This window comes from Chryseobacterium sp. A301 (assembly GCF_054489425.1).
The window spans coordinates 1-81,704 of record NZ_JBTMWY010000006.1 but is presented as its reverse complement, the minus strand read 5'-3'; the positions used below and the strand labels follow the sequence as shown (position 1 = coordinate 81,704).

The 81,704-nt window shown below is 40.7% G+C and carries 75 protein-coding genes; 47 read left to right on the top strand and 28 right to left on the bottom strand.

Annotated features, from left to right (window positions below):
- Nucleotides 1–6 precede the first annotated feature (6 nt).
- A complete protein-coding gene (locus tag ACX3PU_RS09900; RefSeq protein ID WP_459084877.1) occupies nt 7–144 on the top strand; it encodes an AraC family transcriptional regulator in 138 nt (45 codons plus the stop codon).
- 168 nt (nt 145–312) lie between these two features.
- On the top strand, nt 313–1,284 hold the full coding sequence (locus ACX3PU_RS09895; RefSeq protein WP_459084876.1) for an alpha/beta hydrolase: 972 nt from the start codon (nt 313–315) through the stop codon (nt 1,282–1,284).
- A 38-nt stretch (nt 1,285–1,322) separates the two neighbouring features.
- Here the strand turns inward: ACX3PU_RS09895 and ACX3PU_RS09890 are convergent, their stop codons facing one another.
- The 4 genes from ACX3PU_RS09890 to ACX3PU_RS09875 form a co-directional block, all read right to left on the bottom strand.
- The gene (locus tag ACX3PU_RS09890; protein WP_459084875.1) at nt 1,323–2,390 is read right to left on the bottom strand and encodes a metallophosphoesterase; all 1,068 of its coding nucleotides are present in this window, start codon (nt 2,388–2,390) and stop codon (nt 1,323–1,325) included.
- 112 nt (nt 2,391–2,502) lie between these two features.
- Nucleotides 2,503–4,332 carry a Xaa-Pro dipeptidyl-peptidase gene (locus ACX3PU_RS09885; RefSeq protein WP_459084874.1) on the bottom strand — a complete coding sequence of 610 codons (1,830 nt, stop codon included), beginning with the start codon at nt 4,330–4,332 and terminating at the stop codon, nt 2,503–2,505.
- Nucleotides 4,333–4,538: 206 nt separating this feature from the next.
- Nucleotides 4,539–6,578 carry a dipeptidyl-peptidase 3 family protein gene (locus ACX3PU_RS09880; RefSeq protein WP_459084873.1) on the bottom strand — a complete coding sequence of 680 codons (2,040 nt, stop codon included), beginning with the start codon at nt 6,576–6,578 and terminating at the stop codon, nt 4,539–4,541.
- Nucleotides 6,579–6,686: 108 nt separating this feature from the next.
- Nucleotides 6,687–7,796: an ROK family protein gene (locus ACX3PU_RS09875; protein ID WP_459084872.1), complete on the bottom strand. Its 1,110-nt coding sequence runs from the start codon at nt 7,794–7,796 to the stop codon at nt 6,687–6,689.
- Nucleotides 7,797–8,094: 298 nt separating this feature from the next.
- On the opposite strand from ACX3PU_RS09875, the gene ACX3PU_RS09870 reads away from it, so the two are divergent.
- The 9 genes from ACX3PU_RS09870 to ACX3PU_RS09830 all read left to right on the top strand — a co-directional run bounded on the left by ACX3PU_RS09870 (nt 8,095) and on the right by ACX3PU_RS09830 (nt 23,304).
- On the top strand, nt 8,095–8,592 hold the full coding sequence (locus ACX3PU_RS09870; protein WP_459084871.1) for a cupin domain-containing protein: 498 nt from the start codon (nt 8,095–8,097) through the stop codon (nt 8,590–8,592).
- Between the two features lie 72 nt (nt 8,593–8,664).
- Complete coding sequence (locus tag ACX3PU_RS09865) at nt 8,665–9,717, top strand: LacI family DNA-binding transcriptional regulator (RefSeq protein ID WP_459084870.1); 1,053 nt, start codon at nt 8,665–8,667, stop codon at nt 9,715–9,717.
- 478 nt (nt 9,718–10,195) lie between these two features.
- Complete coding sequence (locus ACX3PU_RS09860) at nt 10,196–13,033, top strand: SusC/RagA family TonB-linked outer membrane protein (RefSeq protein ID WP_459084869.1); 2,838 nt, start codon at nt 10,196–10,198, stop codon at nt 13,031–13,033.
- Between the two features lie 11 nt (nt 13,034–13,044).
- Complete coding sequence (locus ACX3PU_RS09855; RefSeq protein WP_459084868.1) at nt 13,045–14,670, top strand: RagB/SusD family nutrient uptake outer membrane protein; 1,626 nt, start codon at nt 13,045–13,047, stop codon at nt 14,668–14,670.
- A 25-nt stretch (nt 14,671–14,695) separates the two neighbouring features.
- Nucleotides 14,696–15,823, top strand: a complete 1,128-nt coding sequence (locus tag ACX3PU_RS09850; protein ID WP_459084867.1) for a SusE domain-containing protein — start codon at nt 14,696–14,698, stop codon at nt 15,821–15,823.
- Between the two features lie 75 nt (nt 15,824–15,898).
- Nucleotides 15,899–17,065, top strand: a complete 1,167-nt coding sequence (locus tag ACX3PU_RS09845; RefSeq protein ID WP_459084866.1) for a glycoside hydrolase family 76 protein — start codon at nt 15,899–15,901, stop codon at nt 17,063–17,065.
- Between the two features lie 206 nt (nt 17,066–17,271).
- Entirely contained in the window at nt 17,272–19,560 is a 2,289-nt protein-coding gene (locus tag ACX3PU_RS09840; protein WP_459084865.1) for a GH92 family glycosyl hydrolase, read from the top strand.
- A 23-nt stretch (nt 19,561–19,583) separates the two neighbouring features.
- Nucleotides 19,584–21,014 carry a glycoside hydrolase family 125 protein gene (locus ACX3PU_RS09835; RefSeq protein ID WP_459084864.1) on the top strand — a complete coding sequence of 477 codons (1,431 nt, stop codon included), beginning with the start codon at nt 19,584–19,586 and terminating at the stop codon, nt 21,012–21,014.
- 112 nt (nt 21,015–21,126) lie between these two features.
- The gene (locus ACX3PU_RS09830; protein WP_459084863.1) at nt 21,127–23,304 is read left to right on the top strand and encodes a GH92 family glycosyl hydrolase; all 2,178 of its coding nucleotides are present in this window, start codon (nt 21,127–21,129) and stop codon (nt 23,302–23,304) included.
- Between the two features lie 150 nt (nt 23,305–23,454).
- On the opposite strand, the gene ACX3PU_RS09825 is transcribed toward ACX3PU_RS09830, so the two are convergent.
- Nucleotides 23,455–23,910, bottom strand: coding sequence for an Lrp/AsnC family transcriptional regulator (locus ACX3PU_RS09825; protein WP_459084862.1), 456 nt, complete (start codon nt 23,908–23,910; stop codon nt 23,455–23,457).
- A 157-nt stretch (nt 23,911–24,067) separates the two neighbouring features.
- On the opposite strand from ACX3PU_RS09825, the gene ACX3PU_RS09820 reads away from it, so the two are divergent.
- Nucleotides 24,068–25,273 carry an aminotransferase class I/II-fold pyridoxal phosphate-dependent enzyme gene (locus ACX3PU_RS09820; RefSeq protein WP_459084861.1) on the top strand — a complete coding sequence of 402 codons (1,206 nt, stop codon included), beginning with the start codon at nt 24,068–24,070 and terminating at the stop codon, nt 25,271–25,273.
- A 151-nt stretch (nt 25,274–25,424) separates the two neighbouring features.
- Here the strand turns inward: ACX3PU_RS09820 and ACX3PU_RS09815 are convergent, their stop codons facing one another.
- Nucleotides 25,425–25,826: a helix-turn-helix domain-containing protein gene (locus ACX3PU_RS09815; protein ID WP_459084860.1), complete on the bottom strand. Its 402-nt coding sequence runs from the start codon at nt 25,824–25,826 to the stop codon at nt 25,425–25,427.
- A 155-nt stretch (nt 25,827–25,981) separates the two neighbouring features.
- Entirely contained in the window at nt 25,982–26,536 is a 555-nt protein-coding gene (locus ACX3PU_RS09810; protein WP_459084859.1) for a hypothetical protein, read from the bottom strand.
- A 244-nt stretch (nt 26,537–26,780) separates the two neighbouring features.
- On the opposite strand from ACX3PU_RS09810, the gene cls reads away from it, so the two are divergent.
- The 9 genes from cls to ACX3PU_RS09765 all read left to right on the top strand — a co-directional run bounded on the left by cls (nt 26,781) and on the right by ACX3PU_RS09765 (nt 38,130).
- On the top strand, nt 26,781–28,238 hold the full coding sequence (gene cls, locus ACX3PU_RS09805) for a cardiolipin synthase (RefSeq protein ID WP_459084858.1): 1,458 nt from the start codon (nt 26,781–26,783) through the stop codon (nt 28,236–28,238).
- A gap of 78 nt (nt 28,239–28,316) precedes the next feature.
- Nucleotides 28,317–28,658 (top strand): phage holin family protein, encoded by a 342-nt coding sequence (locus ACX3PU_RS09800; protein WP_459084857.1) that lies wholly within the window; start codon nt 28,317–28,319, stop codon nt 28,656–28,658.
- A gap of 16 nt (nt 28,659–28,674) precedes the next feature.
- Nucleotides 28,675–29,160, top strand: coding sequence for a PH domain-containing protein (locus ACX3PU_RS09795; RefSeq protein WP_459084856.1), 486 nt, complete (start codon nt 28,675–28,677; stop codon nt 29,158–29,160).
- Between the two features lie 10 nt (nt 29,161–29,170).
- Entirely contained in the window at nt 29,171–31,174 is a 2,004-nt protein-coding gene (locus tag ACX3PU_RS09790) for a S9 family peptidase (RefSeq protein WP_459084855.1), read from the top strand.
- Between the two features lie 146 nt (nt 31,175–31,320).
- A complete protein-coding gene (gene queA, locus ACX3PU_RS09785) occupies nt 31,321–32,370 on the top strand; it encodes a tRNA preQ1(34) S-adenosylmethionine ribosyltransferase-isomerase QueA (RefSeq protein ID WP_459084854.1) in 1,050 nt (349 codons plus the stop codon).
- A 214-nt stretch (nt 32,371–32,584) separates the two neighbouring features.
- Complete coding sequence (rlmN, locus tag ACX3PU_RS09780; RefSeq protein ID WP_459084853.1) at nt 32,585–33,619, top strand: 23S rRNA (adenine(2503)-C(2))-methyltransferase RlmN; 1,035 nt, start codon at nt 32,585–32,587, stop codon at nt 33,617–33,619.
- Nucleotides 33,620–33,679: 60 nt separating this feature from the next.
- On the top strand, nt 33,680–34,549 hold the full coding sequence (locus ACX3PU_RS09775) for a YncE family protein (RefSeq protein ID WP_459084852.1): 870 nt from the start codon (nt 33,680–33,682) through the stop codon (nt 34,547–34,549).
- 66 nt (nt 34,550–34,615) lie between these two features.
- Nucleotides 34,616–35,593 (top strand): polyprenyl synthetase family protein, encoded by a 978-nt coding sequence (locus ACX3PU_RS09770; protein ID WP_459084851.1) that lies wholly within the window; start codon nt 34,616–34,618, stop codon nt 35,591–35,593.
- Between the two features lie 107 nt (nt 35,594–35,700).
- Nucleotides 35,701–38,130 (top strand): alpha-ketoacid dehydrogenase subunit alpha/beta, encoded by a 2,430-nt coding sequence (locus ACX3PU_RS09765; protein ID WP_459084850.1) that lies wholly within the window; start codon nt 35,701–35,703, stop codon nt 38,128–38,130.
- A gap of 51 nt (nt 38,131–38,181) precedes the next feature.
- Here the strand turns inward: ACX3PU_RS09765 and ACX3PU_RS09760 are convergent, their stop codons facing one another.
- The gene (locus tag ACX3PU_RS09760; protein ID WP_459084849.1) at nt 38,182–38,433 is read right to left on the bottom strand and encodes a hypothetical protein; all 252 of its coding nucleotides are present in this window, start codon (nt 38,431–38,433) and stop codon (nt 38,182–38,184) included.
- Nucleotides 38,434–38,697: 264 nt separating this feature from the next.
- Here ACX3PU_RS09760 and lpdA point away from each other — a divergent pair, with 264 nt between their 5' ends.
- The 3 genes from lpdA (at nt 38,698) to ACX3PU_RS09745 (ending at nt 41,738) form a co-directional block, all read left to right on the top strand.
- Nucleotides 38,698–40,089: a dihydrolipoyl dehydrogenase gene (gene lpdA, locus ACX3PU_RS09755; RefSeq protein ID WP_459084848.1), complete on the top strand. Its 1,392-nt coding sequence runs from the start codon at nt 38,698–38,700 to the stop codon at nt 40,087–40,089.
- A gap of 63 nt (nt 40,090–40,152) precedes the next feature.
- Nucleotides 40,153–40,890 (top strand): YggS family pyridoxal phosphate-dependent enzyme, encoded by a 738-nt coding sequence (locus ACX3PU_RS09750; protein WP_459084847.1) that lies wholly within the window; start codon nt 40,153–40,155, stop codon nt 40,888–40,890.
- 77 nt (nt 40,891–40,967) lie between these two features.
- Nucleotides 40,968–41,738: a patatin-like phospholipase family protein gene (locus ACX3PU_RS09745; protein WP_459084846.1), complete on the top strand. Its 771-nt coding sequence runs from the start codon at nt 40,968–40,970 to the stop codon at nt 41,736–41,738.
- Here the strand turns inward: ACX3PU_RS09745 and ACX3PU_RS09740 are convergent.
- Nucleotides 41,735–42,586 carry an ion transporter gene (locus tag ACX3PU_RS09740; RefSeq protein ID WP_459084845.1) on the bottom strand — a complete coding sequence of 284 codons (852 nt, stop codon included), beginning with the start codon at nt 42,584–42,586 and terminating at the stop codon, nt 41,735–41,737. The genes ACX3PU_RS09745 and ACX3PU_RS09740 overlap by 4 nt on opposite strands.
- Nucleotides 42,587–42,635: 49 nt before the next feature.
- On the opposite strand from ACX3PU_RS09740, the gene ACX3PU_RS09735 reads away from it, so the two are divergent.
- Both ACX3PU_RS09735 and ACX3PU_RS09730 read left to right on the top strand, forming a co-directional pair.
- Nucleotides 42,636–43,733 carry a Nif3-like dinuclear metal center hexameric protein gene (locus ACX3PU_RS09735; protein WP_459084844.1) on the top strand — a complete coding sequence of 366 codons (1,098 nt, stop codon included), beginning with the start codon at nt 42,636–42,638 and terminating at the stop codon, nt 43,731–43,733.
- Between the two features lie 4 nt (nt 43,734–43,737).
- Complete coding sequence (locus tag ACX3PU_RS09730) at nt 43,738–44,517, top strand: zinc ribbon domain-containing protein (RefSeq protein ID WP_459084843.1); 780 nt, start codon at nt 43,738–43,740, stop codon at nt 44,515–44,517.
- A 154-nt stretch (nt 44,518–44,671) separates the two neighbouring features.
- On the opposite strand, the gene ACX3PU_RS09725 is transcribed toward ACX3PU_RS09730, so the two are convergent.
- From ACX3PU_RS09725 to ACX3PU_RS09715, 3 genes are all read right to left on the bottom strand, one after another.
- Nucleotides 44,672–45,244, bottom strand: a complete 573-nt coding sequence (locus ACX3PU_RS09725) for a DUF6705 family protein (protein ID WP_459084842.1) — start codon at nt 45,242–45,244, stop codon at nt 44,672–44,674.
- A gap of 41 nt (nt 45,245–45,285) precedes the next feature.
- Nucleotides 45,286–46,104: a carboxypeptidase-like regulatory domain-containing protein gene (locus ACX3PU_RS09720; protein ID WP_459084841.1), complete on the bottom strand. Its 819-nt coding sequence runs from the start codon at nt 46,102–46,104 to the stop codon at nt 45,286–45,288.
- Between the two features lie 235 nt (nt 46,105–46,339).
- Entirely contained in the window at nt 46,340–48,115 is a 1,776-nt protein-coding gene (locus tag ACX3PU_RS09715; RefSeq protein ID WP_459084840.1) for an AMP-dependent synthetase/ligase, read from the bottom strand.
- Nucleotides 48,116–48,266: 151 nt separating this feature from the next.
- On the opposite strand from ACX3PU_RS09715, the gene ACX3PU_RS09710 reads away from it, so the two are divergent.
- The 3 genes from ACX3PU_RS09710 to ACX3PU_RS09700 all read left to right on the top strand — a co-directional run bounded on the left by ACX3PU_RS09710 (nt 48,267) and on the right by ACX3PU_RS09700 (nt 50,102).
- A complete protein-coding gene (locus ACX3PU_RS09710; protein ID WP_459084839.1) occupies nt 48,267–49,406 on the top strand; it encodes an acyl-CoA dehydrogenase in 1,140 nt (379 codons plus the stop codon).
- Nucleotides 49,407–49,467: 61 nt separating this feature from the next.
- On the top strand, nt 49,468–49,830 hold the full coding sequence (locus ACX3PU_RS09705) for a hypothetical protein (protein WP_459084838.1): 363 nt from the start codon (nt 49,468–49,470) through the stop codon (nt 49,828–49,830).
- Between the two features lie 17 nt (nt 49,831–49,847).
- Nucleotides 49,848–50,102 carry a hypothetical protein gene (locus ACX3PU_RS09700; protein ID WP_459084837.1) on the top strand — a complete coding sequence of 85 codons (255 nt, stop codon included), beginning with the start codon at nt 49,848–49,850 and terminating at the stop codon, nt 50,100–50,102.
- Nucleotides 50,103–50,176: 74 nt separating this feature from the next.
- Here the strand turns inward: ACX3PU_RS09700 and ACX3PU_RS09695 are convergent, their stop codons facing one another.
- Both ACX3PU_RS09695 and ACX3PU_RS09690 read right to left on the bottom strand, forming a co-directional pair.
- The gene (locus ACX3PU_RS09695) at nt 50,177–51,460 is read right to left on the bottom strand and encodes a hypothetical protein (RefSeq protein ID WP_459084836.1); all 1,284 of its coding nucleotides are present in this window, start codon (nt 51,458–51,460) and stop codon (nt 50,177–50,179) included.
- A 176-nt stretch (nt 51,461–51,636) separates the two neighbouring features.
- Entirely contained in the window at nt 51,637–53,229 is a 1,593-nt protein-coding gene (locus ACX3PU_RS09690; protein WP_459084835.1) for a peptide chain release factor 3, read from the bottom strand.
- A 98-nt stretch (nt 53,230–53,327) separates the two neighbouring features.
- Here ACX3PU_RS09690 and ACX3PU_RS09685 point away from each other — a divergent pair, with 98 nt between their 5' ends.
- Entirely contained in the window at nt 53,328–54,161 is an 834-nt protein-coding gene (locus tag ACX3PU_RS09685; protein ID WP_459084834.1) for a CPBP family intramembrane glutamic endopeptidase, read from the top strand.
- Nucleotides 54,162–54,178: 17 nt separating this feature from the next.
- On the top strand, nt 54,179–54,760 hold the full coding sequence (gene rdgB / locus ACX3PU_RS09680; RefSeq protein WP_459084833.1) for an RdgB/HAM1 family non-canonical purine NTP pyrophosphatase: 582 nt from the start codon (nt 54,179–54,181) through the stop codon (nt 54,758–54,760).
- Nucleotides 54,761–54,893: 133 nt separating this feature from the next.
- Here the strand turns inward: rdgB and ACX3PU_RS09675 are convergent, their stop codons facing one another.
- Entirely contained in the window at nt 54,894–55,079 is a 186-nt protein-coding gene (locus tag ACX3PU_RS09675) for a hypothetical protein (protein WP_459084832.1), read from the bottom strand.
- Nucleotides 55,080–55,251: 172 nt separating this feature from the next.
- Between ACX3PU_RS09675 and ACX3PU_RS09670 the strand changes: the two genes are divergently transcribed.
- Together ACX3PU_RS09670 and ACX3PU_RS09665 are read left to right on the top strand one after the other, a co-directional pair.
- Nucleotides 55,252–56,169, top strand: coding sequence for a ribonuclease Z (locus ACX3PU_RS09670; protein WP_459084831.1), 918 nt, complete (start codon nt 55,252–55,254; stop codon nt 56,167–56,169).
- Between the two features lie 27 nt (nt 56,170–56,196).
- Nucleotides 56,197–56,964: a TIGR02757 family protein gene (locus ACX3PU_RS09665; RefSeq protein WP_459084830.1), complete on the top strand. Its 768-nt coding sequence runs from the start codon at nt 56,197–56,199 to the stop codon at nt 56,962–56,964.
- A gap of 22 nt (nt 56,965–56,986) precedes the next feature.
- Here ACX3PU_RS09665 and mgtE read toward each other — a convergent pair whose 3' ends face one another.
- Together mgtE and rsmA are read right to left on the bottom strand one after the other, a co-directional pair.
- Nucleotides 56,987–58,339 carry a magnesium transporter gene (mgtE, locus tag ACX3PU_RS09660; RefSeq protein WP_459084829.1) on the bottom strand — a complete coding sequence of 451 codons (1,353 nt, stop codon included), beginning with the start codon at nt 58,337–58,339 and terminating at the stop codon, nt 56,987–56,989.
- A 114-nt stretch (nt 58,340–58,453) separates the two neighbouring features.
- Entirely contained in the window at nt 58,454–59,224 is a 771-nt protein-coding gene (gene rsmA, locus ACX3PU_RS09655) for a 16S rRNA (adenine(1518)-N(6)/adenine(1519)-N(6))-dimethyltransferase RsmA (RefSeq protein ID WP_459084828.1), read from the bottom strand.
- Between the two features lie 136 nt (nt 59,225–59,360).
- On the opposite strand from rsmA, the gene ACX3PU_RS09650 reads away from it, so the two are divergent.
- From ACX3PU_RS09650 to rluF, 5 genes are read left to right on the top strand one after another with little or no spacing between them, the layout of a single operon-like run.
- Nucleotides 59,361–60,260, top strand: coding sequence for a cell division protein FtsX (locus ACX3PU_RS09650; RefSeq protein WP_459084827.1), 900 nt, complete (start codon nt 59,361–59,363; stop codon nt 60,258–60,260).
- 1 nt (nt 60,261) lies between these two features.
- Nucleotides 60,262–60,525: a DUF3098 domain-containing protein gene (locus ACX3PU_RS09645; protein WP_459084826.1), complete on the top strand. Its 264-nt coding sequence runs from the start codon at nt 60,262–60,264 to the stop codon at nt 60,523–60,525.
- A 54-nt stretch (nt 60,526–60,579) separates the two neighbouring features.
- A complete protein-coding gene (locus tag ACX3PU_RS09640; RefSeq protein ID WP_459084825.1) occupies nt 60,580–61,392 on the top strand; it encodes an undecaprenyl-diphosphate phosphatase in 813 nt (270 codons plus the stop codon).
- A 26-nt stretch (nt 61,393–61,418) separates the two neighbouring features.
- Nucleotides 61,419–62,114: a tRNA pseudouridine(55) synthase TruB gene (gene truB, locus ACX3PU_RS09635; protein ID WP_459084824.1), complete on the top strand. Its 696-nt coding sequence runs from the start codon at nt 61,419–61,421 to the stop codon at nt 62,112–62,114.
- Nucleotides 62,114–62,836, top strand: a complete 723-nt coding sequence (gene rluF / locus ACX3PU_RS09630; protein ID WP_459084823.1) for a 23S rRNA pseudouridine(2604) synthase RluF — start codon at nt 62,114–62,116, stop codon at nt 62,834–62,836. Before truB ends, rluF begins: the two co-directional genes overlap by 1 nt.
- Before the next feature lie 40 nt (nt 62,837–62,876).
- On the opposite strand, the gene ACX3PU_RS09625 is transcribed toward rluF, so the two are convergent.
- From ACX3PU_RS09625 to ACX3PU_RS09610, 4 genes are all read right to left on the bottom strand, one after another.
- Nucleotides 62,877–63,221 (bottom strand): MerR family transcriptional regulator, encoded by a 345-nt coding sequence (locus ACX3PU_RS09625; protein WP_459084822.1) that lies wholly within the window; start codon nt 63,219–63,221, stop codon nt 62,877–62,879.
- A 66-nt stretch (nt 63,222–63,287) separates the two neighbouring features.
- A complete protein-coding gene (locus ACX3PU_RS09620; protein ID WP_459084821.1) occupies nt 63,288–64,595 on the bottom strand; it encodes a DEAD/DEAH box helicase in 1,308 nt (435 codons plus the stop codon).
- Nucleotides 64,596–64,944: 349 nt separating this feature from the next.
- Nucleotides 64,945–65,211, bottom strand: coding sequence for a type II toxin-antitoxin system RelE family toxin (locus ACX3PU_RS09615; RefSeq protein WP_459084820.1), 267 nt, complete (start codon nt 65,209–65,211; stop codon nt 64,945–64,947).
- A complete protein-coding gene (locus ACX3PU_RS09610; RefSeq protein WP_459084819.1) occupies nt 65,211–65,459 on the bottom strand; it encodes a hypothetical protein in 249 nt (82 codons plus the stop codon). The genes ACX3PU_RS09615 and ACX3PU_RS09610 overlap by 1 nt, the downstream gene beginning before the upstream one ends.
- A gap of 541 nt (nt 65,460–66,000) precedes the next feature.
- On the opposite strand from ACX3PU_RS09610, the gene rpsA reads away from it, so the two are divergent.
- Nucleotides 66,001–67,794 carry a 30S ribosomal protein S1 gene (rpsA, locus tag ACX3PU_RS09605; RefSeq protein ID WP_459084818.1) on the top strand — a complete coding sequence of 598 codons (1,794 nt, stop codon included), beginning with the start codon at nt 66,001–66,003 and terminating at the stop codon, nt 67,792–67,794.
- A 113-nt stretch (nt 67,795–67,907) separates the two neighbouring features.
- Here the strand turns inward: rpsA and ACX3PU_RS09600 are convergent, their stop codons facing one another.
- The 3 genes from ACX3PU_RS09600 to ACX3PU_RS09590 form a co-directional block, all read right to left on the bottom strand.
- Nucleotides 67,908–68,372 carry a hypothetical protein gene (locus tag ACX3PU_RS09600; protein WP_459084817.1) on the bottom strand — a complete coding sequence of 155 codons (465 nt, stop codon included), beginning with the start codon at nt 68,370–68,372 and terminating at the stop codon, nt 67,908–67,910.
- A gap of 66 nt (nt 68,373–68,438) precedes the next feature.
- Nucleotides 68,439–69,089 carry a ribulose-phosphate 3-epimerase gene (gene rpe / locus ACX3PU_RS09595; protein ID WP_459084816.1) on the bottom strand — a complete coding sequence of 217 codons (651 nt, stop codon included), beginning with the start codon at nt 69,087–69,089 and terminating at the stop codon, nt 68,439–68,441.
- A 29-nt stretch (nt 69,090–69,118) separates the two neighbouring features.
- Complete coding sequence (locus ACX3PU_RS09590) at nt 69,119–70,195, bottom strand: M42 family metallopeptidase (protein ID WP_459084815.1); 1,077 nt, start codon at nt 70,193–70,195, stop codon at nt 69,119–69,121.
- Nucleotides 70,196–70,249: 54 nt separating this feature from the next.
- Between ACX3PU_RS09590 and ACX3PU_RS09585 the strand changes: the two genes are divergently transcribed.
- From ACX3PU_RS09585 to ACX3PU_RS09565, 5 genes are all read left to right on the top strand, one after another.
- Entirely contained in the window at nt 70,250–70,957 is a 708-nt protein-coding gene (locus ACX3PU_RS09585; protein WP_459084814.1) for a DUF4294 domain-containing protein, read from the top strand.
- Between the two features lie 247 nt (nt 70,958–71,204).
- On the top strand, nt 71,205–72,455 hold the full coding sequence (locus ACX3PU_RS09580) for a site-specific integrase (protein WP_459084813.1): 1,251 nt from the start codon (nt 71,205–71,207) through the stop codon (nt 72,453–72,455).
- Nucleotides 72,456–72,693: 238 nt separating this feature from the next.
- Entirely contained in the window at nt 72,694–73,620 is a 927-nt protein-coding gene (locus ACX3PU_RS09575) for an SMEK domain-containing protein (protein ID WP_084016012.1), read from the top strand.
- Nucleotides 73,621–73,622: 2 nt separating this feature from the next.
- Complete coding sequence (locus tag ACX3PU_RS09570; RefSeq protein WP_076506217.1) at nt 73,623–73,859, top strand: hypothetical protein; 237 nt, start codon at nt 73,623–73,625, stop codon at nt 73,857–73,859.
- 74 nt (nt 73,860–73,933) lie between these two features.
- Nucleotides 73,934–75,583 (top strand): DUF2326 domain-containing protein, encoded by a 1,650-nt coding sequence (locus ACX3PU_RS09565; protein ID WP_459084812.1) that lies wholly within the window; start codon nt 73,934–73,936, stop codon nt 75,581–75,583.
- A 13-nt stretch (nt 75,584–75,596) separates the two neighbouring features.
- Here the strand turns inward: ACX3PU_RS09565 and ACX3PU_RS09560 are convergent, their stop codons facing one another.
- The 4 genes from ACX3PU_RS09560 to ACX3PU_RS09545 all read right to left on the bottom strand — a co-directional run bounded on the left by ACX3PU_RS09560 (nt 75,597) and on the right by ACX3PU_RS09545 (nt 77,625).
- Entirely contained in the window at nt 75,597–75,878 is a 282-nt protein-coding gene (locus ACX3PU_RS09560) for a helix-turn-helix domain-containing protein (protein WP_084016016.1), read from the bottom strand.
- Complete coding sequence (locus ACX3PU_RS09555; protein WP_076752779.1) at nt 75,875–76,171, bottom strand: helix-turn-helix domain-containing protein; 297 nt, start codon at nt 76,169–76,171, stop codon at nt 75,875–75,877. The genes ACX3PU_RS09560 and ACX3PU_RS09555 overlap by 4 nt, the downstream gene beginning before the upstream one ends.
- 100 nt (nt 76,172–76,271) lie before the next feature.
- Nucleotides 76,272–76,655 carry a hypothetical protein gene (locus tag ACX3PU_RS09550; protein WP_459084811.1) on the bottom strand — a complete coding sequence of 128 codons (384 nt, stop codon included), beginning with the start codon at nt 76,653–76,655 and terminating at the stop codon, nt 76,272–76,274.
- Nucleotides 76,656–77,166: 511 nt separating this feature from the next.
- Nucleotides 77,167–77,625 (bottom strand): DUF3408 domain-containing protein, encoded by a 459-nt coding sequence (locus tag ACX3PU_RS09545; RefSeq protein ID WP_459084810.1) that lies wholly within the window; start codon nt 77,623–77,625, stop codon nt 77,167–77,169.
- A gap of 547 nt (nt 77,626–78,172) precedes the next feature.
- On the opposite strand from ACX3PU_RS09545, the gene mobA reads away from it, so the two are divergent.
- The 3 genes from mobA to ACX3PU_RS09530 all read left to right on the top strand — a co-directional run bounded on the left by mobA (nt 78,173) and on the right by ACX3PU_RS09530 (nt 81,600).
- A complete protein-coding gene (gene mobA, locus ACX3PU_RS09540) occupies nt 78,173–78,607 on the top strand; it encodes a conjugal transfer protein MobA (RefSeq protein ID WP_459084809.1) in 435 nt (144 codons plus the stop codon).
- 4 nt (nt 78,608–78,611) lie between these two features.
- Entirely contained in the window at nt 78,612–79,877 is a 1,266-nt protein-coding gene (mobB, locus tag ACX3PU_RS09535; protein ID WP_459084808.1) for a conjugal transfer protein MobB, read from the top strand.
- 166 nt (nt 79,878–80,043) lie between these two features.
- A complete protein-coding gene (locus ACX3PU_RS09530) occupies nt 80,044–81,600 on the top strand; it encodes a type I restriction-modification system subunit M (protein ID WP_459084807.1) in 1,557 nt (518 codons plus the stop codon).
- Nucleotides 81,601–81,704: the final 104 nt, after the last annotated feature.

Genomic DNA, 81,704 nt, shown 5'->3' with positions numbered 1-81,704 from the left:
AAACTCATGAATTTGTCAGTTCAGGGCATTGCAGAGCAGGCTGGCTTTACAAGCCGCCAAACGTTCACTCGTTTATTTCACGATTTTTTCGGAATGACTCCAACAGAATATTATGAACGAATTAAAATGGACCGAGACAGGTGAGGGAGATTGATAGGGATTTGATTTCAAGCAGTCTAACAGAACTAATGTTCTTTCTATACCATTCAGGAAGCATTAGGCTAGGTAATTTTAGCGTAACTTTCACGAATGTAGTGACTTTGATAAAACTTGACTAAATTGCTGTCGAGTCACCCTTCAAAAAAAAAATCTATGATAAAGAAAATTCTATTGGGTCTTGCGTTATTCCTTGCTCTTGGGTTTACGGCGTTTCAAGTTTCCCCATGGCCTGGCGCACTTGCCATTCGTTCCGTTTTTAATTATTATGGAGAGAAAGCCAACAATGCACTTGAAAAAGAAGTTCCCGAAGGAATTATCTCTATCAAAAATCAGCAATTTGACACTTCAAATCCTTCCTTAACCTTTGATGTATTTCATCCCAAAACAGTGAAGCCGCTGCGCACCATTATTTGGACCCATGGCGGGGGTTTTATTTCAGGTTCTAAAGGACAGATAGAAAATTACGCTAAGATTTTAGCCTCTAAAGGTTATGTGGTGATCACACTAGATTATACCATAGCACCAGAAAAGAAATACCCGACACCCCTTTTTGAGGTAAGCAAAGCATTGCAGTATATTTCAACAAATCATGAAAAATACTTTGTAGATAAGGATTTTATAATTTTAGGAGGGGATTCGGCCGGCTCCATGATCACAGCTCAAACCGCAATCAGCATTACGAATCCTGCGTATGCCAAAGAGCTCAATCTGCAGCCTGGGTTAAAACCTCAGCAAGTGAAAGGATTGATTCTTTATTGTGGCTTTTATGACCTTAAAGTCTTAATGGACAGTGAAGCGCCTAATTTCTTTACCAAGACAGTTTCTTGGTCTTATTTGGGTACCAAAAATTTGAAGGAAGACACTTCCTTAAAAACTACCTCCATCGCAAATTATCTAACCAAAGACTTCCCAACAGCTTTTATTTCCGCGGGTAATGAGGATCCACTTCTTCATCAATCCTTATTCTTTGCCAAGAAATTAAAAGATATTGGAATTAAAACAGATGAATTGTTTTACGATCCGAATTTAACCCCTGGTTTAGGTCACGAATATCAGTTCACGATGAATGAGTATGGGAAAAAAGCCTTGGATCGCTCGCTACAGTTTTTAACGAACTTGCAATAGATCACTTGTCAATTCGACAGAACTATTAGTCACATAAATTACTGAAATTTCAAAGTCCTAGTTTGCCCTTTATCGTCAACTGCGAACCATTCTCCATTTTCATAAACAGCAGCCTGATGGTCTCCTTTATGTCTATTCACATCCACGCCTAGAACTTTTCCATCGTAATAGAAGGCCACATTGCCTTCCAGAATTGTATGACCCGCAATAATGCGCTTTACGTCAAACAATTCAAGCGTTCTTTTGACTTCCGCTTCTGTAGCTTTGGGTTCAATGAAATACCCTCGATACCAAAATAGCGAACTTTTCCCTACAAAAAAGGGATCAATTTTGGGATCACCTACACCTTTTAAAACTTTTACCTGATCGTAGAAGGGCCGGCAAAGTTCATTGATCTTTTCAATGGAATATCCAAGTTCGTTAATGACGGGAGAAACGCCTGCATGCATTGCTAAATTATCCCCAATCTTCTCTATGGTATTCTTGGTTCTTAGCCAACGACCCAGCTCTGTGTTAGGGGTGAATAAGGACATGTAATCCACGCCCATTAGCTCCGCAGTTTCCAAATATTTGGGATGAAGGTAACGCAAATCCCCAGAAAGGTTCATGATGTCATGGTTTCCTAAAATCGTATGAACGTAGCCTCCTGCTTTTTTAGCCTCCACTTCTAATTTATAAAGTAACCACATGATTTCCGTTACGGTTTGACCCCGATCAAACAAATCCCCACAAATCACGAGGTGTCCTTTTCCGTAGGTCCAATTGTAATTCTTATCCATGATACGGTTGGCTATTAGAAGGGTTCTAAACCCTTCAAACTGACCTTCTAAATCCGAGACGACAAACATCTTCTTCGGTTGCTTAAAAACAGAAGGCTCGTTTTTAAGAGACCCTTTTAAAGGGACTGTGAAATCATAATCTGAATTTTCAAATTTAACTTGCACCTTCTTATCTTTTAATTCAATTTTTGAGGCTATGCCTTTTTCAACACTTGAAGCCCAAGGTTCTCCTTGGATATATGTGACGTGCGGGCCGTCGTAAATTGTCTGTGCAAATGCTGAAAAACCAAATAATACCATTAGAAATTGCAGTACGTTTTTTCTCATTTTTGAGGTTTTAATTGAGTTAGTGAAAGATAGTAAAAAAAAGAAGTAGAGTTTTTCCCTTGAGACTCTCAAATGGGACGAACTCTACTTCATTCGTTTAATGTATCTTTTTTTACTTAAGATTCGCCTTGCCGCCTACGATAGGTAGGGTAAGGGTCGTTCCGTCTAGATCCACAGTGAGTTCTGTTCCTGGTTTTGGATGAATAGTGAATTCTTTATCACTGGAGAAAATTAAGAGTCCGATTTGTTGGCCTTTCTTGATGATTTGATCATCGGGTTGCAGATCGAAGGTAACTTCATAGAATTTACCTGGAACCAAGGGTTCTCCTTTTCTAAGAGAAGCATGGTTCTGTGGATCGGCCCAACCGCGGGTAATGATATTATCTGTTATTTTAGATCTTCTAGAATCATTCCAGGGCAAGGATACGAGCCAAACCGATAAGTTGGCAGCAGGTTTATTGCTAGCCAATTTCACAGTGATTTTAGGGACTCCTGAAATATGAATATCAGATTCTAATTTTGAGCTTACATAAAGTAGACGGTGATTCGTATAGTCGGCCCTAGCTAAACTCTCTCCTGAAAAGGAGTAGTTATCTACTAGCGTTTCTTTTGCATTTGTAGAAGTTTTTGTGGTGGATAAGCCTCCTTTCTCCGGCGCACCTTTGGTTAAATAGAAGGGTACGTCCTTGGCCTGAGGATTTGGAAAATCGGCATAAGGCGTAGGCTTATCCATCTCATCCGCTTCTCTTACAATCCAAGCTTTGCTTTTTTCCTTCTGAATCCCGTTGTCCACACCAAACAAATAGTGGGTGAACCATTTGTTCATCATCTCCATTGGCGGTGGACCTCCGTGTCCATTTTGATGGTAATAGATGGCGGTTTCAAGACCCATTTCTTTGGCTTTCTTGTAGATTCGGTAGCTGTGCTCCGGCATTACGTTCCAGTCGTTAAAACCATGGGACATAAGCAGCGCAGCATTCATTTTTGGCATATGGTTTAAGTAATCTCGTCCTTCCCAGAAATCGTTATAATCTCCGGTAAGACGGTCCATCCCGTTTTTCATTTCCGTATCGCGAATTTTCGCATTGCTATAAGCGCGCTTTGATTCCTCTCCACTGTGAATAAAATCATAAAGCACATCCACGTCCTCTCCTAAATAACCACCCGGGGAACGAACAAGTCCGTTCGAGCGGTAGTAATGGTAGTAAGATGTATTCGGAGCCACAGGTATAATTACTTCTAGTCCTTTTACACCGGTTGTCGCCGCAGCAAGGGGAAGAGTTCCGTTGTAAGACGTTCCCGTCATGCCGACTTTTCCTGTGGTCCAATAGGCTTTTACTTTTTCATTTCCGTCTGCAGAAGTGTACCCATTGGCTCTACCGTTAAGCCAATCGATGACCGCTTTAGGCGCTAAGGATTCATTTTCTCCACCCACTGTTGGGGAGCCTTGTGACAATCCGGTTCCAGGAGAAGCCGAATGCACCACAACAAAGCCCCTCGGAACCCAAGTGGCAATAAGGGAGTTGGATAGGATGGGACGTGTTCCCGTCCTTGTCACCTCAGCATGCACACGGGGTTTAGCGGCAGGCTGCCCTAATTCATGGTTTACATCCCAAAATCCTCCTTCCACATCGGGTGCAACGCCAGAATAGTAAGGGCTTGTTTCGTAGATGACAGGAAGTTTGAGACCTTCACTTTCGGTTTGGTAAGGTCGGGTGACATCCACATACATTCGGTCTTTTTTGCCATCCCCATCGGTATCGAAACTTGTTTCAACCCATAAATCCGTGCGGATCCATTTCTCGGCATCTTTAAATTCAGGGACAATCTGCGCTTGTCCGTTTTCAAAAATAGGAGCTGCTTTTTTGACGGTTTGAGCCCCTAAGCAAAGGGAGCCCGTGAGCAAAGCGAGATATACGCTTTTTCGAAATACTTTATTCATGATGGATTTTTATGTCAGTTGTGGAACTCCTTTCGATGGGGAAAACCCCATGGACAGTAGCTATTTGTGTATAAAGATATAATTTCTTTGCGAATTCAGCGGGCCTTATGTCTTTTTTTTGATTTCTACAGTTTCTTTAAAATTATGAACATAAAAAAGCCACTCTAAAAAAAGTGGCTTGCGCTCGATTTAAAATTAAATTCTATTTAGTTGGTCTCAGGTAAAAAACCGTATTCTTTTGAGTATTGAAGCATTTGCTCTGCAAAAGAGTTAGGGTAAGAAATTTCATAATCGGTTACCTGTCCGCTGCTGTTTGTTACCGGATTAATGTAGGGGTTTACAAACCCACTATACGGCGCGTTTTCATACTTCGCACTACGGGCAAGCACTTCCTTATGAATAGCCTGATCTACTTTCACCCCGTAATTCTCAACTAGGTTTTTAGCGGCCTCATAATCCCCTTCGGATTTGATTCTTTGCGTTTCTCTAAGAAGTTGTCCGAATAGGTCGTGCAGTTTATCGTAGTCTGTAATGTTGAAATAGGTTTTCCCATCCCGCACTACTTTTTCAATTACATGGTCTTTTTGTCCCTTTTCAAAGACCCAGGCGCTAACCCATTGGCGGTTTCTCATATGAGATTCTTCAATGTCCGCTCCCGGTTCTAGTCGCACAAGCTGCATCATCAGTCCATTCCGGATATAATTGTCATAAGCGGACATTCCAACCGCTTTCCAATCGTCTACCAAGTTAAGTTCCTGCAATTTCGGATCGTATAGGAAATACAGACCTACCAAGTCGGCTCGGCCTTCTTCCATGGTGGAGGCGTAGCTTTTCAATGTTTCTTTCGGAGTACCAATGCCTGGATTGATCTGTCCTGAGGCATGACCAATTACTTCGTGAAGGGCCGTGTGGAGTTTGCTTGCAAGCTCCCCATATTTTTTAGCCAGTTCAAGTTCCTTTTCATCGTTTACAAATTCTTGCAGGCGGCTAGTTCCTCCTACCGCGTTGTAGGCGTTAATAATATTTCCAAGTGAGATGGATTTAGAGCCGTGCTCCGCACGGATCCAATCCGCATTTGGAAGGTTTACCCCAATAGGAGTACTGGGGGAAGCATCGCCCGCTTCTGAGGCTACAACCACAGTTTTGTAACTAATACCCACTACATTCTTTTTCTTATGTTCTGGCATTAAGGGAGTATGGTCTTCGAACCACTGCGCCTGATTGGAAAGCACATCCATCTTCTTGGACATATCAAAGTCTTTGATTTGAACGATGCTCTCAAAGGTTCCTTTGTGACCTAAGGGATCGTTATACACTTCAATAAATCCATTGATGTAATCAATGTTTCCATCGGTTGCAGCGACCCAGGCGGTGTTATAATCATCCCAGGTTTTTAAATCGCCCGTTTTATAGTATTTGATTAAATACGCAAGCGCATCTGCCTGCTTTTGATTCTCGGCTACGTTTTTCGCTTTTTCAAGCCAAGAGACAATCTGGTCAATGGCCGCTCCATACATCCCGCCGCTCTTCCAAACTTTTTCTTTAAGCACTCCGTTTTCTTTTACAAGTTTTGAATTTAACCCTGTAGACAACGGACGTTTTCCATCCGGACTTTTCATACCTCCGTAAAATGCAGAAGCTTCTTCTGAGCTAATTCCTTCGCCATAGAAGTTCACAGCTGAACCGGTTAACAGACCTTTGCTTAAGTCTAAGTTTACTTTTTTGGAGTCTTTGTCATTGAAGAGTAAATCGGCTAGGGCCGCATCCATTGGGGTATTTGAATTCTGTAAAAGCTCCTGAAAATAGGCCTTGGAAAAAGTAGGTTTAATCTTTTCGTTAGAGTAGTGATGGTGGATTCCATTCGAGAACCAAACCCGTTTTAAGTAGTCTTCAAAATTACTCCATTCTGCAGAAGACTTGTCTCCTTTGTAATTCTGGTAAACATGTTCGAGGGCATGACGGATCTTTAAATTATGCTTGTAATTCTGATCCCATATGATATCACGACCGGAATATCCCGCCTGACTTAGGTAGTATACGTATTCTTTCTCCTTTAGAGTTAAGTTATCCCAGCCCGGGACATCGTACTTAAGAACTTCGATATCTGCAAAACGATCCACACTATTGGACTTCGTTTGCGTGCTTTGTTCTTGTGAAGAGTTTTGTGCTGTAGGGGCCTTTTGCGTCGTACAAGAAAAGAGCAGTACGGAAGCAAGGGCTAGTAGAGTCAATTTTGTTTTTTTCATACCATAGATTTACACAAAGGTATTTATTTCAAAAATAACAGGTCCTAGGTTGTCCTATATACTTCTTTTGGCTTTTCAAATAGGACCCTCATGCGTGCTTATTCCAGTTCAATAACCCGCTTCCCGGAGCTCCGAAAGTGCGTGTGCATAGGCCCCAAGGGAAACAGCCTTACTGGTTCCCATTTTAGAAAGGCCCACAATAAGTTTCTTTTCCGCGGAGTACGAGACGCTTTGATCGGTAAAAGGCACTGGAATTTGCTGAGTTTTCCAATCGAGGAATTGCGCATAGGAATCGGGATCTTCCATATTATATACTTTAGAAACGAGTCTAGGCATTTTCTCCTGGTTCAGGTTTTCAATCGTCCCGTTTAAATGCCTAAGGACTGCAGGCAGAATAAGATCGCTAGCCCCTGAAAGCCCTCCTCCAATCACCACAGGAGCGTCGAGTAGGGTAAGGGCATTGGCAAGTGCTTCGCCAAACATGGTAGATAGTTCTGAAAAGGCTGCTAAAGCCGCCTTTTTATGACCTTCTTTCTGACCAATAGCGATGTAGTAGATATCTTCAGGGGTTCTGAACTCTGAATCGCCCGATTCTTGGGCATAAACCCTTTGAACGGCACGAATACTGACACTTTCTTCAACCAAAATATCGGCATGCTTAAAATTCCGAACGAGCCAGATTTCTCCACCAGCGGAGTTGTCTCCACCCATAATTTTTTGGTTCTGAATAATCCCGCAGCCAAGCCCTGTACCTAGGGTGATGCCCACAAGGTTTGAATACTGCTTATCTGCACCTTTTAATTTCAAATCGGAGTTGAGCCTTGGCAACATACCTCCAATGGCCTCACCGTAAGCGAACAAATCACCGTCATTATTTATATAGGTTGGAATCCCAAAATGCGCTTCGAGCATAGGACCTAAAGCAACCCCGCCTTTAAAGCAAGGAAGATTCATTAAATCGCTGATGATTCCATTTTTATAGTCTGCTGGACCTGGAAAAGCAAAACTGATGGCGACCGGTACGTCGGGCTGAGCGGCCTTTTTTAATTTTTCAAATCCATCAATGATGGTTTTTAAACACAGATCAAGATCGTGGGCATTACTAGGCAGTACAATGGGGCTGAAAAGTTCTTTCCCCGCTTTAATGGCTGAAAATACAAAATTGGTTCCACCCGCATCAAGGGTTAACACAACGCTCTGATTTTTATAAATATCCATGGTCGTAGTTTATTGGACAATAGGTTGGTGCAATATTACTCAAATTTTACTAAATCCTTTTAGTAATTTCAGATTTTTAAGTTAGTTTTGCATAAAGTTTTGCTTTCGTTTGGTTGGAGCGCCCGTCTTCATTTGTGCTAAAGCGCTACTATTATTGCACTTAGTCCTAATATCGCACTTTTATAGTGAATGGGGTAATCCTTTCAAATCTAAGCCTAGATAAGAAAACAAGCATGAGAATGCACAGGCTATGGGCCAATTGGCATAAATTTATAGCCTCTAAAAAAGAAACAATCGCATGAACACGGAGAAAGAACAGTTTTTTGAAAAGGTGGAGCAGATGCTTCACAGTCATGGATTTCGAGCGGTAACCAAAGACATGACGCGTCCTTGGGGTGGCTTCTACGTTATGGATGAGACTCAGGCTCAGGCCTTTTCCGACCAGTTTTTTGAGGGACTGGATGTCAACGACCTAAAGATCGGTGGGAAATTGAGTCCAAAAATATTAGTGGTCGCTCCCCACAGCAAGCTAAGCTGGCAGTATCATCATCGCCGAGCTGAAATTTGGCAAGTCGTTGAAGGCATTTTGGGTATTGTACGGAGCCCGAACGACATGCAAGGCGAAGTGATGGAACTTCACCCCGGCGATCAAGTGAAACTCGCGCAAGGCGAGCGTCATCGACTCGTGGGATTAAACGAGTGGGGTATTGTGGCTGAAATTTGGCTTCACACGGATGCGCTAAACCCGTCAGACGAAGACGATATCGTGCGCGTTCAGGACGATTTCGGACGCTAAGCACTTGTTTTCAGGCTACTTTTGGCGTTCAAATAACAATCGCCTATCTTTAATGGCTAGATAACCACACAGATGAAAAAGCAGGGAATTTCGATTAAAACCATGGCCTCGGACTTGAATATTTCAACGACCACGGTTTCCTTCGTCCTTAACGGCAAGGCAAAAGAAAAGCACATCAGCCCTGAGCTGACTAAAAAAGTCCTGGACTATGCCAAGAAGGTCAATTACAAACCCAACCTCATTGCACAAAGTCTTCGAACTGGAAAATCCCACACGCTGGTGCTTATTGTGGAGGATATTAGCAACAATTTCTTCGCAAGACTCGCCCGTATTATTGAGGACATTGCTTATTCAAAAGGGTACAAGGTCATCTTCTGCAGTCACGAAAATAACGATCAGAAATTTGCAGAGCTAATTGAATATTTCAAGTTTCGCATGATGGACGGGTACATTATCGTTCCGCCTGCGGGAAGCCGAGAAGCTATAGAGGAGCTTAGCGAACAAAATGTACCCATTGTTCTTGTGGACCGTCTTTACGAGAATATTCAGAGCAATGCGGTGGTCATCGATAACCGACAGGCTGCCTATTCCGCTACGAAGCATCTGCTAAACAACGGGTATAAAAGCACCGCTTTTGTAACGGTTGATTTAGAGCAGACCCAAATGCTAGACCGTCTCCAAGGCTACGAAGATGCGATGGAAGAGAAGGGACTTAGCCCATTGGTTCTAAATCTTCCATTTGCGCAAGCAAGAGAACAAAAGGGGAAGAATTTGATTGATTCGTTCATGGTTAAAAACTCAAAAATAGATTCCTTATTTTTCGCTACCAACTACCTGACTCAGTCCGGTCTGGAAACCCCTCGCATTAAAAACAAGCTCTTTGCACGTGAGCTCGGTGTGGTGGCCTTCGACGATAATGACTTTTTCAGAATATACCACCCATCCATTACAGCTGTAGCCCAGCCTTTGCAAGAGATTGGCGCAGAAACCATGCGCCTTATGCTCGGTGCTTTAAAGCGCAAGAACGTGCAGCTTGGTGCGCGTAAAGTGATTCTAAATGCAGAGCTTATGGAGAGAGAATCCTCTCAACCTTCTTCGAGCTCTGTGGAAAATAACCAAAATTGACTTTACTAAATCGGTTTACTACGTTTTAGGTCTAATTTTCGTTAAAATATCACAAAGTATGTCATTTTAATGTTTTTATACTTCTCAATAATCTTTTGAATCCTTGAATTATGTTCAAGGATTTTTTCTATTCATTGTATTTTATTCTTTCTTGTGTCCAAAATAATTTTTTTTTACAAATATGCTGTTTTTTAAATCGATTTAGTATATTTACTCAATACAAAAAGTTAACAAAACTTAATAAAAAGTTAACTTGGTGTGTAAACGCATCCTTTACCTTTTATAAACGCTCAGGTTCAGACTCAATGCAATGCCTTAATTCGCCATCTGAGAAACGGTTGTAAAGTCAGCCCTAAAGCAGACAAAAGAAGGGGAGAGTTAAACTTAGTGCAAGGCTAAACGGTCTTTTATCCGATTCGGAATGGAGGGGTCAATTAAGACCCACTTTATATAGAGAACTTATATAAGTAACTTTGATATGAGAAATAATTTTAAAGTTTTAACCACTGCCGCCATTTTCTTCTCGGCTCCCGCTCTCTTCGCCCAGCAGTTGAAGTCGGACAGTACGAAAGAAGCGGCTATTGAAGAAGTGGTCGTGGTAGCCTATGGAACTCAGAAGAAAACCAAGGTCATTGGCGCCATCGATCAAATTCAGAGCGAAGGATTTAAAGGACGGGCAAACACCAGTACCACGCAGGCCCTTCAGGGAAAAGCACCCAATTTGACAATTCAGCAAGGCAACAACGAACCGGGTGCTGGTATTAACATCAACATTCGAGGAATTAGTACCCTTGGGAACAACAGTCCCCTGGTAGTGATTGATGGGATTGTAGGTGGCGATATTAACGCCCTAAATCCGAGTGATATTGAAAGCGTGTCGGTATTAAAGGATGCGGGTAGTGCTGCGATCTACGGATCACGTGCCAGCAACGGCGTGCTTTTAATTACGACCAAAAAAGGAAAGAAAAGTCGACTGATGCAGGTCGATCTAAACACGCTTTTAGGGTATAATATTCCGCATTACTTTACCCAACCAGTTAAGGGGTATGAAAACGCCATGCTGCGAAACTTATCCGCTTATAATGCGGGATTAAGTGCGGCACCTTACAGCGCGGAAGACATTCGCCAATTAAAGGAGCAAGGCGATTACGAATGGTTTGCGAAAGAAATTGTACGACCTGCGATGCAGAGCAACTACAATGTGTCGGTAAGCGGTGGGTCTGAAGCCTCCACCTATCGAGTCTCGGCTGGCTATCTAAATCAAGAAAGTAATTTAGTGGGTCCTGCAAAAGGCATGGAGCGTTACAACTTCCGGATTAACTTGAATAACGAATTTGGACGCTTAAAACTTAGCTCAAACTTAGCGTACGCTAAGCAGATGATTAAAGACCATTCCTACAACACCTCGACCCTTATAGGAGATGCGGCTAGAGTTCCCCTCTATTATAAACAGAAAGACGAGAACGGAAATTATCTCACAAACGACGTCCTTCAGGAATTTAACCCCCTCGGTATCCTAGAAAAGGGAGGCTTTAGAAATTACGATAACGACGATATTTTAGGAAGCATCAGCGCTGAACTAGAAATCACCGATTATTTGAAAGCTAAGGCGGTTTTCGGGGGTCATTTATGGGTAAACAACATGTTCAGCCGAACCATGCGCGTGGATTTTTCACCCAAAGGAGTTTATGGTGCAGACCAAAACACACGCGATCAGCATAGAAAAAGCCTGGACTTAAACACCCAGCTAATGGTGGAATTTGATAAGACCTTTGGAAGTCATTACCTCAATACGCTTGTGGGAGTCAGCAATGAAAATCACAGGGATCGGGGCATCGGACTTTATAGGCTTTATACCGATCCAGAGCTAGGAACTCCTGTCACTGGAACTGAGATCGATCCGGATTCTTACAATTCGAATATGAGCTCCTCCCGAAGTTCCCTAAACTCACTCTTTGGTAGAGCTTCTTACGATTACAACAACAAGTATTTTGCCGAAGTGGCTTTTCGATACGACGGATCATCCAAGTTCAGACGAGACATACGTTGGGGATTTTTCCCATCTGCAACCCTAGGGTATCGAATCACCCAAGAGGAATTTATGCAAAATTACCAAGAGAAGGTCGGGAATATTAAACTTCGAGGTTCTTACGGAATCTTAGGAAATCAAAACGTAGGCGATTATCAGTATCAAACCACATACTTCACGTTTCCAACAGCGTACGGCTACAACAACGTCGCCGTGGGTGGAACCGGTTACAGTTTTGCAAACCCCGATATTCATTGGGAAAAAGCAGCCACGTTTAATGTAGGGTTTGATGCAGACTTTTTTAAAGGCAAACTTTCCCTCACGGCCGACTACTTCAATAAAGTTACCAGCGATATTCTAGTAACCCCTCAAGTTCCAGGTACCTATGGCGCCTCGTTACCAAACTACAACGCCGGTAAAGTAGGAAATCAAGGGTGGGAAGTAAGTGCCAACTGGAGACATCGAGGACGACTTTTTAGCCACAGTTTGACCGCTAACCTGGCCGACAGCAAGAACGAAGTGCTGGATTTCCAAGGAAGGGAACGATTAACCCGTTTGGAAGAACTTCAAATCATTCTTAGAGAAGGGTTGCCATTCAATTCTTATGTTGGGCTTCAAAGAGACGGAATCTTCCAAAGTTACGAGGAAATTCAAGGTGCGGCGGTACCTGTTGGACTTAGCGTGCAACCGGGAGACAACCGTTATGTGGATATTAACGAAGATGGGGTCATTGACGATAAGGACCTAGTGGTCTTTGGGAATCCGTTCCCGCGTTATACCTTTGGACTTACCTACAACGTGGAGTTCAAAAACTTCGATTTGAGTCTTTTTGCACAAGGCGTCGGCAAACGAACCATGATGATTCGTGGGGAAATGATAGAGCCCTTCCATTACAATTATGGGATGACCATGTACACCCATCAATTGGATTATTGGAGTCCGTCCAATCCGGGTGCCTACTACCCACGCCTGGCTAATAATGGCAGCATGAGCAACACGAACAACTTCCGAAGAGGCAGCGACATGTACCTTTACGATGGAGCGTACGTTCGACTTAAAAACGTGCAGTTAGGGTACACTCTTCCGGAGTCTACACTCACAAATTTGAAATTGAGCAATCTTAGAATTTATTTCTCAGGTCAGAACCTTCTCACCTTAAGCAAGGTGAAGTTCGTCGATCCTGAATTGACTGAATTTAACAGCAACCTAAGATCTAGTGGGGCAAATTCGGGTCGAGCGTATCCAACGCCGATTTACTATGGTTTTGGTATGGACGTAACTTTTTAATTTAAGACATCATGATAAACAGAACACTATATAAATACAGTTTGGTTGTAGGGCTAGCCTTTTTAACAAGTTGCGAAGGTCTGGATTTGGTGCCTGAAGACCGTTTCACGGAGGAAACCTATTGGACCACAATCGAGAAAGCGCAGTCTTCTCTTAATAATGCTTACATGCAGATTTTAAGCTCGCATCATTTCTTCTATAACGAAGCGTTGAGCGACAATGCGGTAAACGGTAGAGGAGATGAAGCGGGAGCTGCTTCCATTGCAGCGGGAACGTTTGATGCCTCTCTACCTCGTTTTAAGGACGAATGGAATCAACGATACGCGGGTATTAAAAGCTGCGTATTAATCCTGGAAAATATTGATAAAATTAAGGACGCCGATCCCATCAAGATTGAGCGCATGAAAGCAGAGGCTAAAGTGATTCGGGCTTACCATTACTTTATGCTCACGACCTGGTTTGGTGATGTACCCCTTTTCCATTCCGATCCCACATTGGAAGAGGCTTCTACAGCCGTAAGAACTCCAAAAGCAGAAGTCATTGAATTCGTACTTAACGAACTTGATGATGCCATGGCGGTTCTTCCAACCAAAGACCAGTACGCAGAGTTGGAACGAGGAAAAATCACATCCGGCGCGGCTTTGGCTCTAAAAGCGAGAGTCCTTCTTTACGAAGGACGTTGGCAAGAAGTGGTCACGGCCACAGATCGTCTAATCAATAAAGAGAAAGGCTCTTACGGTTTATTCCCGTCGTACAGTGGTCTTTTCTTACCCGAAAATGAGTACAGCAATGAGGATATCTTCAGCATCCAATATATTCCAATCCAAAGAATGTGGAATGAGTTCTTTGATATGGCTCCGCTTTCTGCAGGCGCACGTCTCAATGCCCTTGCACCCACCCAGGAACTTGTGGATAGCTATGTGATGTTAAACGGTAAGAACATCTCAGAATCGGGTAGTGGTTTTGACAAGGAAGCTCCTTACGAGAACCGCGACCCCAGGCTAACCGCCACGGTGGTTTACGACCAATACAAATGGAAAAACGAATCGGGCGCAGTAAAAACCATTTACATTAAACCAAACACCGATCCAACTGGAGCTGGACTAGACGAATACCAGGCGGGTTCCTCCAAGACCACTACGGGATACTATACTCGTAAGTATTGGGATCCTACCCACCTTTCGGGACTTCAAAGTGGCTTGAATTTAATGGTTATTCGGTATGCCGATGTCCTTTTAATGAACGCCGAGGCAAGAAACGAATTGGGGCAATTTTCCCAAACCACCTGGAACGAAACCATTAAAGCGCTTCGCGTTCGCGCCGGGTTCACCGATGCTGGTGCGACCGCTTATCCAAGTGGTCTTTCACAGACCCAGATGCGTGATCTCATCCGAACCGAACGACGGACCGAACTGGCCATGGAAGGCTTAAGAATCTTTGATATCAGACGCTGGAAGCTTTCTGAGCAGGTGTTGAATGGTTGGGCTCACGGCGCACGTTTTGGAATTCCGAGCGAGGACGATGGGTACCTAAGAGTGAGTCAAAGAAACTTTGACCCTTCTATGCACTACCTCTGGCCAATCCCTAGAGCCGAGCGTCAAATCAATACTGCTTTAACCCAAAATCCTGGCTATTAATTTAATTGACAAAAACTTATTTATAATGAGAACTTTATATTCAACCCTGGCGTTTATATGCCTATTGCTCCTTACGGTCCAGTGCCGGGACGACGATCAAGTAAGCCATACCGAAGTCTCGGCTGTAGAACAGCTTTATTCGCCTTCCGATCTTACTTTTTATAATTTAGGTGCGAACAGCTCGGCCCTTTTTGAGTGGCAGAGTGCCCATTCCGAAGACAACGGCGTGGTGCTCTACGAAGTCGCTTTTGACCTAGAAGGGGGAGATTTCTCCTCACCGATTAAAGTGGTGCCTGCGGATGGTAACGGTTTTAAAACCACGTTAAATCTATCCTTTACCGAACTCAACCAAATCGCCACGTTGGCCGGAATCAAGTCACAAGAAATTGGCAAACTGATTTGGACCGTGTTCTCTTCCAAGGGTCTAAACGTGAAGAAATCAAACGTTTTTAGAACCATTGAGGTGCAACGACCGGCAGGCTATCCGACGCCGGATGAACTGTTCATCACGGGTACGGCAACGGAAGGAGGTGCTAATTTAGATGCTGCCTTACCATTTAAAAAAATAAGCAGTAGCCAGTACGAGATCTACACCGAGCTCAAGGCGGGAACTTTCCAATTGGCCACTCGTAAATCGGGCACTCCTGAACTCTATTACTTAGATGGAACCAAGCTGAGTACAGAGGGAGAAACCCCCCACAGTGGAGACACGAAAGTCTATCGAATTAAAGTGGATTTCAGCAATGGAAAATACACGATGGACGAAGTGGCGAAAATTGAACTTTGGTTTGCACCTGCTGGGGAATTCCTGTTTGAATATCAGTACCAGGGCAATGCGATTTGGAAAGCTTCCGATAAGGCCATTGAATTCTATCAGCAAAGTTGGGGTCGTGACGAACGATACAAATTCAAGTACACTTTTGTGAATGAAGAAGGAACTAACGTTGAAGAATGGTTTGGAAGTGTCAATAGCGACAACCAGAGACCAACAGCCGATTCAGCGGATTCGTACTGGTATTTAGTTCCGGTCACCAGCGACCACTGGCAAAACTCCTTTAAATTCGCTTCGCAATTAGACATGGCTACCGTAGACGCTTTCATTGATATGAGCGCAACCGTACCTGCCTACACGCACAGCTTCACGGTCAAGTAGACTTAATCACCCCTAAGTTCTCCCTTAAAGAGCTCCTTAAACGGACTTCTTTAAGGGAGTATAAAAAAGCATAAAATGAAACAACTAACGAAAATCAAACCCCTTCTTTTTCTTGCATTTGGCCTAGGTGTGCTCATCGGATGCGAGGACGAAAGAACGCCTCTTCGCGATCCAAGTCTGGAACCCATTGGCACCGCTCAAATTAACTACGAGGCCACAGCGGACAGCATGCAAGTGGCCACCTACAATACCTTTTTAGGTAGCAACAATACGTTTGTTGAAAACAACGAAGGAAGTAACGCCTTTCATTATTGGCCGAACGCCCATGCTTTGGATGTTTTGGTTGATGCCTACCTCAGATCAAAAGACCCAAATTACGTAGCCAAAATGCGAGCTCTTTTTGATGGGATTAAAATTAAAAACGGAGGCACCTACGAGAATGTTTTCAACGACGACATGCTATGGTTAGGACTTTCGTCACTCCGGGCTTACCAGGCCACGGGCGATGCGGATTACAGACTGGTGGCAACCGAATTGTGGGAAAGCATTCAACTGAGCTGGAGCGACGTTTTCGGCGGTGGAATCGCCTGGAAGAAAGACACACCCTACAGCAAAAATGCCGTAAGCAATGCTCCCGCCGTTATTCTTGTTATGGAACTTTATAAACTGGATCCCAAACCCGAATACTTGCAGTGGGCTCAAAAAATTTATGCTTGGCAAAAAGAGCATTTAATAGAGGCTTCTACAGGCTTGGTTTGGGATAACGTGGCTCTAGTAAATGGGGTGCAGACCACCAATAAAGATTGGGTATTTACCTACAATATGGGAACTTGGATTGGTGCCGGTCTACGTTTACACGCCGCAACAGGGGAGCTCACCTATCTCCAAGATGCAGTGAAAACAGGACAAGCCTTGATAAGCCATGGGAAATTGGTGGACAATGGCCTGCTTCGAGACGAAGGTCAAGGGGACGGCGGTTTATTTAAAGGCATCGGCGTGCGATACCTCACGGAACTCATCGGAAAGACTGAACTCAATTCGAGTGATCAATCGGCAATGCTTCAATTTTTAGGATACAATGCCAAGACGTTCTACGAAAAAGGAATCGCTAGACCCAAGATGATGAGTGGATCCAATTGGGCTGTAGCCCCTACAGGGAAAACAGACCTAACGACGCAGCTCAGTGGGCTTATGCTTTTGGAGGCGGCAGCGAAACTTCAAAAACAGGACTTGATTCCTTAATCCGAGCTCCGCAGACGCTATTTGACATTTCCCTCCCATTTTGAGAGTAAAGTGACACACCCCAGTGGTGAACACCAATAAAAACTCTTAAATTCACAGTTCTCCCGAACGTCAGACCTAAAAATCTTATCGCAGGAGAACTGTATTTTAATAAATAGGCTCCTTGGACTCAAGATCCAAAAGAAACCTTTTAAAGAAAAAAGATTATGAATCGCATTTTAGTTTGTTTATGTTTTCTGTCTTTCCTCAGTCTCAGCGCTCAGGAAATTCAGGTGGAGAGCCACAAAGAGCCCGTGGATTGGGTCAATACCCTAATGGGTACGGACTCCAATTACGAAGTGAGTAACGGGAACGTGTATCCGGCCATTGCCTTACCCTGGGGAATGAATTTCTGGATGCCTCAAACGGGAAAAATGGGTGACGGCTGGGCCTACACCTACAGTGCTACGAAGATTAGAGGCTTTAAGCAAACGCACCAACCCTCACCTTGGATGAACGATTACGGTCAGTTCTCCATAATGCCGACCACCGGAGAAATTAAGTTTAAAGAAGACGAGAGACAAAGCTGGTTTTCTCATAAGGCGGAAACCGCCTCGCCGTATTACTACAAAGTGTATCTGGCCGATTACCACATGACCACCGAGATCACACCTACGGAAAGAGCCTCTATGTTTCGGTTTACCTTTCCTAAAGGAGAAAAAGCGCACGTCGTGGTCGATGCCTTTGATAAAGGCTCGTATGTGAAAGTGATTCCCCAAGAAAATAAGATAATAGGGTACACCACAAAAAACAGCGGAGGCGTTCCCCAGAATTTTAAGAATTTCTTTGTCATTGTCTTTGACAAGCCTTTCACCGATTTACACACCTTTAACGGGGACACGCTTGGTAAAGCAGCCGAAATGAAAGCCGACCATTCGGGCGCCGTGGTGAGTTTTAACACGAATAACGGAGAAGTTGTTCAAGCGCGAGTGGCCTCCTCCTTTATCAGTTTTGAACAGGCAGAACTCAACTTAAAAGAAACAGCAGATCGAAGTTTTGATCAAATTAAAAGCGACGGTAGAGCGCTTTGGAACAAAGAGCTTAGCAAGATTGCAGTCGATGGCGGCTCTTACGAACAGACGGCGACCTTTTACAGCTGTCTATACCGCTCCATGCTTTTTCCTAGAAAATTCTTCGAGTATAACGAAAAAGGAGAAGTGTTCCACTACAGCCCTTACAACGGAAAAGTGCTTCCTGGTTATATGTTCACCGATACGGGATTCTGGGATACATTTCGAGCGCTTTTCCCCTTCTTGAATTTAATGTACCCTACTTTAAACTCTCAAATTCAAGAGGGACTTGCAAACGCATACAAAGAAAGCGGCTGGCTACCCGAGTGGGGCAGTCCGGGCCTAAGAAACATTATGGTGGGGAACAACTCGGCCTCCGTGGTTTCTGAGGCTTATTTAAAGATTGGAGACACCCACAAATACGACATTAGCACCCTCTACGAGGCACTGCTTCATGGTGCTAATAATGCAGGTCCTCTGACGGCCGTCGGACGAGCCGGCGTGAAGGAATACAATGCCCTTGGCTACGTAGCCCACGACATCACGAATCAAAGTGCAGCACGGACTTTAGAATATGCTTACGATGATTTCTCTATTTACAAACTTGCACAGAAATTAAAGCGCCCTCAGGCGGAAATTGACCTTTACAAAAAACGCAGTCTCAATTATAAAAATTTGTTTGATCCCACCACGGGGCTCATGCGTCCTAAGAATTCAGACGGAAGTTTTAAAACGCCGTTTGATCCGTTTGTTTGGTTTGAAGGGTTTACAGAAGGGAACTCATGGCATTACACCTGGAGCGTGTTTCACGATACCCAAGGGCTTATCGATCTCATGGGGGGAAGAGAGAACTTCGTTAAAAAATTGGACTCGGTCTTCACTCTTCCGCCGTCCTTTGGAACCAACTTCGAGGGGCATGTCATTCACGAAATGCGTGAAATGCAGGTGGCTAACATGGGACAGTACGCCCACGGAAATCAACCGATCCAGCACATGATTTACTTATACAACCACGGTGCAGAGCCCTGGAAAACGCAGTATTGGGTGAGAGAAACCATGGATCGACTTTATAGTCCGCATCCGGACGGATACTGTGGGGATGAAGACAACGGTCAGACCTCCGCTTGGTACGTGTTCTCTGCAATGGGCTTTTATCCCGTCACCCCAGCCAGCGATGAGTATACCCTGGGTGCCCCCTTATTTAAGAACATAACGCTCTCGCTAGAAAATGGAAAAACCGTTCGGATTGCAGCGCCGGAAAACAGTGCCAAAAGCCGCTACGTAGAATCCATGAAAGTGAATGGAAAACCCTACACCAAACTCTACCTAAGCAACAAGGAACTGATGAAAGGAGCGAAGATTGAATTTAAGATGAGTGAGCGGCCGAACACGACACGAAAGATTCGCGCCTCAGACCTTCCATATTCGCTTTCCAATGAAAAATAATATTAAAGCATAATCTACTTAGTATGAACAGAAAAGAATTTTTACAAAAATCAGCCTTGGCCGGAGGCCTTCTGATGGTGAACCCTACCCAGCTCTTTGGCTCAAGCCCTTCGTTTAATTCCAATTTTCCCACGGTAAGGGTGCCTGTTAGCGCACGCCACTTTACCAGTGGAGTGGTGGAAGACGTCATTAAAGAGTTTTCGAAAAATGTGAAAGATAAAGAACTGGTTTGGCTTTTCAACAATTGTTTCCCAAACACGTTGGATACCACGGTGACCTATAAAGAAAAAGCAGGCCGTCCTGATACCTACGTAATCACCGGAGATATTGACGCGATGTGGCTTAGAGACAGTTCAGCTCAAGTCTTTCCTTATCTCGCTTTTGTAAAAAAAGACAAAAAACTAAAAGACCTAATTGCTGGGGTGGTCAATCGACAAACCGAGCAGATTTTAAAAGACCCGTATGCCAACGCTTTCTACGATGATCCCAACAAAACGGGAGAGTGGGCAAGCGACCACACCAAAATGCTTCCTGGGGTGCACGAACGCAAATTTGAAGTAGACTCTCTATGTTACCCTATTCGTTTAGGCTATCACTACTGGAAAGAAACCGCCGATAAAGCGCCATTTGATGCCTCGTGGGTACAGGCGATGAAAGCGATTTTACAAGTTTTCAAAGAGCAGCAGTGTAAAAATGGGTACGGTCCGTACTCGTTCCAAAGAAACACGCCTAACGGCACCGATACCCGTTCACTTAAAGGGTTTGGGTATCCGGTAAAACCGGTAGGGCTTATCGCTTCGGCTTTTAGACCGAGTGACGATTCTTCCGTGTTCTCCTTTTTAGTGCCCTCGAACTTCTTTGCGGTTGAAAGTTTAAAGCAAGCGGCCGAAATGCTACGTGCGCTTCATCACGATACCACCACTTCGGCCGAGATGGAAGCATTGGCTCAAGAAGTTTCTCAAGCCCTCAAAGAACACGCAGTGGTGACACACAAAAAATACGGCCAAGTTTATGCCTTTGAAGTGGACGGTTATGGAGGACAAGTCATAATGGATGACGCAAACGTTCCAAGTCTTTTGGCTCTTCCGTATTTAGGGGCGATCGACGCAAAGGACCCCGTGTACCAAAATACCCGTAAACTCATCCTCTCTTTAGACAATCCCTTCTTTTTCAAAGGGAAAGCGGCTGAAGGAATTGGCGGACCGCACATAGGCATGGACATGATTTGGCCTATGGCCATAATCATGCGAGCCTTCACCACGAGCGATGAGAACGAAATTAAGGCTTGCATACAAAGCCTTAAAGCCACCCATGGTGACACGGGCTTCATGCACGAATCCTTCCATAAGGACGATCCCAAGAACTTTACTCGATCTTGGTTTGCTTGGACGAACACGCTTTTTGGCGAACTTTTATGGGAGACCTACAAACACAGGCCCCATCTTCTTACTTAATTTATTCACTTAATTGGGTCCCTTTGTGCAACCAAAGGAACCTTTTATTTGTCTTCTGAAATCCTGTTTTCCCGGGCGAAGATCCAGGGCAAAACAAAAAAAAACTACTGTTATGTGGAAACAAACAAGCTATTTCCTTTCGGGTATTTTGACCTTTAGTTTGCTGGGCTTCAGCCCCGCGCAAAAGAAAGAGGCACCCGTTTTAAAAGAAAAAAAACTGACCTCTTGGGTGAATCCATTTATTGGAACCGCCCCCCTACTTGATGAGGCCATCATTGGGTACAAGCCACCGGCCGACATGCGCGTTTGGGCTGGATTGGTATTTCCAGGATCTTCCTTGCCCAATTCAATGGTGCAATTAAGTCCCATGACCCGATACACCTCGGGAGCCGGTTACGAGTACGAGAATCCAGACATTCTAGGCTTCACCCATACCAACAAGGGGCATTGGAACCTTTGCCACATCCCGTTGATGCCGGTTCCTAAGGGAGCCACATACCCTTATAAATCCGCCTTCGGCCACGACCAAGAAGAAGCTTCACCCGCTTATTATCAAGTCTATCTAAAAGACTATAAGGTGAATGTGAGGCTCACCTCTACGCTTCGCGCAGGAATTCATGAGTATACCTTTGAAAATAACGCAAACCGCCAAGTGCTTTTCGATTTAGGACAAGCTAATAACCACGTAGACGACTGGAAATTAAATCCCCAAGGAAAATTTGCTGTGAGCGGTTTCCAGAGAACGGGACATGAAAAGGTGTATTTCTATGCGGAACTTAGTGAAGAAATAAAAGAAATAAGCGAAACCAACAGCCAGAAAAGTAAAGGCTATGCCTTATTGAGTCTCAAAGACGGGACGTCTCCAGTGGTGGTGAAAATAGGACTCTCGTTTGTGAGCGAAACCAACGCAAAGCAGAACGTGCAAAAAGAAATCGGAAATAAAACGTTTGATCAAATCAAAAAGGAAGGATCGGATCAGTGGGAAACGCTACTTGGAAAAATCAAAATTCAAGGAGGCACGAACCAGCAAAAAGAAATGTTCTATTCTAGTCTTTATCGTTCGTTCTTGTGGCCGGTTCTTCGAAGTGACAGCAACGGCGAATTCTTAGACGATCAAGGCCGCATCCGAACCGAGAGCTACAAATACTACGAAATCCCTTCCCTTTGGGACGATTACCGCAATAAGCTAGTTCTACTAGGGATGATTTCACCCGAGTTAACCGGGGATGTCATTTCGTCTTTAATTGACCGCGGGACCAAAACCGGATTCATTCCGACCTTCTTTCATGGGGACCATGCGGCGCCATTTATTACCGGTTCCTACCTGCGAGGCATCCGTAATTTTGATGTTAAAAAGGGGTATGAATACTTACTCAACAATGCCTATAAAGAGGGTGGTACTCGACCTTTTTTAAAGGAATACATTGAAAAAGGGTACATTTCAGATCCCGATTTGAAAAGCCCACATGTCGAATCCAAAGGAAAAGCAGGAGTAAGTAAAACGCTTGAGTTTGCCTACGACGACTATTCTTTAGCTCTTTTGGCTAAAGAAATGAACGATCTGCCGCATTATAACGACCTTATGAAACGTTCAAAGAATTATGAAAACGTCTTTGATAAACAAACCAATTTCATGAGAGGACGACTGGACGATGGCCGTTGGATCACTCCGTTTAATCCCGAGTACCCTTACTACGAATATATGTACCGAGAAGCGAACGCTTGGAACATGTCATTTTTTGCCCCTCACGACATGCCTAATCTAGTAAAGCTCTACGGCGGGAACCAGGCCTTTGAAACGAAACTCGATTCGCTCTTTACCATCCCTTGGAATAAAGACTACATCGCTTGGAATATTTCCGGATTCATTGGCCAGTATTGCCACGGAAACCAACCGGGCCACGAAGCGCCTTTTAGCTATTACTTTGTTGGGAAACCGGAGAAATCGCAGCAGAGACTTGATCAAATCATGGACACGATGTACGGAATTGGGCCTGAAGGACTTGCCATGAGCGGTATGGACGATGCGGGAGAAATGTCTTCTTGGTACGTCTTCACAGCCTTAGGCCTTTACCCACTAAGTCCAGCTGATCCCGAGTATATCGTTTCTGTTCCTCTTTTTGAAAAAAGCGAATGGAAACTGGATAACGGCAAAACCATCGTGATTGAGAAAACAGGTCAAGGGCGAGATTTAAAAGAAATTAAGGTTAATAAGAAAAAACAAGATTCTTATTATGTCTCCCACGATTTATTTACCCAGGGTGGAACCCTAACCATTAAAGCCGATTAATCTTGTGATCAAGAGACGATCGGACTAACCTCAGGGCTGAGGACTTAATTCAGAAAAAGCTTTGGCTACGGCCAAGGCTTTTTTTTTGCGAATCTATCCCAGAATTGGAAATCAAAAAGGGTTCAAGTCCTTAACCGCGACATAAGACCCCTAGGGCTGAATCACTGTGGAGTTTTTCACTTCTTTAATCATGAAAGAACTTTGGGTACTAGCAATATGCTGGAGGTTGGTAAGTTTGCTCACCATAAACTCTCTGTATTCTTGGATGTCACGTACGCAAATCTTTAGGATGTAGTCGTAATCCCCTGCGACATGAAAACATTCCAGTACTTCGGGGAACTGGGTGATTTCGTTTTCAAATTGAGTGATGTACTCTTTCTTGTGCTGCACTAGTTTAACATGGCAAATGACGATAAAGCTTTTCTGCACTTTTTCCGCGTCAAGAAGTGCCACATACTTTTTGATAATTTGCTTTTTTTCTAATTTCTTTATCCGTTCAAAAACTGCGGTCACGGACAAATTAAGCTCGGTCGCGAGTTGTTTTGTGGTTTTCTTGGAGTCGTTTTGAAGTAAGATTAGCAATCTTTTGTCTTTTTCGTCTAGCATTAAAATGAATTATTTTCGGTTATTTTTTTATCCTTCGTCAAATTTAAAATTATTTTCATTAACTATTTGATTTTATAGATTCAAAATCTATGCTAAGTAAATTCAATTGTTTTATAGTTGCACTATTTGCACATTTATAAAATTGAAAATTTATATTATGGAAAACTTTGAGCCCGCAAACAAAATTCAGGATTTGCAGTACTTTGGAGAATTTGGAGGCGTAAACCCTTCAATCTCGGATAGTTCAACCTACACGTTTCTTTCTGCAAAAACCATGTTCGATACTTTTGAAGGAAATACAGACGGATGCTATTTGTATTCTAGACACTCCACACCGAGCAATCTCTATTTAAGTGAGGCCCTTGCCCAAATGGAAGGAACAGAAAGTGCAAATGTAACGGCCTCAGGAATGGGAGCAATCACATCTACTTTGCTTCAATTGTGCAAAGCAGGAGATCACATTGTGTCGAGTCGAACCATTTATGGAGGAACTTATGCCTTTATGAAGAACTTCCTTCCAAGCTATAACATCAACACTGCTTTTGTTGACATTACTGACTTAGAAGGGTTAGAAGCGGCCATCACAGAGAACACAAAAGTTCTTTTTTGTGAAACCGTGAGCAATCCACTCTTAGAAGTGGCCGATTTGAAGAAATTAGGAGCATTAGCTCAAAAGCATAATCTAAAGCTAGTGGTAGACAACACGTTTTCTCCGCTTTCCATTTCTCCACAGAAACTAGGTACGGACATTACAATTCATAGTTTGACTAAATTCATTAATGGAAGTAGCGATGCAGTTGCCGGCGTCGTATGCGCACCTAGTAGTTTCGTGAACGAGTTGAAAGACGTGAATACAGGCGCTTGCATGCTCCTTGGACCCACGCTCGATAGTTTACGAGCCGCGAGTATCTTAAAGAACTTACGAACGCTTCACATCCGCATTAAAAAGCATAGTGAAAATGCCCTGTATTTAGCAGAGCAATTTGAAAATGACGGATTAACTGTAAAATATCCAGGTCTTAAAAGTCACAAGCAGCATGAGTTATTCAAAAGCATGATGAATAAAGAATATGGCTTTGGTGGACTTTTAACTCTTGATGTAAAAACCACGGAGAAAGCCAATGAACTCATGGAACTTATGCAAAAGGAAAACTTAGGCTATTTAGCCGTGAGCCTTGGTTTTTATAAAACGCTATTTTCTTGTTCTGGAAGTTCGACTTCTTCCGAAATTCCAGAAGCGGAACGTAAAGAAATGGGACTCTCCGATGGTCTTATTCGTATGTCGATCGGACTGGATCACGATATTCAAAGAACCTATCAAAAAATGAAGTGGTGCCTGCAGCAAGTAGGGATTCCAAAGTAACGCTCTTGCATGCATTGAAATTTGCAAAACAAAAATTTAAGTGATATTCACTGAGCTAAGGATAGAAAGAAGAAGAACTCTTCATGAAATTCTCGCTCTTCTATTTGATACCAAAAACCTAAACTGGATTCAGTTTAGGTTTTTACTTTTTCTATTTATTGAGTAGTCGTTCAAGCACTTTAATTTGAGCATTTTTCGATTCAATTACTTCTGTGTATAATTTTTTGATTTCGTCAAGAGCCTCAAAGAGAATATCCACTGGATTGTGCTTATCTTGATTAATGCCAATCCAAGGATCCTCATGGAGGGTGCTCGTCAGTACACTTACTGTCTTTTTCTCGTCAAAATTCTCAATAGCTTCGACCGGAATTTTCAGAGCTTTTGCAATGGCTTCCAAAAGGGATTTGTCAATCTCTGCTTTCTGTTCCAAAATGGATATTTTCTGTTGATTCCATTCTTCCCCCAAATCAAAAGCGAGGGACTCCTGCTTGATTCCTAACATTTCTCTAAAACGCTTTACATTTCTTCCGTGATGAAATTTTGCTAGCTCCATAGTGTGATTCTCAGTGATTAAAAGCTTGAACACAGAAGGCATTCTGAATGAATGCCTTAGAGTTGTAAAGATAAAAATTATTCATTGAAAAATCTGTAATTTTTGCTAGAAAAATGAAGTTTTTATGCGAAATTTCATTTACCACTACTTTGTTCTTATTTGGTTTTTTCAAGCATAATTAATTGTTTGCCTCCAAAGGAATCGCCTAAGTTTAAGGTTCCTTCAAGAACCAGGGTTTTGTTTGTCACATCAATGACCGAAATGTAGTTTCTAGAGTTGTACTCAATGTAGTTTTCTTTCTCGCTGGATTGGGGATTCTTCCCATACTTATACTTGTAAGAAACCCACTCCTCGTCCTGAGATTTGCAATGAGCAGGTTTAAACTTGCTTCTTTTGGTCTTAAATTCAAAAATCTCTTCACTTCCGATGCAAGAATTCTTATACGTATTGTCAGGGTTCTCATCCGACGCAAACGTATCATAGCTTCCGTTATAAAGCCCTACAATTTTCCATTTTCCGTCCAATCGGTCCTCGTCAATTTTTCCTTGTGCTTTTTTAACGGCCCAACTAACGCCGTTTACGGTTCCTTTCACCACTTTATAACCTACCTTGGCTGCGGTTTTCACGACTCCTACGGCCGTACTTACTATGCAGGACGTAAGGGTGAAACAAAGAACAAGGACAAGAACTGTTTTTAGAATTGATTTCATAAAAATACATTTAGTTTAATTTCAAAAGTGGAGTGGTGTTAACCAGGGAAACTCTGTTTTGAAATTATAGTTTGACTAGGCCATGGGATACAAAAATGGCTCCATTGTAATTTTAGTCGATACTATTTACTCGAGTTCAACGGATCCTCAAGTGGGAAATTAGAGAATTTCTCATCTATGCCCCAAGAATTTTTGTAGATTTACATAGGATATTCTACTTCTTATCCCCAGAATTTAAAATTTAATGAGTCTACTTCTAATTCTTGAAATCCTTTACGGTATCCTTGTGACTTTGGTGTGCTTCCGCATTATCCTTGACACCAAGAATGCCACCAAATCCCTTGCCTACGTTTTATTTACAATCTTTGTTCCCGTAATCGGAATGGGTTTTTATTTCTTGTTTGGTATTAATTACCGACATCGACACATGTACAAGAAAAAACTCTTTAAAGATGAGAAATTGTCCATAGAGCTTCGTACCAAACTTTTTGAATATTCCAAAGAAACCTATTTGGGACGGGATTCTAAGTTGTCGCAATCGAGAGAACTTTCCTATATGCTTATGCATGATTTATTAAGTCCCTTAACCTCCGGAAACGACGTGAAGATTCTTCGCAACGGGGAAGAGAAGTTCCCCGAAGTGATTAAAGCCTTAAAGAACGCAAAAAACCATATCCACTTAGAGTATTATATCTATAACGACGATGAGATTGGAAATCAAATTGGCGACATCTTAATTCAAAAAGCAAAAGAGGGGGTAAAAGTTCGTGTGATATACGATGATTTTGGAAGCTCTCGGGGGTGTAAGAAACTTATGGAAAGACTTAGCGAGGGAGGAGTAGAGGCACATCCGTTCTTGAAAATTCACTTTATTGCCCTGGCCAATAGAATCAATTATAGAAACCACAGAAAAATCATTTTGATCGATGGAAAAGTGGGGTTTGTAGGGGGAATTAACATTAGCGACAATTATATTAACACAAAAGAAACTCCCGAAAACATATACTGGCGCGATACTCATCTTAAAATCGAGGGACCGGGGGTCTTTTATCTGCAATTTCTTTTTTTATGTGACTGGAATTTTTGTGCAGAGCAGTCCCTTGAACCCACAAATGATTTCTTCCCTAGTCCACAGCAGCATGCTACCAAAGAAAATAAGGTAGTACAAATTGCTTCGAGTGGGCCGGATTCTCCGACCCCCACCATTTTGTTCTCCATTTTGCAGGCCATTAATTTAGCGCAAAAGGAGATTTTAATTACAAGCCCTTATTTCATCCCAGATGAAAGTTTATTAAATGCACTTATCATTGCATCGCACAGCGGAATAAAAATTAAACTTCTTGTGCCCAAAAACTCAGATTCGAAAATTGTGAAATTAGCTTCCCGTTCTTATTATACACAACTACTCAAAGCGGGAGTCGAAATCTATCTTTATACCAAAGGTTTCGTGCATGCGAAAACCATGGTCGTGGATAGCTTTTTAGCGATCGTGGGCACGGCCAATATGGACATTCGTAGTTTTGATTTAAATTTCGAAGTAAACGCGGTGGTCTACGACCACGCAACGGCCCAAGAACTACGGAATGATTTTGAAATGGATTTGCAAAATTCAGAACGTATAGACAAAGAACGATGGCTTACAAGAGGAAAGCACATTCAACTTTTGGAAAGTACGATGAGTTTAATTTCCCCTTTGCTTTAGGCTCTTTTGCGCCCTTTTGCGAGACTCGGCGCATTGCATAAAAAGAAATAAAGTAGTAGATTTGATAAAAATTATCCTATGAATTTACTAGTAAGACTTTTAATTACAGCCGTATCGGCCTACGTACTACAATTGATCCTTAGTGGGGTTCAAATTGAAAATTTTTGGACGGCGATTATCTTTGCCGTGGTCTTAGGAATTGTGAATCTCATTTTTAAGCCCATCATGCAAATTTTAGGCTTTCCTTTGACTGTGCTTACCCTAGGGCTTTTTGCTTTGATGATAAATGCTCTGGTCATTATGATTGTGGATTACTTTGTAGACGGTATGACGGTGGACGGCTTTGGATGGGCCTTTATCTTCAGTATTTTACTCTCCATCATCACTTCCGTCATAGGAGGCGTCGTAAACAAAGACTAACCTTTTAAGCATCCCTATGAAATCATACCCTGGTGCAAATCCTGATCTCTTTTCAAAAATAGTCACAGGAATTTTCATTTTAGCGATTCTTGTCGCGCTTGGTTTTTGGGCCTACAGCCCAAACCCCGAGGCAAGAACCTCAGGAATGTTCATGGGTCTTTTTTTGCTTCTTGCTCTCACTGTATCTTGGCTTCTAATTCCTTCTATTGGGAAGTCGGAAAGTCATTTTGAAATCCAGACCAAACTCCATTGCATTAAAATTCCTTTAAAAGAAATCAAATCTGTAGAAGCGAAAGCCTACAAAGGACTCTATTTAAGACTCTTCGGTATAGGCGGACTCTTTGGCTATTTTGGTTATTTTAACAAAGGGGAAGTGTGGTATGTTACGAATCGACAAAAGGCGCTTTGCATTGTGACCAAAAGAGGGAAAGTCTATGTAGTCAGCCCTAGCGACCCGGTTGCAGTCGCAAGTGATTTAGAAAAATATATTAACCCCAAATAAAAAAAACTGTATGAAATTAAAACATACTGTTATGGCTCTCGCAGCCCCTTTCTTAATGAATGCACAAAATGTCATGACTCCAGAAATCCTCTGGACTCTAAACCGACTGGGCGTTTCGGCGGTTTCTCCCGACCAAACGACCCTGATCTATAAAGTTAGCCAAACGGATCTTAAAAGCGAAAAGTCAAACAGCAAAAACTATTTGCTTTCAATCGGAAGCAAAATGGCTTCCGAACTAGATTTAGGAAAAAAATCACTAGTGCAATGGGACAAAAATGGACTGTATGCGCAGGAAGGAAAAATCCTTTTTATATCCAAAGATTCCGGTAAAACTTGGACGGAGTTCTTTACTGTAGGGGACGCAAGCAATGTACGAATCTCTCCGGACGGAAAGAAAGTAGCCTTTAGTAAAGAAGTGACGATAGAAACCGTTCTAGGAAAAGAAAAATACAAAGACACGCCCAAATCCACGGCGCATATTTACACGGATTTAAATCACCGCCACTGGGATTACTTTAGTGAAGGGAAATACAACCACGTGTTTGTCGTAAACGTCTCAGACAAAAAAGAAAAAGCGGTCGATCTTCTCGAAGGAAAACCTTGGGATTCACCTCAACGTCCTTTCGGGGGAGCAGAAGATTTTGTTTGGAGTCCTGATTCCTCAAAACTTCTTTATGTCACCAAAGCGTTAAGCGGAAAAGAGTATGCACAATCGACCAATACGGATCTTTATTTCTACGATTTAGTAAGCAAAACCACGACGAATTTAACCCAGGGAATGATGGGGTACGATTTGAATCCAAAATTCTCTCCAGACGGCCAGTATTTAAGTTGGCAATCCATGAAACGAGAAGGCTATGAGGCGGATAAAAATGACATCGTAATTTTAAATCTTAAGACGGGCGAAAAGAAAAACCTAACCGAGTCTTGGGACGAGAGCGTAAGTGGAGATGTATTCTGGTCCAAAGATTCGAAATCTCTTTATTTTACCGCCGCTTTCAAAGCGACAAAACAACTGTTTTCAGTGGGAGTAGAGGGAAAAGGAAAAACGACGGTGAAGCAGCTTACCAAAGGAGACTTTGACGTAAATGAAATTTTCCTTCAAACTAAAGACGAGCTCCTGGTGTCTAGAGCAGACATGAACCACAGTGCCGATCTATATTTGGTGAATGTAAAGAATGGAAAGTTTAGTCCAGTCACTTCTGTAAACGCGGAGACGTACGCGAACTTGAAGCCGGCTAAAACCGAACTAAAAATAGTGAAAACCACGGACGGAAAAGAGATGGGTGTATGGATGGTGTATCCACCGAATTTTGATCCGAGTAAAAAATACCCAACCCTTCTTTACTGTCAAGGAGGACCTCAGTCTGCATTAACTCAGTTCTTTAGTACAAGATGGAATCTAGGACTTATGGCCGCACAGGGATACATCGTCGTGGCTCCAAACCGTCGGGGAATGCCAGGATGGGGTACGGAGTGGAACGAAGCCATCTCTAGAGACTGGGGAGGACAAGTGATGCAGGACTATCTTTCGGCAACCGATTATGCGCTTGATTTACCGTACGTGGATAGCGAACGAATGGGAGCGGTAGGAGCGAGCTACGGAGGATATAGCGTCTTTATGCTTGCGGGGATTCATGAAAATAGATTCAAAACCTTCATCGCGCACGATGGTCTTTTTGATATGAATTCATGGTATTTAACCACAGAGGAGCTATGGTTCGCAAACTGGGACATTGGAAAACCGACCGAATCGCCAACCCCTAAAGCTTTCACGGACTTTAATCCCATGAATCATGTTCAAAAATGGAACAAACCTATTATGATTATTCAAGGAGGCATTGACTACCGTGTTCCTTACGAACAGGGGCAAGAAGCTTTCCAAGCGGCTCAGTTAAAAGGGCTAAAATCAAAATTCCTTTACTTTCCAAATGAAAACCACTGGGTGTTAAATCCCCACAACGGTCTCGTGTGGCAAAGGGAATTCTTTGAATGGCTAAAAGAGACGCTTTAGTCAGAGCGTTAAGCAGTAGAACAAAACCTTCCAGGATCTTTCTTGGAAGGTTTTGTTTTTCTCGCAGGGCACTTTTAGGCTTTACTTGACTTTGCCTCTCAAATAGCGTATCTTTGCACTCTAATTTTTAAACCGTAATTTAAAAAATGAAAACATCCCACTTTAATTTTGATTTGCCAGAGGAGCTTTTGGCAGAACATCCAAGCGAACACAGAGACGAGGCTAGACTGATGGTTTTGGACCGTAAAACGGAAACCATTGAACATAAGCTTTTCAAAGATGTCATTGACTATTTTGATGAAAAGGACCTTTTCATCTTCAACAATACCAAAGTATTCCCGGCAAGACTTTACGGAAATAAAGAAAAGACCGGAGCGAAAATTGAAGTTTTTCTTTTAAGAGAACTTGACAAAGAAACAAGAGTATGGGATGTACTTGTGGATCCAGCTCGTAAGATTCGTATCGGAAACAAATTGTTTTTCACAGAAGACGAAGGTCTTGTGGCTGAAGTAATCGACAACACCACCTCAAGAGGACGTACCTTACGTTTCCTTTACGACGGCAGTTACGAGGAATTCAGAACCAAACTTAAAGAACTAGGGGAAACCCCACTTCCAAAATACATCAAAAGAGAGGTAGAGAAAGAAGATGCAGAACGTTACCAAACGATTTATGCAAAAGAAGAAGGAGCTGTAGCGGCGCCGACTGCAGGACTTCACTTCTCTAGACACCTAATGAAAAGATTGGAAATCAAAGGAATCGATTTTGCAGAAATCACCCTTCACATTGGACTTGGAACTTTTAACCCGATTGAGGTAGAAGACTTATCTAAGCACAAAATGGAAAGTGAAGAAGCGATTATCGACCAGAAGAATGCCGACATCATTAACAAAGCGGTAGAAGAGGGAAGAAGAGTTTGCGCAGTAGGTACTACGACGATGAGAGCTCTAGAAACCTCCGTTTCTTCCAACCGTAAAATTGGACCTTACCACGGATGGACCAATAAGTTCATTTATCCTCCACATGATTTTGGAGTGGCCAATGCGATGATTACGAATTTCCATACGCCGAAATCCACTTTACTTATGATGATTGCAGCGTTTGCAAACAAAGATTTCATCATGAGAGCGTACGCGGAAGCCATTGAAGAAAAATACAAATTCTACTCCTACGGAGATGCAATGCTTATCCTTTAATTTAGGAGTTTCTATTTTACAAAACGTCACTTTTTTAAAGTGGCGTTTTTTTATTTCCGGTTTGCAGCGATTTCTATCTCCTTTTCGATAGTAAAAAGCGGTCCTTTTTAATTCAAAAACCCATTGCTCCTTATAGGCAACTGCTTCACTAAGAGCACGTAAAATAAAATGGCTTAAAATTTCGTATCTTTGCAAACTTTAATAAGCATACCGTTTGAAAGATATTCGCACCTTAAGTCTTGAAGAGTTAAAAGCTCATTTTCTCACCCTCGGGGAAAAACCTTTCCGAGCCAAACAAGTTTACGATTGGCTTTGGAGTAAGAACCTGCATTCCATTGAGGAGATGACGAATCTATCGAAGGAACTTCGAGAATCGCTTACGAAAGAATTTACTATTAATCCGATCGCCGTGGATTTGCTTCAAAAATCCGAGGACGGAACGATTAAAAACGGTGTGAAATTGCACGATGGACTCCTTGTAGAAAGTGTGCTTATCCCTACCTCCACTAGAACGACGGCCTGCGTATCGTCCCAAGTGGGATGCTCACTTAACTGTGAATTTTGTGCTACGGCGAAGCTTAAGCGCATGCGTAATTTAGAAGTGGCAGAGATTGTGGACCAAGTCGCCCTAATCGATCGACAAAGTAGACTGTACTATCAACGACCCCTAAGCAACATCGTGTTTATGGGAATGGGCGAGCCCATGATGAACTATAAGAATGTGGTGGAAGCCATTCGCAAAATCACGACACCGGAAGGGCTTGGAATGTCGCCTCGACGCATCACGGTCTCTACTTCGGGCATTCCCAAGATGATTAAAATGCTTGCGGACGAAGAAATCAAGGTAAAACTTGCTCTTTCTCTTCACTCTGCCATTGAAGAAACGAGAAACGACATTATGCCGTTTTCTCAGAAGTTTCCTCTTACCGACATTATGGACTCTCTACAGTATTGGTATCAAAAAACAGGCTCTGTAATTACCTTTGAATATTGCGTTTGGAAAGGCATTAACGATTCAGACAAGGACATTAAGGCGCTCATTCGATTCGCGAAACAAGTTCCTTCCAAAGTAAATCTAATTCAGTACAATCCCATTGGAGAAGGAAAATTTGATCATCGAAGCATTGCGGCAGAGGAGCGTTACGTATCCGAACTAACCAAAGCGGGGGTCACGGTCATGGTTAGAAAAAGTAGAGGAGGAGACATTGACGCAGCTTGTGGGCAGCTTGCCAACAAATCAGCGGAGTAGCTTACTTGGGTTAGATCTTTGACAGTAGTTCGTAAATCCGGTTTTTAAAATCTATCTTTTATGAAATTCTATTTGCTTTTTGCCTCGGTCTTCTTTTTGTCCTTTCCCAAGGCGCAGAATTCCTACGATTGGTTTAAAATCAAAAAGTACAGAGTCGCTACCTTAGATTCAAAAATAAAAGAAAATTCAAGCCTCCATTTTCATCGTGGTACGCTCTATACTTTAAACGACGGTGGCAATTCTTCTGAATTGTTTGAACTCGATCCTAAGAGCGGAAAAATTCTAAAAACGCATTCTCTTTCTTTTCCCAACGAGGACTGGGAAGCTCTTGCATCGGATTCCTTAAACCTTTATATTGGGGATTTTGGAAACAATGCAGGAACAAGAAAGAACTTAAAAATCGTGAAGCTGGACGCTACTACTTTTGAGCTGCAAAAAGAAATCGGATTCTATTTTCCAGAGCAGCCAAAAACAGGAGCCCAATTGCACGACCATGATTTTGACGTGGAATCCCTTTTCGTTCTAGACAGTGGGCTTCATGTCTTAACAAAACAGTGGCGCTCTTTACAGGTCTCTCATTATCTAGTAGATCCATACGAAACTTCTTCAAAGGTTCCCGCAAAGCTTATCGAAACGTTTGATTTAGGATTTATGGCGACCGATGCGGCCTATGATAAAGGCACGCTTTATCTCGTGGGGTACACAAAGAAAATGGAAGTTTTCCTAAGTGTATTCAAAAGAGATTCGGATGGTAAATTCTTTTCCCACCTCCCTAAAAAGTACTTCCTAGGGCTTAGTTCTAGCATTGGGCAAATCGAATCGATTGCAGTCCATCAGGGCAGAGTCTACCTTTCTGGAGAAGAATTTCGCTTCCGATTCCTCCATGCAGCGCCCGCGCTGTATTCCTTCCCTTTAGAAAAATTGAAATAAGTTTCTCGAACGCTCGGAAAACCCTATATTTGTTCATTCGTATTACCCTTTTATCACCTCCTATTTGTGTCGAATACTGTAGAAGAAATTAAAAAGCCCATTGCGCAGGAAATGAAACTTTTCGAACAAAAGTTTTACCAGTCCATGCAAAGCAATGTCCCCCTACTAGATAAGGTGACCCGATTCATTGTCACGACCAAAGGAAAACAAATGCGTCCCATGTTTGTCTTTCTTTGTGCAAAACTCATGGGAGAGGTTTCCGAGAAGACCTTCCGAGGGGCCTCTATGATTGAGCTTATCCACACCGCTACCTTGGTGCACGACGACGTCGTGGACGAGAGTTTCAAAAGAAGAAACTTCTTTTCCATCAATGCGTTATGGAAAAACAAAATCGCAGTGCTCGTAGGAGATTATCTACTGGCCAAATCGGTCTTGCTTTCTACCGACAACAAGGAATACGATTTGCTAAATGTCATTTCAAGAACCATTCGAGAAATGAGTGAGGGCGAGCTTTTGCAATTAGAAAAAGCGCGCAAACTTGACATCACTGAAGACGTTTACTACGAAATTATTCGCCAGAAAACGGCCACTCTAATAGCCGCTTGCTGCGAGATTGGCGTTCTCTCCGTAGGAGCGGATGAACAGACAGCCAAGAAATTTAAAGATTTTGGTACGTTTACCGGGATGGCTTTTCAAATCAAAGACGATTTGTTTGACTACCTGAGTTCCAACCTGATTGGAAAGCCTGTGGGAATTGACATTAAGGAAAAGAAAATGACGCTCCCTCTTATTTACACTTTGCGTGAGGCGAGTTCTGCCAATCGCAAGTATTACTTAGATACCATCCGAAGACACAACAACAATCCCAAGCGAGTAAAAGAACTCATTCAGTTCGTGAAAGATTCGGGTGGACTTAGTTATGCGGTCATGATTATGAAGGATTATCAACAAAAAGCAAAAGATTTACTGCAAGAATTTCCAGATTCAGATGCGAAAAATTCACTAAATCAAATGCTTGATTATGTGATTGAACGAAAATTCTAATTCCTTCCTTTTTTTTACGTAATTCGCAATGCGATTTTAGAACATTCTTGATACTCAATAGGTTGTGTTTTAAACAAATATAGTATATTTGTGAAAAGCTAAAGTTTATGCAAACCACCTATATAGAAACCCAAAAATTATCGTTTGAAGATTTCAAAAAGTCCGTTTTAGAGGATTATAAGCTCGGCCGTATCTCTAGAGAAATGTCCCTACTAGGACGAAGAGAAGTTTTGACTGGCAAGGCGAAATTTGGAATCTTTGGAGACGGAAAGGAACTTCCTCAACTCGCGATGGCCAAAGTCTTTAGAGAGGGAGATTGGAGATCCGGATACTACCGTGACCAAACCTTTGCTATGGCCGTAGGCGGTCTTACGCCAGAGAGTTTCTATGCTCAACTTTATGCCGACACCAGTGTCGAGAGAGAACCTGCCTCTGCAGGACGCCAAATGAATGGACATTACGGAACTCGTACCTTAAATTCAGACGGAAGCTGGAAGAACTTAACAGAATTAAAAAACATATCGGCAGACATTTCCCCGACCGCAGGACAAATGCCAAGACTTCTAGGTCTTGCGCAGGCTTCGAAAGTCTACAAAACCTTATCTTTTGAAGGAAGTGAAACGTTCTCTAACAAAGGAAACGAAGTCGCTTTCGGAACCATTGGAGACGCCTCCACCGCAGAAGGGCATTTCTGGGAAACCCTGAATGCAGCTTGCGCCCTGCAGGTCCCTATGATTGTATCGATTTGGGATGACGGATATGGGATTTCGGTTCCCACGCACAACCAACGAGCGAAGGTAGATATCTCTGAGATGCTTTCTGGATTCCAAAGAAAGGAGGGAGAAGCTCAAGGATGCGAAATCATTCAAGTGAGAGCTTGGGATTATCCTTCCTTACTTGATGCTTATGGGAAAGCAGAGCATTATGCCCGTAATGAAAGTGTTCCCGTCGTGGTTCACGTGATTGAAGTCACGCAGCCTCAAGGGCACTCGACTTCAGGATCGCATGAACGGTACAAGGACGAGGATAGACTTTCTTGGGAAGGTGAATTTGACGGACTTGTCAAATTCAAAGAGTGGATCTTAGATTACACCGTAGATTTAAACGGGAAAGAAGAAGGACTAGCGACTGTAGAAGAGCTTAATGCTTTAGATGCAGAGGCAAAACAAATTACAAAGGCTGCCCAAAAAGGAGCTTGGGATAGTTACCAAGGAGCCATCCAGGAGATTAAATCCCAATTGCTTCCCCTAGTGGAAAGCCTTGTAGAGGAACAAAGCAAAATCAGCGAGGATCTCGCTCGATTTAAAGCGCTTGTTTCTGTAGGAAAAAAAGATATTTTCCACCTCGTTCGAAGAGCACTTCTTCTGTCTCGTGGTGTAAAGTCTGAAAAAAGAAAGGCCTTAAATGAAAAATTTGTAGAGCTTTTCGAAATAGAAAAGGATAACTATTCTTCTCATCTCTATTCCGAATCTCAGTGGAAATCCACTCTTGTGAAAGAGGTAAAACCCGTGTTTAGTGAAAATTCGAAAGAAGTAGACGGAAGAGTCGTGGTGAGAAACAATTTTGATAAATTGTTTGAAAAGTATCCCCATACCCTTGTCTTCGGAGAAGACGCCGGAAATATTGGAGATGTTAACCAAGGTCTAGAAGGGATGCAGGAGAAATACGGAGAACTTCGCGTAGCGGATACAGGAATCCGAGAAGCCACCATCTTAGGCCAAGGGATTGGACTCGCCATGAGAGGTCTTAGACCGATCGCAGAGATCCAGTACCTAGATTACATCCTTTACTGTCTTCAAGGAATGAGTGATGATTTAGCCACGGTACAATACAGAACCAAAGGAGGACAAAAAGCCCCACTGATTATAAGAACTCGTGGACACCGTTTGGAAGGGATTTGGCACTCCGGATCTCCAATGGCCGGAATCTTAAATCTTGTCAAAGGAATTCAAGTTCTCGTACCAAGAAACCTAACCATCGCAGCCGGTTTTTACAACACAATGCTTCAAAGCGATGAACCTGCCTTAATCGTAGAATGTCTGAACGGCTACCGACTCAAAGAGAAACAGCCTGACAACTTAGGCGAATTCACAATCCCTGTAGGGAAAATTGACATTACAAAAGAGGGCAGTGACGTGACCCTTGTGACCTATGGATCTACATGGAAAGTAGTTACCGAAGCGGCTGCAAGTTTAGAAGAACTTGGAATTAACGCGGAAGTAATCGATGTTCAGTCTCTTATTCCTTTTGACCTAGACCATGAGATTTTAGAGAGTCTTAAAAAGACTTCTCGTTTGGTTATTATCGATGAAGACGTGGAAGGAGGTGCCTCTGCCTTTTTGCTTCAACAAATCATGGAGAAACAAAAGGGATTCCGTTATCTGGATAGCGATCCATTAACCATTACAGCGAACAACCATAGACCTGCCTATGCAAGCGACGGAGATTATTTCTCTAAACCTTCCGTAGACGATATCGTGGAGAAAATCTATACTTTGTTTCATGAGGCCAATCCTAGTAAATTCACCGCCTTGTAAAAAAAGTTACTACATAAAAAAAGCGAGCCAGAACGGTTCGCTTTTTTTATTCTAAAACAGAAGCCAGCGCTTCGCATTTTCTCTTTTTAAAAGACCGTACGATTCAAGATCCTCGAGGAAAGTCATTTCCGAATGAGGGCGAAGAGAGATCGACTCGAAGATTTTTTTGCGGTGGGCATAGCCCTCCATAAACTCTTGGTTGGTTTCAAACTCTTGACGATCGGACTTTCTCATCCACGTGATGAATTTTGTGGGAGTGGATTTCCAAACACTCTTTCCACGATGTAAAAGTGTGTACTTCATTGCGATACGTTCTTAATGAAACAAAATTAGTAATTATTTTTTTCTAGGCTGTGAACGTAAGATTAATTCTGGAAAATCTTCTTTCAAGTCCGATAGACAAAGTAAAAAAGTGAATTTCCTCAATCGAGCGAACTCAAATAAACGGCGTGTCCATTAAAATAAGACCCTTAGAAAGAGCTACTAAAACATTCAAAGTTGATTTAAAAGGAATGCGCATTCAATTCACAAGAATTTTCCTTATTTTTGTGATTAAATAATTTCAATATGAACTACGATATCATTGTTGTGGGAAGTGGTCCTGGAGGCTACGTGACTGCGATCAGAGCCGCTCAATTAGGATTTAAAACCGCTATTGTTGAAAAAGAAAACCTGGGTGGAATTTGCCTCAACTGGGGATGTATCCCAACCAAGGCCTTATTAAAGTCAGCCCATGTCTTTAATTATTTGAATCACGCCGAAGACTACGGATTAAATAAAGTGGAAAATCCAGGGTTTGATTTTTCAAAAGTAATCGATAGAAGTAGAGGTGTGGCTTCCAAAATGAGTGGAGGAATCCAGTTTCTAATGAAAAAGAATAAAATTGAAGTTTTAAAGGGGACGGCTAAAGTGCTTCCTGGAAAAAAGATTCAATTAACAAAAGAAGACGGATCGACTGCAGAATATAGTGCAGACCATATTATCATCGCCACAGGAGCTCGTTCAAGAGTCCTACCTAGCCTTCCACAAGATGGAAAGAAAGTAATTGGATACCGTGAGGCGCTTTCTATGGCGAAGCAACCTAAATCTATGATTGTGGTAGGATCTGGCGCTATTGGCGTCGAGTTCTCCGACTTCTATAACACCATGGGTACGGAAGTAACCATTGTAGAATACATGCCCAATGTAGTCCCTGTTGAAGACGAGGAAGTTTCAAAACAATTAGAAAAATCTCTGAAGAAAGCAGGAATTAAGATTATGACCAGCGCCTCTGTTGAGTCTGTGGACACTTCGGGAGAAGGCGTTAAAGCAAAAGTAAAAACCAAAGACGGGGAAATCACCCTAGAAGCAGAAGTTTTACTCTCTGCGGTAGGGATTTCAGCGAACATTGAAAATATCGGGCTTGAAGAAACCGGAATTCAAACCGAAAAAGGACATGTCTTAGTAAACGAATGGTACGAAACTTCTGTGCCGGGTTACTACGCCATTGGAGACATTATCCCAACCCAAGCTTTAGCTCACGTGGCTTCTGCAGAGGGAATCACTTGCGTCGAAAAAATCAAAGGTTTAGACATCGAACGCATTGATTACGGAAACATTCCAGGCTGTACCTATACGCACCCAGAAGTAGCTTCTGTCGGACTAACGGAGAAGAAGGCCAAAGAACAAGGCTTTGATATCAAAGTAGGGAAATTCCCATTGTCTGCTTCCGGAAAAGCAACCGCGAATGGAAACACAGACGGATTCATCAAAGTAATTTTTGATGCCAAATACGGTGAGTGGTTGGGTTGCCATATGGTAGGTGAGGGCGTCACCGATTTAATCGCTGAGGCGGTTGTGGCAAGAAAACTAGAAACCACAGGTCACGAGATTATTAAATCCGTGCATCCCCATCCTACGATCTCAGAAGCGGTCATGGAAGCGGTCGCAGCAGCCTACGGCGAAGTAATTCACATCTAGAACTAGAAAACCTTTTATTAACATAGCTCCAGATTTCTCTGGAGCTTTTTTACTAAACAGAGTATGGATTCTTATCTATTAGAAAACATTAAGGCCATCGAAAAGCGAATGCTTACCGCCTGCCAGGAGTTTAATCGCGATCCCAAAGAAGTAAAACTTTTACTCGCGACCAAAACAGTAGAGCCTGAAAAGATTCTCTTAGCATTTAGCTCAGGCCATACGCTCATCGCAGAAAACCGAATTCAGGAACTCAAGGAAAAATTCAGTCCTCTGGAGTCCCTCAGGCATACCAATCATTTCATTGGCCATCTGCAAACCAATAAAATTAAAGAACTGTTGCGCTACGAGGTAAAATGTTTGCATTCCCTTGACCGCCGGGACTTAGCTCAAAAGCTACAAGAAAGACTTGAGAGGGAGAACAAAACCATAGAGGTTTTGCTACAAGTCAATACCTCAGTGGAAGCCAGTAAATTCGGAGTGGATCCCAAGGAAGCTATTTCGTTTTGCAGGTACGTATCCTCTCTTCCCAATTTAAAGATAAAAGGACTTATGACCATTGGGCTGTTTAGTGACGATATGGACAAGGTAGAGGCCTGCTTTAAACGTTTGGCCCTGATTCGAAATCAAATTTCAGAGGCGAAAATTCCAACGGTGGAAATGAAAGAGCTTTCCATGGGAATGAGTGGAGATCTTGAGCTTGCGATTAAACACGGCGCTACGATTATTCGAGTGGGTACAGCCATTTTCGGCAAGCGAGAAACCCCCGATTCCTATTATTGGAACGAAGAAAAGGATCTGTAATCTTATTGGAAGTCTTTTTATTTATGGAAAATTTCCTTTTCAAATATTTTCTCTACTTTTAAGAAAAAATTACGCACGTGTATAATCTAGGTCTGGCTCTTTGCGGTGGCGGTACAAAAGGACTTGCTCACGCCGGGGTCATCAAGTTCTTAAACGAACAAGACATTCATCCGGATGTTCTTGCAGGCACTAGCGCAGGTGCGATTGTAGCCAGCTTTTACGCCGTAGGAAAATCTCCGCAAGAAATTGTGGATTTCTTTAAATCCGTTTACTTTTTTAAGTGGAATCATTTCTCTCTACTAAAAGGGGGAGGATTCATCCATTCGGATATGTTCAAGAAATACCTAAATCCCGTTTTTGAGGACCGAGTGATGGACGACTTAGATAAGAAGGTCTTTATCACGGCCACCAATATACTTAGCGGAAGACTTGAGGTCTTTGCGGGGGATGTGAAAGTAACGGATGCGATTATTGCGTCTTGCGCCGTTCCCATGATTGCCACTCCCTACAAAATCGGAGAGGGACTCTATAACGATGGAGCGATCTTAAACAATTTCCCTTCCGATGTCCTTAAGTACAGCGCAAAGAAAATTATTGGAGTTTATTTCTCACCAAAGAAAGAAGCAAAAAAAGAAGATCTAAAATCAGTCATGGCGGTCACTTCACGCGCTTATGACTTAATGACCTCTCAAGTCGAAATTGGGAAAAGTGGAATGTGCGATTGGTTTATTAATCCCGCAGAACTCGTGAACTTTCATATGTTTGAAGGAAAGAAAACCCGAATGGACCAAATGTTTCAAATTGGCTACGAGGCGGCTAAAGATAGTTACTTCGAAGGCATTATCTAGTGGGCGACTCGCTCAGCGCATTTTTTGCAATAATTTGCATCGTCATCTATGTCCTCATTTCCACACCGAGGACAAACCTTTTCCAAGTTTTGTCTCTTGTTTCTCATTTCTGCAGTCACAATTCCCGTTGGAACCGCGATAATAGAATAACCTGCTAGCATCAAAATGGTGGCAAAGAATTTCCCAATGCCAGTTTGCGGCGCCACATCTCCATACCCCACAGTAGTTACCGTCACTACTGCCCAGTAAATACATTGGGGGATGCTTTCAAATCCCTCACGATGTCCTTCCACCATATACATTAAGGAGCCTACAATGACCGAAAAGATCATTAAAAAAAGCAGGAAAATATAAATCTTTCTCGAACTGTTTCTAAGAGCACGTATGATAAACATACCGTCATTCATGAAATCTAGCAGGTTCAAAATTCTAAAAATCCTTAGCATGCGAAGCATGCGGATGATTAAGAAATACTTCGTAATTGGAAAGAATAGACTCAAGTAAAAGGGAACAATGGCAAGAAGGTCAATGAGACCAAAGAAGCTAAAAATATAGGTCTTCTTATTTCGAATGGTGATAATTCTTAGGATATATTCAATCGTGAACACGAGGGAAATAATAACTTCGAGCACTATAAAATAGACATGGTACTCCAAATCAATGTTGGGCACACTTTCCATCATGACAATAAGAGCACTAAGGCCGATAAGAATCAGAAGACAAATGTCAAATAACTTCCCCATGGGCGTGTCGGCCCTATAGATAATGCGGTATACCTGACGCTTCCATTTTTTCCTCTCGGGAATGTAATTGAACTCTTGTTCGAACTCTGGTGGCTTTGAATCCATATTCTAATTTGAAAATTATCACTAATTTCGCTACAAACTTAATGAAAAAATGCAGTTACACGAAGTAATTTCTAAATTGGAAACTAGAATCCACCCTCGAAGTGCCGAGGATTTTGATAATGTGGGACTTTTATGCGGGAACCTTTCTCGTGAGATCACAGGGATCCTGGTTTGCCACGATGCCTTAGAATCCGTGGTCGGGGAAGCGATTGAAGAGAATAAAAATTTAATCGTGTGCTTTCATCCCATTGTATTTTCCGGACTTAAAAAGATCACAGGGAAGGATTATGTAGAGCGTTCGCTTCTAAAAGCGATTGAAAATAAAATTGCAATCTATGCCATTCACACTTCCTTTGACAACGATTATTTTGGCGTGAACTATGGCATCTGCCAGGCTTTAGGTTTGCACGATCAAAAGATCCTAATGCCCAAAGAAGGACAGCTAAGTCAATTGCAACTCTATGTACCTCGGGACTACACCCAGGAGGTAAAAGAAGCCCTGTTTAAGGCAGGTGCGGGCAATACCGGATTCTATGACGAGTGTAGTTTTGTTGTGCAAGGAGAGGGCACGTTTCGTCCGAAAGAGGGTTCTAGTCCCTTTTCTGGACATTTAAACGAGCGAAGCCATGCGAAGGAAGATCTTATAAGCGTGATTTTCGAGTCATACAAATCTTCACAAATTACAAATGCCTTTAAAATGGTACATCCCTATGAAGAAGTCGCCTATCAAATCCACAAACTAGAAAACAAAAACTCTTACTCAGGACTTGGCCGCTACGGCGAACTTCCCGCAGCACTAAGTTTCGAGGCATTTTTGGAGCTTGTAAAAAGTGTTTTCAATTTAGAAGTGATCCGCCACTCAAACGATACAGGCAAACCCATTAGGCGAGTCGGAGTCCTCGGTGGGAGCGGGGCTAGCGGAATTCAAGCTGCAAAAAGCGCAAACTGCGATGCCTATTTGACCGGCGATTTAAAATACCACGATTTCTTTCTGTCTGAAAATCAAATACTGCTTTGTGATATTGGGCACTTCGAATCGGAACAGTTTGTTACTCAACAATTATTTGACATATTGTCGGAAAAATTTCCTAAATTTGCAATCTCTAAAACAAAGGAGAAAACTAATCCTGTTAATTATTTTTTATAAAAATATGGCTAAGAAAACAAGCGAAATTTCAGTGGAGGAAAAACTAAGAGCGCTATACGATCTTCAAATAATCGATTCTCGATTGGATGAAATCCGTAACACGAGAGGTGAACTTCCGATTGAAGTAGAAGATTTAGAAATTGAAATCGAAGGCCTTGAAAAACGAGCGTTGAAATTTGAAGAGGAAATCGCGGAGCAAAACGCAGAGATTAACACCAAGAACGAAGTGATTAGCCACGCCAACACTTTGATCGAAAAGTACAAAGCTCAGCAGGACAACGTGCGTAACAACAAAGAGTTCGAAGCCCTTGCAAAAGAAATCGAATTCCAAGAATTGGAAATTCAATTGGCAGAAAAGCGCGTAAAAGAATTCGGATTTAAAATTGAAGGCAAGAACGAAACCCTTGAAGAATTGAAACAAAAGATTCAAGAGTATCAACAGCATTTAAAATTCAAGAAAGAAGAATTAGAAGGACTTATCGCAGAAACGCAAAAAGAAGAAGATTACCTGAATTCTAAAAGCGAAGAGTTTGCTACGAAAATCGACCAAAGACTTTTAAAGTCTTACAAAAGAATTCGTGACAACTCCCGTAACGGTCTTGCCGTTGTGGGTCTGGAAAGAGGAGCTCCAAAAGGATCTTTCTTCATGGTTCCACCGCAAAAGCAGATGGAAATTGCCCAAAGAAAGAAAATCATCATCGACGAACACAGTGGAAAAATCCTAGTAGACGACGATTTAGTGATGGAAGAAATTGAAAAAATGAAAGACGTTATAAAGTTTTAAATTTTCAAAATAGAAAAATGAAGACCCTTGGAAGTATTTCCAAGGGTTTTTTCATGCCCTTTTTCGTACCTATTTTTAGGAATCCTAAGCTTCGACCTAGAGAATATAGAAGTTCGTCTAAAGGCCTGTTTTACCAGACAAATTTCTTTAATTGCTACTGCTTTACTAAAATCATTTTTTTTGATGGCATTAACGGAACATAGGAAGAGTAATTGGGACATTTTTTCTCAATATCTACAAGTATATCAATATCTCTAACAAAATACAAGGTCATCTGATTTGGATTTGAGGGGGAAACTTCAATAAATAAATCCCCACTATCATTACAATCTATATTTGCGATAAAGTTCAAAGTATACACATTGTTCTGTATTGAATAGCCCCACAAGTAGGTCTTGTTATCATCCAATTCATTAAGGGTGTTATATACTGTAGAGTTACCGATTGAAACGGAAGCTCGGCCAACGATATCATTCCATTCTACTGTGTACCGTCCATATTTTTCTCTTTTCACAAATCTGAATTCATAACTTTTGCCATCAAAATTTCCTTTCCAAGTACCAACAAATTGATTCAATCGGTTATTGATATCTTTGACGTAGGTCACATTATCTGGGATTCCATCCGGGGAATTTCTAAATTCCATAGCTTGTTCTAATGAGATGGTGGATTGTGCGTTGCACGCTAAAGCGAAAGCAGAAAATAGTAATAAGGCAAAAATTTTCATTTTTTTTAAATAAAATTTGGCGACAATGGATTGACGTGCAACTATTTTTGAATTTTCACATCAATATTGATTGCGGGAGTTAAAAGCGGAACCTTTTTCCATTCACCAAGGTAATTTCGATAAATGGTTTTATTTCCCATCAAAGCACCGCTCATGTAAAAGCGGCCATTGAAATCACTTAGTAGCTGAATCCCAACATAGAAATCATCCTCGACCCAGATGTTATTCTTAGAGACATCAAAACTATAGGTGCCATCCACTATTTTTTCTGAAGTAATTTCATCGTGTAAATCTTCAGAAAGAATTGATTTTAGATTTTTGTCATAAACGGAATATCGAATGAAAACAGGGCGGTCTGTTTCAAAATCTGAAATATTGATATTGATTTTTTCAATTTTCGTTTTTTTATGGGTTCGAAAGAGCATGGCTACTTCCTTCGATTGGTCCTCGCTACTTTTGGAAGGATTATGTCCAATCAATAAGCTTTTTGTTTTCGTCGAAATCCCCCAATTTTTTCTACTGTATTTTCGAGGATCAATGATGACCTCTTCAATATTTTTTACTTTTTCAATGAGTGTGATCGTGTGTTGTTTTTCCTTTAAAAATTGTTCGATGGAAGTAGAATAGGGTTCGAAACCACCTACTTCTATCTTTAATTTTGTTTTTGGATCAAGGTCTTTTAATTGAATTTGAAACTGTCCTTTCTCATCCGCGATGGTTCCCACGCTTTGATTCTCAATACCAATTTTGGCATAAGAAATAGGCTGCATATCTTCTTTCGATACAATGGTTCCAGAAACGAATTGAGCTTTCAGGAGACAGCCCACTAAAAGGATAAAAAACAAGTATATCTTTTTCATAAATTAATTTTTTGCAAATATTTAGAATTCACGCATAACAGTCTCCCAAAAAATTGTTAAACTTTATAGGATCCATGGTATTTTGTGACAGGGATGGGAATCGGAAGATATTTAAGAAGTTCAAGTATTGAAAAAAGGGCAGTCGCAATTCTGATAAAAATCGCTCCCCACAATTTGTAAGGAGCGAAAAAATTAAAAATAAATAAAAATTTAAAAAATAAAAGTTATTTCTTTCTTAGGAACGTGAATACATACGGTTGTATAGATCCAAATAACGCTCTTTTACGGCTTTTCTTTTTAATTTAAGGGTAGGAGTCAACTGTCCGTCTTCGATGGACCATACTTCAGGTGTGAGCTCAAAACGCTTAATTTGCTCCCAATGTCCTAAGTTCTTGTTTATCTCCTCAATTTCCTTACTAATTCTTTCTTTTAATTGTTCGTTTGAAGCGATTTCGCTTTGGGTACTTCCCAGGGAATACCCTTTGCGCTCGGCCCAAGCCTTCGCGAAATTGAAATCCGGCTGGATTAGGGCACATGGCATTTTTTCTCCTTCACCTACAACCATAATTTGCTCAATGAATTTAGAAGCTTTGGCAATGTTTTCTATTACTTGAGGGGCAACGTATTTCCCACCCGAGGTTTTAAACATTTCCTTCTTTCTATCTGTAATCTGCAAATAGCCTTCGCTGTCCACATGACCGATGTCTCCGGTCATAAAGTATCCGTCCGGAGTAAAGACCTCGCGGGTTAATTCCTCGTTCTTAAAATAACCTTTAAAGACGCTAGGTCCTTTCACCGTGATTTCTCCGTCCGATTGAATCTTCACGTCCAAGTTTTCTAAAGGATGCCCCACGGTTCCGACTTTAATTTGTCCCACAGAATTCACAGAGATTACTGGGGAGGTTTCCGTAAGTCCATAGCCTTCCAAAATCGTAATTCCCGCATTTTGGAACAAAAGGTTTAAACGGCTCGAGAGAGCAGCCGATCCTGAAACTAAACAAATGATATTTCCTCCAAGTCCGGCTCTCCACTTAGAGAACACCAATTTGTCTGCTAGTTTTTGTTTTAGGCCGGAAGGAGCAGAAATGCTCTGTTTTGCTTCGTTTACGCTAAGAGCCCATAAGAATATTTTGGATTTAAGGCCTCCCGCGCTTGTGCCTTTATCGTAGATCTTATCGTATACTTTTTCAAGCAGTCGGGGAACCACACTCATGTAGTGAGGTTCGACTTCTTTAATGTTGTCGCCCATCTTCTCAATGCTTTCTGCAAAGTAGATCGAGAGTCCATTGTACTGGAACAAATAAAAGAGCATACGCTCAAAAATATGGCAAATAGGAAGGAAACTAAGAACTTTAGTGTCCTTGTGAGACAATCCTTTCCTGCGTGGAATACGACTGTTAGAAGCAAGTACATTGGAAACAATGTTATGATGCGTAAGCATCACCCCTTTAGGTTTCCCTGTCGTACCCGAAGTATAAATAATGGTCGCTAAATCTTCAGGATTAATCGTTTTTGCAATGTCTTCTACTTCTCCTTGATTGCTAGAATCGATACCCATGTCAAGGACTTCTTGCCAATTGGCCACTCCTGGAATCGTATCAAAACTAAAAACGCCCTGCAAAGAAGGTACCTGTCCTTTAATAGAGTTTACTTTCTCATAGAGAGCCTCATCAGACAAAAAGCAATATTTAATTTCTGCATTGTTAAATATGTAATTGTAATCCTCGGCGCTAATAGAAGGGTAGACCGGAACCGATACGGCTCCAATTTGAGAAATCCCTAAGTCCATAACCGCCCATTCCGTTCTTGTGGCGGTGGTAATTAAAGCGATCTTGTCTCCAGGCTTAATGCCTAACTTTAAAAGACCTCGAGAAATCGTATTTCCTTGGTTAATGTACTCTTGTGAGGAAATCGATTTCCAGTTGCCCTCGTACTTCGTGGCAAACATGGTCTCGTTCGGGTATTTTGCCAAGGCGTGATGGGCAATATCAAATAAGCGTCTAATGGACATATAAGTAGTATTTTTATTATTTGTAGTGATTCTGTCAATTCCTATGGAAGGCTCTTGTAAATGTATCATTTTTTTGTCAAACTCCAAAAAAAGTTTATTTTTTAGGTTCCTCGTAAAATTGTATTTTTACCCTTTAATAAAAAAACGTCATATGAACTTTAATTTATCAGAAGAACACCTGATGATTCAACAAGCCGCAAGAGATTTTGCTAAGAGTGAATTGTTGCCTGGGGTCATTGAAAGAGACCGTGATCAAAAATTTCCTCACGAGCAAGTCAAAAAGATGGGCGAAATGGGACTCCTTGGAATGATGGTAGATCCTAAATATGGTGGGGCAGGCATGGACAGCCTCTCGTACGTCATCGCAATGGAAGAAATAGCAAAAGTAGACGCTTCTGCAGCCGTTGTCATGTCCGTAAACAACTCTCTTGTTTGCGCCGGAATTGAAAAATTCGCAAGCGAGGAGCAAAAAATGAAATACTTAGTGCCCCTTGCAAATGGACAAGTCATTGGAGCGTTTGCTCTTTCTGAACCGGAAGCCGGTTCCGATGCAACGTCTCAAAAAACAACCGCAATTGATAAGGGAGACCATTATCTATTAAACGGAGTGAAAAACTGGATCACTAATGGAGGGACGGCAGACTATTACGTCGTAATCGCACAGACCGATGCAGAAAAAAAACACAAAGGAATCAATGCCTTCATCGTCGAGAGAGGATGGGAAGGATTTGAAATTGGTCCGAAAGAAGACAAATTAGGAATTCGCGGAAGCGATACGCATTCTCTTTTGTTCACGGATGTGAAAGTTCCGAAAGAGAACCGCATTGGAGAGGATGGATTTGGATTCAAATTTGCGATGGCCGTACTGAACGGAGGGCGCATTGGAATTGCATCTCAAGCCCTTGGAATTGCAGCCGGAGCTTATGAGCTCGCTTTAGGGTATGCAAAGCAAAGAAAAGCCTTTGGAACCGAGATTATTAATCACCAAGCCATCGCTTTTAAACTTGCAGACATGGCGACTCAAATTACAGCTGCCAGAATGCTATGTTTCAAAGCTGCGTTTGAAAAAGACGAAGGCAAAGACATTTCGGAAAGTGGAGCTATGGCAAAACTTTACTCCTCTCAAGTGGCAATGGACACCACCATTGAAGCCGTGCAAATTCACGGGGGTTACGGGTACGTAAGAGAATACCACGTGGAGCGAATGATGAGAGATGCGAAAATTACGCAGATTTACGAAGGAACCTCCGAGATCCAAAAAATTGTGATCTCCCGTTCGATATCAAAATAAAAATTCACACAAAGCGCTTTTGAAGCCTAGAGCTTCTAAAGCGCTTTTTAATTTTTTCCTTATGAAATATACATGGATCGTCCTTTCAGTTGTGATACTTCTCCTAGGTATCTTTGGTTGGTACAAATACTATTTTGTCTTTGGTGAAGGCGTAAAATCAGGGTACCTGAATTTTGCCGTTCACAAAGGATACGTGTTTAAAACCTACGAAGGCAAGATTATTCAAGAAGGTTTTGGCAAAGGCAAAACCGGAAATCTTACTTCTTATGAGTTTGAATTCTCCATTGAGAATCCTGCTGTATTCAAGGTTTTAGAAGAAAACAGTGGAAAGCACTTTGATCTGCATTACAAAGAGTACAAAGGAGCCCTTCCTTGGAGAGGCAACACAAAGTACATTGTAGATCGAGTCGTGAATATGAAATAGCCATCTGAAAGATTAGAATGAAAAAGTATATTATCAAACGAGAACGAGTGTTCCATTTATTGTCCCTGATGGCTGTAGCAGCCTCTATATTCACAAGTGATTTTCTAACCAAAATGGGACTCGTGATTCTGGGTGTATTTGGACTCTTTATCGTGGCCCTTGCCAAAGGAAATAAAAGCACTATTATTATCTACGCTGCGCTACTTTTAGTCGCGCTAGGGGTTGGACTTTACCTCGGCACCGAGCGTGGATTAATACCCGGCAAGCTTTAAGTATTACTTGAGGTAATTTCTACTAAAAAACCCACTTTCAAGAATTTGAAAGTGGGTTTTTTATTGCGTTAGAGTTAGGACTTAGGCTTATACTTTGCATAAGGATCCTCAGGATCGGTATCGGGCTCCTGCGTAGGTTTCGGCATTTGATCCGGTCCCGATTTGGGCTTAGGAGCATAAGGAGAATTGTAGTAGGATTCTTCAGACTTCGTCTCCACTTTTGTCTCTGCTTCTCCCTTGGTTTGCTCATTCACTTTTACACTAGGTTCGAAAGAAGAATTACTTTTCGTTTCCACTGGAGAAACCTGTTTTTGTTCTTTTCTTTTTTTCGCTCGGTTCCAGAAATAAATTCCTACAATCAGAAGAAGAAGGAAAGGCCAAAAGGGAAGCAAAAAGACAAGAGCCTGTTTCCCATACTCAAGTCCTTGCATAAAGGCACTTTTAGACGGCTCCTTGTAGGGGCTGATTTCTTTTGCATCGTTTGAATTAGGAGTAAGGGGCTCGTTCCCTGCGAAGGCAGCGGACTGCTCTAAGGTTAGTTCAAGCGTTGAAAGCTCATCCGTAGAACCATTAAAACTCCAAGTCTCCATGGACTTGGTTCTTAAGGTTCCTAGTTTGGAGCCAAAATAGTCAAGGGCTCTTTCAAAGTGGCGAGTTGGGATTAAAAGGGTTAGCTCTCTAGTTGCTTTGCCCTGTACTTCTCCAAAACTTTCTGATTTCACTTTTGCATCGTAGAGATGCATTCCATTCTCAAGGACACTATTAGCCCGATCGAGGTCCTCCACACTCACTTTCATTTTCGCTGTTGAACCTCGAGTTTCAAGGGGAGTATTGGTCTCAGAACGAGTGGGACTACTTGGCGATAGAGTGGTGGCATCTAGGTCTTTTGAGGTTCCTGTTGAACTTGAATCCAGAGGAGCTTCTTTAGGTTTTGATTTCGTTTGCTTGGAAAGTTTACTCAGCGTTTTAGTTACGGTGCCTAAAATGTCTATTGCACTCGAGTTCTCATTAATCTCAAGTCTTGCGGAATCCACGGTTTTTAAAAGCTCCGTACTTTTTTCAAGGGTTCCTGCCGTTTCTTTTAAAACGGTATTGAGCGAGTCAATCGTCTTTGCATTGCCATTGATTAAGCGTTCGGCTGTTTTTTTATGCTTTTCAATTTGCGGAACAATCACCCGATGAAAATCGGCAGAATCTTCCACCATAATGGAGATGGAATCCATCGTTTTCAGCCCTTCTTTGGCGGATTTAAATAACTCATTTACCTGCTGGATGGTATCTTTTGTTTCCTTAAACTCGGATTCAGAGCAAGAACTAAGAAAGGCGAGTAGAAGTATGTAGATGAACGAATATTTCATTGATTATTTTTAGTGCACGAATTACTGCAATTAGTATTCCCAAATATAAATTCGGTCGCAAAACTTAATAGAAGCACTCGTTTCTTTAAGCCGTAGGGAAGTTAACAAGAATAAAAAGGCGCCCCTAAATTTCATAAAGCAGGCGCCTTGAGTAGTGGAAATGAATAAAAATTTCCTTAGTTTTTGTATTCGCTAATGAAATGAAGTTTTACATTTGGAAATTTCTCCTGAGTCATCTGAATGGTAAAAGAGGAATCCGCAAGGAAAACAAGCTGATTGAATTTATCTCGGGCTAAATAGCGCTGCTTTAATCTTGCAAACTCAGTAAATTCAGCGGACTTCTCGTCGGCTTCCACCCAACAGGCTTTGTGAATAGAAATCGGCTCATACGTACATTTGGCTCCGTATTCGTGTTCAAGTCTGTATTGAATCACTTCGTATTGAAGAGCACCAACGGTTCCAATGATTTTTCGTCCATTCATTTCGAGAGTGAAGAGCTGCGCTACCCCTTCGTCCATCAATTGATCGATTCCTTTCGCAAGTTGTTTTGCCTTGAGTGGATCGGTATTGTTGATATAACGGAAATGTTCTGGAGAGAAGGAAGGAATCCCTTTAAAGGAAAGTTTTTCTCCTGCCGTTAGCGTATCTCCAATTCGGAAATTTCCCGTATCGTGCAGTCCTACAATGTCGCCTGGGAAGCTTTCGTCCACAATTTCTTTTTTGTCTGCAAAAAAGGCATTTGGCGCAGAAAATTTCATTTTCTTCCCCTCTCTTACCAGTAGGTAATTTTCATTCCTTTTAAAGGTTCCCGAGACAATCTTAACAAACGCAAGACGGTCCCGGTGCTTAGGATCCATATTGGCGTGAATCTTAAAGACAAATCCGGTAAAATTCTTTTCTTCGGGCCTTACGAGTCTAAGATCCGATTCTTTTGGTTGTGGCATGGGGGCAATCTGAATGAAAGCATCCAAAAGCTCACGAACCCCAAAGTTATTTAAAGCAGATCCGAAAAATACAGGCTGTTGTTCTCCGTCCATGTACTTTTGACGATCAAACTCCGGATAAACACTTTCAATGAGTTCCAATTCTTCCCGAAGGGTTTCTGCGGCTTTCGCTCCCACCATTTCCTCTACGATTGGATCGGATAAATCCTCAATTTTAAGCGATTGACCTACTTTTTGTTTTCGTTCCTCCACAAAAAGTTCGATGTTCTTTTCCCACAGATTGTAAATCCCCTGGAATTCAGAACCCATCCCAATAGGAAGAGAAAGAGGGACGACTTGCAGACCGAGCTTTTGCTCCACTTCGTCGAGAAGATCAAAGGCATCTTTCCCTTCTCGGTCTAATTTATTGATGAAAACAATCATAGGGATGTTTCGCATACGGCAGACTTGAACTAGTTTCTCCGTTTGTTCCTCAACCCCTTTTGCTACGTCAATCACTACAATCACAGAATCCACGGCCGTTAGGGTCCGAAAGGTATCTTCTGCGAAATCTTTGTGACCCGGCGTATCCAAGATATTAATCTTATGCCCTTTGTATTCAAAAGCAAGCACCGAGGTGGCCACAGAGATTCCTCTTTGACGCTCGATTTCCATGAAATCGGAAGTAGCTCCCTTTTTCACTTTGTTGGACTTCACAGCCCCCGCCTCCTGAATGGCTCCCCCAAAAAGTAGGAGTTTTTCTGTAAGGGTGGTTTTCCCGGCATCCGGGTGGGCAATAATGCCAAAGGTTTTTCGTTTTTGTATTTCCGTGGTTAAACTGGCCATATAGATATTTGTAGCTGCAAAATTCGTGTTTTTTTGTTAGAATTAAAAACGTTCGAAGCTCTAAGTTTCTTTATATTTGCCCTAAAGACGAAAAGACAATGGAAAACTCAGCCCAAACCAGGCCCAATTACGTTTTTACATGGAAAGGAGCGCTTGTTCTTTTCTTTGGAGGATTTGTCCCTTTGCTGGGCTTCTCTGTCCTAAATGTACTCTCGATGATGGCCTTTGGAATAAACTTTCAGTACGAGAATTTATACTTAATCCTATCGAATGCGCTGATGTGGGTGGGAGCGATTTACGCCTTTGATTATTTTATTTGTCGACCTAGCACCGGAAAAAAGCTTTCCTTTAATTTTTCAACCAAGAACGTCTCTACCTATCTGCTAATTTTCCCTCTTATGCTCGGCATGATGTTTATTGCGGAGTACTTTACAGAACTCATTCCCACGACAGGACCGGTTTTCGGGGAACTCTACGAGTGGTTTTCGCAGCTGATGCAGATGCTCTCTCAGGATCCACTCACCATGATTCTAATGGCCGTTGTGATGGCGCCCATTTTTGAAGAAATTGTGTTTCGAGGAATCATTCAAAAAGGACTGCAGAATGGGGGACTTGGTCCCATTACGTCCATATGGATAAGTGCAATCTTTTTTGGAATCATTCACGGAAACCCTTGGCAATTTGTAGGAGCGGTTCTTTTAGGCTATGTGTTAGGCCTTGTGTATTACCGAACAAAGTCTCTTCTGATGCCGATTCTTTTACACGCCTTTAACAATGCACTTTCCAGTATACTAATCATGTACAGTGGCACGGAGAGTTTCTCCCAATTCTTTGGAATTCCTTCCATTGCACTGCTTGGAATCGGGGTCGTAATTTTTGCCGTCTGTTTTTACCTTTTTACAGAAAAATACGAAATTCATCACGCCGATTAATTCTTACCTTTGCCTATATGAAATCTTTACTAGTCGCTACGCACAACGAACATAAAAAAGAAGAAATCCAACAAATGTTGGAAGGGAAATTCCAAGTTAAAAGTTTACGAGACGTAAACCTTTTAGAGGAAATCATCGAAGACGGAAGTTCGTTTTTTGAAAATGCTCTTATCAAAGGGGAATACTGCTATAAAGAGACAGGCATTCCAAGTTTAGGAGACGACTCAGGACTTGTGGTCGAAGCCTTAGACGGAAGACCCGGAATTTATTCTGCGCGCTATGCCTCCGACCATGATTTTGAGCGCAACATTGAAAAAGTTCTCCAAGAGTTGGAAGGAGTACAAGATCGCAGCGCTTATTTTGTGACGGTGATGTGCTACTTTACAAAAGACGGTCCCAAGTACTACGAGGGCCGTGTCTATGGAACCCTTTTAACAGAAAACAAAGGAAAAAAGGGGTTTGGTTACGATCCTATTTTTGTTCCCTTAGGCTATGACAAGACCTTTGCCGAGATGGATCCTTTGGAAAAGAATGAAATTAGCCACCGAAGAGTGGCGCTTGAAAAGTTCCTAGAAGACCTTGAAAACCTTTCTTCTTAATATAGGTCTCGCACTTATTGGGGGCAAGATTCTTTAGGCTAGGATCGTCCCAAGTAAAATAAGACTTATGACCATTAGGCCGTAGTATACGAACCTAAAGAAAAAGCCATTTGGCACTCTCAAAGTGAATCTTTCAATGGTCTTGTAGTACGATCTCTAGGGCAATGACCACCGAAATCATCACGGCAAGCGGTACGGCTACATCCGCAGGAAGGAAAAAAAGCAGCAGAGGGACCGCTACGAGTGCTTCCCCAAATCCTAAAGAGGAGCGAACCAAGGAAGCTAGAAAACTAATGAGTAAAACAGCGATAAGGATCAAAGGAACTTTACTTTAAAGAGGGTGTGAATAGCCAAATTTACCAAAATCACTTTAGGCGAAGGGCGGAGGGTAAATTCTTTTCAATGCAGCCTCCCTAGAGCACTACAAATTCACTTATTTTCTTTAACTTTGTTTTCACGGGCATCCTCCCGGTATTTATTAATTTCAACGATTGAGCAGCTACCTCACTATTCTAGGCTTTAACTCAGCCATTCCCACGATTAATTCCTCACCCACCGCCCAATTTTTGGAGATGGAGGAGAGGCATTTTCTTATTGACTGTGGCGAAGGCACCCAGGTGCAGCTGCGCAAAGCCAAAGCAAGGTTTTCCAAAATCAACCATATCTTCATTTCTCATTTGCACGGCGATCACTGTTTTGGACTTCCCGGACTCATCGCTTCCTTTCGACTGCTGGGCCGTGAGATCCCGCTGCATGTCTATGGACCGAAAGGAATCAAAAAAATGTTGGAAACCATTTTTCGCCTAACAGAGACCCACAAAGGCTTCGAAGTGATTTACCATGAGCTTAGTTCGAACGAATCGGAACTAATTTATGAAGATGCAAGATTGGAAGTGCACACGATTCCACTCGATCACCGCATCTATTGCAATGGATACTTATTCAAAGAAAAACCAAAAGACCGTCATTTAAATATGGCAGAGATTGCCAAATACAAAGAAATCGAAAAATGCGATTACCATCTCTTAAAAGCAGGGAACGATTTTGAGCTGAGCGACGGGTATGTATTAAAGAATGAAATCCTTACCACGGCTCCTAGTGCGCCGGTTTCCTATGCCTTTTGCAGCGATACTCGCTATTTAGAATCCATCGTGCCACTTATAAAGGAAGTGGATGTATTGTACCACGAAGCCACGTTCTTAGACGATTTAAAAGAAATGGCTCAATATACCGGACATACTACGGCGCTTGAGGCTGCTAAGATTGCAAAAATGGCAAACGTAGGCAAACTAATTTTAGGTCATTTCTCCAATCGATACCATGATCGCAGTGTGTTCACTCAGGAAGCAAGAGAGGTTTTTGCCGCGAGCTTTTTACCCACTCAACTCGAGAGAGTAAAAATAGGGTAGAATACGCTTACTAAATCCTTATTTCAAATGATCCATTTTGAAGAATTAAAATCCTTTTTAGACCAAAAGGCAGAGGAATTTCAAAATCCTGATTTCATCGAGCACGATCCGATGCAAATTCCCCATCGATTTGAGCTTAAACAGGACATAGAAATCGCCGGGTTTTTGACCGCCACCATCTCGTGGGGAAATCGAAAATCCATCATCAATTCCGCTACCCAAATGATGAACCACCTGGGAAACAACCCCTATGATTTTGTTCTCTCTTTTTCGGAGCGCGATCTGGACTTTTTAACGGATCGATCGGTTCATAGAACCTTTAATGGGGAGGATTTAAAGCAGTTTCTTTGGAACCTGAAACGTCTCTATAAAGAGAGGGACTCTTTAGAGTCTTATTTTCAATTGCAGGAGGGTGAAACGGATTTCTACCATGGAATCGAGCGGTTTCGAACTTCTTTTCTAGGCCCTACGAAGCACCGCAGTTCTAAACACGTGAGTTCGCCCTATAAAAACTCTGCAGCCAAACGAATCATGATGTATTTGCGCTGGATGGTACGATCCAGTACCCGAGGGGTGGATTTTGGCCTATGGGAATCCCTAGATCCCAAATACTTATCGGTTCCTCTCGACGTGCACACGGGAAATATCTCTAGAAAACTAGGTCTTGTCGAGCGAGTTCAAAACGATTGGAAAACCGTAAGAGAATTAGATCTCACAGTAAGAAAGATGGATCCTACCGATCCTGCCAAATATGATTTTGCGCTCTTTGGTCTGGGAGTGACCAAGGAACTTTAAGGACGAAGGAGTAGAAATTTTTCTAAATGTGTAGCATCATCCTTGCGATGGCAAAGTAAATAAGCACCCCTAGGATGTCATTTGACGTCGTAATGAAGGGTCCCGTCGCAATGGCAGGATCAATCTTATTTCGGTTCAAAACAATGGGCACCACGGTTCCAATGACCGCCGCCACCATAATCACAGCCAATAACGAAATCGAAATGGTCAGCGAAATGGTCAAATCGTGGTGATTGAAAAGAAGGTTGAAAGCAAAGATTAATAGAGCTAAGATAGCTCCCGAAGCTGCAGAAACGCTAACCTCTTTTAAAAGCGTACGGTAGGTATCCTTTCCTAAGGTATCGTTCGCAAGACCTTGTACTATAATCGCGGAGGCCTGCACTCCAATGTTTCCGGCCGTCGCCGCAATTAAAGGAACGAAGAACATAAGAACAGGTTCCGTCTGTAACGCAGACTGATTTCCTTGCAGAACTCGAGACCCGACAAGTCCACCCACCATTCCAATGACGAGCCAAGGAAGCCTCGCCCTGGTCATTTGGAAAAGACTATCGGTGTGGTCCACATCACTCGAGATCCCTGAGGCCAACTGGTAATCCTTTTCGTTTTCTTCTTTAATAAAGTCTAAAACGTCATCAATGGTTATGCGACCTACGAGTTTGTTCAGAGAGTCTACGACGGGGACTTCAAATAAATCGTACCGTTGCATGAAACGGGCCACTTCTTCCGCCTCGTCATTGTCCTTCACCCAGCGAATTTTACTGTTGTATACATCCACTACTTTTGAAGTGGAAGACGTCGTTAAGAGTCTTTTTAAACTTAGAGTACCCAGGAGTTTCTCGGATTCGTCGACCACGTAAATAGAGTAGACTTCATCCAAATCTTCCGCCTGCTTACGCATTTCTTTCACCGCCGCGATGACGGATAAGTTTTGGCTTACTTTTACTAGCTCCGTGGCCATTAACCCTCCGGCCGTATCTTCGTCGTAGCGAAGTAGATCCACAATGTTCTGAGCATGCTCCTCATCGTCCAGATGGTTGATAATCTCGTCCTGCTGTTTCTCCGATAGCTCCGCGATTAAATCGGCTGCATCGTCCGAATGAATCTCCCCAATAATCTCATCCGCAATTTCTTTGGAGGAAAGTTGGGTTAAGAATTTCTTTCTTTGGTCCTCATCGATTTCAAGAAGCATTTCAGCAGACTGCTCGTTGCCCATCAAATCGTAAACGAACTTTTGCCCTTCCTGGTCTAAATGCTCAAAGAAATTCGCAATATCCACCGCCTCCATCTCTACAAGCAATGCAGAGACTTCACTTACATTTCGCTGAGAAATGCCTTCTTTTAAAAGCTCTTTCAGGTTAAGGATCGGTTCAGTCAAAATCAGGTCGTTTTTTAAGTTTTAAAGGAATTCGTTGCGCAAAAATAGGCATTATGGCCTAAAAACCCTTGGCTTTTGAAATTTAAATCAAAAAAGGGGAAATTCTACTGCTCTTTACTTTGCATCTTTCCACAAATGAGTGAACCCAATAAAATCCTCGACACTGAGTTCCTCCGCGCGTTTGTCCATAAAGGCGTGTGATTTTAATTCTTCCGGGATTCCAAGGGCTTTTAGAGCATTGGAAAGTTTCTTTCTTCTTTGCCCAAAGCCGTTTTTCACGATTTGTTTAAAAAGGACTTCAATGCCCACAAGGTCTTCTCTTTCTTGGCGAACCAAGCGAATGACACCCGATTTCACTTTCGGGGGAGGATTGAATACATTTTCGTGGACCGTAAAAAGATACTCCACCTTATAGTAGGCCTGAATCAATACGGAAAGAATGCCGTAATCTTTGGTTCGGGGCACACCCGCACAACGCTCGGCCACTTCTTTTTGAAACATTCCGACCATCTCAGGCACCTGGTGTACGTAGTCTACAACCTTAAAAAGGATCTGCGAAGAAATATTATAAGGATAGTTGCCAATCACGGCAAAAGGTTTTCCTTCTGTAAAAGCAAAATCTGTTTTGAGAAAATCTCCCACAAAATTGCGCTCGTCAATTGCCTCGAAATTCTCCTTTAAATAGGCAATGGATTCCGAATCAATCTCGGCTAAGAACAATTTCTGCTCTTTCTCTAAGAGGCTCTGCGTGAGCACGCCTGTACCCGGACCAACCTCCAGCACCTGATCGTACCCTTCATAAGAAAGACTCTCGACAATTTTTCTGGCGATGTTTTGGTCCGTTAAGAAATGTTGACCCAGGTGTTTTTTCGCTTTGACACTCATAATTTGAGATTATTTTTATTAAGGTTGGTTTCTTGCGAGACAAAAGGTGCTTTAGGATTATTTAACATCTTTTTTTATCCCGTAATCCGGCAAATTTCGGAAGTTTTTTTCTAATTTAGCCGAAAATTTTGTATTGATGGCTAAAACGGTTGATGATTTTAATAAACGAAGATTGCGTTCCAGTAATATTACCGTCGTAATTTCGATTGCGCTTGTGTTGTTCTTGCTTGGACTTATGGGGCTTATTTTAATCAATGCCCAAAAGTACTCCGATTATATTAAAGAGCAGCTTGTCGTGAATGCTTATTTTAATGAAAATTACGATGCGAAAGACTCTGTGAAGATTGCGAAACTAGAAGAAGAAGCTTTTAAAAAGATTCAAGTCTTAGTTCCCGTAAAACGCGCGACGTACATTTCTAGAGAAATGGCAAGTGACGAGGCAAAAAAAAGCATGGGCATCGATAGCGAAGCGTTGTTTGACACAAACATCTTTCCTTCTTCTGTGGAAGTGGCGTTAAAACCTGAGTACGTTGATCCTGCTAAAATTGACGATGCAATCAAGCAAATCTCAAGCGTCGCAGGAATTGTGGACGTAAAGAACAACAGTTCTTTAATGGTGGATGTCTACAACAATTTAAACCGAATTCTAAAATGGATTTTAGGATTTTCCCTCCTCTTTTTAGTCTTAGCCGTGGTTTTAATTAACAACTCCATTCGTCTAAAAATCTTCTCCAAACGTTTTATTATCAAGACGATGCAACTCGTGGGAGCCCGCAGACGTTTTATTTTAAAGCCTTTTGTTCTAGAAGCCATGCTTTTAGGTCTCATTGGTTCTGTCATTGGACTTCTCGCTTTGTTCGGTGTATGGTATTACTTTACGAGCCAAATCGGGCAGGCTTTCATGGAAAACGACCCTCAATACTATTGGCTTATTGCACTAGTACTCGCCATTGGAGTTTTAATAACCGTGGTAAGTACCATTTTTGCTACTTGGAGATTCCTACGTTCTAATATTGACGATTTATATTACAGTTAAGATGACAAACAAAAAGGAAAGTAAACTCGAAAGCACCTTTTATTTTGGAAAGGAAAATTTCAAATGGATGCTTGTGGGTTTAGGTCTGATTGCTTTAGGATACATCCTAATGCTGGGACCGGATGCGAATACAGTAGATGGGAAATTCGACCCCAATGTGTGGAACGATGGGATCTTCTCTATCGTAAGAATTCGAATTGCTCCTCTTCTTATTCTTCTCGGCTTTTGTGTAGAAGTGTATGCCATTTTAAAACGAAGCAAGTAACTTTATAAAGTTCGCAACTTAAAGAAGTCGAACTAGCACTCTTATCTTACCCTTATGGATTTATTTAAAGCGATTCTTATTGCGATCATCGAAGGACTGACCGAATTTTTACCTGTCTCATCGACTGCGCACATGATTTTCACTAGTTCCCTTTTTGGAATTCAAGAAGACGAATTTGTCAAAATGTTTCAGGTTTCCATTCAGTTTGGAGCGATACTCGCGGTTGTATTTTTGTACTGGAAGAAATTTTTTAATTTCAAAAATTTGAATTTCTACCTAAAACTAGCCGTCGCAGTTCTGCCGGCCCTTATTCTAGGGAAATTATTTGATGATAAAATTGAGGCGGTATTAGGAGATCCTGTGCCCATCGCCATTATGTTAATTGTAGGCGGAGTGATTCTACTCTTTATCGATAAATTATTCACCTCACCTGTTATTGAGGATGAAAAGGACGTAAGTTTCAAATCGGCCTTTCTAATCGGAATCTGGCAGTGTTTGGCCATGATGCCTGGAACCTCACGAAGTGCAGCTTCCATTATCGGGGGGATGCAACAAAAGCTAACTCGAAAAGCGGCCGCTGAATTTTCTTTCTTTCTAGCGGTGCCCACCATGCTTGCTGTGACCGTTTATTCTTTGTTTTTAAAATCATGGAATCATCAAGGAGTTGAGCAAAAAGGATACGAAATGCTCATGACAGGAAACAACCTAATGCTCTTTCTTGTGGGCAATGCGATTGCCTTTATTGTGGCTGTAATCGCAATCAAGTTTTTTATTGGTGTTCTGACCAAATACGGATTTAAACCGTGGGGATGGTATCGTATCGTAGTGGGAATCGTACTACTTATTTACTTCACCCAATTTGCGTAAGGTAAAAATTCAGCCAAAGTGAGCCAATGACATTAGAAGAAATACAAGAGGGAAAAATCCTACTCGTCGACAAACCCCTAGACTGGACGTCCTTTCAAGCCGTGAATAAGATTAAGTTTGCTCTAAAACGAGAGTTTAAACTTAAAAAAATAAAAGTGGGGCATGCCGGGACCCTAGACCCAAGAGCGACAGGCCTACTTATTGTGTGTACAGGCAAAGCGACCAAAGAAATCTCGAAGATCCAGGACGCTCCGAAAGAGTACCTCGCCACAATCAAATTAGGCGTACAGACGGAGTCGTACGACACAGAAAAACCGGAGATTAGTCCCAGGGACATTTCTGGAATTACAGAGTCTCAAATTTTGCAAGTCCTCAAAACCTTTGAGGGAGAAATCATGCAGACTCCGCCCATTTTCTCTGCCCTTAAGGTAGAAGGTAAAAGAGCCTACGATTTAGCTCGTGAGGGCAAAATAGTGGAGATGAAGTCAAGACCTACCACCATCACCTACCTAGATCAAATCGAAATCGATTTGCCCTTTGTTCATTTTCGAGTGGGCTGTTCCAAAGGAACTTACATTCGTTCTTTAGCGCATGACATCGGACAGGGATTGGAAGTGGGAGGCTATTTAACTTCACTCAGACGAACTAAAATTGGGCAGTACCATGTAGACGATGCCCTCCAATCGATATTAGACCCAGAATTTGAATTTACAACCGCATAGTGGAAGAAATTAGAATTAATAAGTATTTATCCGAAATCGGATTTTGTTCTCGCCGAGGAGCGGACCAACTCCTAGACGAAGGACGCATCACAGTCAACGGTCAGGTGCCCGAAAAAGGTACGAAAGTAACCGCCAATGACGTGATTCTAGTGGATGGAAAACCTGTAAAACCAGACACCGAGGCGCCCCTTTATATCGCCTTCAACAAACCCATCGGGATTGTTTGTACCACGGATACGAAACGCGAGAAGAACAATATCATTGACTACATTAACCACCCAAGGAGAATCTTTCCCATTGGAAGACTCGATAAACCAAGCGAAGGACTTATTCTTCTTACTTCGGACGGCGACATAGTCAACAAAATCCTTCGTTCCCGAAACAACCACGGAAAAGAATACATCGTTCGGGTCGACAAACCTATATCTCCAAAGTTTTTAGAAAAAATGCGTGGGGGAGTGCCCATCTTAGATACGATCACCAAAAAATGCGAGGTCGAACAAATTGACACAATGACCTTTCGTATTGTACTTACTCAAGGCCTGAACCGACAAATTCGACGCATGTGCGAATACCTAGGCTACGAGGTGAAGAAATTAAAGAGAATCCGCGTGTTGAATATTCATCTTGATCTACCGCTAGGGAAATGGAGAGAATTAACCCCTGAGGAGCTTAGCGGACTTTTGGAAATGGTGGAGGACTCCTCAAAAACTAGCGAGTAAAGAAAAAACAAGCCTTGAGGACAGGAGAGGAAATCTCCTGTTATTCTTCTGGCTTATCTACCAAGGAATCTTTTAGTTTTAAGAGTTCTGATTTCACAAACTCAAGTCGATCAATCATGGAAACCGTCTCGGATACTTTCGCGTTGGTAGTAAGCGCAATTCGGGCTCCGTCTAACGTGTAGCCCTTTTCTTTGACCAAATGATAAATGATTTTTAAATTCTTGACATCCTCTGGGGTGAAATACCGATTTCCTTTTTTATTCTTTTTGGGACGAAGAATCGGAAATTCTTGTTCCCAATACCGGATAAGCGAGGTATTTACATCAAAGGCTTTAGCAACCTCTCCAATGGAATAATAGAGTTTGTCTGGTAAATTTAATTTCATTTTAAAGGAATCACAATTTCAAAAATACATTAATTTTCAGAAAAGGAAAGGTTGAAATCTGGAAAATTATTTTGCGATTTCAATTTTCAACTTTTTATTCTTCAATTTTTCGTTTGCAAGCTTTTTTAGTACATCCATTACTTTTTTCCGATTTACAGCAGCGTAAGAAGTAGTGTCTTTCACTTCGATAAGTCCAATATCTTCCATTTCCAATCCGCCTTTCTTAATTAAGTACCCAGCAATATCGCCTTTGTTTACTTTGTCTTTTTTTCCAGCGCTAAAATAAAGGGTTTGAAAGGGAGTTCTAGAAGGCATTTTATAATCTTGCGTTAGAACCTCCTGCGGAATCGTGTTTTTAATGAAAGGAAAACGCTCCTCCTCGGTCATTAATAAAAACACAAAGCCTTTCGCGTGCATTCTTGCGGTTCTTCCATTTCTATGGATAAACGCGTCTTCTTTAGGTGGCAATTGGTAATGAACAATCGATTCCACTTCTGGAATATCCAAACCTCTCGAAGCCAAATCGGTCGTAATTAAAATTCGTGAAGAATCATTTTTGAATTTTAAAAGGGCTCGTTCTCTTTCGTCTTGTTCCATTCCGCCGTGAAAAGTCTCGCGAGCTATTCCTTTTTCTCTTAAAAGTCCTGAAATTCGGTCCACAGCATCGCGGTGATTGCAGAAAATGAGAGTTCTTCGGTTTCCTATTTTGCACAAAAGTGTAAATAAAGTATCCAATTTTTCCTCGGAAGTCGTCAGCACTTTACGGTACTGAAGATCGGGTTTTGCTTCCTTAATTTTTAAAAAATCAACAATTTCTTCATTGTGGAGACCCGTAAAACTGGGGATTTCTGGCATTGCAGTGGCAGAGGTAAGTATCCTTTGGGAGAGAGAAGGGATTTCATTAATAATGAAACTCATATCGTCATGAAAACCGAATTCCAAGGATTTATCAAACTCATCTAAAACCAAAGTTTTAATAGGAGTCGGGTCGAAATTGTCATTATTTAAATGGTACGCAATTCTGCCGGGAGTTCCAATCAATAAAGCTGGAGCTTCGATCAGATTATTCATTTCAATTTTTTTATCATGCCCTCCATAACACACCGAAACTTTGTAATCGGTTCCCATCGATTTGAAAACCTGTTCGATTTGAAGTGCCAATTCACGAGAGGGAACCAAAACGAGCGCCTGAATTCCCGAAAAGTCTTTTTTTAAACTCCTTAAAATTGGAAATAAAAACGCCAAAGTCTTTCCTGAACCTGTAGGAGACAAAAGCAGAAGGTCTTTTTCATTTTCAGAAGCTTTGTAGGCAGATTTCTGCATTTGATTCATATCCTGAATCTGCAGGTTTTGGTAAATTGATTTTAATTCCATTTTGCAAAGGTAATTTTTTTTAAATCTGCTCTAGTAGATATTTAGTATTACTGAAAGCTTCTTTTTTCCTAAAAGCAACGATTTTGAATGCAAAGAATGAAGTGAAAATGAGATTGCAAAGCAAATACAAGACATGTGAAAAAAAATCACTATGATTAGAAACGTACAAGTTAGTGTAGTTTGCTATATTTTTCGTAGGCGTTATTGAGCCACGTTCGAAGGTCAATTTTGACCAAAATGAACAAACCTTTTCAGACTCAGTATACACAAAAGTGCATATGCACCCAAATCCGCAAGAATCTGTTCTAAAATTACAAGCAATTAAATGTCAATTAGGTTATGAGTTTATTTAAGGAAATACTTTAAATATATCATTTCTTTTTACAAAGCGGGCTAATTCAATACTGTTTCCATCTTTATAAAATCCTAATCGAAAATCTCCTATTCTTAATCTATAAGCAGTTGAATAACCCTTTAATTTTTTAATATTATGGATTTCATCTAATGATTTTGCACCTTCAATTTCTAAAATAAAATCTTTAATTTTATTTTTTAAATTTTTATCATTAAGTTTTTTGACATCGTTTAGAAAACTTCTTAAAATAATGACGTCCATTAGTCCAAAGCACTCATTAGTTCGTCACGGTTGATAACATCCGCTCGATCCGCTTGTTGCATAAGCAGCAATAAACCCAAATCTTCTTTTTCTACGGCTGACAAAGATTTTAGTCTTTCCTGTTCTTTATATTCTACGTAAAAAGAAACCGCTTTTTCCATCAATGATTTTACACTTAATTCTTCGAAGGCAGATAATATTTTTAATTTCGTCAATGTGCTTTCTTCAATGTCAATGTTCTTTCTCATAAATAATTATTTAGAAATCAAATATACAAAAAATATATTATACACAATATGTATATATTATTCTAATTATTCCTTTTTTTTAGTTTCAACATTGGTATTATCACAAATTTCGCATACCAATACTGGTTTGGCTTTTAGCAATACTAAGTCAATACCTTTAGAAAACCAAGTTCCAGGAAATAGCAATAGATCACGCAAAGCGGTAACTCCTCAAAAAGCTAGCCTTTTTTAGATATTTCATCAGTGAATAAAGCAATCCAAGCTCGCAATAAAATCAAATCCGGTTCTACCGGATCGTTTTCTTGCCCGGGAGCTGGCTACTAATTTTTACACAAAAAAAAAAGAAATAAAATGAAGTGCTGCGTACTCTTAAGTAAATTAAAAAATCCATTGTCAATATTAAATAGTTTGCGTATTTTTGCACCACTTTTTGTGGAGGCATTTGGCACAGTTAAAACATTAACAATTAACATCTTCTCTATTTTTCATTATACCACATTGAGCCAAAATTGAAAAATATTGAATACAAATTATTTATTTTATGTCAGAAACGACAGACAAAGCGGAGGTTTTATTAAACCAAAACGTAGCACCAGAACAGTTTGATTGGGATTCATTTGAATCTGGATTAGACGCGGATGCAAGAAAAGAAAAAAGCGACCTTGAAGAAATCTACAACGGTTCGCTTAAAAACCTTCAAGACAATGACGTTCTTGTAGGGAAAGTCGTAAGACTTACTGACAAAGAAGCGATTGTAGACATCAACTTCAAATCTGAAGGGGTGATTTCGCTGAACGAATTCCGTTACAGAACTGACCTTACCGTAGGTGACGAAGTAGAAGTAATGGTAGACCGTAGAGAAGACAAAACAGGTCAACTTCAACTTTCTCACAGAAAAGCAAGAACGCTTAAAGCTTGGGATCGTGTGAACGAACTTCATGATACAGGTGAGGTTGTAAACGGATTTGTGAAGTCTAGAACAAAAGGAGGTATGATTGTGGACATCCACGGTATCGAAGCTTTCCTTCCTGGATCTCAAATTGATGTGAAGCCTATCAAAGACTACGATCAGTATGTAGGAAAAACCATGGAATTCAAAGTGGTTAAAATTAACCCTGAATACAAAAACGTGGTGGTCTCTCACAAAGCGCTTATCGAAGCCGATATCGAAGATCAGAAAAAAGAAATCATCGCACAACTTGAAAAAGGTCAAGTTCTTGAAGGAACCGTTAAGAACATCACTTCTTACGGGGTATTCGTGGACCTTGGTGGCGTAGACGGACTAATTCACATTACAGACCTTTCTTGGTCAAGAGTGAACCATCCATCTGAAATCCTAGAAGACGGACAAACTGTGAAAGTGGTTATCCTTGATTTCGATGATGAGAAAACAAGAATCCAACTGGGAATGAAGCAATTGGAAGCACACCCTTGGGATGCTCTTTCTGCAGACTTAAAAGTAGGAGATAAAGTAAAAGGTAAAGTAGTAGTTCTTGCTGACTACGGTGCATTCGTAGAGATTGCTCCAGGAGTAGAAGGACTTATCCACGTATCTGAAATGTCATGGTCTACTCACTTAAGAAGTGCAGGAGATTTTGTAAAAGTTGGAGACGAAGTGGAAGCAGAAGTGCTTACTTTAGATAGAGAAGACAGAAAAATTTCTTTAGGTATCAAGCAATTGAACAAAGATCCATGGGAAAACATCGAGGCTAAGTATCCAGTAGGATCTAAGCACGTGGGAACCGTAAGAAACTTCACCAACTTTGGTGTGTTCGTGGAACTAGAAGAAGGAATCGACGGTCTTATCTACATTTCTGACCTTTCTTGGACTAAGAAAATCAAGCATCCGTCTGAGTTCTGCAACGTAGGCGATAAACTAGAAGTTATCGTTCTTGAACTTGACACAGCGGCTAGAAGACTTTCTTTAGGTCACAAACAACTTCAAGCGAACCCTTGGGATAAATTCGAAAGCAAATATGCAGAAGGAACCGTTCTTACAGGAACTGCAACTGACGTATTTGACAAAGGAGCTCAAGTTCAATTCGAAGATGCTGAAGTAGAAGCTTTCTGTCCTTCAAGATTATTAGAGAAAGCAGATGGATCTAAAATCAAAAAAGGAGAACAAGCTGAATTTAAAGTAATTGAATTCAACAAAGAATTCAAAAGAGTTGTGGTTTCCCACACCGGTACTTTTAAAGACGAAGAAAGAAGATCGAACTCAGGTTCTAACTCTTCTTCTAACAAGCCAGCAGCTTCCACTGGGGATGAAAAAACAACCCTAGGTGATATCGATGCGCTTGCAGCACTTAAAAAGAAAATGGAAGGAGGAGAATAATTCTTCACCCCGTTTTTTAAATAGCAAGAAGCTGTCTCTTTTTTAGAGGCAGCTTCTTTATTTTTTGAGCGATAAGCTATTCCAATTAAATGCTAAACCGAGGCGGGTTCTATCTACCTTGCTCTCCAAACTATTTTCACAGCAGAAAGGGTAGGGAGCTCAAGCCTTTCGTTTTCTAAAACCACGAAGTTATTTTTAAGGTAGAATTCCAAAGGAGACCTGTAGAAAGTGCCATCCTTTTTCACTTCCTCGTTCCCATCAATCACCCAACCATAAAGTGCCTGTTCTTTCTGTTTCAACAGATTTAAGAGCTTTGTGCCTTCTGCTTTGCCCTGCACTTCTTTTGACAAGATTACAGCAAACCAGGACCGATCCTCTCTTTTGAATCGAGCTGCCCAGCCCACAATGTTCTCGCTCTCCATAAGGAGATAATGTCTTGCTTCACTGAGCCCTTCTAAATAACGATCTACGCTTTCTAGAGATTCAAATTCAAGTCTACTAGGATACTCTGTATTCCACAGGTTTCGTAGAGCCTCTTTCTGGTGGTCGGATAATACTGATGTTGGGTAAGTTTCCATGGATTAAAGGTATAAAAAAAGCCAGCAAAAGCTGACTTTTTATAAGCGTATCAATTGCACGATCCTTTATAGCTTAAGGAGTTCAATTGCGCGCTCTGGACTTTCGTGAGAAAACACGGCATTGCCTGCCACGAGTACATCTGCACCTGCATCAAAGAGGCGAGACGCATTCTCGAGATTTACACCTCCGTCCACTTCAATTAAAGCTGTGGAATTATGGCTTAAGATTAAATCTTTGGTCTCTGCAATCTTCTTGTAGGTGTTTTCAATAAACTTCTGCCCTCCAAAACCCGGATTCACGCTCATTAACAAAACCAGATCCACTTGGTCAATGATGTCTTCTAACATCATCACAGGGGTAGAAGGGTTTAAAACCACTCCAGCCTTGGCTCCTTTGTCCTGAATTAGAGTGACGGTTCTGTGCAGATGTCGCGAAGCTTCGTAATGAACTGAGACTAAATCCGCACCGTGAGAAATAAATTGCTCCACGTAATTTTCAGGTTCAAGAATCATTAAATGCACATCTATAAATTTCTTTCCGTGCTCTTTGATGGGCTTCATTACAGGAAACCCAAAAGAAATATTGGGTACAAAACGTCCATCCATGACATCTACGTGCAGCCAGTCCGCTTGCGAATTATTAAGCATTTCAATGTCGCGCTGTAGATTTCCAAAATCAGCGGAAAGTAGGGAAGGAGCAATTAGTCGGTTCTTCATTGTTTCAAAATAAATTATTAGCCGAAGGCTTAGTGGTACTTAAGATTCATTTTTGGGGTAATCGCAAGGAGCGTCTCGTAGATAAGCTCAATCACGTGCTTCACGTCTTCTTTGCTCACCATTTCAACCGTGGTGTGCATATAGCGAAGCGGCAAGGAGATTAGGGCGCTTGGAACGCCGCCGTTAGAATGCGCAAACGCATCCGTGTCGGTTCCGGTAGCACGGCTAGCCGCGGCTCTTTGAAAAGGGATCTTTTTTGCCTTGGCGCGCTCTACAATGAGTTCTCGAAGGTTATGGTGAACACTCGGGGCGTAGAACAAAACGGGGCCCTCTCCGCATTTTTGATCCCCTTCTTTTTTCTTTTCAATCATTGGAGTGGAGGTGTCGTGCGTCACGTCGGTTACAATCGCTAAATTGGGTTTAATCGTATCCGCAATCATATCGGCTCCATAGAGTCCTACTTCCTCTTGAACAGAGTTCACGATGTAAAGACCAAACGGAAGGTCTTTTTTGCCTTCCTTAAGAAGTTTGGCTACTTGTGCTATCATAAAGCCACCCATGCGGTTGTCTAGGGCTCTACACACAAAATATTTGTCATTTAATTCGAAAAATTCATCGGGATACGTAATCATGCACCCTACATAAATTCCCAAACTTTCTACTTCTTTTTTGGAGCTGGCTCCGCAGTCAATAAAGATGTTTTCAATTTTGGGCACCGGTTCGTTTGAATTCGTTCCTCGTGTATGAATCGCAGGCCACCCAAAGACTCCTTTCACCACTCCTTTTTCTCCATGAATATTCACCACTTTGGAAGGCGCAATCATTTGATCGGAGCCTCCGTTTCTAATGACATAAATTAGACCTTCGTCGGTGATGTAATTCACATACCAGGATATTTCATCGGCATGGGCTTCAATAACCACTTTAAATTCCGCTTCTGGGTTAATAATTCCGTAGCAAGTTCCGTAATGATCCACTTTAATTTCATCAACATAGGGCTTTAAAAAGTCCATCCAAACTTTTTGTCCGCCTCGTTCATACCCCGTGGGAGAGGCCGTGTTTAAATAGGTTTCAAGGAACTTTATCGATTTTTTATCAAATTTCATGAAAGGGAATGTTTTTTGTAGTTTTAATGCTTGAATTTAAGTGTTGTAAAAATAATGAAATTATACAAGATAACAGGCATTTTGGTTCTGCTTTTCGGGAGTTCTCTACTCAAAGCGCAGAACGATACCATCGCCTTACCTCTATCCAAATACCCCGCAAGCAGCCTTCAAACCGATGAGTTCGGAAATAAGTTTTATTACGATGCGAGGCAAAAAGCAAAAATCTATGAGATTGACGGGGAAACCGTGGTGGTCATGGACGAACTCGTGCTGCAAAAAAAGCCCCATTTTAATAACGAACTTGACCGAAATTATTATTTCTTTCTCAACAAGAAACTAAATCGGGTGTATCCTCTTTTTCTAACGGCCCTAGAGCAGTACCGAACCTTAGAAACCACCCTTGCCCAAATGAGTTCTTCTGACCAACGCAAATATGCGAAAGAGAAGCAAAATGAACTCGCAAGTAAGTACGAAGAGAAGCTTCGGAATTTAACCACTTCTGAGGGACAAGTCTTTGCCAAACTCATGCACCGCGCCACGGGAAAGAACGTCTATGAGATCATTAAGGACCTTAGAGGGGGGTGGAGCGCTTTTTGGTGGAACGTCAAAGGGAACGCAGCAGACATTGAACTGAAAAAAGAATACAATCCTTACAAATACAGAGACGATGAATTTGTCGAATCTCTTTTGCAGAGTAACTGGAATGTCGGATATTTGCAACCCTATCCGGGATACCGAGACTTTAAAATAAAGTTTCAGTAAAAATACATCAAAGATTAAAAATAGGTAAAACGGTTGTAAATAAAGACTTTACAGCCGTTTTATGATTTTTTGGTAATGAGGTAAAAAGCAGGAAAAAGCGAGCTTTGGCAAAAGTAAGGTTACTAAAACGTTACTTTTAAATATTAGAAATAATCGTTTTAAAATACTGTATTTCAGTTTTCTGCATAGTTTTTCATATTGTTCCGTAGCTCACATAGGTTTAATTTTATCATTAAGAATTGTGAGTATGGAAACGACAAAAAAATCAACGTTTAAGGTATTGTTCTACCTTAAAAAGAACGCCCCAAAGAAAAACGGAAAAGTTACGGTTATGTGCAGAATTACCGTAAACGGCAAACAGTCTGCATTCAGTACCAAGCTGGATATTTCCGCAACAAATTGGGATTTGAAGTACGGCAGGGTTTTAGGTAAAAGCCGAGAAGCTCAAGACACAAACAGCAAACTTGACAAAATTCGTTCGGGTATTGAGGAATGCTATTCCAAAATTCTGAAGAACGAGGGGTTTGTAAACAGTGCTAAACTTAAAAATGCCTTTCTTGGAATGGAAAGCGGAGAACTGACCTTTTTCAAATTCTATGAACAGTTCTTGTCCGACTACGAGAAAAAGGTTAATAGCGGACTTCGGGTAAATGGCACACGCAGTAAATACAAAATACTTTTAAAACATCTTAGAAATTTTGCACTTACAAAATACGGTTATTCCGATGTGTCCTTTAACGACCTTACACCTGATTTTGTTCAGGATTTTGATTACTACCTGCGTGACGACCAAAGTTTAACACACAACACCATTTGGCTGTATATGATTGGATTTACTACGCTTTGCCGATTGGCAATGAGCAGAAAGCATCTTGCTTTTAATCCGTTCAGCGAATACAAGAATGCCAAAAAGGATAAAGACCGTGGTTATCTATTGCGTAATGAATTGGAACAGCTCGTAACGTTCAACTGCGATAAAAAGAAAGACGAATTAGTTAAAGACCTGTTTGTTTTCAGTTGCTTTACAGGTCTTTCCTATTCAGATATGAAAGGACTTAAAAACAGCAATATCCAAGATTTTTTTGACGGTAACAGGTGGATTATTGTGCGAAGAAAGAAAACAGCTACATCATCAAACGTGATGCTCTTGGATATTCCAAAAATGATTATTGAAAAATATGCAGGATTGTCAAAGGACGGAAAGGTATTTCCTGTACCATCAAATACGATTTGTAATGACAGCTTAAAGAGCATATCTCAACTGATTGACTGCCTTGTAGAAAAGAAAGTAACCTTTCATTTGGCTCGTCATACCTTTGCCACGTTATTTTTAAGCGAGGGTGTTCCGTTAGAAAGTTTGAGCAAAATGTTAGGGCATAAGAATATTGCTACCACTCAGATTTATGCAAAAATTCTCAACGAAAAAGTTGGTAAGGATATGCAAAAGGTATCACATAAATTCAAGGGTATGGAGGAGTCCTTTGTTGCAAACTTATAGATTGTTCATAAAAAACCAGCTTAGTCCATTATTTCAACCAATGGACTGAGTTTTTAAATTTAAACAGTAATTCCCTGTCAAGTTACAGACTTTCTATGTTTATAACCTATTCTATCCTCTGAGAATGTTTTCTAGTATTACAAATAAGCTTTTAGAATGACATTCTAAAAGCTTATTTCGTACATTATTTATCTATCTTTGCAAGAATTAAAATCAGTATATTGCAGTAATTATTTATATGGATAATAGACATTTGTATTTAACATTAATTGGAAAAAGATTGGCTTATCTCAAAACAGAGGTAGAGCTTTTTAATTCTCTCAATTTAACAGATATTAATGTTTATGCAGAAAATTTTTATAGAGATTTTTTCAATTTATTAGGTTATGAATTCGATAATACGAATTTCATAGAAAACAATTTTGCCCATATTGACTTACTTGACACCAAAAATAAATTAGCTATCCAAGTAACGTCTCAAAACGACAACAAGAAAATAAAAGAGGCTATTGACGGATTTTTCAAAGACTCTTCTCGCAAGGATTATAAATTGAAAATATTATTAATAGCTAAGAATGCTAAAGATTACAGAACAAAATTTGGTAATAACTTCAATCATAAAGAAGATGTCCTTGATATAAAGAAAATTTTAGCAGAAATAAACAACATTACGGACTTAGTTAAGCTTAAAAGCATCGCAGATTTTCTTAATGAACAAATTTTACAAGAAAGGAAGAAGACAGAATCCAATGAAGTAGAAACGATAATGGCTTTGATAGAATATCTAAGCAAAGATGATAACCGTAGTATATCTGAGAAACCGGAAAATGTAGACCCGCAATTTAAAATCTATAAGAGATTTTCAGAACATAGCGTTTTTTTGATAAATTTATACACAGAACTTTGTACAGTTTATCAGCAACCATTGATTGAAGCTAAACGAGTAATCGATGGAGTTAAAGCAATTAAAATATCGAGTTATTTAAAAGATGAAAGTGACAAGATTTTAACAGTTGAAAGTAATAATCCTCAGGTAGCATTAGAAAAGTTAGTTGAGTTATTTTATGGCAAACTTTCCGAAAACGGAATTAAATTCGATAAAATTGCTATAAAGTTTTATTTGTTAGACGAATTAATCAATTGTAATGTTTTTCCCAATAATTAAGAATGTTAGTATCTAAAGACGAAAATATAAAAACATCATCTGTATATGTTGCTTCTTTGATTTTGAAAAATATTCAACGTCAAAAAGTAGATAAGATTTCTATTTTTGAGTTATCTAAAGACCTTAAAAAGTATAATATCACACGTTACAGGCATATGTTCTTTGGGCTTGCATTTTTATATTCATCCGGAATAATTGATTTTAAAGAACCCTTTATTTATGTCAGAAAGCAGAAATGATTAAGATTAACAGACTATACAGCGAACCGCAGATATTCGAACCCATTTCTTTTGAATATGGGATAAATATCATTATGGGAGAAGAGGCAGAAAGCACCAATAAAAAGATTGGTGTAGGTAAGTCTATTTGTATAGAGTTCATAAACTTTTGTCTGCTTAAGAGAATACCAGATAGTAGATTAAATTTGATTCCTAAGAAATATTCTGATATAACTGAAAGTCAAATTAAATTAGACCTAGACTTTAATGATAAAAAAATCACTATCTCTCGTTCAATAAAAAATCAAGAAGAAATATTCATTTTTGTTAATGGAGAAGAAAAGATTTTTAATAGATTAGATGATGCCTCAGATTATTTAGGCACTTTATATTTTGAACTCTTCCCAGCCAATTTAAAACGATTAAGTTTTAGAAATTTATTACAACCCATTATCAGAGATGAAAGGTCAGAATTTAAAGACTTAATTCAATCCCACGATACAAAAAAAAGAATACCTTCTGATTTTGGGCCTCACCTTTTTTATTTGAATTTAGGTCTTGAAAAATATTCAGAGATTAAAACATTGAATGATGACTTGCAAAAAAGAAAAGTGTACTTCACTGAAATAAAAAAATTAGTAACTCAAAATAATGAACTCAAAATTCAGGATGCCAAAGCTCATTTAAATGAGTTGGAAAGTGAAGTTTTAAAAGTCAATAAATCTATTGAAGGGTTGAAAAATAATGAATCCTTTGAATTACTTCAGGAAGATTTAGTTAGATTGGAAAATAAACTGTCAGAACTTAGAATACGTCAACAAGCTATCAAATACGAGATTAAGCAAATTGATTCTTTGCCAAAGCCTGAAAATATTAATGAAAATGAAATTTCTATAATATTTAATCAGTTCAAACAAGGATTAGGCGATTTAGTAGAAAAATCTTTGGATGACCTAAAGGAGTTTAAAAATAAAATAGATGGCTTTAGAAGTTCTATTGTAAATGATCGATTAACTGCTTTAAAAAAAGAACTTAACCAACTAAATGAAGTAGTTAGAAAATTAGACAATGATTATTCTCAAAAAATTAGTCTTATAGATAAAGGAGAAGTTTTAAGGGATTTGAAAACTTCAATAAAAATCTTCAATGACAAAAACAGCGAACTAAGTAACCTTCGTTCCTTGATTGAAAGATATGATACTGCTGAAAGAGATAAAAAGCTATTGGAAGCAGAAAAAACAGTTCTAATTTCTGATTTTGACGAAGAACTATATCAAAAAGCTAAAATCATTAAGAGTTTTAGAGAAACAATTTTAGAGATTCACGAAAAAATAATGGGTAACAGGGAGGCTCATTTCGATATCAAGACAACAAAAAATAAAAGTGTTGTTGAATTTGTTATGAGAACTGATGATGATGGTAGTCATTCTACTGAAAGAATGAAAGTTTTCATCTATGACATTTCATTAATGCTTAATGAATATACAAAACAATATCATCCCGGTTTTTTAATCCACGATAATATTTTCGAGGATGATGATTCTATTGAAAAAAGTTTAAATTTTCTTTATGGCTACAATGAAAAGAGTCCTAATGAATTTCAATATATCGTTACGTTGAATAGTGACTTGATAGAATTAGCTTCTCAAAATGGTAAACTTTCATTTAATGTTAGTGATGTAAAAAGAGCATCATTTACAAAAGAAAATAGATTTTTGGGCTTAAAGTATAATGAAACCAAGTAACGAAGTTGATAGACTACTGTTGGTAGTTATCTTCCAATACTTTTACAATATCGCTTTCACGAAACAAGATTTTCCGTTCGAGCTTGATAAAAGGTATCAGTCCGTCATCCCTGTACTGTTGCAATGTCCGTTTACTGATGTGTAACATCTCGCAAACCTGTTCGCCTGACAGATAGATTTCCCCTTTTAGTAATGGGTGGAAATATTCTCTGATATACAGCAGTTCATTTTTGATGCCTACCACAGCTTCGAGCAAGGCAAGCATATCTTCGTTTGAATTTCCAATCTGTTTCATTTCTTTTGCTTTTTTAATGGTCGCTCTCCCTGCATAAGTAACTCCACTTCGGATAATCTGAAATACGTTTTCCGATTAATTTGCGTTGCTCCAAGAATGCCTTTTGCCCTATACGTCTGCAACGTTCTTTTGCTGATGTTGAGCAATTGGCAGGCTTCCTGTTGGTCGAGCCATTTAGTTGCCTGTTGCAGTGCTTTGTAGGGTGCAGTCATTTCCGCTATCAAATTGGAAACTTCCTTAACTTCCCTATGCAGTGCTTTTAAAATCTGAATGTCTAAAACTGTTATTTCCATATCTGCATCATTTAAACCTCTAAAATAAAAGCTATTCACATAGGTCATTTTAATGTTGCATCCGATGGCGGTATTTGACGTACAGTTGCCAAATACTAGGCTATAATCCTAACTTTGGTTTCTTACTTTTAGGACGAGACTGTTGCTTTATGATTGTATTGTCCATTTTTAAAGCAGGCTTTTTGTTTTTCTGTACAGTCTGATTTTTTTCATCGTTTTTAAAATCTGAACGCATAACTGTTTTTGTCGTACCAATTAAACTTTCAGGCTGGACAGATTGCTCTGACTGTTCAGCACGTTTACCGCCAAATAGCCTGTTCCAATCTATTAAGCCTTTTGCTTCCCTGAACTGGCGTTTGAAATTAGCGATGAAATTAGAAATCGGGTCGCTCTGCTTATCAACTTGTATCAAAGGACTATGTTCTTTTTTTCTGATTTGTTCTTTCTCTTTCTGCTCTTTGTCAGGTATTACTTTTTGTGCCATAGGTTCAAAATTTCAGCCCAATATAGAACACAAGGGAATGTATTGTTTTCAATTGGCATTATGTGGCAGTATTTGGCTTATGTTGGCACAATATGAATAGAAAGTAATCCTCAAAACACTTTAAATTTTCCTTGCAAAGCCCTCACACATTTAAAGAGTTTTGTACGGATAAAGGAAAGCATACAAAAAACACCTATCCTTAGCCGTTACGTGTTTTTTGTACCCTTTCTTTGATTGGAATTGATTAAAAAAAGAATAAAAAAGGGAGCAAAGATAAGGCGGACAGCCTCCGCACCACCCAACCAAAAGACTACGGCATAATGGCAGGGCAAATATGGTGGCTTCGCCGAGTGGTTGTGTTTGCCCTGCCACCCTTCGGGACTTATTCCGTTTCCTTTTGGTTTTTTCGCCTGTCCGCCTTGTTAAAATGGCTTTCTTTTTTTTCTGTTTTTTTCTTTTGAAAAGTAATTTTAAGGGGGAGCAACGCATCGCACCTGACAAAACACCATAATCAAAACAGCGGTTTGTGTTTCTCGTTGTAGATTTCGCTAATCAATTCCCCAAACTCCTGAAAATGGTATTCGATAATGTTATCTAAATACGCATAAATCGTAAGCTTGTCAATTCCCATAATGTTGGTAAGTCTGTTAAATGTTTCGTGGTGTTCCTGCCGTACATAGACCGATTTGCCTTTGCTTGCATTCCTTTTAGGGATTTTAAAGAACTCTACGCAATAATCCTCTTTCGTCAGCTTCTTTGGTTTTGAAACGGTTCTTTTGGTATTGCCTGCAATCGGTTTTGTATCTTCTGTTTCTACAGATTTTTCGCCTGTTTCGATGGCAGTAAGGTCATCGCTATGCGGTAAAGTGTTCTGCTCTTGTTCAGGTTCTTTCTTTTCATCAGGTAGGAAATTTTCAATAGAGAAATCCTCTTTTTCGGATTGCTGATTTTTGTTTTCTTCGTGTATCATATCTCTCATTTTTAATATTATATCCAATTAGCTGTTTGGTTAACTAAGCAATCAGCCGTATATACTGTTGTATCTATGTAATTACCTATCTACCTAAGCACCTGCATACCCTTAATTAGGTAGTTCATTAACTCAAAAATCTGTAATTCGTCTGCATTCAATCACGCAGATTTGCTGTCGGGATTTATACTGTTTAGTTACTTCATTAAGGATATAACCAGCCAGCCAGCTAACCATATACAAAGAAATTAAAAGCAGTCCCAATCTGCCTTAAGGTGGTATTCAGCGGCATCATTTGGCGTTCATTGTCATTGTTGTAAATAGCTGTTATTCAAATAGTCTTACCGAAATTTGTAATGGAAGCTATGGGTTTTCCCTGCTAACTACAATCCGTTTGCAAAACGGATTTTTCTGACCCCCTGTTCAGAGCAAGTTATCTTTTGAGGTACTCGAAATGAATTTCGGCACCTCAAAAGCACTTGCCCTTGCAGGGAGCTGGAAACGGCTCCGAAGTCGCACGTTTATTAAAAATTAAATATGGATTATTATGGAAGAGAAAAACAAAAAACAGATTAGGAAAACAGGAAGGAAACCAAAGAATGACCCTGCCGTCAATCGGTATTCCATTAACCTGAATGCAGAGGACAATGCCAAATTTCTTGCCCTTTTTGACCAATCAGAAATGAAAATAATCGCTCATTTTATTACGGCTTGTATCTTTCAAAAGTCAGTAAAGACCGTTAAAATTGATATGGATGCAATAGAATATCACGAAAAGTTGACCCGATTTTTTAGCCAATTTAGAGCAATCGGAACAAATTACAATCAGATTGCGAAGATATTGTACCGCAATTTTTCAGAGAAAAAAGCAGGAACGTACCTGTTTAAATTGGAAAAGGAAACCATAGAATTGGTAAAAGTCACGAAAGAAGTCATCCGTTTGACACAGGAATTTGAAGAGACGTATCTGAAAAAAGAGTAAAATTATGGTTGCAAAAATTGGAAAAGGAAGTAATATGTATGGTGCGATTTTGTACAATCAACAGAAAGTGGATGAGGAAAACGGAGCGGTTTTATTGCTGAACAAGATACCCGACACGGTGAACGGCAGTTATTCTGTAGCTTATTTTAATAAATGCTTTGAACCGTATTTATCTGTCAATATCAAAACGGAAAAGACGGTTCGGCATATATCACTGAACCCAGATCCTTCGGATAAGGTCAACGATGAACAGTTTACGGAAATGGCACAGGAGTATATGGAACGTATGGGATACGGTAATCAACCTTACATAGTTTTCAAGCATACTGACATTGACCGCACACATATCCACATTGTTTCGACTTGTGTAGGTATTGACGGAAAGAAAATACCCGATGATTACGACCATCCACGCTCAATGGCTATCTGTCGGGATTTTGAACAGAAATATAATATGAAAAAGGCAACGGAACAGGAGCAGAAACAAGTAAATAAAGTTTTCAAGCCTGTAAATCATAAAAATGGAGACATCAAAAGTCAGATTGCTTCGGTAGTACGGCATCTGCCAAAGTATTATAACTTTTCTACTATGGGTAGTTACAATGCTTTACTATCACTTTTCAACATCACAGCGGAAGAAGTCAAAGGCGAGCGGAACGGTGAGACCGTAAACGGATTGGTGTATGTTGCATTGGACGAAAACAGCAACAAAGTAAGCAATCCGTTCAAAGCATCACTTTTCGGGAAAGATGCAGGCGTTGCACACCTGCAAAAACACTTTGAGCAGTCCAAAGAGAAAATGAAAACCACGCCTGTAAGGTCTGTTCTGAAAAATACTGTGGAGCTTGCCATACATACAACAAGCAACGAAACCGATTTTAAAAAGCAGTTGACCGAGCAGGGTATTAATACAGTTGTAAGACGTAATGGTGAAGGACGAATTTACGGTATGACCTTTATTGACCACGAAAGCCGTAGCGTTTGGAACGCCTCGCAATTAGACAGAAACCTGTCTGCAAATGTATTTAACAAATGGTGGAACAACGGAAACAAACCCGAATTGAATATGCAGGAAAACTTTGTTTCTAATGCGAATACGATGGACAACCTGCCGACAAAAGACCTTTTCGAGTTTATTTCGCAAAAACATTCACCTAATACCAATATAGGATTATTTAATTTGTTACCCGATACACAAAGCGAGGACTACGAAGAAGAGCAGTTTGCCAACCAAATGAATAAGAAAAAGAAGAAAGGGAGAAGATTGTAATAGACGTTCTCAATTACATAAAGCCGATTATTAATTTTATTAAGTTAAATCAATACTATAAAAATGATCATTTTGTAGTTAGCTATAACGTTTAGAAGTTAAAAGTTTAGTATTTTAGTCGATTCTTAAGGGGTGATAAATCCCTAATCAAATAACGCCTATTTTAATGTCAGAAGAACAAAAGAAAATATTAGAGCAACAGCTCTGGAACATAGCCAATACATTACGAGGAAAGATGAATGCTGATGAATTCCGAGATTATATTTTGGGATTCATTTTTTATAAATACCTGGCTGAAAAAATGGAAATTTATGCCAATTCCATTCTGGAAGAAGATAAAATCCAATTCAGAAATATTGATGAAAACACAGCCGAAGGCTTAGAATACATTGAAGCTATTAGAGAAGAAGCTCTTGAAACATTAGGGTATTTTCTAAAACCATCTGAATTGTTTAGTGAAATTGCTAAACGAGGAAATAGTGGGAGCAACAATTTCATTCTTGAAGATTTACAGAAGATATTGACTAATATTCAGTTAAGTACAATGGGAACACAAAGTGAAGAAGACTTTGAAGACCTGTTTTCTGATATGGATTTAAATAGTAATAATTTAGGTAGAACAGCAGATGCTCGAAATGCTATTATTGTAAAAGTATTAGTGCATTTGGACGAGATTGATTTCAAATTGAATGATACAGAACTTGATGTATTAGGTGATGCTTACGAATATTTGATAGGTCAGTTTGCCAGTGGTGCAGGAAAAAAAGCTGGAGAATTTTATACACCTCAAGAAGTATCTAAAATTCTTGCAAAAATTGTTACTACAGGCAAGAATAGACTTAAATCGGTATATGATCCGACTTGTGGTTCAGGCTCATTGTTATTGCGGGTTGCAAGAGAAGTAAAAGATGTCAATAATTTCTACGGACAAGAAATGAACCGTACAACTTACAATCTTGCCCGAATGAATATGATACTTCACGGAGTGCATTATCTAAAATTTGATATTAAGCAGGAAGACACTTTAGAACATCCACAACACGAAGGATTGTTAGCAGAAGCGATTGTAGCGAATCCACCATTTTCAGCCAACTGGAGTGCCAATCCTTTACATCTTAGTAACGAGCGATTTAGTCAATACGGCAAATTAGCTCCAGCAAGCAAAGCAGATTTTGCCTTTGTCCAACATATGATTCATCACCTTGCTGAGAACGGAACAATGGCTATTGTTTTGCCCCACGGTGTACTTTTTAGAGGTTCGGCAGAATTGCATATTCGTAAATATCTTATTGAACAGAAAAATTATTTAGATGCTGTAATTGGTTTACCGGCCAATATTTTTTACGGGACAAGTATTCCGACTTGTATTTTGGTTTTCAAAAAATGTAAAGAAGATCCTAATCATATATTATTTATTGATGCCAGTAAAGAATTCGAGAAAGTAAAAAATCAAAATATATTGCGAGAAAATCACATTGACAAAATTGTGGAAACCTATCGTAACAGGACAGTCATTGAGAAATACAGTCATTTGGCGACTTTAACAGAGGTTGCTGAAAATGACTATAACCTGAATATTCCAAGATATGTGGACACTTTTGAGGAAGAAGAAGAAATCGATATCCAAGCCGTAATGCAGGAAATCAAATCTTTGGAGACCAAACGAGCTGAATTGGACAAAGAGATTGATGTTTATTTCAAGGAACTGGGGCTTGTATTTTAGTTTTTTATATCCTTAATGTTTTTACTAACGAAAATTAAATCATCGAGATGACAAATAAAAAATTAAAAGTAGGTAACGTTCCAAATTTGAGATTCCCAGGATTT

What these genes read in the sequence shown, in the direction of transcription:
- ACX3PU_RS09900 (WP_459084877.1), top strand. Translation starts at nt 7, where the DNA reads ATGAATTTGTCAGTTCAGGGCATTGCAGAGCAGGCTGGCTTTACAAGC.
- ACX3PU_RS09895 (WP_459084876.1), top strand. Translation starts at nt 313, where the DNA reads ATGATAAAGAAAATTCTATTGGGTCTTGCGTTATTCCTTGCTCTTGGG.
- ACX3PU_RS09890 (WP_459084875.1), bottom strand. Translation starts at nt 2,390, where the DNA reads ATGAGAAAAAACGTACTGCAATTTCTAATGGTATTATTTGGTTTTTCA.
- ACX3PU_RS09885 (WP_459084874.1), bottom strand. Translation starts at nt 4,332, where the DNA reads ATGAATAAAGTATTTCGAAAAAGCGTATATCTCGCTTTGCTCACGGGC.
- ACX3PU_RS09880 (WP_459084873.1), bottom strand. Translation starts at nt 6,578, where the DNA reads ATGAAAAAAACAAAATTGACTCTACTAGCCCTTGCTTCCGTACTGCTC.
- ACX3PU_RS09875 (WP_459084872.1), bottom strand. Translation starts at nt 7,796, where the DNA reads ATGGATATTTATAAAAATCAGAGCGTTGTGTTAACCCTTGATGCGGGT.
- ACX3PU_RS09870 (WP_459084871.1), top strand. Translation starts at nt 8,095, where the DNA reads ATGAACACGGAGAAAGAACAGTTTTTTGAAAAGGTGGAGCAGATGCTT.
- ACX3PU_RS09865 (WP_459084870.1), top strand. Translation starts at nt 8,665, where the DNA reads ATGAAAAAGCAGGGAATTTCGATTAAAACCATGGCCTCGGACTTGAAT.
- ACX3PU_RS09860 (WP_459084869.1), top strand. Translation starts at nt 10,196, where the DNA reads ATGAGAAATAATTTTAAAGTTTTAACCACTGCCGCCATTTTCTTCTCG.
- ACX3PU_RS09855 (WP_459084868.1), top strand. Translation starts at nt 13,045, where the DNA reads ATGATAAACAGAACACTATATAAATACAGTTTGGTTGTAGGGCTAGCC.
- ACX3PU_RS09850 (WP_459084867.1), top strand. Translation starts at nt 14,696, where the DNA reads ATGAGAACTTTATATTCAACCCTGGCGTTTATATGCCTATTGCTCCTT.
- ACX3PU_RS09845 (WP_459084866.1), top strand. Translation starts at nt 15,899, where the DNA reads ATGAAACAACTAACGAAAATCAAACCCCTTCTTTTTCTTGCATTTGGC.
- ACX3PU_RS09840 (WP_459084865.1), top strand. Translation starts at nt 17,272, where the DNA reads ATGAATCGCATTTTAGTTTGTTTATGTTTTCTGTCTTTCCTCAGTCTC.
- ACX3PU_RS09835 (WP_459084864.1), top strand. Translation starts at nt 19,584, where the DNA reads ATGAACAGAAAAGAATTTTTACAAAAATCAGCCTTGGCCGGAGGCCTT.
- ACX3PU_RS09830 (WP_459084863.1), top strand. Translation starts at nt 21,127, where the DNA reads ATGTGGAAACAAACAAGCTATTTCCTTTCGGGTATTTTGACCTTTAGT.
- ACX3PU_RS09825 (WP_459084862.1), bottom strand. Translation starts at nt 23,910, where the DNA reads ATGCTAGACGAAAAAGACAAAAGATTGCTAATCTTACTTCAAAACGAC.
- ACX3PU_RS09820 (WP_459084861.1), top strand. Translation starts at nt 24,068, where the DNA reads ATGGAAAACTTTGAGCCCGCAAACAAAATTCAGGATTTGCAGTACTTT.
- ACX3PU_RS09815 (WP_459084860.1), bottom strand. Translation starts at nt 25,826, where the DNA reads ATGGAGCTAGCAAAATTTCATCACGGAAGAAATGTAAAGCGTTTTAGA.
- ACX3PU_RS09810 (WP_459084859.1), bottom strand. Translation starts at nt 26,536, where the DNA reads ATGAAATCAATTCTAAAAACAGTTCTTGTCCTTGTTCTTTGTTTCACC.
- cls (WP_459084858.1), top strand. Translation starts at nt 26,781, where the DNA reads ATGAGTCTACTTCTAATTCTTGAAATCCTTTACGGTATCCTTGTGACT.
- ACX3PU_RS09800 (WP_459084857.1), top strand. Translation starts at nt 28,317, where the DNA reads ATGAATTTACTAGTAAGACTTTTAATTACAGCCGTATCGGCCTACGTA.
- ACX3PU_RS09795 (WP_459084856.1), top strand. Translation starts at nt 28,675, where the DNA reads ATGAAATCATACCCTGGTGCAAATCCTGATCTCTTTTCAAAAATAGTC.
- ACX3PU_RS09790 (WP_459084855.1), top strand. Translation starts at nt 29,171, where the DNA reads ATGAAATTAAAACATACTGTTATGGCTCTCGCAGCCCCTTTCTTAATG.
- queA (WP_459084854.1), top strand. Translation starts at nt 31,321, where the DNA reads ATGAAAACATCCCACTTTAATTTTGATTTGCCAGAGGAGCTTTTGGCA.
- ACX3PU_RS09775 (WP_459084852.1), top strand. Translation starts at nt 33,680, where the DNA reads ATGAAATTCTATTTGCTTTTTGCCTCGGTCTTCTTTTTGTCCTTTCCC.
- ACX3PU_RS09765 (WP_459084850.1), top strand. Translation starts at nt 35,701, where the DNA reads ATGCAAACCACCTATATAGAAACCCAAAAATTATCGTTTGAAGATTTC.
- ACX3PU_RS09760 (WP_459084849.1), bottom strand. Translation starts at nt 38,433, where the DNA reads ATGAAGTACACACTTTTACATCGTGGAAAGAGTGTTTGGAAATCCACT.
- lpdA (WP_459084848.1), top strand. Translation starts at nt 38,698, where the DNA reads ATGAACTACGATATCATTGTTGTGGGAAGTGGTCCTGGAGGCTACGTG.
- ACX3PU_RS09750 (WP_459084847.1), top strand. Translation starts at nt 40,153, where the DNA reads ATGGATTCTTATCTATTAGAAAACATTAAGGCCATCGAAAAGCGAATG.
- ACX3PU_RS09740 (WP_459084845.1), bottom strand. Translation starts at nt 42,586, where the DNA reads ATGGATTCAAAGCCACCAGAGTTCGAACAAGAGTTCAATTACATTCCC.
- ACX3PU_RS09735 (WP_459084844.1), top strand. Translation starts at nt 42,636, where the DNA reads ATGCAGTTACACGAAGTAATTTCTAAATTGGAAACTAGAATCCACCCT.
- ACX3PU_RS09730 (WP_459084843.1), top strand. Translation starts at nt 43,738, where the DNA reads ATGGCTAAGAAAACAAGCGAAATTTCAGTGGAGGAAAAACTAAGAGCG.
- ACX3PU_RS09725 (WP_459084842.1), bottom strand. Translation starts at nt 45,244, where the DNA reads ATGAAAATTTTTGCCTTATTACTATTTTCTGCTTTCGCTTTAGCGTGC.
- ACX3PU_RS09720 (WP_459084841.1), bottom strand. Translation starts at nt 46,104, where the DNA reads ATGAAAAAGATATACTTGTTTTTTATCCTTTTAGTGGGCTGTCTCCTG.
- ACX3PU_RS09715 (WP_459084840.1), bottom strand. Translation starts at nt 48,115, where the DNA reads ATGTCCATTAGACGCTTATTTGATATTGCCCATCACGCCTTGGCAAAA.
- ACX3PU_RS09710 (WP_459084839.1), top strand. Translation starts at nt 48,267, where the DNA reads ATGAACTTTAATTTATCAGAAGAACACCTGATGATTCAACAAGCCGCA.
- ACX3PU_RS09705 (WP_459084838.1), top strand. Translation starts at nt 49,468, where the DNA reads ATGAAATATACATGGATCGTCCTTTCAGTTGTGATACTTCTCCTAGGT.
- ACX3PU_RS09700 (WP_459084837.1), top strand. Translation starts at nt 49,848, where the DNA reads ATGAAAAAGTATATTATCAAACGAGAACGAGTGTTCCATTTATTGTCC.
- ACX3PU_RS09695 (WP_459084836.1), bottom strand. Translation starts at nt 51,460, where the DNA reads ATGAAATATTCGTTCATCTACATACTTCTACTCGCCTTTCTTAGTTCT.
- ACX3PU_RS09690 (WP_459084835.1), bottom strand. Translation starts at nt 53,229, where the DNA reads ATGGCCAGTTTAACCACGGAAATACAAAAACGAAAAACCTTTGGCATT.
- ACX3PU_RS09685 (WP_459084834.1), top strand. Translation starts at nt 53,328, where the DNA reads ATGGAAAACTCAGCCCAAACCAGGCCCAATTACGTTTTTACATGGAAA.
- rdgB (WP_459084833.1), top strand. Translation starts at nt 54,179, where the DNA reads ATGAAATCTTTACTAGTCGCTACGCACAACGAACATAAAAAAGAAGAA.
- ACX3PU_RS09665 (WP_459084830.1), top strand. Translation starts at nt 56,197, where the DNA reads ATGATCCATTTTGAAGAATTAAAATCCTTTTTAGACCAAAAGGCAGAG.
- rsmA (WP_459084828.1), bottom strand. Translation starts at nt 59,224, where the DNA reads ATGAGTGTCAAAGCGAAAAAACACCTGGGTCAACATTTCTTAACGGAC.
- ACX3PU_RS09650 (WP_459084827.1), top strand. Translation starts at nt 59,361, where the DNA reads ATGGCTAAAACGGTTGATGATTTTAATAAACGAAGATTGCGTTCCAGT.
- ACX3PU_RS09645 (WP_459084826.1), top strand. Translation starts at nt 60,262, where the DNA reads ATGACAAACAAAAAGGAAAGTAAACTCGAAAGCACCTTTTATTTTGGA.
- ACX3PU_RS09640 (WP_459084825.1), top strand. Translation starts at nt 60,580, where the DNA reads ATGGATTTATTTAAAGCGATTCTTATTGCGATCATCGAAGGACTGACC.
- truB (WP_459084824.1), top strand. Translation starts at nt 61,419, where the DNA reads ATGACATTAGAAGAAATACAAGAGGGAAAAATCCTACTCGTCGACAAA.
- ACX3PU_RS09625 (WP_459084822.1), bottom strand. Translation starts at nt 63,221, where the DNA reads ATGAAATTAAATTTACCAGACAAACTCTATTATTCCATTGGAGAGGTT.
- ACX3PU_RS09620 (WP_459084821.1), bottom strand. Translation starts at nt 64,595, where the DNA reads ATGGAATTAAAATCAATTTACCAAAACCTGCAGATTCAGGATATGAAT.
- ACX3PU_RS09615 (WP_459084820.1), bottom strand. Translation starts at nt 65,211, where the DNA reads ATGGACGTCATTATTTTAAGAAGTTTTCTAAACGATGTCAAAAAACTT.
- ACX3PU_RS09610 (WP_459084819.1), bottom strand. Translation starts at nt 65,459, where the DNA reads ATGAGAAAGAACATTGACATTGAAGAAAGCACATTGACGAAATTAAAA.
- rpsA (WP_459084818.1), top strand. Translation starts at nt 66,001, where the DNA reads ATGTCAGAAACGACAGACAAAGCGGAGGTTTTATTAAACCAAAACGTA.
- ACX3PU_RS09600 (WP_459084817.1), bottom strand. Translation starts at nt 68,372, where the DNA reads ATGGAAACTTACCCAACATCAGTATTATCCGACCACCAGAAAGAGGCT.
- rpe (WP_459084816.1), bottom strand. Translation starts at nt 69,089, where the DNA reads ATGAAGAACCGACTAATTGCTCCTTCCCTACTTTCCGCTGATTTTGGA.
- ACX3PU_RS09590 (WP_459084815.1), bottom strand. Translation starts at nt 70,195, where the DNA reads ATGAAATTTGATAAAAAATCGATAAAGTTCCTTGAAACCTATTTAAAC.
- ACX3PU_RS09585 (WP_459084814.1), top strand. Translation starts at nt 70,250, where the DNA reads ATGAAATTATACAAGATAACAGGCATTTTGGTTCTGCTTTTCGGGAGT.
- ACX3PU_RS09580 (WP_459084813.1), top strand. Translation starts at nt 71,205, where the DNA reads ATGGAAACGACAAAAAAATCAACGTTTAAGGTATTGTTCTACCTTAAA.
- ACX3PU_RS09575 (WP_084016012.1), top strand. Translation starts at nt 72,694, where the DNA reads ATGGATAATAGACATTTGTATTTAACATTAATTGGAAAAAGATTGGCT.
- ACX3PU_RS09570 (WP_076506217.1), top strand. Translation starts at nt 73,623, where the DNA reads ATGTTAGTATCTAAAGACGAAAATATAAAAACATCATCTGTATATGTT.
- ACX3PU_RS09565 (WP_459084812.1), top strand. Translation starts at nt 73,934, where the DNA reads ATGGGAGAAGAGGCAGAAAGCACCAATAAAAAGATTGGTGTAGGTAAG.
- ACX3PU_RS09560 (WP_084016016.1), bottom strand. Translation starts at nt 75,878, where the DNA reads ATGAAACAGATTGGAAATTCAAACGAAGATATGCTTGCCTTGCTCGAA.
- ACX3PU_RS09555 (WP_076752779.1), bottom strand. Translation starts at nt 76,171, where the DNA reads ATGGAAATAACAGTTTTAGACATTCAGATTTTAAAAGCACTGCATAGG.
- ACX3PU_RS09550 (WP_459084811.1), bottom strand. Translation starts at nt 76,655, where the DNA reads ATGGCACAAAAAGTAATACCTGACAAAGAGCAGAAAGAGAAAGAACAA.
- ACX3PU_RS09545 (WP_459084810.1), bottom strand. Translation starts at nt 77,625, where the DNA reads ATGATACACGAAGAAAACAAAAATCAGCAATCCGAAAAAGAGGATTTC.
- mobA (WP_459084809.1), top strand. Translation starts at nt 78,173, where the DNA reads ATGGAAGAGAAAAACAAAAAACAGATTAGGAAAACAGGAAGGAAACCA.
- mobB (WP_459084808.1), top strand. Translation starts at nt 78,612, where the DNA reads ATGGTTGCAAAAATTGGAAAAGGAAGTAATATGTATGGTGCGATTTTG.
- ACX3PU_RS09530 (WP_459084807.1), top strand. Translation starts at nt 80,044, where the DNA reads ATGTCAGAAGAACAAAAGAAAATATTAGAGCAACAGCTCTGGAACATA.